Annotated in this window: 99 protein-coding genes (1 of these 99 only partly in view); 25 read left to right on the top strand and 74 right to left on the bottom strand. The window is 69.7% G+C overall.

The genetic code is table 11. The features are described 5' to 3' along the window. The 15 genes from eccCa to ACFM35_RS14320 all read right to left on the bottom strand — a co-directional run. Positions 1-1,203: the beginning of a type VII secretion protein EccCa gene (gene eccCa, locus ACFM35_RS14390; protein WP_378843247.1), read on the bottom strand. It extends 2,778 nt beyond the left edge of the window; 1,203 of the gene's 3,981 nt are visible here — the first part of the coding sequence; its start codon is at positions 1,201-1,203; its stop codon lies beyond the left edge, outside the window. Further along, on the bottom strand, positions 1,200-2,951 hold the full coding sequence (locus tag ACFM35_RS14385; protein ID WP_378843245.1) for an FHA domain-containing protein: 1,752 nt from the start codon (positions 2,949-2,951) through the stop codon (positions 1,200-1,202). The genes eccCa and ACFM35_RS14385 overlap by 4 nt, the downstream gene beginning before the upstream one ends. Further along, positions 2,948-4,321: a hypothetical protein gene (locus ACFM35_RS14380; protein ID WP_378843243.1), complete on the bottom strand. Its 1,374-nt coding sequence runs from the start codon at positions 4,319-4,321 to the stop codon at positions 2,948-2,950. Before ACFM35_RS14380 ends, ACFM35_RS14385 begins: the two co-directional genes overlap by 4 nt. Positions 4,322-4,376: 55 nt before the next feature. Further along, entirely contained in the window at positions 4,377-4,862 is a 486-nt protein-coding gene (locus tag ACFM35_RS14375) for a hypothetical protein (protein ID WP_378843241.1), read from the bottom strand. 1 nt (position 4,863) lies between these two features. Next, positions 4,864-6,177, bottom strand: coding sequence for a hypothetical protein (locus tag ACFM35_RS14370; RefSeq protein WP_378843239.1), 1,314 nt, complete (start codon positions 6,175-6,177; stop codon positions 4,864-4,866). A gap of 66 nt (positions 6,178-6,243) precedes the next feature. Next, on the bottom strand, positions 6,244-6,543 hold the full coding sequence (locus ACFM35_RS14365; protein WP_378843237.1) for a hypothetical protein: 300 nt from the start codon (positions 6,541-6,543) through the stop codon (positions 6,244-6,246). 42 nt (positions 6,544-6,585) lie between these two features. After that, on the bottom strand, positions 6,586-6,879 hold the full coding sequence (locus tag ACFM35_RS14360; RefSeq protein WP_378843235.1) for a WXG100 family type VII secretion target: 294 nt from the start codon (positions 6,877-6,879) through the stop codon (positions 6,586-6,588). Between the two features lies 1 nt (position 6,880). Continuing rightward, on the bottom strand, positions 6,881-7,198 hold the full coding sequence (locus ACFM35_RS14355) for a WXG100 family type VII secretion target (protein ID WP_378843233.1): 318 nt from the start codon (positions 7,196-7,198) through the stop codon (positions 6,881-6,883). A 72-nt stretch (positions 7,199-7,270) separates the two neighbouring features. Continuing rightward, entirely contained in the window at positions 7,271-9,127 is a 1,857-nt protein-coding gene (locus ACFM35_RS14350; protein ID WP_378843231.1) for a hypothetical protein, read from the bottom strand. Further along, positions 9,124-10,401 carry a S8 family peptidase gene (locus ACFM35_RS14345; RefSeq protein WP_378843229.1) on the bottom strand — a complete coding sequence of 426 codons (1,278 nt, stop codon included), beginning with the start codon at positions 10,399-10,401 and terminating at the stop codon, positions 9,124-9,126. The genes ACFM35_RS14350 and ACFM35_RS14345 overlap by 4 nt, the downstream gene beginning before the upstream one ends. Beyond that, entirely contained in the window at positions 10,401-10,862 is a 462-nt protein-coding gene (locus tag ACFM35_RS14340) for a hypothetical protein (RefSeq protein WP_378843227.1), read from the bottom strand. Before ACFM35_RS14340 ends, ACFM35_RS14345 begins: the two co-directional genes overlap by 1 nt. Positions 10,863-10,950: 88 nt before the next feature. Beyond that, the gene (locus ACFM35_RS14335; RefSeq protein WP_378843225.1) at positions 10,951-11,238 is read right to left on the bottom strand and encodes a WXG100 family type VII secretion target; all 288 of its coding nucleotides are present in this window, start codon (positions 11,236-11,238) and stop codon (positions 10,951-10,953) included. Positions 11,239-11,271: 33 nt separating this feature from the next. Continuing rightward, a complete protein-coding gene (locus tag ACFM35_RS14330) occupies positions 11,272-11,586 on the bottom strand; it encodes a WXG100 family type VII secretion target (RefSeq protein WP_378843223.1) in 315 nt (104 codons plus the stop codon). Positions 11,587-11,739: 153 nt separating this feature from the next. After that, positions 11,740-12,057, bottom strand: coding sequence for a hypothetical protein (locus tag ACFM35_RS14325; RefSeq protein ID WP_378843221.1), 318 nt, complete (start codon positions 12,055-12,057; stop codon positions 11,740-11,742). Between the two features lie 37 nt (positions 12,058-12,094). Then, a complete protein-coding gene (locus tag ACFM35_RS14320; protein WP_378843219.1) occupies positions 12,095-12,499 on the bottom strand; it encodes a YbaB/EbfC family nucleoid-associated protein in 405 nt (134 codons plus the stop codon). A gap of 100 nt (positions 12,500-12,599) precedes the next feature. On the opposite strand from ACFM35_RS14320, the gene eccD reads away from it, so the two are divergent. Genes eccD through ACFM35_RS14305 form a run of 3 tightly spaced genes read left to right on the top strand, consistent with a single transcriptional unit; the run spans position 12,600 to position 16,690 of the window. Next, the gene (gene eccD, locus ACFM35_RS14315; protein ID WP_378843217.1) at positions 12,600-13,940 is read left to right on the top strand and encodes a type VII secretion integral membrane protein EccD; all 1,341 of its coding nucleotides are present in this window, start codon (positions 12,600-12,602) and stop codon (positions 13,938-13,940) included. A gap of 6 nt (positions 13,941-13,946) precedes the next feature. Continuing rightward, on the top strand, positions 13,947-15,281 hold the full coding sequence (eccB, locus tag ACFM35_RS14310) for a type VII secretion protein EccB (protein ID WP_378843215.1): 1,335 nt from the start codon (positions 13,947-13,949) through the stop codon (positions 15,279-15,281). Beyond that, on the top strand, positions 15,281-16,690 hold the full coding sequence (locus ACFM35_RS14305; protein ID WP_378843213.1) for a S8 family serine peptidase: 1,410 nt from the start codon (positions 15,281-15,283) through the stop codon (positions 16,688-16,690). Before eccB ends, ACFM35_RS14305 begins: the two co-directional genes overlap by 1 nt. 15 nt (positions 16,691-16,705) lie before the next feature. Here ACFM35_RS14305 and ACFM35_RS14300 read toward each other — a convergent pair whose 3' ends face one another. The 11 genes from ACFM35_RS14300 to ACFM35_RS14250 all read right to left on the bottom strand — a co-directional run bounded on the left by ACFM35_RS14300 (position 16,706) and on the right by ACFM35_RS14250 (position 35,410). Beyond that, entirely contained in the window at positions 16,706-17,554 is an 849-nt protein-coding gene (locus tag ACFM35_RS14300) for a hypothetical protein (RefSeq protein ID WP_378843211.1), read from the bottom strand. 13 nt (positions 17,555-17,567) lie between these two features. Next, a complete protein-coding gene (locus tag ACFM35_RS14295; protein ID WP_378843209.1) occupies positions 17,568-18,410 on the bottom strand; it encodes a PP2C family protein-serine/threonine phosphatase in 843 nt (280 codons plus the stop codon). Beyond that, on the bottom strand, positions 18,410-19,708 hold the full coding sequence (locus ACFM35_RS14290; RefSeq protein WP_378843207.1) for a DUF5684 domain-containing protein: 1,299 nt from the start codon (positions 19,706-19,708) through the stop codon (positions 18,410-18,412). Before ACFM35_RS14290 ends, ACFM35_RS14295 begins: the two co-directional genes overlap by 1 nt. After that, a complete protein-coding gene (locus ACFM35_RS14285) occupies positions 19,708-22,227 on the bottom strand; it encodes a transglutaminase domain-containing protein (protein WP_378843205.1) in 2,520 nt (839 codons plus the stop codon). Before ACFM35_RS14285 ends, ACFM35_RS14290 begins: the two co-directional genes overlap by 1 nt. Beyond that, positions 22,224-23,603 (bottom strand): DUF58 domain-containing protein, encoded by a 1,380-nt coding sequence (locus ACFM35_RS14280; protein WP_378843203.1) that lies wholly within the window; start codon positions 23,601-23,603, stop codon positions 22,224-22,226. Before ACFM35_RS14280 ends, ACFM35_RS14285 begins: the two co-directional genes overlap by 4 nt. A 7-nt stretch (positions 23,604-23,610) precedes the next feature. Further along, positions 23,611-24,576 carry an AAA family ATPase gene (locus ACFM35_RS14275; RefSeq protein WP_378843201.1) on the bottom strand — a complete coding sequence of 322 codons (966 nt, stop codon included), beginning with the start codon at positions 24,574-24,576 and terminating at the stop codon, positions 23,611-23,613. A gap of 49 nt (positions 24,577-24,625) precedes the next feature. Next, entirely contained in the window at positions 24,626-30,613 is a 5,988-nt protein-coding gene (locus tag ACFM35_RS14270) for an Ig-like domain-containing protein (RefSeq protein ID WP_378843199.1), read from the bottom strand. Then, the gene (locus ACFM35_RS14265; protein ID WP_378843197.1) at positions 30,613-31,746 is read right to left on the bottom strand and encodes a serine/threonine-protein kinase; all 1,134 of its coding nucleotides are present in this window, start codon (positions 31,744-31,746) and stop codon (positions 30,613-30,615) included. Before ACFM35_RS14265 ends, ACFM35_RS14270 begins: the two co-directional genes overlap by 1 nt. 22 nt (positions 31,747-31,768) lie before the next feature. Next, on the bottom strand, positions 31,769-33,079 hold the full coding sequence (locus ACFM35_RS14260; RefSeq protein WP_378843195.1) for an FHA domain-containing protein: 1,311 nt from the start codon (positions 33,077-33,079) through the stop codon (positions 31,769-31,771). Between the two features lie 3 nt (positions 33,080-33,082). After that, complete coding sequence (locus tag ACFM35_RS14255; RefSeq protein WP_378843193.1) at positions 33,083-34,468, bottom strand: glycine--tRNA ligase; 1,386 nt, start codon at positions 34,466-34,468, stop codon at positions 33,083-33,085. Between the two features lie 438 nt (positions 34,469-34,906). Continuing rightward, complete coding sequence (locus ACFM35_RS14250; RefSeq protein WP_378843191.1) at positions 34,907-35,410, bottom strand: MarR family winged helix-turn-helix transcriptional regulator; 504 nt, start codon at positions 35,408-35,410, stop codon at positions 34,907-34,909. Positions 35,411-35,529: 119 nt separating this feature from the next. Here ACFM35_RS14250 and ACFM35_RS14245 point away from each other — a divergent pair, with 119 nt between their 5' ends. Both ACFM35_RS14245 and ACFM35_RS14240 read left to right on the top strand, forming a co-directional pair. Beyond that, entirely contained in the window at positions 35,530-36,468 is a 939-nt protein-coding gene (locus ACFM35_RS14245) for an NADP-dependent oxidoreductase (RefSeq protein WP_378843616.1), read from the top strand. A 225-nt stretch (positions 36,469-36,693) separates the two neighbouring features. After that, on the top strand, positions 36,694-37,185 hold the full coding sequence (locus ACFM35_RS14240; RefSeq protein WP_378843189.1) for an FBP domain-containing protein: 492 nt from the start codon (positions 36,694-36,696) through the stop codon (positions 37,183-37,185). A 22-nt stretch (positions 37,186-37,207) separates the two neighbouring features. Here ACFM35_RS14240 and ACFM35_RS14235 read toward each other — a convergent pair whose 3' ends face one another. After that, positions 37,208-37,783, bottom strand: coding sequence for a P-loop NTPase family protein (locus ACFM35_RS14235; RefSeq protein ID WP_378843187.1), 576 nt, complete (start codon positions 37,781-37,783; stop codon positions 37,208-37,210). Between the two features lie 151 nt (positions 37,784-37,934). Between ACFM35_RS14235 and ACFM35_RS14230 the strand changes: the two genes are divergently transcribed. Further along, positions 37,935-38,747: an SDR family oxidoreductase gene (locus ACFM35_RS14230; protein ID WP_378843185.1), complete on the top strand. Its 813-nt coding sequence runs from the start codon at positions 37,935-37,937 to the stop codon at positions 38,745-38,747. Positions 38,748-38,774: 27 nt separating this feature from the next. Here ACFM35_RS14230 and ACFM35_RS14225 read toward each other — a convergent pair whose 3' ends face one another. Then, positions 38,775-39,788, bottom strand: coding sequence for a hypothetical protein (locus ACFM35_RS14225; RefSeq protein ID WP_378843183.1), 1,014 nt, complete (start codon positions 39,786-39,788; stop codon positions 38,775-38,777). A 10-nt stretch (positions 39,789-39,798) separates the two neighbouring features. After that, positions 39,799-41,652 (bottom strand): substrate-binding and vWA domain-containing protein, encoded by a 1,854-nt coding sequence (locus ACFM35_RS14220; protein WP_378843181.1) that lies wholly within the window; start codon positions 41,650-41,652, stop codon positions 39,799-39,801. A 177-nt stretch (positions 41,653-41,829) separates the two neighbouring features. On the opposite strand from ACFM35_RS14220, the gene ACFM35_RS14215 reads away from it, so the two are divergent. Further along, positions 41,830-42,852, top strand: a complete 1,023-nt coding sequence (locus ACFM35_RS14215) for a pyridoxal-phosphate dependent enzyme (protein WP_378843179.1) — start codon at positions 41,830-41,832, stop codon at positions 42,850-42,852. After that, positions 42,849-44,015: a cystathionine gamma-synthase gene (locus tag ACFM35_RS14210; RefSeq protein WP_378843177.1), complete on the top strand. Its 1,167-nt coding sequence runs from the start codon at positions 42,849-42,851 to the stop codon at positions 44,013-44,015. The genes ACFM35_RS14215 and ACFM35_RS14210 overlap by 4 nt, the downstream gene beginning before the upstream one ends. Positions 44,016-44,039: 24 nt before the next feature. Here the strand turns inward: ACFM35_RS14210 and menC are convergent, their stop codons facing one another. From menC to ACFM35_RS14190, 4 genes are all read right to left on the bottom strand, one after another. Beyond that, complete coding sequence (menC, locus tag ACFM35_RS14205; RefSeq protein WP_378843175.1) at positions 44,040-45,173, bottom strand: o-succinylbenzoate synthase; 1,134 nt, start codon at positions 45,171-45,173, stop codon at positions 44,040-44,042. A 216-nt stretch (positions 45,174-45,389) separates the two neighbouring features. Then, a complete protein-coding gene (locus tag ACFM35_RS14200) occupies positions 45,390-45,545 on the bottom strand; it encodes a hypothetical protein (protein WP_378843173.1) in 156 nt (51 codons plus the stop codon). A 108-nt stretch (positions 45,546-45,653) separates the two neighbouring features. Beyond that, entirely contained in the window at positions 45,654-46,367 is a 714-nt protein-coding gene (locus ACFM35_RS14195; RefSeq protein WP_378843171.1) for a GNAT family N-acetyltransferase, read from the bottom strand. Between the two features lie 143 nt (positions 46,368-46,510). Beyond that, on the bottom strand, positions 46,511-47,290 hold the full coding sequence (locus ACFM35_RS14190; protein WP_378843169.1) for an alpha/beta fold hydrolase: 780 nt from the start codon (positions 47,288-47,290) through the stop codon (positions 46,511-46,513). A gap of 71 nt (positions 47,291-47,361) precedes the next feature. Here ACFM35_RS14190 and ACFM35_RS14185 point away from each other — a divergent pair, with 71 nt between their 5' ends. From ACFM35_RS14185 to ACFM35_RS14175, 3 genes are all read left to right on the top strand, one after another. Further along, on the top strand, positions 47,362-48,780 hold the full coding sequence (locus ACFM35_RS14185; protein ID WP_378843167.1) for a peptide synthetase: 1,419 nt from the start codon (positions 47,362-47,364) through the stop codon (positions 48,778-48,780). A 48-nt stretch (positions 48,781-48,828) separates the two neighbouring features. Then, positions 48,829-50,259 (top strand): MFS transporter, encoded by a 1,431-nt coding sequence (locus tag ACFM35_RS14180; protein WP_378843165.1) that lies wholly within the window; start codon positions 48,829-48,831, stop codon positions 50,257-50,259. Positions 50,260-50,331: 72 nt separating this feature from the next. Continuing rightward, positions 50,332-51,867, top strand: coding sequence for a peptide MFS transporter (locus ACFM35_RS14175; RefSeq protein WP_378843163.1), 1,536 nt, complete (start codon positions 50,332-50,334; stop codon positions 51,865-51,867). 153 nt (positions 51,868-52,020) lie between these two features. Here the strand turns inward: ACFM35_RS14175 and ACFM35_RS14170 are convergent, their stop codons facing one another. From ACFM35_RS14170 to ACFM35_RS14145, 6 genes are all read right to left on the bottom strand, one after another. Beyond that, positions 52,021-54,729: a family 78 glycoside hydrolase catalytic domain gene (locus tag ACFM35_RS14170; protein WP_378843161.1), complete on the bottom strand. Its 2,709-nt coding sequence runs from the start codon at positions 54,727-54,729 to the stop codon at positions 52,021-52,023. Positions 54,730-54,741: 12 nt separating this feature from the next. Continuing rightward, positions 54,742-55,617: a fumarylacetoacetate hydrolase family protein gene (locus ACFM35_RS14165; protein WP_378843160.1), complete on the bottom strand. Its 876-nt coding sequence runs from the start codon at positions 55,615-55,617 to the stop codon at positions 54,742-54,744. 9 nt (positions 55,618-55,626) lie between these two features. Continuing rightward, the gene (locus ACFM35_RS14160) at positions 55,627-56,502 is read right to left on the bottom strand and encodes a fumarylacetoacetate hydrolase family protein (protein ID WP_378843158.1); all 876 of its coding nucleotides are present in this window, start codon (positions 56,500-56,502) and stop codon (positions 55,627-55,629) included. A 32-nt stretch (positions 56,503-56,534) separates the two neighbouring features. Next, positions 56,535-57,314: an SDR family NAD(P)-dependent oxidoreductase gene (locus ACFM35_RS14155; RefSeq protein ID WP_378843156.1), complete on the bottom strand. Its 780-nt coding sequence runs from the start codon at positions 57,312-57,314 to the stop codon at positions 56,535-56,537. A gap of 28 nt (positions 57,315-57,342) precedes the next feature. Further along, positions 57,343-58,158, bottom strand: a complete 816-nt coding sequence (locus tag ACFM35_RS14150) for an SDR family NAD(P)-dependent oxidoreductase (protein WP_378843154.1) — start codon at positions 58,156-58,158, stop codon at positions 57,343-57,345. An 84-nt stretch (positions 58,159-58,242) separates the two neighbouring features. Further along, a complete protein-coding gene (locus ACFM35_RS14145; RefSeq protein WP_378843152.1) occupies positions 58,243-59,127 on the bottom strand; it encodes an alpha/beta hydrolase in 885 nt (294 codons plus the stop codon). A gap of 133 nt (positions 59,128-59,260) precedes the next feature. Here ACFM35_RS14145 and ACFM35_RS14140 point away from each other — a divergent pair, with 133 nt between their 5' ends. Continuing rightward, entirely contained in the window at positions 59,261-59,815 is a 555-nt protein-coding gene (locus ACFM35_RS14140; RefSeq protein ID WP_378843150.1) for a carboxymuconolactone decarboxylase family protein, read from the top strand. A 39-nt stretch (positions 59,816-59,854) separates the two neighbouring features. Beyond that, complete coding sequence (locus ACFM35_RS14135) at positions 59,855-60,667, top strand: IclR family transcriptional regulator (protein ID WP_378843148.1); 813 nt, start codon at positions 59,855-59,857, stop codon at positions 60,665-60,667. 19 nt (positions 60,668-60,686) lie between these two features. On the opposite strand, the gene ACFM35_RS14130 is transcribed toward ACFM35_RS14135, so the two are convergent. From ACFM35_RS14130 to ACFM35_RS14115, 4 genes are read right to left on the bottom strand one after another with little or no spacing between them, the layout of a single operon-like run. Further along, positions 60,687-62,927: a family 78 glycoside hydrolase catalytic domain gene (locus tag ACFM35_RS14130; RefSeq protein WP_378843146.1), complete on the bottom strand. Its 2,241-nt coding sequence runs from the start codon at positions 62,925-62,927 to the stop codon at positions 60,687-60,689. Further along, positions 62,924-65,341 (bottom strand): glycoside hydrolase family 2 TIM barrel-domain containing protein, encoded by a 2,418-nt coding sequence (locus ACFM35_RS14125; RefSeq protein ID WP_378843144.1) that lies wholly within the window; start codon positions 65,339-65,341, stop codon positions 62,924-62,926. Before ACFM35_RS14125 ends, ACFM35_RS14130 begins: the two co-directional genes overlap by 4 nt. Beyond that, on the bottom strand, positions 65,338-66,174 hold the full coding sequence (locus tag ACFM35_RS14120) for an alpha/beta hydrolase fold domain-containing protein (RefSeq protein WP_378843142.1): 837 nt from the start codon (positions 66,172-66,174) through the stop codon (positions 65,338-65,340). The genes ACFM35_RS14125 and ACFM35_RS14120 overlap by 4 nt, the downstream gene beginning before the upstream one ends. A gap of 12 nt (positions 66,175-66,186) precedes the next feature. Next, the gene (locus ACFM35_RS14115; RefSeq protein ID WP_378843140.1) at positions 66,187-66,732 is read right to left on the bottom strand and encodes a quercetin 2,3-dioxygenase; all 546 of its coding nucleotides are present in this window, start codon (positions 66,730-66,732) and stop codon (positions 66,187-66,189) included. A 154-nt stretch (positions 66,733-66,886) separates the two neighbouring features. On the opposite strand from ACFM35_RS14115, the gene ACFM35_RS14110 reads away from it, so the two are divergent. Further along, on the top strand, positions 66,887-67,798 hold the full coding sequence (locus tag ACFM35_RS14110) for a LysR family transcriptional regulator (protein ID WP_378843138.1): 912 nt from the start codon (positions 66,887-66,889) through the stop codon (positions 67,796-67,798). Positions 67,799-67,861: 63 nt separating this feature from the next. Here ACFM35_RS14110 and ACFM35_RS14105 read toward each other — a convergent pair whose 3' ends face one another. Genes ACFM35_RS14105 through ACFM35_RS14090 form a run of 4 tightly spaced genes read right to left on the bottom strand, consistent with a single transcriptional unit; the run spans position 67,862 to position 73,372 of the window. Beyond that, on the bottom strand, positions 67,862-68,710 hold the full coding sequence (locus ACFM35_RS14105) for an ATP-binding cassette domain-containing protein (RefSeq protein WP_378843136.1): 849 nt from the start codon (positions 68,708-68,710) through the stop codon (positions 67,862-67,864). After that, positions 68,710-70,839: a dipeptide/oligopeptide/nickel ABC transporter permease/ATP-binding protein gene (locus tag ACFM35_RS14100; protein WP_378843134.1), complete on the bottom strand. Its 2,130-nt coding sequence runs from the start codon at positions 70,837-70,839 to the stop codon at positions 68,710-68,712. Before ACFM35_RS14100 ends, ACFM35_RS14105 begins: the two co-directional genes overlap by 1 nt. Beyond that, positions 70,836-71,777 carry an ABC transporter permease gene (locus tag ACFM35_RS14095; RefSeq protein ID WP_378843132.1) on the bottom strand — a complete coding sequence of 314 codons (942 nt, stop codon included), beginning with the start codon at positions 71,775-71,777 and terminating at the stop codon, positions 70,836-70,838. The genes ACFM35_RS14100 and ACFM35_RS14095 overlap by 4 nt, the downstream gene beginning before the upstream one ends. Before the next feature lie 29 nt (positions 71,778-71,806). Continuing rightward, the gene (locus tag ACFM35_RS14090; RefSeq protein ID WP_378843130.1) at positions 71,807-73,372 is read right to left on the bottom strand and encodes an ABC transporter substrate-binding protein; all 1,566 of its coding nucleotides are present in this window, start codon (positions 73,370-73,372) and stop codon (positions 71,807-71,809) included. 229 nt (positions 73,373-73,601) lie between these two features. Here ACFM35_RS14090 and ACFM35_RS14085 point away from each other — a divergent pair, with 229 nt between their 5' ends. Then, complete coding sequence (locus tag ACFM35_RS14085) at positions 73,602-74,843, top strand: glycoside hydrolase family 1 protein (RefSeq protein WP_378843128.1); 1,242 nt, start codon at positions 73,602-73,604, stop codon at positions 74,841-74,843. A gap of 286 nt (positions 74,844-75,129) precedes the next feature. Here ACFM35_RS14085 and ACFM35_RS14080 read toward each other — a convergent pair whose 3' ends face one another. Further along, a complete protein-coding gene (locus ACFM35_RS14080; RefSeq protein WP_378843126.1) occupies positions 75,130-75,903 on the bottom strand; it encodes an SDR family NAD(P)-dependent oxidoreductase in 774 nt (257 codons plus the stop codon). 47 nt (positions 75,904-75,950) lie between these two features. On the opposite strand from ACFM35_RS14080, the gene ACFM35_RS14075 reads away from it, so the two are divergent. Further along, positions 75,951-76,814: an SDR family NAD(P)-dependent oxidoreductase gene (locus ACFM35_RS14075; protein WP_378843124.1), complete on the top strand. Its 864-nt coding sequence runs from the start codon at positions 75,951-75,953 to the stop codon at positions 76,812-76,814. Positions 76,815-76,842: 28 nt separating this feature from the next. Here ACFM35_RS14075 and ACFM35_RS14070 read toward each other — a convergent pair whose 3' ends face one another. The 10 genes from ACFM35_RS14070 to ACFM35_RS14025 all read right to left on the bottom strand — a co-directional run bounded on the left by ACFM35_RS14070 (position 76,843) and on the right by ACFM35_RS14025 (position 88,420). Beyond that, complete coding sequence (locus ACFM35_RS14070; protein ID WP_378843122.1) at positions 76,843-78,438, bottom strand: GMC oxidoreductase; 1,596 nt, start codon at positions 78,436-78,438, stop codon at positions 76,843-76,845. Between the two features lie 139 nt (positions 78,439-78,577). Then, entirely contained in the window at positions 78,578-80,077 is a 1,500-nt protein-coding gene (locus ACFM35_RS14065) for an MFS transporter (protein WP_378843120.1), read from the bottom strand. A 155-nt stretch (positions 80,078-80,232) separates the two neighbouring features. Next, positions 80,233-81,207, bottom strand: a complete 975-nt coding sequence (locus ACFM35_RS14060; RefSeq protein ID WP_378843118.1) for a fumarylacetoacetate hydrolase family protein — start codon at positions 81,205-81,207, stop codon at positions 80,233-80,235. Further along, complete coding sequence (locus ACFM35_RS14055) at positions 81,204-82,232, bottom strand: amidohydrolase family protein (protein WP_378843116.1); 1,029 nt, start codon at positions 82,230-82,232, stop codon at positions 81,204-81,206. Before ACFM35_RS14055 ends, ACFM35_RS14060 begins: the two co-directional genes overlap by 4 nt. After that, positions 82,229-83,365 (bottom strand): FAD-dependent monooxygenase, encoded by a 1,137-nt coding sequence (locus ACFM35_RS14050; RefSeq protein ID WP_378843114.1) that lies wholly within the window; start codon positions 83,363-83,365, stop codon positions 82,229-82,231. Before ACFM35_RS14050 ends, ACFM35_RS14055 begins: the two co-directional genes overlap by 4 nt. Before the next feature lie 31 nt (positions 83,366-83,396). Further along, on the bottom strand, positions 83,397-84,389 hold the full coding sequence (locus ACFM35_RS14045) for a cyclase family protein (RefSeq protein WP_378843112.1): 993 nt from the start codon (positions 84,387-84,389) through the stop codon (positions 83,397-83,399). Then, complete coding sequence (locus ACFM35_RS14040) at positions 84,386-85,354, bottom strand: fumarylacetoacetate hydrolase family protein (RefSeq protein WP_378843110.1); 969 nt, start codon at positions 85,352-85,354, stop codon at positions 84,386-84,388. Before ACFM35_RS14040 ends, ACFM35_RS14045 begins: the two co-directional genes overlap by 4 nt. A 90-nt stretch (positions 85,355-85,444) precedes the next feature. After that, on the bottom strand, positions 85,445-86,458 hold the full coding sequence (locus tag ACFM35_RS14035; RefSeq protein ID WP_378843108.1) for a VOC family protein: 1,014 nt from the start codon (positions 86,456-86,458) through the stop codon (positions 85,445-85,447). 100 nt (positions 86,459-86,558) lie between these two features. Then, positions 86,559-87,377, bottom strand: coding sequence for a hypothetical protein (locus ACFM35_RS14030; RefSeq protein ID WP_378843106.1), 819 nt, complete (start codon positions 87,375-87,377; stop codon positions 86,559-86,561). After that, complete coding sequence (locus tag ACFM35_RS14025; protein WP_378843104.1) at positions 87,374-88,420, bottom strand: Gfo/Idh/MocA family protein; 1,047 nt, start codon at positions 88,418-88,420, stop codon at positions 87,374-87,376. The genes ACFM35_RS14030 and ACFM35_RS14025 overlap by 4 nt, the downstream gene beginning before the upstream one ends. Before the next feature lie 112 nt (positions 88,421-88,532). Between ACFM35_RS14025 and ACFM35_RS14020 the strand changes: the two genes are divergently transcribed. The 3 genes from ACFM35_RS14020 (at position 88,533) to ACFM35_RS14010 (ending at position 92,264) form a co-directional block, all read left to right on the top strand. Beyond that, positions 88,533-89,801: an ROK family protein gene (locus ACFM35_RS14020; RefSeq protein ID WP_378843102.1), complete on the top strand. Its 1,269-nt coding sequence runs from the start codon at positions 88,533-88,535 to the stop codon at positions 89,799-89,801. Positions 89,802-89,899: 98 nt separating this feature from the next. Continuing rightward, positions 89,900-91,369 carry an apurinic/apyrimidinic endonuclease family protein gene (locus ACFM35_RS14015; protein WP_378843100.1) on the top strand — a complete coding sequence of 490 codons (1,470 nt, stop codon included), beginning with the start codon at positions 89,900-89,902 and terminating at the stop codon, positions 91,367-91,369. Between the two features lie 25 nt (positions 91,370-91,394). Continuing rightward, positions 91,395-92,264, top strand: coding sequence for a ThuA domain-containing protein (locus ACFM35_RS14010; RefSeq protein ID WP_378843098.1), 870 nt, complete (start codon positions 91,395-91,397; stop codon positions 92,262-92,264). 6 nt (positions 92,265-92,270) lie between these two features. On the opposite strand, the gene ACFM35_RS14005 is transcribed toward ACFM35_RS14010, so the two are convergent. From ACFM35_RS14005 to ACFM35_RS13950, 12 genes are all read right to left on the bottom strand, one after another. Next, complete coding sequence (locus tag ACFM35_RS14005; protein WP_378843096.1) at positions 92,271-93,272, bottom strand: sugar phosphate isomerase/epimerase family protein; 1,002 nt, start codon at positions 93,270-93,272, stop codon at positions 92,271-92,273. An 11-nt stretch (positions 93,273-93,283) separates the two neighbouring features. Continuing rightward, positions 93,284-94,477 carry a Gfo/Idh/MocA family protein gene (locus ACFM35_RS14000; protein ID WP_378843094.1) on the bottom strand — a complete coding sequence of 398 codons (1,194 nt, stop codon included), beginning with the start codon at positions 94,475-94,477 and terminating at the stop codon, positions 93,284-93,286. After that, the gene (locus ACFM35_RS13995) at positions 94,474-94,890 is read right to left on the bottom strand and encodes a C-glycoside deglycosidase beta subunit domain-containing protein (protein WP_378843092.1); all 417 of its coding nucleotides are present in this window, start codon (positions 94,888-94,890) and stop codon (positions 94,474-94,476) included. Before ACFM35_RS13995 ends, ACFM35_RS14000 begins: the two co-directional genes overlap by 4 nt. 46 nt (positions 94,891-94,936) lie before the next feature. Next, positions 94,937-95,977 (bottom strand): sugar phosphate isomerase/epimerase family protein, encoded by a 1,041-nt coding sequence (locus tag ACFM35_RS13990; RefSeq protein WP_378843091.1) that lies wholly within the window; start codon positions 95,975-95,977, stop codon positions 94,937-94,939. 15 nt (positions 95,978-95,992) lie between these two features. After that, positions 95,993-97,093 carry a sugar phosphate isomerase/epimerase family protein gene (locus tag ACFM35_RS13985; protein WP_378843089.1) on the bottom strand — a complete coding sequence of 367 codons (1,101 nt, stop codon included), beginning with the start codon at positions 97,091-97,093 and terminating at the stop codon, positions 95,993-95,995. After that, entirely contained in the window at positions 97,090-97,485 is a 396-nt protein-coding gene (locus ACFM35_RS13980) for a C-glycoside deglycosidase beta subunit domain-containing protein (RefSeq protein WP_378843087.1), read from the bottom strand. The genes ACFM35_RS13985 and ACFM35_RS13980 overlap by 4 nt, the downstream gene beginning before the upstream one ends. Before the next feature lie 98 nt (positions 97,486-97,583). Beyond that, positions 97,584-99,116, bottom strand: a complete 1,533-nt coding sequence (locus tag ACFM35_RS13975) for a GMC oxidoreductase (protein WP_378843086.1) — start codon at positions 99,114-99,116, stop codon at positions 97,584-97,586. Further along, entirely contained in the window at positions 99,113-99,907 is a 795-nt protein-coding gene (locus ACFM35_RS13970) for a TIM barrel protein (RefSeq protein ID WP_378843084.1), read from the bottom strand. Before ACFM35_RS13970 ends, ACFM35_RS13975 begins: the two co-directional genes overlap by 4 nt. 15 nt (positions 99,908-99,922) lie before the next feature. Then, the gene (locus ACFM35_RS13965; RefSeq protein WP_378843082.1) at positions 99,923-100,294 is read right to left on the bottom strand and encodes a nuclear transport factor 2 family protein; all 372 of its coding nucleotides are present in this window, start codon (positions 100,292-100,294) and stop codon (positions 99,923-99,925) included. 3 nt (positions 100,295-100,297) lie between these two features. Next, positions 100,298-101,134 (bottom strand): carbohydrate ABC transporter permease, encoded by an 837-nt coding sequence (locus tag ACFM35_RS13960; RefSeq protein ID WP_378843080.1) that lies wholly within the window; start codon positions 101,132-101,134, stop codon positions 100,298-100,300. A gap of 1 nt (position 101,135) precedes the next feature. Next, positions 101,136-102,089 carry a carbohydrate ABC transporter permease gene (locus tag ACFM35_RS13955; protein ID WP_378843078.1) on the bottom strand — a complete coding sequence of 318 codons (954 nt, stop codon included), beginning with the start codon at positions 102,087-102,089 and terminating at the stop codon, positions 101,136-101,138. 70 nt (positions 102,090-102,159) lie between these two features. Next, positions 102,160-103,458, bottom strand: a complete 1,299-nt coding sequence (locus ACFM35_RS13950; protein ID WP_378843076.1) for an ABC transporter substrate-binding protein — start codon at positions 103,456-103,458, stop codon at positions 102,160-102,162. Between the two features lie 251 nt (positions 103,459-103,709). Here ACFM35_RS13950 and ACFM35_RS13945 point away from each other — a divergent pair, with 251 nt between their 5' ends. After that, a complete protein-coding gene (locus ACFM35_RS13945) occupies positions 103,710-104,651 on the top strand; it encodes a LysR family transcriptional regulator (protein ID WP_378843074.1) in 942 nt (313 codons plus the stop codon). A gap of 4 nt (positions 104,652-104,655) precedes the next feature. Here the strand turns inward: ACFM35_RS13945 and ACFM35_RS13940 are convergent, their stop codons facing one another. The 4 genes from ACFM35_RS13940 to ACFM35_RS13925 form a co-directional block, all read right to left on the bottom strand. After that, on the bottom strand, positions 104,656-106,131 hold the full coding sequence (locus tag ACFM35_RS13940; RefSeq protein WP_378843072.1) for a C-glycoside deglycosidase beta subunit domain-containing protein: 1,476 nt from the start codon (positions 106,129-106,131) through the stop codon (positions 104,656-104,658). Positions 106,132-106,183: 52 nt separating this feature from the next. Then, complete coding sequence (locus ACFM35_RS13935; protein WP_378843070.1) at positions 106,184-107,488, bottom strand: C-glycoside deglycosidase beta subunit domain-containing protein; 1,305 nt, start codon at positions 107,486-107,488, stop codon at positions 106,184-106,186. 205 nt (positions 107,489-107,693) lie between these two features. Further along, a complete protein-coding gene (locus ACFM35_RS13930) occupies positions 107,694-108,938 on the bottom strand; it encodes an MFS transporter (RefSeq protein WP_378843068.1) in 1,245 nt (414 codons plus the stop codon). A 211-nt stretch (positions 108,939-109,149) separates the two neighbouring features. Then, positions 109,150-109,938, bottom strand: coding sequence for an IclR family transcriptional regulator domain-containing protein (locus ACFM35_RS13925; protein WP_378843066.1), 789 nt, complete (start codon positions 109,936-109,938; stop codon positions 109,150-109,152). A gap of 361 nt (positions 109,939-110,299) precedes the next feature. Here ACFM35_RS13925 and ACFM35_RS13920 point away from each other — a divergent pair, with 361 nt between their 5' ends. From ACFM35_RS13920 to ACFM35_RS13900, 5 genes are all read left to right on the top strand, one after another. After that, the gene (locus tag ACFM35_RS13920) at positions 110,300-111,403 is read left to right on the top strand and encodes an extracellular solute-binding protein (protein WP_378843614.1); all 1,104 of its coding nucleotides are present in this window, start codon (positions 110,300-110,302) and stop codon (positions 111,401-111,403) included. 92 nt (positions 111,404-111,495) lie between these two features. Further along, positions 111,496-112,368 (top strand): carbohydrate ABC transporter permease, encoded by an 873-nt coding sequence (locus tag ACFM35_RS13915; RefSeq protein WP_378843064.1) that lies wholly within the window; start codon positions 111,496-111,498, stop codon positions 112,366-112,368. After that, on the top strand, positions 112,365-113,264 hold the full coding sequence (locus tag ACFM35_RS13910) for a carbohydrate ABC transporter permease (protein WP_378843062.1): 900 nt from the start codon (positions 112,365-112,367) through the stop codon (positions 113,262-113,264). The genes ACFM35_RS13915 and ACFM35_RS13910 overlap by 4 nt, the downstream gene beginning before the upstream one ends. 1 nt (position 113,265) lies before the next feature. Continuing rightward, positions 113,266-113,943, top strand: a complete 678-nt coding sequence (locus ACFM35_RS13905) for an alpha/beta fold hydrolase (RefSeq protein ID WP_378843060.1) — start codon at positions 113,266-113,268, stop codon at positions 113,941-113,943. A gap of 56 nt (positions 113,944-113,999) precedes the next feature. Further along, positions 114,000-114,545 carry a hypothetical protein gene (locus tag ACFM35_RS13900; protein WP_378843058.1) on the top strand — a complete coding sequence of 182 codons (546 nt, stop codon included), beginning with the start codon at positions 114,000-114,002 and terminating at the stop codon, positions 114,543-114,545. Positions 114,546-114,705: the final 160 nt, after the last annotated feature.

The following is a 114,705-nucleotide window of genomic DNA, read 5'->3' as shown; positions in this document are numbered from 1 at the left end:
CGTGACGGAATGCAGGGGCAGGAGGCGCCGAGCGGTCGCCTCGGCCTCGGCGAGGGAGATCTGATCGGGGACGAACGACTCGGACGCCCGGCCGAGGTCGATGAGCTCGGCGATCTCGGCGCCGCCGCCGACGCCGGAGGGCAGGGCGATGCGCAGCGTCTCACGGTCGGCCAGTTCGCCCCACCGTTCGGGCAGCTCGATGACCGTGACGCCCATCATGCCGTCGCCGCCCACGATCGGGTCGCCCATGGGCAGGCGCACGCCGTCGACGACGAGCACGATGTGCGGAGCCGCCTCACCGCCGCGACCGAAGCGGGACCGTTCCCGCAGCCCCGCGGGCAGCAGGTCTTCGAGGTCGCCGAGCGACGAGCCGATGAGGCGCGCCGCGCCCAGGCGGTCCTGCGCCCGGGTGGACTGCGTGTGCGGAAGCCACTTCGCCCACTCCCACTGGGGCAGTTGGGCCTCGCCCGCGAGGATCGCGATCTGCACGCTCTCGGGATCGTGCATCGTCGCAGCGCCCGCCACCATCGCACGGGCGAGCGAGCGGACGGATGCCTCGTCCGAGCCGGTGATCTCGATCCGGGCGTAGTCGTTCAGGCGGATCCCCACCGGCAGCGCCGGCTGGATCTCGTGCGTGAGCATGAAGCGGTGCGCAGCGGAGGCGGCCACCGGGTCGAGCTGGGCGAGCGGCGGCAGCTCGGGCGCCTCGAGTGTCACGCAGAGCGGCTGGTCGGCGAGCCCGACGCGGGTCAGGAGGAAGTTCTCGTCGGTCGCAGAGCGTTCCCAGACCCGGGTGCGCTCTTCGGCGATGAACGGCAGCGCCGCCGGCGCGGGATTGATCCAGTTGTCGTGTCGACGCTGCTGACGGGCAGCGACGCGCACCGTCTCGCGCAGCTCGGAGAGATAGGCGAGGTACTCGCGCCGGTTGCCGAGCACCGCGGAGGTGCGCTGCGCGCGCTGCCGCCAGCCGTTGACGGCGACGAAGCCCAGCGAGGACAGCAGGAACATGCCGCCGGTGATGAAGCCCGTGGGCCCCGCGTTCGTGAAGGAGATCATCACGATCGACCCGATGCTGCCGAGCATCGGCAGCAGCGACGTGAGCATGCCGCCCGAGCCGTCGTTGGGCACGAGCTCCGGTGGCGGCTGCACCATGATCTTGCCGCTCGGCATGCGCGGCGGCGCGAGGCGCGGACCCTGACTCACGAGGCTCCGATCAGCCGGTTAACGGTGAAGACGCGGTTGCCCAGTCGCACCCGCACACCGTCTTCGACGAGCGTACGCACTCCCGACGCGAGTGGCGTGATCCGCCCCTCCTCATCCAGGAGGTCGGTGCCGTTGGTCGACCCGGCGTCCGTCACCCATGTGCCCGAGCGCGAGTGCTCCAGGCGGAGGTGGGTCTTGGAGACCGTGGAATCGGGGTCGCGCACCGGGATGAGCAGATCCGACGGCTCGGATGCCCCGGGGTTGCGCCCCAGATTCGCCGCGACCGGGATCGGCAGCTGCTCGCGCTGCCCGGTGTCGAACACCAGGAGCAGCAGCCCGTCGTGCGCGCTCGGCTCGAGGGCATCCTCGTTCGGGACGGCGGACGACCGACGCCGCCGCGGCCCGGGGGCGTCCGCCTCACCGTCGAGCGGGACCGCGGCCGAACGGCGCGGGCCCGGGGCGCCCGTGACCGAGCCGCCGGCGCGATCGATGCGCGGCGGGGTCGAGCGACGCTGCGGCTCGCCGAGCGACAGCGGAGGCGGAGTGAGCGGAGGCGGGGTCGGCGCTGCGTTAGGAGCCGCGTCCGGAGCCGCGGGACGAGAGGAGCGCCGAGGTCCCGGCGCAGGCTGCGCCGCAGCAGGATCGGCAGGCGCAGGACGCCCGGTGCCGATGTCGGTGCCGGTAGCGGGCGCGGCGAGTGCTTCGGGCGGAAGCGGCGGCACCGCGGGGACGTCGAGGGGAGGGATGCCGGGGGCCTCGGTGGGTGGTGCCTCGGCTGCGCGCGCGAGAACGGCGTCCTGATGCGTCGGCTCCGGAGCCTCGGCGTCGGACACGGCGGCGGGCTCGCGGCCACCGGGCCCGAGGGCGGACGCCGTCGCCCGACCGGTGATCGAGTCGGCCGCGCGGCCGAACCCGACACCGGCCGCCACGACGTCGGGTGACGGCGCCGGGACCGGGATCGAGACCTGGGGCGGAGCGATCGACGGAGCGCCGTGCGTGACGTCCTCGGCGGGCGATGCCCGCCGCGAGGCGACGCGCACGCGCCGGGGCAGGCCGGGCACGCGCGGCGGTAAAGCCACCACCACCGTCCCCGCCGCCCGGTCGGCCCAGGAACGACGGAGCCCGCTGCGGTCCCAGGCGGCGGATGCCTCGACCGCCCAGGCTCCGGCGAGGAGCACCAGCGCCCCGGCCGCAGTGACGGCTCCGCGGACGAATGCGCGGTCCACACCCGGTGAGAACGGCTCCTCGATGCGCGAGACGCGCAGGCGCAGCAGCAGCTTGCCGAGACCGAGGCCGGTGCGCGCCTGCAGAACCCAGAGCCCGATCAGCAGTTCTGCCGCCACGAGCACCGCCAAGGCTGCGGATCCCGTCAGGACACCGACGGCGAGGACGACGACCGACACCGCCAGCACGTCGATGGTGAGAGCGAGAAGCCGCGACCCGACGCCGGCGGGGGCTCCGGAGAAGGCGGCGCCCAGCGGCGAAGCGTTCCACGGGATGGTGGTGTCCGCCGCCGACCCGCCGCGCGGCGCGAGGGAGGGCGCCCCCGGAGCAGTGGCCGACGGGGGTGCGAGCAACGGCGGCGGAGCGCCGACCACACCGTGCGGCGCGACGACCAGACGGGCGCTCTGCGCATCCTGCGGTACGCCGCAGAACAGGCAGCGGGGCGTGCCCGCGGGGATCTCCTGGCCGCAATTCCAGCAGGTCGTCGAGCCCGGTGCCGCCGGTGTCGATGGTGCCGGACTCATGCCCCCATCATCCCACGCAGGAGGTCGATGACATCGGCGGCGAGCAGGCCCGCGGGCAGCGCGAGCACGACCGCCAGCCATTCCAGGACGTCGCCGAACCGCGACCAGGCGAGCGAGCGGGCACCGCGACCGACCGGCACGACGAGGAACGCCAACGCCAGGCCGGCGAGCAGCAGCCCGCCGGCGGCGACGGTCAGCCAGAGCGGACCGGCCGCACGTATCGCCGCGGCGAGTGCCACGACGATCACGACGAGAGCAGCCAGCCGCGGCATCCAGCGCAGGATCGGCGCGGAGGACCGTCGCGCACCGAGGAGCAGCGCCAGTGCGGCGCAGCAGATCAGCGCGATGCGGCCCGCGAAGACGAGCGGGTCTGCGACGGTGACGTCGGGCACGGCGAACGGCGCGCTGGCGGCCGCGACGGCGCTGAGCAGGGCCGTCCCGACGAGCAGGCGCGAGGAGGAGCGTCCGACGAGATCGCGGGCCGCGTTCGAGGCGATCGGCCCGCCCTCGGCGGGCACGTGCTGACGCACGGCCCAGCGCGACGTCTGGAAGCGGCCGAAGTCGATGAACATCCCGGGTGGGACATCGAGCAGTGTCGACGGAAGCGCCCGGAGGGCGACGGGGACCGCCCCCAGAGCGACGGCGGCCGGAGCGCTCGCGGGAACGGCCATCGCCACGGCGAGCGCCCACACCGCGACGAGCCCGAGCAGGATGACGGTGGTGGTGCCGAGTTCGGCGCGCATGACACCGGTGCGCGCGAGCAGACCGAGGAGTGCTGCCAGCACGGCCGCCGCGCAGAGCCCGGCCAGGACGGCGAGTGTCGCGGTGCTGGCGGGTAACGGCGGAACCGAGACGACACCGGCCGCGAAGGCGAGCGTGAGAGGACCGGATGCCGCCGCCGCTCCGAGCGGACGATCGGTGCGCGCCCGCAGCACCCAGACCGCGGCGCTCGCCACCGCTCCGGCGGCGGCCGCGACGGCCAGCACGACCCGCGTCCCCTCGCCGATCGAGGTCGGAAGAGCGAGCGCGATGCTCGCCAAGAGCAGTCCGAAAGCGCCGAGCATCCACCAGACGGACGCCGCGGCATCCGTCTGAACCGTTCGCGTCCGCTCGGCGTCGGTGACCGGGGGCGGCTCGGTGAGGTCGACGAGGGCCAGGACGGCGCCGTCGGCCAGGTCCTGTGCGCGCACGTCAGCGCGCACCTCATGGCCGCTGCGTTCGAGGAGCACCCGGTGTCCGGGTTCGAGTTCGATCCCCAATCCGGAGAGCGCTTCGGCGATCAGCACGTCGGGCGCAAGGGCCAGTTCGTAGCGGCTCCCGCCGTCGAGAACGGCGATGCGCCGCCGTTCCGCGATCTCGGCTGCCACCATGACCCCATCCTTCCACGGGCCCTGCCGCGGTCACGGTCAGAGCACTGCGTACCCGTCAGTGCGTGCGGACGCGCGTCGGCGAGACGAGCTCGGGACCGGTGGGCTCGACGAAGCGGACGCTCACCCGGCCTTCGACGTCGACATCCGGGAGCGCGTACGTCATGATGACGCGGTCGCGGTTGACCCGGCCGCCGTCGGGAGTGATCGTGATGCGTGCGGGACGCAGAGCCTCCAGGAAGTCGTCCTCCAGTCCGTCTTCGTCGCCCGTGGCCTTCCTCCAGGCGGTGAACAACTGCGCGGCCGAGGTGTCGTCGCGACGTATGCCGCGTGCGATCGTCTGGCGAGCCAGCCCATCGACGAAGTCGAGGCGGTCCAGCACCATGTCGATGTCGCGGACGACCGACTCGTCGAACCGCGCCGGGTAGTCGATCTCCACGCGCACATCGATCTGCGCTCCGAGCGCCCCGACGACCGCCTCGACAGCCCCGCCGCCGAGCCCTCCGTCGAGCGCGATCGGTCCCAGATGGCGGCTCTCCATCACGTCACACCCCCAGCTCGGAGCTGAGAGCCTCGTCGGCACGCAGTGTCTCGACGGTGTGGCGCGCCGCCGCGTCTGCGCTGAAGTAGTCCTCCACGACGGCGTCGAAGAGCGCATGACCGCGCACGTACTCACCCGCCGTCAACTCGAGGCAGCGTGCGGTGACCTCGTAGAGATCGGTGGCGGCGTCGTGTGTGCCGGCGGAGCCGAGGCCGACGTCGGCGCCGCGGGGAGTCGGATTCGCCGTCGGCGGGGCGCCCAGCGTCGTGGACGCGGTCGCGAGCGCCGTCTCGACCCGCCCCATGTTCGTCGAGACGATCGAGGTGTCGGACCGGTCCATCGTCATCGTGTCATCCAGCGGGTAGTCCCCCATCGCGAAGGCGTCGAGGTTGTAGCTCGCCAGGTCGCCCCTCATCGTGCTGCTCGCGCCGTTCAACATCGTCACCAGTGCGTCCTCCTGATCTGTCAGGGTCTCATCGAGCGTCTCGAGCGCACTCGTGAGCGACTCGAGGATCTCGAGGTACGACCCGCCGCTGACCGCCGTCTCGGCGGTGATCGCGGCGACGGCGCTGCTGGCCAGCGCGGCGATGCTTCCCAGGGCGGCAACCGCCGCAACCGTGCCGGCGCCCGCGGTGACGACGCCCGAGACCGCACCGGCGACGGCGGCGACGACCGTCAGCGCGAGCGTGCCGTTCGCGGCGGAGGCATCCTCCGCCTGCTTCGCCCACGCCGCCCGTGCGGCGTCGCAGATGGTCGCGACGTCTGTGCGCGCCGCCGGCCACATCGCCTGCTCGCCGGCGTAATTCGCCTCGAGGATGATGCAGGCGTCCCCGAGGCCGTGGGCGACCTTCGAGAACTGCGTGTAGTACTTGTCCAGAAACGGTGCACGGAAGCTTCCGCGCAGATTGTTCACGACGACCTCGTGCACCGTGTCGTTCGCGGTGGCGATCTCGCCGCCGCCCTGCACCGTCGGGCTCGTCGCCGATCCGCCCAGCAGGGCCGTCGTCGCATTCGCCGCACCGCGCGGCGCCCCGCACAGGGAGCCGTCCGGCAGGTCGAGCCACGATGAGACCCGCGAGTCGATCACGGCCCGGATCTCGGCGAACTCCTCGGCCACCGAGTCCTCCACGCCGTTGCCGTCGCCTCCGCCGGAACCGTCCTCCGCGGGGCGGTCGTAGAAGTTGAGCATCCAGCCCCATTTGGCGTAGAGCTGGTCGTTGCCCCAGTTCGGGTAGAAGCCCTGGTCGGCCATCCAGCAGTCGATCGCGGCGCGCTTCATCTGCCCGACGATGCCCGACAGGTCTGCGTAGTCAGCCATGAACGTGCTTCTCCCCCTGGGACGCGGTCATCGCGTCCCTGTATCCGTGACGTGCGAGCGCGATCCTCAGCGGGGCCGCGCTCGGTGATGCAAGGTCGCATCGAGGTGCTGCTGTGCGAGCGAACGCACGCCGACCAGCACCAGCCCGGCGATCAGCGCCCCCGCGCCGATCAGCAGCAGGAGCGCGCCGATGCTCGCCTGGGTGGGGGCGTTCTCGAAGAACGAGCGGCTCGAGGTGCCGAGCAGCGTCAAGCCCCCGAGCAGCAGCAGGAGCACCGAAAGCACGAAGAACACGACCGCGACACCCGGCAGGCGCAACCGCTCCGTCGATGCGGGAGAACTCCGGGGGGCGCGGGAATCGGTCATGACAACAATCCTGAAGGCGACATTCGAATGGCTTCCTTCCCGTCAGACCGCGGTGAAGCGACCCGCCGAGTTCTTGTCTTGGGTGACGTACTCCTCGGCCATGCGGTCTGTTGCGTCCGCGACCCGAGCGAGCAGGGTCTTCATCTCGTCGAAGGTGCGTGACCACGAGCGCTGCGCCTGGTCGTAGGCCTGTTGAGCTCCGCCGTCCCACTGCGCGCGTAAGCGGCCGACCTCCTGCTCGAGGCCGGCGAGAACGCCGGCGATGTGCGCGCTCTCGGACCGCAGCTCGGCGGCACCGGCGTGCAGCGACTCGGGAGTGACCTTGAGGTCCGACATGTCAGCTCGCCCCCATCATCGAACCGAGCCCGCCGATCGTGGCCCGGTGCTCGTCTTCCGTCGCTGCCTGGTCGCGCTCCGTTCCGCGCAGAGCGTCCTCCAGCTGCACCAGGATGCGGTTGAGTCGGCCGGCGTCTTCGCGCCAGGTCGTGAGCATGTGGGCGTACGACGTCGCGGCGTCGCCCTCCCATGCGGCCGAGAGCTCCTCGAGCTGCGTGCGCACCCGCCCGAGGCTGGCGGTGATGTCGCCGTGCGCGCCGATGACGGCCTCGGCTCCGCGCCGCAGCGCGCCCTCGGTGGCGGAGATCTTCTCGATCATGACTGCTCCCTCTCGATCACGGTCGATCGGTTCCTGGTCGATATGCCGCACGTGGATGCTGCGGCGGGACGCCTACTCACGTTCACCGGCGCCCGCCGCCTCGGACCGGGGCCCGAACTCGGCCTCGTCTTCGAGATGGGGAGCGATCGGACCGCCGAGGCCGCGGCCCCGCGTGCGCGTGCGGCCGTCTTTCGCCCCGCGACCGCCGGCGCCCATGACACTGTTCGTTCCTGCGCCGCTCGTTCCTGAACCGCCGCGCCCGCCCGCGCCCGAACCGCCCGCGAAGCCCGCCGCGGAGCGCCTGCCGGCGGGTGCGCCGTCGCCGTTCGCTCCGGCCGGCCCGCGACCGGGAACCGCGCCCGCCAGGGTGCCGCCGCCCGCGTTCCGGCCGCCGGCTGCGCCGATACCGGTCGGGCCCCGTCCACCGGCAGCACCGGTACCGTTCGCTCCGCGTCCGCCCGCGACCGCGCCGGCGCGGCCTGGTGTGCCGGCGCCTGCGGCGTTCACCCCGCGTCCGCCGGCCGCACCGACACCGGACGCACCGCGAACGCCCGCACCCGCGGCACCGCGACCTGCTGTCCCGGAACCCGCTCCTGTACCGGCTCCGCGTCCACCGGCCCCGACGACGCCCGCGCGACCGCCTGCCACCGCGCTGCCGCCACGCCCGCCCGCGCCGGCGGACCCGCCGCGCGTTCCGGCGGCGCCCGCCACGGGCGAACCGGATCGACCGACGGCGCCGTTCGGGCTCCCGCCTTTGCCGAGGAGGCCGCCTGTGCGCCCCGCCGCGGGACCCTTGGTCGTGCCCGCAGCGCCCATCATGCCGCCGCCCCCGGGACGCCCCGCGGCGGTGTTCGCGCCGGCTGCACCCGCGGCGCCCTTCGGGCCCCCCATCAGGCCGCCCACGCCCTTCGCGCCGGCACCTGAAGAGCCGACGACACCGGGTCGCGTGCCCGCCAGCCCGCCGAGACCGCTTGCCGCGACGCGAGATCCTGCGCCGAGCAGAGCCGCACCGCCGATACCCGCGGCCATGCCTGCATTTGATCCGCCCAGCAGGCCGCCCGAGCCGCCCGGATGTCCGAGACCGGCCGGTCCGTCCGTCCCGGGGAAGCCGGTCGAGCCACCCGCCGTGGGTCCGTCCGGGGTCAGCACTCCGGGGAGCGTGGGATATCCCTCCACGGGGATCTGGATCGCGCCCGATGGGATCGAGGTGTGACCACCCGGCACATACGTGACCCCCGGCAGCGCTCCGACCTGCTCGACGGGTTCGATGTGCGCGTCCGGGTAGGAGGAGAACCCACCGTCGTGGCTTCCCCGGCCGCCGCCCGCACCATCCGAACCCCCCGAACCCCCCGAGCCCCCGGATCCGTCCGACCCGGGCGGGTCGCCGGGAACGGGGGGCGTCGCGTAGTCGGTCGTCGGTGCGTCGATGTCCTGCGGAAGGGGAATGGCCCCCAGCCGGGCACTCGCGCTCTGAACCGCCTTCTTCGCCTCGCTCTCGCGAACGGCGGCTTTCGCCGACGCCGCATTCGATGCCGCGGCAGCACCGGCCACGATCGCGAACGGACCGAGGAAGATCGTCGCACCGGCGGTGGCGCCCGCGATGAGCGCCTGCTCGCCGAACGAGAGCTCACCGGAGGGCAGTGCGGATTGCGCCGCCTGCGCATCGCTTCGCACGACGTTGGCCTTGTCGGTCGCCCTCTTGACGGCATCGGCCACCGCCACGATCCTCGTGGCGCGGACCGCGGCCGTGTCCAGCACGACGGTGGCCGCATCCCCGGACGACCCCGTGACGCCCGGTTCGGAAGCCGCCGTTCGCAGGACACCGGTGAGCGCGTCCAGCGAGGATGTCAGCTCCTCATGCGACGGGAGCGCCCAGTCGCGCCCTCCGTTGGCGAGGTTGTCGAGTCGCGTCTCCCACGCACCGCTCATCGGTTCTCTCCTTGGGTTGGACCATTTCTACCTCTGCGCACGCGCACGATCGTGAAGACCAGCGCGGTCACGAGCACCAGCACGCCGATGCCGCCGACGACCAGTGGCATCGCGTCGGGCGCCGACTCCGCCGACTCTGCCGTCGCCGGCGCGTCGGACGCCGCAGGCGCAGGCGTGGCGCCGTCCTGGGCCCCCGCGTCCGCGACCTGCGCCGCCGTCGGCTGACCGGACGCCTTATCCATCAGCGGATTCTCATCCGGGTACTGTGCCGGGTCCACAGCGAGCATGTGCCGCAGCGACACGGGACCGTACCCTGCCCCGTTCTCCATGTTGCGACTGAGCGGGTGATCGTCCGGTGTGGTGTTGTGGATGAGCGACTGGATGAGTTGATTCGACGTGGCGTCCGGGTATTTCTGCCAGGCGGCCGCGAGGATGCCCGCGACCAGCGGTGCCGCGTTCGACGATCCGGACTCGAGCTTCTCGGCGTCCCAGTTCACGGAGGCGACATCGACGCCCGGCGCGATCACCGTGACCTCCGGCCAGATGTTCGGAGCCCCGGTCACTTCATCGGCGTTGAGCATCCCGTTCGCGTCGAACGCGTTCACCGACACCACGCCGTTGAGCTGTGACGGGTAGCTCGAGGTGTCCGTCGTCGAGTTCGGCGTCGCGGCGACGATGATCACCCCCTGGGCGAGGGCCTCGGCGACGGCGGACACTTCGTCGGGACGCGCTTCGTCGAAGGCGACCGACGTGGTGATGATCTTGTTGCCATCCGCGACGGCCGTGCGGATGGCCTCGGAGTATCCGCCGGTGAGGTTCCCGTTGCCGTCGGCCGAGATCACGCAGAGCTCCGATCCGTAGCCGTAGAAGGTGACGTCGGCCCCGGGGGCGATGCCTCTGACGGCGCCGTTGCCCTCACCGTTGCCGATGAGAAGGGCCGTCATACCCGATCCGTGGAGCGATCCCTCCGTGAGATCGGTCGTCACGACGTCATCCGTGTCGTCACCGCAGAGCGGTCGTGGCGACACCGTGAGATTCGTGCCCTCGAACACCGGCAACGTGTCATTGATCTGCTGATCGACGACCGCGACCTTGATCCCCTCGCCGGTCCAGCCTTCGCCGTGCACCTCGTCCGCACCGAACGCGGAGTACCACCAATTGCCGTCGGCGACGGCATCCGCGTGAGCGGCGCCCGCGGGTGCGATCAGCGCGGCCACGGCCACCGCGAGCACAGCGATGCCGCCGCGTCTGCGACGGCCGTGAGAGGTCTGCATCAGAGCGGACCCGATCCACCGGCTACGGGACCACCGGATGAGGAAGGACCGGATGGCGCCGGGCTGACGGGCTCGGCCGCCTCCTCGGCCGCTTCGGCCTCGAGGAACTCGTTGCTCGCCTGCACGTCGGTGTGCGTCGTGTCGGCGGCGGTCTGATCGATGACCTCGGTCATCGTGCCGAGGTCGGATGCCGAGGCCGCGTCGGTCTCGGCAAGTGCCTCGGCCGCGGCCTTCAGAGCATCGGCGTTCTGCTGGACGGCGGCGCGCACCGCGTCGGTGTGCTGACCGATCAGGGCCGCAGCATCCTTCAGTCTCTGCAGGAACTCGAGAGACGCCGGCTCAGCGCCGTCGCCGTGGACGAGCTCGATGATGTCGCCGGCGGGGACGAGGTTCTGACCTTCGGTCAGCTTGGCGTGCTGCGACTGCGCGACGCCGTCATCGATCGCGATGCGGTAGCCCACGATGGGTGCCTCCTCTGGCAGGGCAGGACGCACCGCGGGCCGACGACGGATGCATCATCCGACAGCCGGCCCGCGGGGCGAGGGTGGATCAGACGAAGCGTCCCGCGGAGGACTTGTCCTGCGAGACGTATCCCTGGGACATGTCCTGCGTCTTGGTCGAGATCTGCTCGAGGAGTGCGTTGAGCGCGTTCAGCGACTGGGTCCACTTGCGCTGGGCCTCGTCGTACGCGGCCTGCGCGGAGCCGTCCCACGAGGCACGGAGCTTGCCGACCTCGGACTCGAGCGTGTCGAGCTGGCTCTTGATGCCGCTGGCACCCGTCTTGATCTGACCGGCGAGCGCGATGACCTGCTCCGGACGAACGGACATTGACTGCATGTCGAAACCTTTCTCTGGCCTGTGCCCGAAGGCTCAGGCACCCATCATCGAGCCGAGACCACTGATGGTCTGCTGGTGGGAATCTTCGGTGGCGGCCTGGTCGCGCTCGGTGCCCGACAGGGCGTCCTCGAGCGTCACGAGAACCTCGTTGAGCTTGCGGGTCTCGTCGTCCCAACGCGCCATCAGCTGCGTGTACGAGATGGCGGCGGCGCCGGTCCAGAAACCACGCACCTGCTCGATCTCGCCGCGCACGAACTTCACCTGCTGGTCGATCCCGGCCTTCGCCGAGTTCACCGCCTGAGCACCGCGCTTGAGCGCGCCCTCTTCTGCGGAGATCAGATCTGCCACGACATCCTCCATCGGTTCTTTGACATGGAGTCGGGCGCTCAGATCACACCCGTGACGCGAGTCCCCCGACTCCCCTACGGTAAGCGCTCCCTGCGACAGGAGCAACATAAGAGATTTCCGTGGACAGGTCCCCGCCCGGGGTGGTACCGCGGATCAGCCGAGCGTCGACTCGATCTGTCCGATCGCAGCCACGAGATCGTCTTCGAAGGCCGCCATGTCGGTCGCGACGCCCTTGACCTCGGTGGCGCTGCGGCGCACCATCCCCTCGGCCGAAGAGATCGCGGTCCCCGCCATCGACGCGGCGATCGTGGCGGGAGCGACGAGGAAGGAGCAGAGGATGCCGAAGGCACCCCCTCCCATCGACGTCGAGGTCGCGGCATCCCTCGCCACCTGGATGTCGGATGCGACCTGCTGCACGCGCGCCGCGTGCGCGATGATCAGGTCCTGGTCCAGGGCGATGCGATCGGCCATGTCGTCTCCTGTCGCTGTCGTTCGATGTCGTGCGGGCTCAGTGGCGCAGCTCGGGTTCCGCCGACGGCGGTTCCTTGTCGAGCTCGGCACGGAGGTGGTCGACGACCGACGAGTCCTCGCCGAAGGCCTCGGCGGCGAGCGCGAGGGCCTGTTCGCCGGCCTTGCGCTGCGCGTCGTTGGACGTCTCGACGATGAGACGGCCCAGCTCGCGTGCCGACAGGTCGTATGCGGAGTCGGCGAGCTCGACACCCGCGAGACGTCCCGAAGCGTCGACCGTGATCGTGACCTCGCGGCGCGGGGACGATGCGACGCCGCGCACCGCCTCGATGTCGCTGCGCATGGCCTGCGCCTTCGCCGCTCGCGCCTGCGCGTCGGCGATCTGCTGCTGCACCCGCTCGATCGCGAGATCGGCGTCGATGTCCGCAGAGAAGAAGTCGCTCATGCCTCGATGCTAATCGGTGCGGCGCAGGGGCATCAGTAGACTTCTGGCTACGCCACATCCGCGCCGGTCCGTCCGACGCCGCACCAGGGGGAATCACCACGTGAGTCAGACCGTCAGCGCATCGCGGGCGCTGCTGCGGATCTCCGTGCAGAGCGAAGGCCGACGGCTCGACATCGGCGTTCCCGCCCAGCTGCCGCTCGTGGAGCTGATGCCGGGCTTCGCCCGCAGCCTCGGCGTGCTCGACCCCACCATGACCCACGCGGGATATGCGCTGCAGCGCGCCGACGGCACGGTCCTGGACGTCAGCCGCGGTGCCGGCGAGCAAGGCGTCCGCGAGGGGGAGCTGTTGACGCTCGCGCGCGGCGGGCTGCTGGCCCAGCCGCGCGTGTACGACGACATCGTCGAGGCGGTGCTCGACGCGACCGCCGAGCAGCACCGCCCGTGGACCGCGAAGGACAATGCGCGCACCGCCCTGGCGGCGAGCCTCACCCTCCTCGGCATCTGCGCCGTGCTGCTGGTCGCGGCCGGTCCGAGCCTGGGCGTCGGAGCGCTCATCGCCGGAGCCGGAGCGGTCGTCCTCATCGCGGTCGCCGCGGTCGTGACCCGGCTCGGCCAGCCCGAAGCGGGCCGCGGGCTCGGGCTCGCATCGGCCGCGTTCGGCGCGGTCGCCGGATACCTCGCCGTTCCTGTGGGAAGCGAGCTGTGGGGGTGGCCGCTCGCCGCTGCGGGGCTGGGCGCACTCGTGTTCGGCGGCGCAGCGTACGCGCTCATCCGGGAGCGTCCTGAGCTGCAGCTCATCCCGATGGCCTTCGGCGCCGCGCTCGGCCTCACGGCATCGATCGCCGCCATCCTGCCGACCGGCCCCCTCCCCGCCTACGCGATCATGGTCGCCGTGGTCGCGACGCTCGGCAACGGACTCCCCTGGATGGTGCTCAGCTCGACGCGCATCCGGGTGATCTCACCCCAGACCGACGCCGAGGTCTTCGCGACCCCCGCACCGATCGACGCCGACGATGTCAAGCGCCGCGCAGCCGCAGGGCACCGCACTCTCGTCGCGCTGCGCGTCGCGATGGGCCTCGCCGTCCTCGCGGGCACTCCGCTCGTCGCGGCCGGCAACGCCGCAGGCGCGGCCCTGTGCGCGCTCGCGTTCCTCGGCATGATGTTCCCCTCGCGGCAGAGCTACGCACGCAGCAACGTGCTCGCCCTCATGGCCCTCGGCACCGCCGGGCTCGCCGTGGCCGGCGTCACGGCGTCGATCGCCCAGCCCGGGCTGCGACTCACGCTGCTGATCATGCTGATCGTCGCGACCGCCATCGTCGTGACCGTGACTCTGCTCGCCCCGAAGGCCCGGATGCGCCTGACCCGCCTGGCCGACCTGGCCGAGGTCGTGATCCTGGCCGTCCTGCTGCCGCTCGGAGTGATCGCGGCAGGACTCGCGTAGCCGTCGATGGCCACCAAAAACGACCTCATCGAGGCGCAGAACTTCTCGCGGCGCCGTCTGCTCACCGCGTTCGTGAGCGGCGCGCCGGGCGGCAAGGAACTCGAGCCCGCAGCGCCGCTGCGCGCGGTGTTCGCCGCGATCGCGCTCACCGCGGCCGTGCTTCTGGTCGGGGTGTTCTGGGGCCTCATCCAGCCGGGGCTGCCGAACGGCTGGCAGAACGGCCGGCTCGTCCTCGCAAAGGACACCGGCGCGCGCTACGTCTCCATCGAGGGGGCGCTGCACCCGGTCATCAACACCGCCAGCGCCCGACTCCTGATCCCCTCGAGCGACTTCGCCGTTATCTCGACCGACCAGAACACCCTCGCCGGCGTGCCCCTGGATTCCACGCTCGGCATCGTCGGGGCCCCCGACTCCCTCCCCTCCCCCTCGAACCTCATCGGGGACGGCTGGACCGCGTGCGTCGCCGACGATGCCGGGACCGACGTGCGGATCGCCACGGATGCCGCGGCTTCCGCCACTCGCGATGCCGCGGTGGTCGAGGCATCCGGCGCTCTGTTCGTCGTCGCGGGCGAGCAGCGGTTCGCGGTCGACCCCACGCAGAGCGACGCGGTGCTGCGCGCGGCCGGGATCACTTCGCTCGACCCCGCCCCGGTGTCGGCGTCGTGGCTCAACCTCTTCACCCCCGGCGCCGACCTCTCGCCGATCGTCGTGACGAACGCCGGACTGCCCCTCGAGGGCAGCGCCCTCTCGATCGGCGACGTCGTGCACATCGGCGGCGATCCCGAAGACGTCCGCTACGTCATCCTCGATGACGGCACGCTCGCCGAGCTGACTCCTCTGGCGTGGCAGCTGTATCAGCTCGGCAGCGGGCAGAACACGGGGACGGTCAGCGAGGTCACGGCGGCCGAGGCCCGCGCGCTGCCGACCGCCCGACAGCCGGCGGGCGGCGCCGATTGGCCTCGTGCCGGTTTCACCTCGATCGACACGACGACGCGGGCGTGCGCGCTGCTCACGCATGACGCCCAGGGCGCGCACACGGTGCTCGCCACGCAGCCGACGACGGATGCCGCGACCGCCGGCGTGCGCGTGCAGGCCGGTCACGGGGCCCTGGTGGCCGCGGGCGGTCGCGGCGACCAATCGACGGCGATGCTGACCTTGGTCGATGCGACGGGCACCGCGTACGCCTTGCCCGGCGCCACAGAGGAGACGATCAAGCGCCTCGGATACGACCCGGATGCGGACGTCGGGTCTGCCGGTCAGGACTGGATCGCCCTGCTCGCCAGCGGCCCCGCGCTGACCGAGGCGGCCGCGGGCACGACGCCCGGCACTGCGGCGCAGTGATGACCCGCCCCTCTGCCCGCGCACGACGCTCCCCGGCCGCGAGCCGGCGCGCAGACATCCTCCGCGCTGTGGCCGGCGGAGCGGCCGGGGGGGCTCTCCTCCTCGGGCTGAGTGCGACATCCGCGACCGCCGCAGAGTCCAATGTCCCGATCTCGGCGGGGTCGTCGATCGCGGCGCCGTCGGCGAACACGGCGGTCGACGGCGAGTGCACGGCCTCGACGCGCATCACCGACCCCCCTCCCGCCCTGGACAGCCTGCAGAGCCGGCTCGCATGGGGGGTGACGCGCGGTGCCGGCGTCGCGGTCGCGATCGTCGACTCGGGCGTCATGGCTGATGGTCCCCACTTCTCAGGAGCCATCGCCGGGGGCACCGATCTCGTCGGAGACGGCGGCGGTGCTTTCACCGATACATTCGGGCACGGGACCGCGATCGCGGGGCAGATCGCCGCGCGCGAGATCGACGGATCGGGCATCATCGGCCTCGCGCCCGAAGCGCGCATCCTGTCGGTGCGGGTGTACGCCGGGATCGACGACAGTCAGATCGACGCCGGGTCCGGTCCGACCGTCGCACGGCTGGCAGCCGGCATCCGCTACGCCGCCGATGAGCGCGCGCAGGTCATCACCGTGTCGATGAGCACCGCGGCGCCCTCTCCCGAACTCGCGGATGCCGTCGCCTATGCCCGGGATCGCGGCAGCCTCGTGATCGCGAGCGGCGGCAACCGCGACTCCACCCTCAGTTTCGAGGAGGCGGCCGGCGACGGCATCCGCTACCCGGCGGGCGACGACGGAGCGCTGGGGGTCGCCGCGACGGACGCGACCGGTGTCGTCACGGAAGCCAGCATCCACGGTCCGCACATCGCGCTGAGCGCGCCGGGAGCTCAGATCCTGACGACGTCGGCGACGGGCGGCGACTGCGCCCTCGCGGGCGATGTACCCGCGACGAGCTACGCGGCCGCCTACGTCGCCGCGGCGGCCGCCCTCGTGGCCGCCGCGCACCCCGACGAGACTCCTGCGCAGTGGGCGTATCGGCTCGAGGCGACGGCCGTGCGCGCCGACCCCGACGCGCGCGACGACGTCAGCGGCTGGGGCATCGTGCAGCCGTACGACGCCATCGTCATGGTTCCGGGGCCGGGTATCCGCGGGCCGGTCAGCCCGTTCCCGGGTGCGGGGGCGACCCCCGCACCGGATGCCTCCGAGTCCGCGGTGACGATCACCAGTCAGCCGCCGCCGAACGGCCGGGCCCTGCAGCTGGGCGTGTTGGGCGCGGTGGTCGCAGCGATGCTGCTGGGTGTCATCGGTGCCCTCGTCGTCATGCGCAGCCGCCGACGTGCGCTGGCCGCGGCGGTCGATGCGCCTCCGCAGCGCCGCGGTGCGGGTCTGTACCGCGACGAGGAGCCCGGAGCGCCGTAAGGGCCAGGCCGGGGTTCAGCCGCCGAACACGCTGACGGCGATCCACGCCAGGCCCGCCACCGACACGACGCACGCTCCGGCGACGCTGGCAAGGGCGATCGCGCTCCCGCGGGCACTGGCCCGCCGCACCGAGGGCATCTGCGGAGCATCCGCGCGGCTCGCCTCCGGCCCCTCCGCGAGCTCCATCGCAGCCACCGGCGGCGGGGGCACGTCGCGCGGGGCGTACGGCTCGACGGCACCGGGGCCGACACCCACCACCGCCCGCGTCGAGGCCTCGGTGGAGGGCGGAAGGATGATGCGCGTCCGCTTCGCGCGATGGGACCGGGGCCGATGCGGAGCGATCGGACGGTGCGGCGCCTCGAACGGCTGCACACCGTCGGCGAGGAGGAGAGCGGCGGATGCCTCGGCTGCCGGCGCGTCCGACCGCTCGTGTCCGGACTCCGCCTCAGAGGCACCCGCCGGGTCGGGCTGCGGCGCCTCGACGGCGGACTCGGCGTTCGCCCGCCGCATCCGACGTGGACCGAGGATCGTCGCCTCCTCCGTCGGCGCCGGGTGGGGCGCCCGAGAGCCGGCGCGATCGACGACGATCGTGCTCCCGGGGTCGTCATCGCTGTCAGGCCCGGTGTCGTCGTGGCTGTCGGGACCGGGGCTGTCGAGGTCGTCGGGCCCAGGAGTGTCGAGGTCGTCGTCGTCGCCCGGGTCGGACACCCGGTGGGCACGTTCCGCGCGATCGACCACGATCGTGCTCTCCGACCCGTCGTCACCGCGCGCCCCGCCCGTGCGGTCCACCAGGACGGTGCTGTCGAGGTCATCCTCGTCCAGGTCGTCCGCATCCAGGTCGAGGTCGCGCTCATCCGTGGTCATCGGGGCACCGCGCTCATCGGGGCACCGTGCCGGCGCGGTCGACCGTCGTATCAGCCCCGGTGTCCTCGCGACGCGAGCCGATGAGCGAGCTCGACATCGACGAATCACCGGCCGGATCGGTGCCGCCGGAGCGCACGTCGACCACGATCGCGGTGATGTTGTCCCGCCCGCCGGTGCGCTTGGCGGCATCCACGAGTGCTGACGCCGCTGCCGCGGGTCGACCGCTCATCGTCAGGATCGCGCGGATCTGCTCGTCCATCAGTTCACCGTGCAGCCCGTCGGAGCACACCAGCAGACGTTCGCCGTTCGTCACCGGCATGAGCCAGCTGTCGGCGCGGGCGTCGGGGGCGCCGATCGCCCGCGTGATGACGTTGCGCTCGTCGAAGGTACGCCGTTCCTGCTCGGTGAGCTGCCCGGCGTCCATGAGCTCCTGCGCGAGCGAGTGATCGATCGTCAGCTGCTCGAGCTCGGCTCCGAAGTGACGGTAGACGCGCGAGTCGCCCACGTTGACGACGAGCCAGTGCGGTCGGCCCTCGTACTCCAGGAGAACGACCCCCGTGAGCGTGCTTCCGGCCCCCCGGCGCGTGGCCGCGGCGATGGTCGTCACGCGCCGTTCCGCCTCGGCCAGCGCATCGCTCACGTCGACCAGGCGCACCGGCTCCCCGGTGCAGACGTGATCGCGGAAGGCGTCCACCACCGCGCGGCTGGCGAGGTCGCCCGCCTCGTAACCGCCCATGCCGTCGGCCACGACGAAGGCGGGGCGCACGACCAGCGCGGAGTCCTCGTTCACCTTGCGGCGCAGCCCGACGTCGGTGGTCACCCCGAAGGCCAGATCGACCGCGTCGACGCCGCCCATCAGGCCACTTCCCGTCGGCGCAGCCGGAAGCCGACGTCGCCGAGCGACGCGCGCTCGGCGACCGCGACCTTCTCGTGCGCCGTGAGCTCGCGTTCGGCGCCGCTGTCGTCGAGCACGAAGACGCCGTTGGTCGAGCCGAGGTCGGTGATCGCCCACCGCTCCCCCTCGAGGGTGAGTCGCGCGTGCTCCTTCGACACCGACCGGGAGGTGTCGGCGACGGCGAGGTACTGCACGCCGGGCTCCGCACCGACCGGACGGCGGCCGAGCACCACGACGGGTGCGGAGAGTTCATAGCTGCGGCCGTCGTCGATCACGAGCTCCCAGCGCACGCGCGGACGGCGGTCGACCACCGCGGTCGCGGTGTCGTGGTCGGGGTCGTGCTCGCCGGGCTGCTCCTGCGCGTGGGTCTCCTGCGCATGGGTCTCGGGCAGGAGAGCGGATGCTGCGCCCGGCCGGTGCACCAGGATCGGCGCGTCTCCGGTCGGCGGGACGAGCGCGTTCTGCGCCGATGCGGCGGCCGTGGGCGCGAACGCGGGATGGGACACCGCCGACACGGAAGGCACGGCCGGCGCGACCACCGGCGCCGGCGGGCGAACCGACGGCGCCGCAGCCCGTGGATCGACCACGAAGGCCGGGACGGCCGGGGCGGGCGGGGCGGGCGGCGGTGCCGACACCGGGCGAACGGCGCCCAGCGGCGCGGGCCTCCCCGGTACGGGCAGCGGCGGTGCCGGCCGCCAGGAGGGCAGCGCGGGCGCGGGCTGCACGGGCACGGACATCGCGGGCGCGGACATCACCGGCGCGGGAACCGCCGGGGTGACCGGCGCCGCGTCCGGCCGTTCTCCCGCCAGGCCCTGAAGAGCCGCCAGCGGGCCCGTCACCGGTGCGGTGCTCGGCCCGGCGGCCATGCGGCGACCGGGCTCGCTGTCGGTCGCCTCCGACCCGACCGCCAGGATCGTGGCCCACACCGGGGGGAGCAGCATCCCGAGCACGGTCGTCCCGACACCGCGGCCGAAACCTTCGTCGATACGGTGCACCGAGCGCACGCGCAGATAGATCGCGTAGACGTTCGCGATAGGCACCAGGTAGAGGAGCACGAGCCAGGGAGAGTGACCACCGACACGCAGGATCTCGGCCTCGTTGAGGAACGGCACCCATGCGCGCCACGTCGGCACTCCGAGACGCGCGAAGACCCCCGAGAGGGCCACCGCGTACCAGGCCCACAGCAGCACGCCGACGAGCACCCAGAGCAGCGAGCCGATGATCACGAACACCGTCACGGCCTGTGTCGAAGCATCCATCACGCGGCCTTCTTCCGACGGGGCGCCCGAGGCGCGAACCGGCGGGCATCCGGCAGTCGCAGCGAGCGGAGGAACGAGCGGGGGGTGATCGCGATCAGCAGACGCCGCCACACCCCGCGCTCGGAGGTTACCCGATGGCGCTCGTCGTCGCAGATCCGCCAGGCATCGGCGACCGCATCACGCGTCGGCGGATGCTGCGCGAAGACGGCGTGATCGACGACCCGCGCCAGGTGCTCGGCGGGAGCCGACTGCGCAGACCGCGCGCGCTCCAGCCGTGTGCCACCCACCGCTTCGATGCCGGCGTCGGCCCACGTGTCGGAGAGTTCCTCCCACGCACCCACCAGGGCGACCTCGGGCACGCGGGCGTCCCGGCGCGCGCGCCGCCGGAGCACCTTCGCGATCACGATCACGAGGAACGGCAGCGCCAGCAGCAGCAGAGTGCCGAGCGTCAGAGCACCGATGCGGAGGTACGGCAGCACGGCATCCCACCACGTGGGCGCCGGCGCATCCGTCGTGGTGGTCGTCGTGCCGTCGTCGCGCTGCACGGCCGGCGGCTGCGAGATGTCGACGTCGGCCTGCTCGGGCACGGTCGGATTCTCGGGCAGCTGCTGGCCGATGTTCACCAGCACGGGCTGCTGGCGGAACTGCGGAGCGACGTCGACGGTCGTCCACTCGCCGGCACCGGGCGAGCGCACTTCGATCCACGCCGACAGGTTCGACCCCCGGCATTCCCCGTCGCACGCGAGCACTCCGTCCGCAGGGTCGTCGACGAGCTTCACCCCGACCACGACGCGGGAGTCGTAGCCCATCGCGCGCGCGAGCAGCGCTCCGGCCGCCGCGAACTGCTCGTCGTCACCGACCGCGGCGATCAGGAGCGACTCCGCGGCGTTCGGGCCGACGCGGTTCTGCTGGTCGACCAGTCGCTGGAACATCTCCTCCACGCGCGCGGTGGAGTGCCCGGCATAGCTGGACTGGAAGGTGTACGGCGCGTCGCCCTGCAGATCGGAGATCCACTGCGCGGATGTCTCATCCGCCGCGAGTGAATGGCTCAGGTAGCCGCGCTCGCGGAGCCGGGAGATCAGCTCGGTGAAGCCGTCCGCCGACCGAGGCTGCTCCTGCGCCTGCATCCATGCGTCGAGCTGCGGGTAGGACTGAAGGTCGATGGAGCTCGTCGCGCTGGGCGCGCCGAGGGCGACCGCGGTCGTCGGCGGCGCGTCGACACGGTATCCGTCCCCCTCTCGGAGGCCCCGCGCCGACCCCGAGCCCGCGATGTCTATGCCCGCACCGCTGGAGCGGTCTATGTAGAAGGAGTCGGTGAGCGCCCCCGCGCGCTCACCCTCGAACACCGGGGTGGACTGCACGCCCGCGGGAAGAGGCATCCAGATGCCCGAGTATCCGCTCCCGATCGTGACGCTGACCGTCTGCGCCCCGGGGGCGGGGTCGCCTCCCGGCAGACGGGTGAAGCGCGTCGCGTCGCGACCGTCGGACGACACCGAGAACCGCTGGCCGTCCCAGCGGTCGAGCGTGGCCATGGCCAGGCGGTCGATGCCGTCGAGGTCGCCGGAGATGGTGAACATCGCGGCTTCGTAACGATCGCCGGCGAAGGCTCCACGGTAGTCCGCGAGCGGGCTGCTGACGTTGCGGATGACGAGCAGGGGCTCGACCCCCGTCCGAAGGGTGGTCCGCGGCGAGACGTCGGCGAACGCGGGGACGGCGACGAGGCCGATGACGAGGGCGGCGACCACCATGGCCCCGGCCAGCACACGCCGGCGCGCGGCCGCGGCGACCGATGCCACGGTGTCGGTGCGCAGGGTCGCCGTCGTCGACGTCGCCTTGGCGAGGGCGGCGCTGCGCTCGAGGCGCGTGCGCCAGGTCAGCCAGATGAGGGACGCGGCGACGAGGAGGGTGCTGAGCAGCACCTCGCGCGGCGCATCGATCGTGAGGCCGAGCACCGTCGCCGACGGCCCGGGGTCGGTCAGGCCGAATGCGACGCCGAACGCCCCACTCACCAGCACGAGCGGCACGGCGAACCCCGCACGGCGGGTCGGGATGAGGGCGACACCGGTCGCCAGCGCCGTGCCGAGCAGGGCGATCGCGAAGAACGGCACGAGCACGGCCTGATAGTCGCCGAGAGGAGGCTCGAGGGTGAGCAGCTGCTTCCAGCCGATGATGATGCCGATCAGTCCGTCACGCAACGCTCCGAAGAACGCGGGGAACGACGCGAGTCCCGACGGCACGGCGAGCGGAACGACCTCGACGACGTACACGCCCGCGAGGAGCGCGGCACGCTTCCACAGGGGCCAGCGGCGGCGCTGCCCGATCACCGCGACCCCCGCCCCGCTGAGTCCGGCGACGACGGCGATCACGATCAGCCGCGGCGTCTGGAAGAGCGGCCAGGCGAGAGCCGTGGTCAGCGCGAGCCCGACCAGGACGTATACGACGGCGAGCAGACGCTGCCGCCAGCCGGCATCCGCTCTCGGACGCTGTCGGCGACGCGCTGCGCGACCTCCCGCGCTCATTGCAGCGCTCCCCGGGCGATCAGCTGTCCGAGGTCGCTCAGCGCGCCGACCGTCATGACACGGAGGGGGCCCGCCTGCCTCATGACGGGATCGGCGTCGAGCTCGCAGCGCACGACGACGCCGGCGGTGTCGGGGCCGAACGCGAAGACGGCAGCGCGCAGCCGGTCGAGCGGCATCTGCGAACCGGTCACGAGGAAGACCACCGAGAGGCGCGCGTTGGCCTGCGCGGTGAGCCGGGCGACATCCTCGAGACGGCTGACCCGCTCCCCCTGTTCGATCTCGGCGAAGCCGTCGAGCATCGACCGCATGCTGCGGGTCGGGATGTCGCGGACCGCGACCACCTCGCCACGGGCGACTTCGGGTCGCTCCGCCCCGGTGGTCACCACGAGTTCGCGCCCGTCTCGCACGGCCTGCGCTCCCAGCGAGGCCGCGACGCTGACGGCGAGTTCGAACTCGTCGTCCGACGCGTACTCCCCGACGGCGTCCGTGCCGATCAGCACCGCGATCCGCGACTGGCGCGTCTCTTCGTACTGGCGCACCATGAGCTTGCCGGTCTTGGCCGTCGACTTCCAGTGCACCTGTCGGTAGGAGTCGCCGGGAAGGTACTGCCGGATCGCGTGGAACGCGAGATCGGAATCGACGATGCTGCTCGTGGGCAGCCCCTCGAGATCACGGATCAGGCCGGCGCTGGTCGAGGGGATGGGGGTGGTCGCCGGGTGCACGTGGATCGTCTGCACCGCCGGCCACACCACTTCACGCCGCAGGATGCCGATCGGGTCTGCACGGGCGACCGACAGGGGTCCGATGTCGATCACGCCGCGGCGGCGCGCGGCGATCGAGATCTGCTCGACGTGCGTGTGATCGGCGAACAGGAAGGGGACGTGTGCTTCCACGAGTCCGTCGCCGACCGGCACATCCACGACACCCGGCAGCGCGGGACGGCTGGCGGCGTTGCGCACCTCCAGGCGGCCCTGCACGTCCGTGCCCGCAACCACCCTGTCGTGCTCCAGCTCGAGGTGCACGCGGTAATCGTGGCCACCCAGCAGGAAGGGGACGCAGAACACCAGCACGGCGAACGCCGCGACGCCCAGCATCCATCCGAGGCTCCACCCGGCGACGATGCCCATCGCGAGTCCGACCACGAGCACTCCGACCACCAGCCACCCGGCGGGGGTGACCGTCTCGGCCAGCCAGCGGGCGGCCGTGCGCACGGCCGACATGACGGCGGCGAACGCGCTGCGGCTGCGGAACACCCCCTCGCTGACGACACCCGTGTTGGCGCGCGTCACACTCGTCACCGTCGACGCGCGGGTGCGCGTGCTGGTGACCGATGCCGTGCGCCCGAGGCGGGAGCCGGTGGTCTCGAAATCGCTCATCCGATGCTCAGGCCGCCCCGTTCTCGGTGGGCGCTGCGACGTCGAGCAGGATCTGGCCGATGACCGACTCGGCCGTGACGCCGTCGAACTCCGCGTCGGGCCGGAGGACGAGTCGGTGCGACAGCGTCGGCACGGCCAGGTCGCGCACGTCGTCGGGAGTGACGTAGCTGCGGCCGTGCGCCGCCGCCCACGTCATCGCCAAGCGGGCCAGCGACAGCGCCCCGCGGACGCTGACGCCCAGGCGCACCTCTTCGGCGCGACGCGTCGCGCTGACGAGCCGCATGATGTAGTCCAGGACGAGCGGGTTCGTGTACACCTCGCGGACCAGCTCACTCATCGTCGCGAGCATGGTGGTGTCGATGATGCCCGACACCTCGCGCCGGGGATGCTGCGCCCCCTGCAGGATGCGGAGCGCCGACGCGTCATCGGGATAGCCGATGGACGTCTTGATCATGAAGCGATCCAGCTGGGCCTCGGGCAGGCGATAGGTACCCGCCTGCTCCACGGGGTTCTGCGTCGCGAGCACGACGAACGGCACGCCCACCGAGCGGGTGACGCCGTCGATCGTGACCTGCCCCTCCTCCATGACCTCCAGGAGTGCGGACTGGGTCTTGGGGCTCGCCCGGTTGATCTCGTCGGCGAGCACCACGTTGGCGAACACCGGACCGGCGTGGAATTCGAATTGGCCGCGCTTCTGGTCGTAGACCGTGATGCCGGTGACGTCGCCGGGGAGGAGGTCGGGGGTGAACTGGATTCGGGTGCTCGTGCCCTTGATGGTCTGGCCGAGTGCGCGCGCCAAGGCCGTCTTGCCTGTTCCGGGCACGTCCTCCAACAGCACGTGTCCCTCGCTGACCATCGCGGCCAGCACGAGCTCGATGACGTGGCGCTTTCCGAGGATCGCCTGTTCGACGTTGTCGGCGAGCAGGCCGAAGGTGTCGGTGAACCACGCGTTCTGCTCGGGTGTCATTGTCATGGGGAGGGGCTCCTGGTGCCGGTGTGGGGCGTGCGTTGGGAAGGGATCGTCAGGGGTCGGTGGGGTCGGCGGGGGAATCGGGTACCGTCGGCTCGGGTGGCGGCGGCGTGAAGCAGCGCGTCAGCTCGACCGCGGGGAGCGACGCGAATTCGCCCCGGAACACGACGCGATACGTCACGACCTCCGTCTCGGCATCCGGCGTCACGGTGACCGTGCGATACGAATCGAAGTCCACGGCCTTGCTGAAGCGCAGATCGGTGTCCTTCGGCTCAGCGGTGCACGCCGACGTCACGGCGACCGTGACGGTCGTCGGGGCGGTCTTCGGGGCGATCGTCGACGGCGTGCCGCACGCGTCGGTGAGCAGCCAGCAGTAGCGGGCGGTGACGGTGCCCGGCAGCTGGTCGGCCGAGAGCTGCAGCCGGTCGCCGGTGCCGTAGTTCGACGAGATGCGCGTCGAGAACCCGGTCCCCGCCGACGGCACGTCTGCGACCGTGTAATCGGTGAAGTTCGCCTCCACGACGTAGGAGCGGTCGCGGACGAGGTCGGGCGTGGTGTCGACCGTGTACGTCAGTCCGCCGGGCGCCGCGGGCGACGTCGCGAACGTGTAGTTGCTGACCGGTGCCGAGCCGGCCGCACCGAAGCCGTTCGACACGCACGCCTTCGCGAAGAATCGGGTATAGCTCGGCAGGCCGGTGAAGGTGGTCCCCGCCTGTCCGCCGGGCATGACCGCCGCTCCGGACGCGTCGGCGCTGCACGCCGGCTCGCTCTGCCCCTCGGCCCACGCCGCGTACAGCACGGAGAGCGGTTGCGCGCTGAAGTTGCCGTTGGGCTGCACCCCCGAGATCTCCAGGGAGGTGTTGGAGGTGGGCGAGAGGGCACCGTTCGCATCGATGTACGGGCTGCCAGCGACCTGCACTGCGGCGGCGGCCTGCGAGCCGCTGCTGCCGGTGCCGAGCGGTGGCTGGAACTGACTGACCGGGACGACCGTCAGCTGCCGGGCGCCGACGGGGAGGGTCAGCGTGTAGAGCGTCGCGGGCCCGGTGCGCGGGATCTCGACGGTCTCGCCGCTGTCGGCGGCGATCTGCAGCGTCGCGACGTCGTCGCCGGTCTCGATGCTGAGCTCGGCCCCGCCGCGCGAGGTCGAGGTCTGCCCGTCGACGAAGACGGGCGCGGCGGTGAAGGCCAGCACGGCGGGCGGGTTGTAAGCCCAGGTCACCACGGGTGTGGTGTCGAGCGACTCCCCCACCGGGTTGACGGCACGCGCCGTGTACGTGTGACGCTGGCCGTTCACGAGGTCGGGCACCGTGCACGAGAAGGTGCCGCCGGCGCCGGGGACGCAGGATGCCGGAACCTGGACCCCGTTCTCGTAGATGGCCGCGCCCGTCACACCGGGGATCGCATTCGCGGCCTCGCCGAGGGTGACCAGCATCGTCACCGACGAGCCCGTGAAGGCGGTCGTGGTGATCGAGCTGGGCGGCGCGGGGTAGCCCTGCACGTCGATCGTGAGCGTGCCCACGCCGGTGCGACCCTGGGCGTCCACCACGGTGAAGGGCACGATGCAGGTGCCGCCGGAGGGTTTGGCGCTCGTCGGCCACGTCGCCGTCACCGACGTCGTCCCGGAGGCCGAGATGCCCGCGACCGCGCAACCCGGCACGGAGATGCCGGCGAGCGTCAGTCCCGCGCCGGGCGTCCCGGCGAACGGGTCGTATTCGCCGGCGATCCCGACGACGGGGATCGTGCAGCTCGCGCCGGCGCTCACCGCGCAGGCGGCGGTGAACGTCGCGCCGCGCGGGGCGTCGGTCGGCGCCGCCCCGACGATGAGCGACAGTGTGGCCGACAGGCCACCGAACGACGTCACGGTGACCGTGGCGTTCTGGCGGGCGCCGGGGCGAGCGTCGGCACGGGCGGTGACGGTGAGCGCCGAGCCGTTCTGCTCGACGACGAAATCGCCGCCGGTGAAGGCCACTCGGTAGTCGAGCGACGATCGATCGCCGACGCGTCCGCCCTCCCAGGTCGTGAGGTCGGCGTAGAGGTCGATGCTCTGGCTGGCGCCGGGGGCGACGGTCCGGCTGATCGAGCTCAGGATCGCCTGGGGGCTCCTGGGCTGGATGACGACCGGGATCGGCAGCTGCGTCCAGGTGTCCTGACCGGCGATGCGCACCTCCACCGTGCAGCTGTCGGTCCAGGGGGCGTTGCGCCCGGCGGTGTAGGTGACGGATGCCGCGCCCGAGGCCGCGCACGACGCGTTGCCGCGCTGCACCGGGAAAGATCCGCCCTCGCGCACTTCGAGCCGGTCGCCGTCGCCGAGCTGGATGGAATCTCCGAGCGCGATGCGCACGGACTCGTCCTCGTTCACCTGGGCGGCGGTGATGCCGCCCCTGAGCTGCACGCGCATGGCGTCGAGCGCCGGGATGCGGAGGAACCCGTACGCCGCGACCGGTTTTCCGGCGGAGTCCTCCCCCGTGAGCGAGAACGGAACGAGAGCCCCCTCGACGGGAGCGCGGCCCGAGATCTTGTTGCCGGTCGCGACGTAGCCGGATGCGGCATCGCCCCACACGGCGAGCGTCAGCGCGCTGATGTCGCCGGAAGCCCACACGGTCTTGCCGGTGATGACGTCGACGCCGGACGCGAGGGTCGACCGGTCGGCGATCGTCAGCACGGTGTCGGAGATCACCGGATTGTCGGGCGCAGGCTCTCCGGCCACGGTGACCACGATCAGACCTTGTGCCGTGCTCGAGGTCGCCGAGGAGCGCACCGTGTAGACGTAGGACTGGACGCCCTGCACGGTGCCCGCGCGGAGCGACACGATCCCCTTCTCGAGATCTGTGGCGTCGTCGATCAGCGCGTCGAGGCGCGCGTACTCGGTGTTGCCCTCGACGTCCGGGGCGTTGGGCACGAGCGACACGAGCTGCAGGGTGCCGCCCGCGGGATCGCGGTCGTTGAGGAGAGGCTGAACGGTGAGGGGAGCCGACGTTCCGGTGACCGCGCGCACCCCGTCGGTGTACGTGACCGGGGTGACGTCGGCGAGCTCTCCGCCGAGGACGGCGATGCGGACGGTCCCGGTCCCCTCCGCGCCCTGATCGTCCCGGAGCGTGTATGAGAACTGCAGCTGCCCGTCGGGCACACCTCCGGCGGGGGCGGTGTACCGGATGGCGGACCCGTCGGCGTTGATGACGACGGAGCCGAGGCCCGGCGCAGGCTGCGTGATCGCGACGAGCGACGTGGGGTCGCCGTCGGGGTCCATGCCGCTGGCGGGCACCGGGATGCGGACCGTCTGGCCGGCCGCCACCCGGGCGGACAGGACCGTCGGCTCGGGGGTGTGGTTCTCGCCCGCGGGAAGCACGGTGACCGTGATGGCGGCGGAGTCCAGCCGTGCGGGGTCGCCGTCGAGGTAATCCGAATAGCGCAGCGTGTACACGCCCGGAGTCGGCGGTGCGAGGTACCGGACGACCGTTCCGGCGACGAACGCCAGTTCGCCCTCTGCCCCGGACGGCTCGATGTCGGGATGCACGAGCACCTGCTCGCCGCGCGGGGCGATGTCGTTCTCCGTGACCGGGATGTTCACCTGCGCGCCGGCGCGCACCGAGATCGCATCGGGCACCGCGATGGGTCCCACGCCGAAAGCCGGGGCGGTCTGGAACACGGTGACGGTGGAGCTCACGCTCGAACCCGCGCCGTCGGTCACGGTGATGGACGCGGTCCCCACCCGGCCGGGCTGGCCGTCCGGCGTCGTCCCCGACACGCGCAGCTTCGCGCCGTCGACGATGCCGACCGAGAGCTGGGCGTCGGAAGAGGTCGCCGACGCCAGCGCGAGCACGTGGCCGGTGGTGTTCTGCACGGCGTCGAGCACTTCGAGCGTCGTGTCCTCGTCGGAGCGGACGAAGGCGGTGAGCGGCGGCATGCTGAGGGCTCCCGACCCCCCGACCACGCTGAAGCGCAGGATGCCGTTCTGCTGCGCCTCCGTCTGCGCATCCTGGACGGTGTAGCCGATGATGTACTCGCCCGCGGAGGACGCGCTGAGCTGCACCGTGCCCGCTGCCACGTTCGGCACGACGTTGACCTGGTCCTGACCGGACGAGGCGACCGCATCGACGAGACGGTAGGACCCCGAACCTCCGCTGACGACCGGACTGATCGCCACCGTGCGCTCCTGGTCGACGCCCGCGACCGCCACGACCGGGTCGGCGACGAGCGCGGGGTTGGCGGTGACCGCGACCTTGAGGATCTTGGTGGCGGATGCTCCGTGGTCATCGGTCACCGTGACGACGACCGACAGCGTGGCCCCGGCCGCATTCGGGTCGGTGTGACGGATGGCGACGCGGCCGTCGGCGGTGGGGACGACGGTGAGCGGAGCGTTCGGGTCGTCTTTGACGGCGGACGCGAGGATCATCGGGTCGCCCTCCGGATCGACCCAGCCGGTGAGCACAGGCACGCTGACGGTGCCGCCGGGGGCGATCTCGACGGTCGGCCAGTCCTGCAGGCACCCCTCGACGCCGCACCACACCGGCGCCGTGTCGGCGTCGTCCGCGGCGACGGTGAGCGTCACGGTCGTGGGCGGCGACTGCTGCTGACCGTCCGTCACCGCGTAGGAGAACGTCGCCGATCCGCTCTCGGCACGCACGCGCACGAGGATCTGCTGGTTGTCGTTGGAGAGCGTCAGCTCGCCGAAGGCGGGATCGCTGAGACCACCGGAGATCGAGGACGCCTCGACGGTCAGCACGTCCTTCTTGTTGGGGTCGTGGTCGTTGAGCAGCACCGGAAGCACCGCGACACCGCCCGAGCGCACGCCGAAGGCGTCGGACTCTGCCACGGGAGGCTCCTCCTGCGCGACATCCGTCACCTCGACCGTGCCGGTCTCCTGCGTCTCCTGCTCGTCGGCCTGCCACTGCGAGAGTGGGATGGGCTCTCCGTCGGGCATCGACCACAGCAGTCCGGTCGTGGTCTCGTTCAGCACGGCGCGCCGCCCGTTCGAGGCGATCACCAGCTCGGGCTGCTGCACCTGGTCGAGCGCGCCCCCCGGCACCTCCAGCGTGACCTGGTCGCCGCCCTCGGTCCACAGCGTGCCGGCGGTCGTGTCGAGCCACGCCGCATAGAGCTTCCCGTCGACACGGGTGGGTGCCGCCGGTGTGCCGGTCCCGGCCTGCACCCGCTCCGCCGTGCCGCGCTCGATGTCGACCGAGACCAGACCCGTCTCGTCGGCGAAGTACGCTCGGCCGCTGTCGGACGACCCGCGCTGGGCGACCGCGCCGGCCGCCAGACCGACGTCGACCGGGCCCTCATGTCCGTCGATCCACACGCGATCCCCGCCCGTCTCGCCCAGCACCCAGCGGCCGCCGACGACGGTGAGCACGAGCGTGGCGTCCTCGGCGGGGGGCGAGGCGAGGACCGTGCGCTCATCCGCGAAGGTCGACGTGCGGGCGTTGTAGCGGCGGACCGCCTGCTCGGCCGCGGAGTACATCACGATCGTGCCGTCGTCGGCGACCGCGACCGCCGTCGCGTCGTAGGGCGTGTCCCCCTCCTTCGCCGTTTCACGCAGGGGGTCGATCTGCACGGGCCTGGCGCTGGCGCCCACCGCCGAGACCTGCGACACGAACACCTTGCCGGTGTCGGTCAGGTACACGGTCCAGTCGCCGGATGCCACGACGTCGCGGGTTCCGGCGGGGGTCGTGGTGCCTTCGGCGACGGATGCCCCACCGGACTCGGACGCCGCATCCGACGACCCGATCATGGCCTTCGGGTCTGCGGGGTCGACGTTCCAGATCTTCTGCAGCCCGTCGGTGAACACGACCGCCGCCGACCCGGACTGGGCGACCCAGGACGGATCCTCGGCGTCGCGCACCGTGTCGATCTGCCGCAGATTGGTGTCGACGCGGGCGTATTGTCCCGCCGACCGCGTCACCCAGACCGAGGTCTCGAGCTTGTCGACCTCCTGCGCGTCGTAGCCGTTGGCGACGACGGCCACCGTGACGACCGCCGCGGCCGCGGCGATGATCGCCGTGACTTTCAGCGCGACCCGGCGGCGGGCGGTGATGGCCATCAGAGCACTCCCGAGGTGAGGAGGGCGATCCCGATGCCGACCATCGCGACGATCGCGACACCCGCTCCGATGAGCGCGGCGACCAGCGGACTCGGTCCACGTCGGCGCTCTCGGATGACGAGGCCGTCGCGGTCGCGCTGGGCTTCGGCGGCGGCCTTCTCGGCCCGCACCGCACGACGGGAGTGGGCGTTGACGACCGTCACGGCGGGTCCACGACGCTCGACGTCGTCGAGCGCCAGCGGTCCCGCGGCGCGCACCCATTCGGTGGCGGCGACGTCGAGGTTGGTGGGCGGCACTCCCAGCTCGTACTGCACCCAGCGCAGTTCTTCGGCGAAGGAATGGACCGTCGGGAAACGACGGTCCGGATCCTTCGACATCGCGATCGCCAGGGCCTGCTCGAGGCGGTCGGGGACATCGGCACGTCCGGTGGGCGTGTACTTCGCCTTGATGATGCGCGCCGTGATCTGATCGCGGGAATTGAGATCGCGGCGGTCGGCCTCGAAGGGGCTGCGTCCGGCGAGGAGCGTGTACAGGGTCGCGGCGAGGCTCCACACCTCGCTGGGGACCGAACCGCTGATGCGCTCCTCGAGCACTTCGGGTGCCGACCAGGGCACCGACATCGCGATCAGGTCGTCACCGTCGGCCGCGAGTGCGGCGGCGATGCCGAAGTCGGCGAGCACGGGTGAGCCGAGGCTCGTGACGAGGATGTTCGACGGCTTGATGTCGCGGTGCAGGAGTCCCGCGCGGTGCGCGGTCTCGAGCGCCCCGCCGATGCGGACACCGATGTCGAGCACGTCGGCGATGGCGAGCGGGCCGCGGCGGTAGCGGGCGCTCATCGTGTCGGGGCAGTACTCCATGATGAAATACGGTCGGCCGTCGGCCGCGATGCTGGCCTGATAGATCGTGACGACGGCGGGGTGCGAGCTCAGCCGCGCGAGGACGTCGGCTTCGGCGTTGAACGTGCGCAGCACGTCCGGCGTGGCCACATCGCTCGTGAGCACCTTCGCGGCGACGACACGGCGCGGCAGATCCTGGTCGAAGAGGTACACGTCGGCGAAGCCGCCCGACCCGAGCGGTCGCACGTAGCTGTAGCCCGGAAGCGTCGGCGGCGGCGCGATGAGACGTTTGGCCACGCGGCAGTGCTCCGTTCGCAGATCAGCTCGGGGCGCCCGCGGCATCAGCACGCGCGAACGCCGGTCGTCGTGCGCCTACCGTGACGCAGAAACCTTCCCCGAGGTCAAGGATATCGCCGCGGCTGAGAGGAACCTCGACGCCCGCGTGCACGAGGCGGGGGGCGCCGTCGCCGGAGAAGAGCAGGGTGCCGTTCGTCGAGCCCAGATCGCGGGCGGTGGCCGAGGATCCGCTGATCCTGATCTCGAGGTGCTCGCCCGAGATCTCACGCCGGGGCGACGGAACCACGACGTGGACGGCGTCGTCCAGACGGCCACGTCGGTGCCACGGCTTGCGGCCGAACACGATGGGCGCCCGATCGTCGAGCTCGCTGCCGTCGGGCAGGCCGAAGATCCAACCGGCAGGGCCGGATGCCGCGGGGGCGAGCGCGTCGGAGACGAGTGCGTGATCGCCGCCGCGGTCGCCGGTTCCGTGGTCGCCTGCCCCGCGGTCGCTTGTTCCGTGGCCACCCGTTCCGGTGTCGGCCGCGCCATGACCGCCTACTCCGCCGTCATCGTCGCGGCCGCGCGCGGCACCGAGGATGTCTGCGGCAGCATGCGCCGAGGCGCGAATCGGGAGCGGTGCGGGGAACGGCGCCGTCGGGCGACCCGCTGGGGGCTGCTCCGGAGTGGGCGCGGCGGGGTCAGTCGCTGCCGGTGCGGACTCGCCCGTCACGGGCACGTCCGTCACCGGTACGTCCGTCACCGGTTCGGCCGGGACGGGTTCGGCCGGGAGGAGCCGTGAGACGCGCTCCTGCGTCGGCTGCGGGTCCGGGCGACGGGCGGATTCGCGCCGCAGGATCGGCATCTGCCGTGTGGTCTCGTCCTCGGGGAGAAGTCCCGGCCGCGGGGGCACGCCGTCTTCGATCGCGAAGTCGACGCGCGTTGCACGCACGACCCCGCTGCGCAGCGGCAGTGCGTCGAGGTCGGGGGCATCGGGGGCACGCAGGGTGAAGCGGTGCACGCCGCTCGCCTCGGTCATGCTCCAGTCGGGTCTGCTCGGACCGCCGAGCCTCGTCGACCCGCCGCCGCCCATCTCCACGGAGAACGCGCCGCGCACGGCGGCGCGGAGCGTGCGCTCGCGCGCCTGCCGGAGCTCGACGATCGCGACGGCCGCGCCGACATCGGCACCCGCGATCGCGTCGAGCGCAGCATCCAGCCCGCCGTCCTCGTCCTGCAGCTGCCGGTACAGGGCCGTCACGAAGTCCACGCCCGCGGACCGGTCGATCAGGACGACGACATGATCGGCGATCAACGCGAATCCGGCGTCCTCCCCGCCGGCCGTGTACGTGAACACGGCTCAGGCGCCCTTCAACCGCTCCGCGAGGTAGGCGCGCAGACCCTCGAGCGGTACGCGCTCCTGGCCCATGGTGTCGCGGTCGCGGACGGTCACCGCGCGGTCTTCGAGGGAGTCGAAGTCGATCGTCACGCAGAACGGGGTGCCCACTTCGTCCTGTCGGCGGTAGCGTCGGCCGATGGCGCCGGCGTCGTCGAAGTCGATGTTCCAGTGCCCGCGCAGGTCGGCGGCCAGTTCGCGGGCGATCGGCGAGAGCTGCTCGTTGCGCGAGAGCGGCAGCACCGCGACCTTCACCGGGGCCAGTCGCGGATCGAGCTTGAGGACGGTGCGGACGTCGGTGCCGCCCTTCGCGTTGGGCGCCTCCTCCTCGTGGTAGGCGTCGACGAGGAACGCCATCATGGCGCGCGTCAGGCCGAACGACGGTTCGATCACGTAGGGCGTGTAGCGCTCGCCGCTGGCCTGATCGAAGTAGGTGAGGTTCGTGCCGGATGCCTCGGAGTGGTTGGTGAGGTCGAAGTCGGTACGGTTGGCGACGCCCATGAGCTCGCCCCACTGCTTGCCCGCGAACCCGAATTCGTACTCGACGTCGATCGTGCCGGCGGAGTAGTGGGCGCGGTCCTCTTCGGGCACGTCGATGCGCCGGAGGTGCGCGGGGTCGATGCCGAGGTCGATGAACCAGTCCCAGCAGGCCTCCACCCAGTGCTCGAACCACTGCTGCGCCTCGGCGGGCGGCGCGAAGAACTCGATCTCCATCTGCTCGAATTCTCGTGTGCGGAAGATGAAGTTTCCGGGCGTGATCTCATTGCGGAACGCTTTGCCGACCTGGCCGACCCCGAACGGCGGCTTCTTCCGCGAGGAGGTGAGCACGTTGCCGAAGTTCACGAAGATGCCTTGGGCGGTCTCCGGTCGCAGGAAGTTGACCGCGGATTCGTCGTCGACGACGCCGAGATAGGTCTTCATGAGGCCCGAGAACGCCTTGGGCTCGGTGTAGTCGCCCTTGACCCCGCAGTTCGGGCAGGGGATGTCGGCGAGGCCGTTCTCCGCGACGCGACCCTTGCGGGCTTCGAAGTCCTCGATGAGGTTGTCGGCGCGGAACCGCTTGTGGCAGTTGAGGCATTCCACGAGCGGATCGGTGAAGGTGGCGACGTGGCCCGACGCCTCCCACACCCGCTTGGGGAGGATGACCGAGGAATCCAGTCCCACCATGTCGCCGCGGCCGCGGACGAAGGTCTGCCACCACTGCCGGCGGATGTTCTCCTTCAGCTCCGTGCCGAGCGGGCCGTAGTCCCACGCGGACCGGGATCCACCGTAGATCTCACCCGCTTGGAACACGAACCCCCGGTGTCGGGCGAGGGCGATGACCTTATCGAGGCGGGACTGTTCGGCCATGGTGGCTCCAATGGTCGGGTTGCGTGCGTGGAGGGGGTGTGCGCGCGTTCACCCGACAACGGACGGATGCCGCGGCATCCGTCGATTCTAGTTGAGAAGGGGCTCTTCCCCGGGTCCGGTCGGTGTCGCGATGAACCCCACGCGCCCACGGAATGACACGAACGAACGCGCGTCGAACCGGCAACGCCCTTCCGTGGGCGAGCGCACGGTCACTGCGCGTCGGCGGCGGAGTTCTCCTTATCGCTCGCGGGCGCGTCGTCCCGCGTGTCGGCCGCGCGCGGAGCACGGTCGATGGGCGGCTCGTCCGCCATTCGCGAGAGTGTGCGAGGTCTTCCGTCTTTACGTCGGGACATACCCCAAGTCTCGTCTCCACCGAGGCGGCCCGGGTCGATCGACGGGGAGCAGACGGGGCGCGGCCGGGAGCACGTCCGACGCGCTTCAGGTGGACGAGCGGCGCCTGCGGGGCGCGGCCGAGCGTGGAGGGGCCGCTCGCATGTGATCGCGTGCTCGACCGAGCACCTCGGCGAGCCGCTCGACATCGGCGCGCGCGAGAGGTGCGAAGAGCATCTCATCGAGAAGGGCGATGTGTCCCGGAAACACCTGCGCCAGGATCCTCCGGCCGGAGTCGGTGATGGTGACGGTGGTGCTGCGTTCGTCGTCCGACGACGGAGTCCGCGTGACCAGCCCTCGTTGTTCCAGCGTCTGAGCCTGATAGGTGAGGCCGCTTCGGCTGTAGACGACCCCGTCGGCCAGGTCCGTCATGCGGTGACTGCCGTCCGCCGAGTCACCCAGCCGGGCCAGCAGCTGGAACTGCACATAGCTGAGATCGCCGGCGTCCCGCAGCTGCTGCTCGACCGCGTGCCTGAGCAGGCTGCTCACCTCGATGAGCGAGAAGTACGCGCCCAACTCCGTGGGATCGAGGGAACGGGACTGTTCGGGCATGCCGACAGCCTACGGCGTGTTACGAACTCAAAGCACTTGCTTCGAATCTGAAGCAGTGATACATTCATCCTTGTTGCTTCGTATTCGAAGCACTTACCGAACGAAAAGAGAACATCATGATGAAGGCAGTGCGTTTCCACGAGTTCGGGGGCCCCGAGGTTCTCCGCTACGAAGACGCCGACCGACCTGTCGCGGGCGCAGGGCAGGTTCTGATCCGCGTCGCCGGGTCGGCGTTCAACCCGGCCGATTCCGGTATCCGCGGCGGTACGCTGCCCTTCCCGGTGGCGCTGCCCCACGTGCCCGGCTACGACGTCTCGGGAACCATCGAGGCTCTCGGTGAGGGCGTGAACGACCTCGTGGTCGGAGACGACGTGGTGGGCTTCCTTCCGATGGGAGCGGACGGGTCCGCCGCCGAGTACGTCGTCGCCCCGGCCGACGTCCTCGTGAAGGCCCCCACCAGCATCGACCTCGCTGACGCCGCGGCATTCCCGTCGGTCGCACTCACGGCTTGGCAGGCGCTGTTCGATCTGGGCGGCCTCACGAGCGGTCAGCGGGTGCTGATCGCCGGCGCCGGCGGATCGGTCGGCGGATATGCCGTCCAACTCGCTGCGCACGCCGGGGTGTACGTCATCGCCACCGCGAGCCCGCGCAGCCGCGATGCCGTGACGGCAGCCGGCGCGGCCGAGATCATCGATCACACGCGAAGCACCATTCCCGAGTCGGTCAGTGAACCCGTGGATATGCTGCTCAACCTCGCGCCCCTCAGCCCCGGGGAGTTCGAGGCGTTGGTTCCGCTCGTTCGCGACGGCGGGATCGTCGTGGCCACCACGGCCTGGATGGACACCCCCGGCGACGCCGCACGGGGAGTCCGGACGGCGAGCGTGTTCGTGCAACCGGACGTCGACAAACTGGCACGACTGGTCGGCCTGATCGACAGCGGCGAGCTCGTCGTCGACGTGGCTCAGCGCGTCCCCCTGAGCGAGCTTCCGATGATCCACGTGGAAGCGGCGACGGGGAACCTCCACGGCAAGGTCGTCGTGATGCCCGCCGCCCACTGAGCCACCCACAGACCGGGCCGGGCGTACACTCGGGCGCGTGAACACTCGTGTGCGGCCTTCGGGCGTGGGGAGGTCGTCGACGCACACCGCGTCGACAGGCGAGCGAGCCTGAGGCTCATCCGCCACGACGCCCGCCGAGCGTGTCCGCGCTCCGGCCGGCACCCGCCTTCGGGCACCCCTCCCTCACGAACGTCGCCACGCGGCGACCGCACAGAAAGCACGCGCATGCGCATTTTCACCGAGGCCCAGGTCCGGGCATCCTTCCTCAACGCGTCCCGCAGCGAACGCAAGAACATCGCGCTGCCCGCAGACTTCGACGAGCTCGACTTCGGCACGCGGGACTATCTCGGCTGGCGGGACCCCAAGCTCCCGAACGTCAGCTACATCGTGGCCGATATCGACGATGAGCCTGTCGGGCTGCTCCTGCGTCAGACCGATTCGCGCGCCCGCAGCCGGCCGCAGTGCTCCTGGTGCGCCGACGTCCAGCTGCCCAACGACGTGGTGTTCTACACGACGAAACGGGCAGGTGACGCCGGCCGGCGCGGCGACACGGTGGGCACGCTGATCTGCGAGAACTTCGAATGCTCGCGGAACGTGCGCATTCTGCCCCCGAGCGCCTACCTCGGCTTCGACCGCGAAGCGGCCCGCGATCGGCGCATCGACGCACTGCGGAAGCACGTCGAGGGATTCGTCCGAGACGTCCGCGGCGACTTCTGAGCCTCGCGCCGCTCCGGGTCCTCTAGCCCCGCAGCCTCATCGCCTCGGCGAGCGGTCCCCGGAGCCACTCCTCGATCTCGCGCTGCGAGCGGAGCCGCACGACGGTGAGGTGCGGATGCTCGGCCTCCAGCTGCGGCACCTGCCGGGCGTACTTCTTCCTCGTGGCGAACGCCCAGCGCACGATGTGCTCGGGGTCGGTGAAGAAGGTCCACAGCGGCGGTTCGATGTTGCCGTTCCAGAGCACCTCCCGGCGGACGCGCCGCCGGAGGGTGCGCCGGACGACACGCGGCAGCGTGACCGTGAGGAACGGCGGGTCGAGCCAGACGATCAGGTCGGCGCGCTCCGAGAGCAGCGGCCGCGCGGTGGAGTACTGCCACTCCGTCGTCCACGCCTCCCCCGCGACCAGGGCGCGCACGTCGCTCTGGAACTCCTCCCGAGGAGTCCAGCCCGGACCGTGGAACAGCGCGTCGATCTCGGTGTGGGGAGCGTCGAGCGCGGCGGCGATCCGCGCGGCGAGCGTCGTCTTGCCCGTACCGGACACACCGGCGACCACGACCCTCCGAGGGCGGTATCCGAGTGGTTCGTCGAAGCTCCGCACGATCAGCATCGTATCCGGCCGTCAGCGCCGGGTCCGCGGCGCCCCCGCGGCATCCCCCCGCCTCCGCCGCAGGACGCGCCCCGCCTAACGTCTCGCCGCGGCCCTGTAAACCCCCGCGCCGGTATCGCACCCCGCGTCTAGCGTCGAGGACATGACTTCCACGTCCTCTGTATTCGCACCGCACCGCGCCATCGTCACCGCCTCCGATTCCGGCATCGGCCGTGCCACCGCCCTGGCCCTGGCGGACGCCGGAATGGACGTCGGTGTCACGTGGCACAGCGACAAGGAGGGCGCCGAGGAGACGGCGGAGGGGGTGCGCTCCCGCGGCCGGAAGGCGTTCGTCGTGCAGTTCGACGCGACCGACCTCGACGGGGCGGCGGCCGTCATCGACGGGCTCATCGACGACCTGGGCGGCCTCGACGTGTTCGTCAACAACGCCGGCGGCGGCTCGGGCGGCGCGTTCCTCGACCTCTCGGTGGAGGATTGGCGGGCGGATGTCGCGCTCAACCTCGACGGCGCCTTCGTGGGGCTGCAGGCCGCCGCGCGGCACATGGCGAAGGCCGACGCAGGCGGGCGACTGATCGCCGTGAGCAGCGTGCACGAGCACGCCCCGCGGGCGGGATCCGCGGCCTACGTCGCCGCCAAGCACGGCCTGGGCGGGCTCATCAAGACGATGGCGCTCGAGCTGGGTGCGCAGGGCATCACGGTCAACGCGGTCGCTCCCGGTGAGATCGCCACACCGCTCAACGACATGACCTCGGAAGAGGCCGAACAGACGCGGCGTCCCGGCATCCCGCTGGCCCGCCCCGGCCGCGCCGAAGAGATCGCCGGAGTCGTCGCCTTCCTCGCCTCCCCGGCCTCGAGCTACGTCAGCGGCGCCAGCTGGGTCGTCGACGGCGGAATGCTGCTGATGGGACCGCAGGCGGGATCGCACCTCGAGAGCGACGACTGGCGTCGCGGCTGACGGCGCGGCGCGAGTGCGACATCGCCCTCAGTTCGCGGGGCCGTCGCCCGACGCGTCGTCGAACTGGCGCTCCCAGTCGCGCAGCTCTTTCCGTCCGCCGATAAGCCCGTCCAGAGAAACCTGGAACTGCAGGCCGCGGCGGGCGTTGACCTGCTTGATGTTCTCGACCAGTTCTTCTGAGACCGCGGTGACGGCGCCGCGGACCTCGTCGATGCGGCCTCCGGGATCGTCCCAGAGGTTCGGGTGGGTCAGGATGTCGAGGAGGTAATCCCGGTCGAGCGCAGCCGTGAGCTTGCGGAGCTTGTCGTCGTATTCGGTGGCGGCGATGCCGCTCTGTTCGTCGTTCCGCCTGCCGAGCCGGGCGAAGAGTTCGGTCACATTCGCCGCGATCACGGCGATCTCAGCGCCCGTCTGCGCAGCGATCCCATTGCCGCGCGCCCCGACGGCGTCGTATTCGCCGCTGAGCGCCTGAAGCGCCGCGACGTGAGCGCGCATCTCGTCAGGCAGGCCGCGCCCGGCCCCGTCGGCTCGCGATCGTCGGCCGCGCACGACGCCCCACGTCACCCCGATCACCGCGACGAGGGCGACGACCACGAGCACGACCCCGATGAGGGGTCCGCCGTCCGACCCAGCCGCCGGCGATGGCTGATCGGAGGCCGCGACCACGCTCTGGATCGTCTCGGTCAGCGCTTGGCCGACGGAAGTGGCAGACCCTTCGGCCTGATTGGCCATGCGCATGGCCTCACCGGCCGGCTCGATCACGCGCGAACCCGCGGAGAGGTCGTCACCCACCGCGACGATGATGGTGTCGTACCCGGTGCGTTCGGCGAGCTGCGACACGATCTCGGGTCCGGATGCCTCGAGCGCGGCGTTGTCCGAGAAGACGGCGACGCCGATCGAGGCATCCGAGATCTGCTGCTGCAGGGACGAGGTCAGCGCAGCGGCGCCGTCGACCTCGGAAGAGACGAAGACGTGCCCCTGCGCGAGCCCATCGACCGCATCATCGACATAGCCGCCGGCGTCGGTGAACACGAATCCCATGCTGCGCTCGTCAGAAGTTGTTGATGACGGACGCGAAGACGAGATCGATCTTCTTCGCGTCGGATGCGTCGAACCATTGGCCGCCGGTCGCTTCGGCGATGCGCTGCAGCGCTCCGGTGTCGGCGCCTTCGCCGTACGCGATCGGGAAGATGCGCACCGGTGCGTCGTCGCCGCCTTCGCGCGACGCGGTGCCGATCTTGGCGACCAGCGAATCAAGCGAGATCGCCGAGTCGGTGTCCTGGCCGTCCGACAGCACCACGATCGCGTTGATGCGGCCGGGCTCGGCCCGCGCGGTCATCTCGTCGTAGGCGGCCGAGATCGCGTCGTACAGCGGGGTGCCCTGCCGGTCGGCGAAGCGCAGATCATCGAGCGACGAGCTCAGGGACTCGAGATCGGATGCCAGCGGCGTGACGTCGCGGATGACACCGATTCCGTTGCCCGCCGCCGAGGAGATACCCGTCGTGAACGCCCACACGCCGACGTCGTCGCTTGGGCGGAAGTGGTCGAGGGTGGACTGCGCGCCCTCGATCGCGCCGTCGAGCTTGGAGCGGCCATCGCCGATCGAGTCGTCCATCGACCCCGAGATGTCGATCACTTCGAGTACGGACGAGGGCTTGCGGATCTGCGTCCACTGGTCGATCGCGGCGGACACCACGTCGACGCCGGGACGCGGCAGGGTGATCGCGGGCTGCGCCGGGTCGACGCCGTAATCGGTGGTGAACAGCTCGCCGAGCGGCACCGATTCGTCCAGCGGGCGGAAGCCGAAGCCGGGCAGGATCTTCTGCGCGTCCGCGGTTTGGACGAACGCCGCGAAGGCGGCCCCTGCGGTGCGCTGCTCGTCGGTGACCCACGACGCACCGAGCACGGTGATCGGGTTGTCCGACCACATCGAGCCACCCTTCGGGTAGACCGCGACGAGCTTCTCCTTCGGCGGGGTCAGGGTCTCACCCGGCTGCACGGTGTGCGAGTCGGGGTTGCCCTGGTTGTAGTTCAGCAGCGACGTCTCCTCGAGCGCCACAGCCGAGACGTAGCCCGATCCGCCGGCGCCGTTCTGCGACTCCTCGGCCAGGGTCGTCAGCACCTTGCCCGTGGTGTCGCCGTAGTGGATGACGCATTCCTCGAACACCCGCGAGAACTCGGCCGCCGCCGCGACATCGGCCGTCGTCAGGTCCGATGTCTTTCCGGATGCTTCGTACGACTGCATCAGGATGGCCGAGAGTCCCGTGGTGGAGGTGTTCGGGTTCGTCTTGGAGATCTTGAACGATCCCCAAATGGACTTTCCGACACTGCCCCAACCCTCGGGGTCGGAACAGAGTCGCTCGAGATCGGCGATCCCGATCGGTGTGCCGGGCCAACCGAGGGCCCGCGCCATGGTCTCGGGCACGCCGAACACGACGGGCGTGTGAGTGAAGGACGCGGGCTCGCCGACGAGTGCAGGCGACGCGGCGGCGGCCACACGCTCGGTCCACACGGTCGAGGCCGGCGACCACATCGTGGGCCACCGACGGTTGTCGGCGTCGGGCCAGTCGCCGCCGGCGGTCAGGTTGCGGGTGGCATCGCCGGACGACACGTTGATGGGGCGGACGGTCGCACAGGTGTCGAGCGCCTTCGCCTCGGGTGACTCCTTGAAGGCCGCCGCGAGCGCGTCGAGCATGTTGACCTTCTCCGATGACGTCGCGACGACCACGCTCGTGCAGCCGTCGTCGGCGAAGTCGCCTCGATCGCTTCCGCCGTTGTCGTCGGTTCCGGCGGTGCAGGCACTCAGCGCGAGCGCCATCGTCATCCCCGCGGTGAGCAGGGCAAGACCTCGACGGGGGCGGGACGTGGGTGTCGCCGTGGTGCTGCGGCGCGGCCGGGCTGACATGTGCTCAGCCTATGCGTCGGCTGGGATTCGGGCGATGACTCCGGGCGCTCGGGGCGGCGATGCCGGTAGGCTCGTCTGCGTGTTGACCTGTCGTTGTTGTCGCTGAGTGCCTCCGGCACCCCTCCCGCGACCCCGACACCTTCCGCCCCTGCGCGGCAACACCCAAGGATTCCTCTCGTGCGTTACGCCTCCAGCGTGGCCGACCTCGTCGGCAACACTCCTCTCGTCCGGCTCGATCGCGTCACCGACGGCATCGCAGCGACGGTCCTCGCCAAGGTCGAGTACTTCAACCCCGGCGGCTCGTCGAAGGATCGCATCGCCCGCACCATCATCGACGCCGCCGAACGCGACGGCCTCCTGAAGCCCGGCGGCACGATCGTCGAGCCGACGAGCGGCAACACCGGTGTCGGCCTCGCGCTGATCGCCCTGCAGCGCGGCTACCGCATGGTCTTCGTCGTCCCCGACAAGTTCGCGGGCGAGAAGGTCGCGGTACTGCGGGCCTACGGCGCCGAGGTGGTCGTCACCGACACCCGGGTGCCGCCCGAAGACCCTCGTTCCTACTACAGCGTGTCCGACCGCCTGGCCCGCGAGATCCCGGGGGCGTTCAAACCAGACCAGTTCGCGAACCAGAACGGCCCTCGCGGCCATTACGACAGCACCGGGCCGGAGATCTGGCGCGACACCGACGGCCGGGTGACGCACTTCGTGGCGGGCGTCGGCACCGGGGGCACCATCACCGGTACGGGACGCTACTTGCGGGATGCCTCGGCGCAGACGGTGCGGATCGTCGGGGTCGAGCCGGAGGGCTCGCTGTATTCCGGTGGCCCCGTGCACGGGTACGACGTCGAGGGTGTCGGAGAGGACTTCTGGCCCGCGACCTTCGACCCGACCGTGGTGGACGAGTTCCACCGCGTCTCGGATGCGGAGTCGTTCGCGATGACGCGACGCCTGGCGCGTGAGGAGGGACTCCTCGTGGGCGGGTCCAGCGGCATGGCCGTGGTGGGCGCCCTCCGCGCCGCCCGCGACCTGCCCGGCGATGCCGTCGTGGTCGTCCTCCTCCCCGACCACGGACGCAGCTACCTCACCAGGATCTTCGACGACGACTGGATGCGTGACCACGGCTACGACGTCGCCGCCCACGGAGACCGCCACCCCGCGGCATCCGTCCCCCACATCTCTCACGAAGGAGAACACGCATGAGCCAGCCCTCGTCCGCCACCCCCCGCGGCTTCGACACCCGGGCGGTGCACGCGGGTCAGGAGTTCGACCCCACGACCGGGGCCGTCATCCCGCCGGTGCACTTCTCGACGACGTATGCCCAGGACGGCATCGGCGGTCTGCACGCCGGGTACGAGTACGGCCGAAGCGGCAACCCGACGCGCACGGCGCTCGAGGAGCAGCTCGCGGCGATCGAAGGCGGCGCCCACGGGCTGTCGTTCGCGTCTGGCCTCGCCGCGGAGGACGCACTGCTGCGCGCGGTGCTCAAGCCGGGTGATGAGGTGCTGCTCAGCAACGACGTCTACGGCGGCACGTACCGCCTGCTCGCCCGCGTGCTCGCCCCCTGGGGCGTGGGGCTGCGGATCGTCGACATGAGCGACCTGAGCGCCGTCGCCGCTGCGCTCGAGGAGCGGCCGGCGCGCATCGTCTGGGTCGAGACGCCGAGCAACCCGCTGCTGCGGATCACCGACATCGCCGGACTCGCCCGGCTCGGCCATCAGGCGGGCGCCCTCGTCGTCGTGGACAACACCTTCGCCTCCCCGGCTCTGCAGAACCCGCTCGCCCTGGGGGCCGACGTCGTCGTGCATTCCACCACCAAGTACCTCGGCGGCCACTCCGACGTGGTCGGTGGCGCCCTCGTGACCAACGATGACGCCCTCGCCGAGCAGGCGAAGTTCCTGCAGTTCGCGGCGGGCGCCGTCTCGGGCCCGCTCGACGCCTGGCTCACCACGCGCGGCATCAAGACCCTCGGCGTGCGCATGCAGCGTCACAGCGAGAACGCGCAGGCGATCGCGGAGTTCCTCTCGGGGCACGACCACGTCGCGCGGGTGCACTACCCCGGCCTGACGTCCCACCCCGGCCACGATCTGGCGGCGGCGCAGATGTCCCGCTTCGGCGGAATCGTGTCGGTGGAGCTCGCCGACGGCGCCACCGCCCGGCGCTTCGCGGAGTCCACCCGGCTCTTCCAGCTGGCCGAGTCGCTCGGTGGCGTGGAATCGCTCATGAACTACCCCGACGCGATGACGCACGCCTCGGTGCGGGGCACCGAACTCGCCGTCCCCGAGGAGCTCGCGCGCCTGTCGGTCGGGATCGAGAGCGTCGACGACCTCATCACCGACCTCGACGAGGCGCTCGCAGGGCTCTGACCAGACCCCGTCGGGCGCGCCTGCTCAGCGCCGGACGGTCTCGCGGGCCACGGTGAAGTCCTCCAGGGCGATCTCGTCGATCTGCACCCCGATCCCGTGCCCGGTCGGCACGCGGACGTGTCCGTCTTCGAGCACCGCCGGTTCGGTGACGATGTCGCGGGCGTAGAAGCGACTCGAGGCCGACACGTCCCCCGGCAGCGTGAAGCCGGGAAGTGCGGCGATGGCGGCGTTGGCCGCGCGGCCGATGCCGGTCTCGAGCATGCCTCCGCACCACACCGGGATCGCGGCATCCCGACACAGATCGTGGATCGCGACCGCCTCGAGATAGCCGCCGACCCGTCCGGCCTTGATGTTGACGACGGATGCCGCCGCCAGGGCCAGCGCGTCGGCAGCGGCCTTGCGCGACACGATCGATTCGTCCAGGCACACCGGGGTGCGCAGCGCCCGGGCGAGGGTGGCGTGGTCGACGATGTCGTCCTCCTGCAGCGGCTGCTCGATCAGGAGGAGATCGAATCGGTCGAGCTCGGCCAGGGTGTCGATGTCGGCGAGCGTGTAGGCCGAGTTCGCGTCGACCTGCAGCGGGATGCCGCCGAATGCCTCGCGCAGCGCGGCCGTCTCGGCGATGTCGCGGCCCGGCTTGATCTTGATCTTGATGCGCACGTAGCCTTCGTCCAGATATCCGCCGACGACGTCGACGAGCGCCGCCGGATCGCGCTGGATGCCGACGCTCACCCCGCTCGGGACCCGGTCGTGCACCGCACCCAGGTATTCGCCGAGCACCCGGCCTTCGGCGCGGAGTCCCGCGTCGAGCACGGCGAGTTCGATCCCCGCCTTCGCCATGCGGTGTCCCACGAACGGCGCGAGTACTCCGGACACCTCCTCCGGCGCGACCGTGCCCTGCGCGAGCAGTGCGGGCACGAGGAATCGACGCGCAACATCCCATGCTCCCTGCGTGTACTCGCTCGAATAGAGCGGCGCCGCCGCGGTGACGATCTCGCCCCATCCCTCGCCGTCGGTCGTCAAAGCGCGCACGACGATCGCTTCGCGCACCTCTTCGGTGCCGAAGCTCGTGGTGAAGGGTGCGACGAGGGGGATCCGGAGCACGCGCAGCTCGAATCCTTCGAGGGAGACGGATGCGGCAGGCCGGGCGATGGGCATGGGCTCAGGTTAGTGGGGCCGGGGCTGCCGGACGTCGGAGATGCACCGGAAGCCGGGCCGATCCACCGAATCCCCCCGGACTTCAGCAGATGCCCGGCTTCCGGCGAGTCCCGTGACCCGGAGGAAGCAGCGATGTGCGCCCGGAGGCCGGGCTGGTCCGTCGATTCCTCCCCAGGTGTCGACGGATGCCCGGCCTCGGGCGGCTCCCTCAGCGCCTCAGAAGGCGGCCAGGTCGCGGACCGGCACGAAGGTGGTGCGCGCGGCGCGCGGCTGGAGGGCCTTCGCGCTGCGACTCACCGACTGCCGTGGAACAGCGGAACCCGGGTTCGACGGATGCATGCGGCGCGTGGCCCGCTCCAGGTATGCCCGCATGTCCATCTCCCGTGTCCGTGACGGCGACCCTGCGGCCGCTCGCGCTTGTTCTTCGGAGACGAGGAGCGATCGGATGGCTCCCTGATACATCGGTGTTCAGATCGATCATCACGGCCGGATGAACAGGTACCCGCGCTCATCGTCGAAGCCGCCGATGACGAGCCCGTCAGCGAGATGACCGAGCACGGCCTCGCGGACGCGGATGCGCCAGGCCGCGGCATCCGATGGCGACTCGTCGCGGAGAGCGGCGATGTCGTGCGGCACCTCGACGGTGGCGACGACCCGGTCACCCGTGGGAGTGGGCACCGGCGGAGCAGCGAGCGCCCACGACACCATGATGCGATCGGACTCGTCGCCGCGGTTCACTCCGTCGTCCATCGGGCCGTACTGGTTGACGAGGTACTCGGTCGCGCGCACCCCCAGCACCCGGAAGTTGAAGTGCGCATTGCGAGAGACGAGCGGATCGAACGTCCAGGTGATGTGTCCGACGTCGCGCGCGAACGCCCATTCCCGCTGATGCTGCTTGATCAGGCGCCCGAGTCCCTGGCTCTGCAGACCCGGCAGCACTCCGGTGATGTGCGAGTGCATCGAGCGGGCTGCGGGTGCGGCGAAGAAGGCGACGGATGCCCCGACCATCGTGTCGCCGTCGTAGAGCCCGACCGCGTAGTTGCCGGCATGGGCGAGCGCGCGCAGCAGGTTCGGCGGCATTCCCGAGCGGTCTCCGCCCCAGACCTCGCCGAGGACCGCGGATGCCTCGAAGACCTGCGCGACGGTGGCGAGCTCGCGGATCTCGAGGGCGGAGGAGGGTTCGTGGTCGGCCATCCCGTCAGTCTGGCACCCGGTCGCGGCCGTCGCCCTCCCCCGGCGTCGCGGTTCCCGCCCCGTTCCCTCGTTCGCCTCCCATTCGCCGCGAACCCCTCCCGTTCGCGCAGAGGGGCAGCGGAGATCAGGGCGGCGCGCGGGGTTCAGCGCGTCGTCGTGACGTGCTCGGCGAACAGCCCGGGCCAGGCCATGATGCCGTACGGGCTGCGGGCCACGACGAGGCGGCTCGAGTCGATCGTCTCGTGCAGCCTGTTGGCGGTCTTCATCGGGTGGGCCTGGTCTCGCGTCCACGCGAGGATGAGCGTCGGCGCCTGGATGCGGGCGATCTGCTTGCGCGGGGGCAGATCTGTCGAGGCGGCGCCGCGCATCACGGTCGGCAGCAGCGCCTCGTCCACCCGCGGACGCGTCTCCGGCGCGTAGGCCAGCGCCGGCGGAACGGGTGCGGTGCTCCCCTGCTCCACGAACGCGCTCAGCCCGAGGCGCTCGACGAGCCGCGCGTTGTCGAGGTAGCGCGCGGCCTGGGCGCGCCGCGTCTTCCAGGCCGTCGGCGGGGTCACGAAGGTGAGGCTCGCGAACCTCTTGGGACGCCGCACCGCTGCGTGCAGCAGCGTGCCGGTGCCCATCGACGGCCCGACGCCGTGCACGCGCTCGTCAGGGGCGACGTGCTCGAGCAGAGCGAGCAGGTCACCCGCCAGGCGATCCCAGCGGTAGTCCGCGGCATCCCTCGTCCCCGTCGAGTTGCCGTGCCCACGGGCGTCGTACCGCAGCACGCGATGGCCGCGCAACGCACGCGACAGATCGAGTCCGAGCTGCGCGTCGCGGTCGCGCGAGGACGTGAGGCCGTGCAGCTGCACCACCAGCGGACCGGTCTCGCCGGCGATGTCGTAGTCCAGCACGGCGCCGCGGACCTCGAGAGTGGGCAACGGTCCTCCGGGGGTGCGGAACGGGCGGGATGTCGCAGAGTCGAAACGTCGTCCATTTAGACTACGGCGCCATGCGCCTCACCAACGTCGCCCTCATCTCCCTGCCTCCGGGCCGGGTGATGAGCTACGGCTTCGATGAGGCGGGGGCGGATGCGGCATCCGTGCCCGTCTCGTTCGATCAGGGGCGTCACGTGGGTGAGGGCGATCGACCCGGATCCTGGATGGCGATCGCCTTCCGTGTGCCGGAGGCGGCCGCGACCCCCCGCGGGCCGGTGACGGATCCGAGCGCCCGCCTGCGCGCCGAGCTCGCGACGGCGTGGGACGCCGTCGTCGCCCGGCACGGAACGCTGCGCACGGCCTTCTCGCCCGGCGGAGGTGACGGGGCCGGAGCCGGCGGCGACGCCGTGCGCCTGCATGAGATCCCCCTCGGCCCCGGGCGGTGGCAGGAGCATTCCGCCGCCGACGACGGCGAGGAGGAGGCACGCCGGATCGTCCGGCGGGTGTTCGATGCGCACTGCCGGCCGTTCGCGCGTCCGTCGCACCGGCTGATCGTCGTCGAGCCCCCGCCCGGGGCCGAGAACGGGGGTGACGCCGAGTCCGCCATCGATCCCCGACCCGTCGTATTGATCGGCTCCGACCACTCCCACGTCGACATGTGGTCGCTGCAGGTACTCGTCCGCGACCTCGTCACGTGCCTGGATGACGTGCGCGGGGGGCGGGATCCGGGCGCGGCGCTCGAGCCGGCGACCCCCTTCGCCGTCCACACCGCGCAGCTGGCCGCCGCCGGGCCGGCGCCCGCCGAGGTTCAGCAGCGGTGGGCGGGGGTGCTCGCCCGCGGCGACGGATCGATGCCGGTGTTCCCGATGCCGCTGGGCGACCTGTCGCAACGGCGACCCGAAGTCGTGGAGGTGCACGATCTGCTCGACGCAGCCGAGCTCGACGCCTTCGAGGCACGGGCGGCCGCGGCGGGGGTGCGCCTCATCTCGCTGTCGGTGTCGCTGCTGACGACGGTGACGGCCGAGGTCGCGGCGTCCGCTCTGCGCGCGGTTTTCCCGGTGCACAGCCGGCACGACGAGAGCTGGCACGGGGCGGTCGGCTGGTTCATCACGAACGCGGTGCTGGAGTGCGACGACCCCGACCCCGCCGCGTGCGCGGCGGCCGTGAAGCAGTCCCTCGCGCTCGGGTCCTACCCGCTGGCGCCGATCTTCGGTCCGAGCGGCATGCCCGCGGGGCCGGGGATGTTCGCGCTCTCCTGGCTCGACGCGCGACGGCTGCCGGTGCAGCTGGATGACGCGCTCCGCGTGCAGCACGTGTCAGCGGTGATCCCGACCGACGGGGTGATGGTGTGGTTCATCGTGAACGGGAGCGGGCTGCATCTGCGGGTTCGCTACCCCGACACACCCGAAGCCCGGGCGAGTCTGCGCCGGTGGATCGAGGCGGTCGACGGGGCCTTCCGCGCCTCGGCCCGGGAGGCATCGCTCCGCCGATAGCCTGAAGTGATGGGCTCCGGGCGTGACGATCGTAGAAATCTGACCCGGATGCCCCGCCAGGGCGCGGTGATCGCCGTGCTCGCGATCGCGGGGCTCGCGTCGTCGTTCATGTTCACGCTCATGGTGCCGATCCAGTCGAAGCTGCCCGAGTTGCTGCACGCGAGCCGCGAGGACACGGCCTGGGTCGTCACCGCGACGCTGCTCGCGGCCGCGGTCGTGACGCCGATCTCGGGGCGCCTCGGCGACATGTACGGCAAGCGGCGGATCGTGCTGGTGCTCGTGGCGGTGATGGTGCTCGGATCGGTCATCGCCGCCCTGTCGCCGGGCATCATCGGAGTGATCGTCGGCCGCGCGCTGCAGGGGGCGATCACCGGCGTGATCCCGCTCGGCATCGCCATCCTGCGCGATGTGCTGCACGAGGAGCGCGTCGACTCCGCGATCGCGCTGATCAGCGCGACGCTGGGCGTGGGAGGCGCGCTCGGCCTGCCGATCAGCGCCGTCATCACCGAATACAGCGACTGGCACGTGCTGTTCTGGATGGCGGCGGGCCTCGGGGCGGTGGTCTTCGTGCTCGTGCTGTGGATCGTCCCGGTGAGCGTGCTGCGCACCGCCGGCCGGTTCGACTTCGTCGGCGCCGCCGGGCTCACCGTCGGACTCGTCGGTCTGCTGCTCGCGATCTCGCGAGGCAACGAGTGGGGCTGGACCTCGCCTGCGGTGCTGGTGTGCGGGGTCGGCGGCGTGGTCGTGCTGCTGGCGTGGGGCTGGTTCGAGCTGCGGATCGCCGAGCCGCTGCTCGATCTCCGCGTCGCCGCGCGCCGACCGGTGCTGCTGACGAACATCGCGTCGATCGCCATGGGCTTCTCGCTGTTCGCCTCGAACGTCGCGTACCCGCAGATGCTCGAGCTGCCCGTCTCGACCGGCGCGGGCTTCGGGCTGTCGCTGGTCGCGGCCAGCCTGATCATCATGCCGTCGGGCCTCGTGATGATGGTGCTCTCGCCCTTTTCGGGCCGCATGGCGCGCACGGTCGGACCCAGACTCCTCCTGGTGCTGGGTGCCATCTCGCTCGTCGTGGCGTACGCGTTCACCCTGGCGTTCTCGTCGGAGGTGTGGCACATCCTGGTCGCGAACATCATCATCGGCGTGGGCATCGGGTTCGGCTATGCCGCGATGCCCATGCTCATCATGCGCTCGGTGCCGCCGTCCGAGACCGGTGCGTCCAACGGCCTCAACGCGCTCTTCCGGTCGTTGGGCACCTCGACCGCGGCGGCGGTCATCGGCGCGGTGCTCGCGTCGTACTCGACCACCCTCGACGGCGTCCAGGTTCCGACGACCAGCGCCTTCACGATGTCGTTCGTACTCGGTCTCGGCGCCGCGGCGATCGCGTTCGTCGTGGCCCTGTTCATCCCCCGCGCCCGTGATCCGCACGAGCGGCACCCGTCCCTGCCCGAGGACAGCAGGCGGGATCCGCCGACGCGCTGAGACACCGGATGCCGCGGCATCCGGTGTCTCGTGTCACCCCACCCGGTGGGCGCGGAGCGCTACTCTGACGCCATGAGCCACGACGACCCACGCGACGTGTCGGCAGCGAGCGGGAAGGATGCCGCGGCCGTGAGCACCGATTCGGCCACGCTCTACGCCGAGAACAAGGGCGACTCCGACACGCGGTTCTTCGGTCAGCCGTTCGCGCTCGCCCATGTGTTCGGCGTGGAGATGTGGGAGCGCTTCAGCTTCTACGGCATGCAGGGCATCCTGCTCATCTACCTCTACTACTCCGCCGCCGAGGGCGGTCTCGGCATCGACGAAGGGGTCGCCACCGGGATCGTCGGCGCATACGGCGGAGCGGTCTACCTCGCCACAATCCTCGGAGCGTGGCTGGCCGACCGGCTGCTCGGGTCGGAGCGCGTGCTGTTCTTCAGCGCGATCGTGATCATGGCAGGGCACCTCGCGCTCGCCCTCATTCCCGGGGTCGGCGGCGTGGGGGTCGGGCTCGTGCTGATCGCGATCGGCTCGGGGGGACTCAAGGCCAACGCGACCTCGGTGGTCGGCACGCTCTATTCGCCCGAGGACCCCCGCCGTGATGCGGGCTTCTCGCTCTTCTACCTGGGCATCAACCTCGGGGCGTTCTTCGGGCCGCTGCTGACCGGGCTGCTGCAGACCACCGTCGGCTTCCACTGGGGCTTCGGCCTGGCCGCCGTGGGCATGGCGATCGGACTGGTGCAGTACTCGTTCGGGCGGCGGTCGCTGCCTTCGACGTCGCGCATCATCCCGAACCCGTTGCCGCGGAGCCGCTATCCGCTCATGATCGGGATCGGGCTCGCCGGTATCGCCTTGATCGTGGTGCTGGTCCTCGTCGGCGTGATCCGAGCCGACAACCTGGCGGGCGTCGTCATCCTCTTCACGCTCGGTGCGGCGATCGCCTACTTCATCGTGATCATCGCGTCGCGGCAGATCACCGGTACCGAGCGCTCGCGGGTGCTGGGATTCATCCCGCTGTTCATCGTGAGCGTCGGCTTCTGGTCGCTGTACCAGCAGCAGTTCACGGTGCTGACGATCTACTCCGACAAGAAGCTGGACCGCTCGCTGTTCGGGTGGGAGATGCCGGTCTCCTGGGTGCAGTCGATCAACCCCGTCTTCATCATCATCCTGTCGGGGGTGTTCGCCGCCGTCTGGACCAAGATGAGCTCGCGTCAGCCCTCGACGCCCGTCAAGTTCGGCGTCGGGACGATCATCATGGGTCTCGCGTTCCTGCTGTTCCTGCCCTGGGCGGGCGGCGGACCCAACTCGACTCCGCTGCTGGCGATCGTCGGCATCCTGTTCGTCTTCACGATCGCCGAACTGCTCGTCTCGCCGGTCGGTCTGTCGGTGACGACGAAGCTCGCCCCGGCGCACTTCCACACGCAGATGGTGGCGCTGTTCTTCCTGTCCGTGGCCCTCGGCACGAGCATCGCGGGCTGGCTCGCGCAGTTCTACGACACCGAGAACGAGGTGCCCTACTTCACGGTGCTCGGGTTCATCGCCATCGGGATCGGCATCGCGCTGCTGCTGGCGACGAAGCCGGTGCTGGCCCTGATGCGTGGGGTGCGGTAGCACCCCAGGGGGTCTGGGGCGGAGCCCCGGTGAGTGGGGTGCGGTAGCACCCCAGGGGGTCTGGGGCGGAGCCCCGGTGAGTGGGGTGCGGTAGCACCCCAGGGGGTCTGGGGCGGAGCCCCGGTGAGTGGGGTGCGGTAGCACCCCAGGTGCTCAGCTGAGATCCACCTCGTGCGTGGAGCGCCCGGGAGCGAGGTCCACGGTCCCGAATGCCGTGACGAGTGATGCCGCAACACCGAAAGGCACGGCGACGACGACCGATGCCGCATCCGCCGTCCGATGCCAGTGCACGGCCAGTTCGCCGTACGGTGTGCCGACGTGCGCGCGCACGTCGTCGACCCCGCACGCGAAGTCGGGCTCGATGACGGCGGAGCGGAATCCCGGCGAGGTCGAGCGGATGCCGGCGACCCGACGGTAGAGCCAGTCGTCGACGCTGCCCGGCGCGTAGTGGTTGAAGGACATCGCCCGGATCTCGCCGTCCGGGCCGATCGCATCCCATGCCTCCCAGATGGTCGTCGCACCGTGGTCCACTTCGTAGAGCCAGGACGGCATCTCCCGCTGCCACAGTATCGAGCGGGCAAGGTCTGCGTATCCGGCCTCCCAGAGCACGTCCAGCAGGTACGGGGTGGAGAGGAACCCCGTGTCCAGGCGGTGGCCGTTCTCGCGGACGAGCTGCGCGAGACGCGCCGCCGTGCGGGGGCGCAGGGCCGCCGGCACCATGTCGAACGCCAGCGCCAGCACGTACACGCCCTGCAGTCGCACGGGCAGATCGCCCTCCGCGTCGACGTATTCGGCGGCGAAGGCCGCGCGCACGGCCGCCGCATCGTCGCGCAGCTCCGCGGCATGCGCGTGGCGATCGAGGACGGTCGCCACGGACGCGGCGACCGTGAGGGTCTGCGCCTGGAACATCGGGGCGACGTACTCGCTCGTCAGGGCCGGGGCGATGCCGATGGCCTCGTGGATCGGGCGCCCTGCCATCGTGGACGGGGTGAGCCAGTCGCCGAAGTGGTCGCCGGTGTTGAAGAGCAGGGCCTGTGCACGGCGTCGGTCGTCCTCGAGTTCTTCGTCGGCGAGCCGTGCGGGAAGCTCCGCCGCGGCCACCGCACGCTGGAATCCGATCCACCGCAGCATCGCGTCGACGTTCTCATCGAGCACCCGCCGGTCGCCGTACCGCTCGTAGAGCGTCCACGGCACGAAGGCGATCGCGTCGCTCCAGCCCGCGGCGGCCACGATCGCGCCGATCCCCTGCGCGTTCGCGGCCGCCTCGGCATCGAAGGGCGACCGGGGGGAGAAGATCGGCACCCGACCGTCGTCCAGCTGGTCGGCGCGCAGGTTCTCGAGCCAGCGCGAGAGGAAGGGAGCGATCTGCGCGTTGTTGGTCGCGGCGCCGGCGAACGCCTGGATGTCCCCCGTCCAGCCGGCGCGTTCACGTTGCGGGCAGTCCATCGGCACGGAGAGGAAGTTGCCGCGCTGGCTCCACACCACGTTCTGATGCAGTCGGTCGAGGCGGGCATCGGATGCCGCGAACGACCCGGTCTGCGCAAGATCGCTCGCGATCACCACCGCCACGATGTCTGCGAGCACGAGAGGCCCCCGCAGACCGCTCACCCGGGCGTAGCGGAATCCGTGGAACGTGAACTCCGGCTCCCACTGCTCGTCCCCACCGGCCGCGATGAACACGTCCGTCTGCTCTTTGTTGATGCCCGCGATGTTCGTGAACCACGTCCCGTCGGCGGCGAGCGTCTCGGTGTGCTCGATCGTGATCTGCTGCCCCGGCTCGGCGCCCTGCACGCGCAGTCGCACCCGGCCGGCGATCACCTGGCCGAAGTCGACGATCGTCCCGTCCGCCGTGTCGTCGGCGCTCACGGCGGGGAGTTCGAGCACGCGCCTCATCGGTTCGCCCGCGAAGGGACGGAGGACGTCATGATCGCCGTCGAGCGCGGCCACCGGCATCCATCCCCCATCGTCGAAACCCGCGAGATCCCACCCCGCCGGCACCCGTCGGCGGTCGTAGCGCTCGCCGACGAAGAGGTCGGCGTACGCCCACGGGCCGGGTGCGCTGCGGACGTCGGGTCCCGATGCCACGACCTCGGTGGTGCCGTCGACGTATTCGAGATGCAGCTGCCAGATCGCCGAGACCCGGGTGCCGAACTGGGCGCTCGATCCGGTGAGGCCGAGGCGCCCGGCCCACCAGCCGTCGGCCAACGCGATGCCGAGGACGTTCTCGCCTTCGACGAGGGCGGCGGAGATGTCGTACGCCTGCACGGAGATGCGACGCTCGTACGCGTCGGCCCCGGGCGCGAGCACCTGGTCGTCGGCGCGGCGGCCGTTCACGGAAGCCGAGTAGACACCCCGTGCCGTCGCGTAGAGGCGCGCGCGCACCAGCTCTTCCCGCACGACGAAGGGCTGTCGCAGCAGCTGTGGCGGGCGAAGTCGGTCCTCAGGCGGCGACTCCGGACCACCTCCGCGGATCCAGTCGACGATGCTCCATCGCTCGACCACCGCATCCTGCTGGACCGGTTCGACCCAGGAGGCGACCCAGTCCGCGGCATCCCACAGTCCCGTGCCGAAGGAGGACGACGCCCACGGCGTCCACGCGCCCTCGGCGCAGCTGCGCACACGCCAGGTGTAGTCGGTGTCGGAACGCAGCGGTTCGCCGCCGTACTCGAGGAGCGACGTCTCGGCGCTGTACCGATGGCCGGAGGCCCAGACGATACGGCCGGTGACGGTCGCCACCTCGAGTTCGAACGCTTCTTGCGCGTGATCGACGATCCACGAGAACCGCGGCACACGCGTCGCCACGGCGATCGGCCGGCTCAGGTACTCGACGCGCAGATCGCGCGCAGTGCGCGGGTTCATCATGGTGCGACCGTCTCAGCGCGCGGCGGTGAACCGGGTCGTGAGGGTGCCGAGACCCTCGATCTCGCTGACGAGCACGTCGTCGGGGCCGATGAACCGCTGCGGGGTGCGCCGGTTGCCGATGCCCGACGGTGTCCCCGAGAAGATCATGTCGCCCGGCAGCAGAGTGCAGACGGCCGAGAGGCGCACCAGCAGCTCCGGCACGTCGTAGAGCATCATCGACGTGCGCGAGGACTGCATCCCCTCGTCCGACAGGCTGCAGGCGATCGAAAGGTCGTCTTTTCCGTGCACCTCGTCGGGCGTCACCAGCCACGGGCCGGTCGGGCCGAAGCCGGGGAACGACTTGGCCAGGCTGAACTGCGGAGCCGCGCCCTGCATCTGCGTGATGCGCTCCGAGAGGTCCTGACCGATCGTGAGACCCGCGACGTGTTCCCACGCGCTCTCGCGATCGAGGTGGAACGCTTCGCGGCCGATGACCACGACGAGCTCGACCTCCCAGTCGACGTGACCCTCCGGCAGTTCGACGACCGCGCGGGGGCCGACGATCGACGACGGGAACTTGGTGAAGGTCACGGGCATGCCGTCCGGCGGATAGCCCGCCTCCGCCGCATGCTCGGCGTAGTTGAGGCCGATCGCGAACACCTGGCGCGGGCGCGGGACGGGCGCGTCGAGCGCCTCGACGTCGAACGGCACCCGGGCGACGGATGCTGCGGCATCCGTCGCCTCGAATTCCTGCACCCACCGTGAGAACGCGGGCCAGTCATCGAAGAGCGTCTGCGGATCGGGACCGAAGCGCCCGTCGGAGGCCTGCTGCACGTCGACGGCACCGGTATGCGTCGCCGCGCCCTTCGGGATCAGGAGGGCCCGACCATCCAGATTCGCGATCTTCACGATGTCGTCCTACCAGTCCACGCGCTGCGGGGCGGGCTCGCCGTAGCGCTCCTCCCAGCCGATGACCTTGTTGCGCAGCGTGCCGATGCCCGTGATCTCGGCCTCGATCTGATCGCCGGGTTTCAGGTAGAACTCGAACGGGTCAGGCTGAACGGCGGCCACGCCGGAGATCGTTCCGGTGGTGATGATGTCGCCTGCGCTGTAGATCTGCGGCGAGTGATACGCGACCAGGTGGGGGAATCTGATGCGCGTCTGATTCGTGTTGCCCTGCTGACGGACTTCGCCGTTCACGCGCAGCTGCATCGGAAGCTCGTGCATGTCGGGAACTTCGTCGCGTGTGACGATCCACGGACCGATCGGGTTGAAGGTGTCGATGCCCTTGCTGAAGGAGAACACCCCCGACTCCATCTCCTTGCGCTGGATGTCGCGGGCGGTGATGTCGTTGAACACCGTGAATCCGGCGATGTAGTCATCGGCTTCGTCGGGTCCGAAGAACTTGCCCGACTTTCCGATGATGATCGCGAGCTCCAGCTCGTAGTCGAGCTCCCTCGTCAGCCCCTCGGGGTAGACGATCTCGTCTTCGGGGCCGATGATCGCGTCGACGTTCTGGAAGAACACGATGCCTTTGTGCACCGGGTGCGACCAGTCGACCGCCGTGAGCTCCTTGTGGTGGTCGGCGAAGTTGCCCGCCGTGTGGAAGAACTTCTTGGGGCGGATGGGCGCCTCGAGCGTGACGTCCGCGTACCGCAGACGCTCGCCCGTCTCCCGCACGTCGCCTCCACGCTCGAAGTACTCGCGAGTAGAGGGCACGTCGAGTTCGATGACGGTGTTCTCTTCGAGTTCCAGGCGGCCCACGCGGCCGCCGTCGAAGGTGATGAGTTTCATGATTCTCCTTGGTTCGGGGGTGTGATGAGCGCTTAAGCGCCGACCATGTTGAAGCCGCCGTCGGCCAGCATGTATCCGCCCGTCAGATGTGCGGCCTCGTCGGTGGCGAGCCACAGGCAGGCGCCGGCGACGAACTCGGGGGGCGGGATGACGCCCATCGGTGTCTGTGAGAGCAGCACTTCGCGGCGGCCACCCTTCCAGTCCTCGCGGTTCAGCAACCGCTCGGTCTCCATGAAGCCGGGGGCGAAGGTGTTGACCCGCACGGCCGGTGCAAAGGCCTTGGCGTAGGACTTCGTTATCCCGAGGATCGCGTACTTGGCGGCGGCGTACTGCGGAGCGCGGGCGGACCCTCGGACGATGACGGTCGAGCCCACCTGGACGATGTTGCCGTGCCCCTGGGCGAGCATCCGCTCGCCGAACTCGTGCGTCATGAGCAGGGTGCCCTTCACGTCGATGTCGATCACCGCATCGAGCGCCTCCTGGGTCAGCTGGTCCCAAGCCATCTGCTCGCTCGAGACGTCGCCGACGTTGTTGACCAGCACGTCGAGCGTCCCGAAAGCCGCGAAAACCTCGTCGGCCATTCTCTTTATCGCCTCCCACGAACCGATGTCGGCCTGCACGAGGATGCCGTCGCTGCCCGCCTCGCGGATGCGCTCGAGCGTGGCCTCGGCGCCGGCCTTCGACGAGCGGTAGTGCACCGCCACGGTGGCACCCTCCTGTGCGGCGCGGACCGCGATCTCGGCGCCGAACCCGGTGCCGGCGCCGGTGACGAGGACGGTCTTGCCGGCGAACCGGGGAAAGATCTGAGTCATGCGTGCTCTCCTTCTGTGGTGCGTGGTTTCAGACCAGCGTGCGTCCGCCGTCGATGTACATCACGTGGCCGGTGATGAAGCCGGCGTGACGTGACGACAGGAACAGCGCCGGTCCGGTCAGTTCGTCGGGGGTGCCGAGTCGTCCGGCCGGCACGAGACTCTCGAGGTTCTCGCGCTTACCCGGCTTGGCGAGCTCGCCGGCGGTGAGCGGTGTCTCGATGTAACCGGGGGCCAGAGCATTGACGGTCACTCCCGACGCCGCCCATTCCCGGGCCATCACGCGCAGCAGCTGATTGATGCCGCCCTTGGACGCCGCGTACGGACCATGGGAATGATGTGCGAGCAGGCCTGACACGCTGGAGAGCGCGAGCACTCGGCCCGACCCCTGCGCGACCATGTGACGACCCGCCGCCTGGGCGAGACCGAAGAGGGTCGAGAGGTTCACCCGCAGGATGTGGTCCCACTCCTCCTCGGTGAATTCGAGGATGGGGCGCCGGTCGTTGATGCCCACCGCGTGCAGCAGCACATCGAGACCCCCGAGCTGGGCGACCGCTTCGGCGACGACGCGCGGGCCCGAGCCGTGCTCGGTGAGGTCGGCCGGTATCAGCGCGTGGCGCGTGCCGAGCGCCTCGAACTGTGCACCGAGGGCGTCCAGGGCTCGCTGGTCGCGATCGACGACGGCGACGGATGCCCCGGCTCCGGCATACGCGAGAGCGCAGGCGCCACCGATGCCGCCGGCGCCGGCGATCAGCACACGCGCGCCGCGCAGCCCGAGCCAGTCGTCCGACACGAGCGCAGCGGAGCCGGTCTCGGGAGTGACCGAGGTCACAGGCGTGATCGACATCGACGCCTCCTTGCCATTCGCTTGGTCTTCATCCAGCAAAAGTTGCTTTCGCTGGATGAATCTATCGGCAGCGGATCGGGGATGTCAATCCGAGAGGCCGGCTGAAATCAGAGCAAGTGTGTGCTCCGCGGCGGGGTCGCCGATCTCGTTGAGATATCCGTGCAGCGCCCCGCGCTCCTTCACGAGGGTGACGTCGACCCCGGCGAGCGCGAGATCGGCGGCGAACGCTTCTCCCGACGTGCGCAGCCGGTCGCGCTCGGCGGTGACGATGAGCGTGCGGGGCATCCCTCGCATGTCGTGTCCGCCGGGAAACGCGTACACCTCGTCGGCGGAGGCGCCGCCGAGGTAGCCCGAGTTGATCGCGCGGGTCGCTTCGGGCGGGAAGGTGAGCGCGGCCGGCAGCCCCTCCATGAGGGAGAGCAGCTCGACGTCGGCCTCCGGTAGCGGAGAGTGCAGCACCGGGTAGACGAGCATCAGCGCGGCGGGCGCCGGTCCCGCAGCATCCCGCAACCTGACGGCGGCGCCCGCCGAGAGGTTTCCTCCCGCACTGGCACCCCCCAGCGACACCCGATCCGGGTCGCCTCCCCACTGCGTCGCGTGGTCGCGGGCCCAGGTGAACGCGGCGGCCGTCTGCAGCGACGCCGTCGGGTAGGGCGAGCGCGGACCCGCCGCCGCGATCTCGGCGGCGAATTCCTCGGAGCTTGGGCCGGGTGTGTTCTCGCCGGGCGCAGGCAGCCCCGCGAGGCCATCGAGGGGAGCGAGCGTGTAGTCGACCGAGACCACGGTCGTCCCCTCCGCACTCAACCGGCGGCCCACTTCGTCGGCTTCAGGCATGTCGATCGTGCCGAACATGAAGGCTCCGCCGTGCAGCCAGACCAGCACCGAGCCGTTCGGCTCGGTGGCCGGGTAGACCCGCACCCCGAAGTCGAAACCATGGGCGTGCAGTGTGTGGTCGGTCGTCTTCGACATGAGATCTCCTTCGAACTCCGCATGTACGGATCATTGTGACGTGGTTTACTGAAAGAAAGCTACTTTTGCCAGCTGAACTCGAACCGCACCGCCGGCGAGCGCAGGACTCACGACGACGAAGGAGACGGGATCGATGGCGCCCCGCATCAGACCACTTACACCCGCCGAGCTCGACGCCGACCAGGCCGTGCTCTACGCCGCGATCGTGGGTGGGCCCCGGGCGCAGGGGCCGCAGCATTTCGCGCTCACCGCAGCCGATGGGTCGCTCCGGGGACCGTTCGACATCATGCTGCGCTCGCCTGCCCTCGGAACGGCGCAGCAGGAGCTCGGTGCATCCATTCGCTACCGGACGAAGCTCGCCGACCGTGAGCGGGAACTCGCGATCCTGCTGGTCGCCGCCTACGAGGACAGCGACTTCGAACGGGAGTCGCACGAAGCGATCGCGCGGGCTCTTGGGTTCGAGGACGACGAGCTCTCCGCCATCCGGTCGCTCGATGTCTCGGCGTTCGCCGGCCGTGAGGCGGTGGTCGGGAGAGCCGTCGTCGCGTTGCTGGACGGAGACCTCTCCGACGACGAGTGGGATGCGGCATCCGCTCTTCTCGGCGTCGACGGGGTGTTCGAGCTGACGGCCCTCGTGGGCTACTACGCGACACTGGCGCTGCAGCTGCGGGTGTTCCGTGTCCGGTGAGATTGCACCTGTTGTCGTCAGGAGATACGGTTTCACTCCATGAAAGCTGACGAAGAGGCTGCGCCCGCCGATTCCGCGAAGACCGGCAGCCGGTACCGCATCGAGGCGCTCGCCAAGGGGCTCGACGTCCTGCGCCTGTTCGACGAATCGGTCACGTCGCTGAAGCTCCGGGAGATCTGCGACCGCACGGGCATCCCGATGCCGACCGCGTTCCGCGTCGTCGCCACCCTCGAGGAGGGGGGCTATCTCGAGCGCCTGCCCGATGGGAGCATCCGTCCCGGTGTCGCCGTGCTGCTTCTCGGTTCGGCGGCACTGCGCGGATCGAGCATCGTGCAGCTGAGCGAGCAGCCCCTGCGCCATCTCGCGGAGGAGTCGGGCGAAACCGTCAACCTCGGTGTGCTGGTGGGCGATCAGGTGCTCTATCTCGCGCGCCTGCGCAACTCCGACCTCGTGACCGCGAACATCCAGGTGGGCTCGACGCTGCCGGCCGCCTACACGTCGATGGGCAAGCTGCTGCTGGCCTACCTGCCCGACGCGGGACTCGCCGCGGCCCTGGCAGGTCATGACTTCGCGACGGATGCCGGACCCAACGCGGCCCGTTCGCTCGACGAACTGCGCGAGAGACTGGCGCTGATCCGCGAACAGGGGTACTCGCTGCAGGACCAGGAGGTCGCGGCGGGGCTGCGGTCGGTGTCGGTGCCCGTCTTCGGACGCGATCCGTACCGGCCCGCGGCGGCGATCAACATCGCCGTCGCCTCGTCCCGTCACGACGTCGCCGCCCTGCGCGGGCCGCTCTTGACGCGGCTGCAGAGGACGGCGGACGACATCTCCCGGCTGCTGCGCGCGACCTGATCCCTGTGTGGGGCTCGCGTCATCGGACGTGCGTGCCCTCACCGACCGTCTCCTCCTCGCGGCCGGGGAGCCGCAGCACGGCTTCGGTCCCGGCGGGCACGGTGACCTCGACACGAAGATCGGTGCCCTCGAGGTCCCACCGGACCGACGCCCGTCCTTGCGGCGTCTCGAGCGAGGCCCGCGCCCACGTCAGCCCTCCGCCGGGCTGCGGGGCGATGAGGATGCGGCGATACCCTGCCGCGAGCGGCGCCAGGCCCGCGACCGTGCGGTGCATCCAGTCGGCGACCGCACCGAGCGCATAGTGATTGAACGACGTCATCTCACCGGGATTGATGGATCCGTCCGGGAGCATCGAATCCCAGCGCTCCCACACGGTGGTCGCGCCCATCGTGACCGCGTACAGCCATGAGGGCGCTTCTCGCCGCATGAGCAGGGCGTACGCGTCGTCGATGTGACCGGTCGCGGTGAGCGCATCGGTCACGAACGGTGTGCCGGCGAAGCCCGTGCTGATCCGGTACTCGGCCTCGCGCACCACCTCGGCGAGCCGGTCTCCCGCGCGCTGCCGATCGTCGCCGCCGAGCACGTCGAAGGCGATCGCGAGGGCGTAGACGGTGGCGCTGTCGCTGAGGATACGTCCGCCCTCGACGTACCGCGCGCGGAAACCCTCGCCGATGGCGTCGCGGAGATGCGCGAACTCCTCCGCGTCGTCCCGCTCCCCCAGCACCCGCGCGGCCTCGGTTGCGAGCGCGGCCGTGCGGTAGGCGGATGCCGTCGCCACGACGGCCGCCGGGGCCTTGGACTTGCCGGGATCGTCGGCCGGGGCATCCGGATCGAGCCAGTCCCCGAACTGGAACCCGCTGTCCCACAGCCCGTCGGGCGAGAGGAGCGCCGCGACCGATCGGGTGTGCGCCGTCATCAGGGGATACGCGTCGCGCAGCGTCTGCGCGTTCCCGTACGCGGTCCACAGCGCCCAGGGCACCCACACAGCCGCGTCACCCCAGATCGCTGTCGCCCCAGGCTCGGGGAACCCGGTGTCGAGGTACTTCATGACGTTGGGGACGACGACCGGGACGGAGCCGTGCGGGGTGCCCTGCCGCTCGAGCTCGACATCGGTCAGCCAATCGGCCAGGAACGGCTCGACATCGCCCAGGAAGGCCGCGGTGGGTGCGAAGACCGCGAGGTCGCCGGTCCAGCCGAGGCGTTCGTCCCGTTGCGGACAGTCGGTCGGCACACTGAGGAAGTTCCCGCGCATCCCCCACACCACGTTGCTGTGCAGCCGGTTCAGCAGCGGATCGGAACAGGCGAACGAACCGATGGGGCGGATGTCGGAACCCACGACGACCGCGGTCAGCGCGGCAGGATCCAGTTCCCCCGGCCAGCCACTGACTTCGGCGTAACGGAACCCGTGGAAGGTCAGCGTCGGCTCGAACACGTCATCGCCGCCGCTCAGGATGAACCGGTCGGTCGCCTCGGCACGCCGGAGAGGCCGCACCCCCAGCTCCGCATGCTCGAGCACTTCGGCGTGCCGGAGGACGATCTCGGTGCCCGCGGGGCCGCTGACCTGTACACGCACGAAACCGACGAGGTTCTGCCCGAAGTCCACGAGGGTCTTACCCGACGGTGAGCTCCACACATGCTCGACGGCTCGCTCGGACAGCCGGCGCACCGGCGGCGACACGCGGGGCACGAGCAGGTCGAGATCGAACTCGACGGCCCGCACGTCGCCCCACCCGGATTCGTCGAACCCCGGGCGAAGCCATGAGTCGTCGCGGAGGCGGGCATCGATCGTCTCGCCGTTGTAGAGGTCATCGGCGAGCACTGCTCCGGATGCTGTGCGCCACGACCCGTCGGAGACCGCACGCTGGACGTGTCCGTCGGCGAAGTGGATGTCCAACTCCGCGTAGCCGGCACGCTCGTCTCCGTAGACCGCGCGCGCACCCGTGAACCCGAGGTGGCCGCGGTACCACCCGTTCCCGAGACGGAGCCCGATCACTGCCGTCGAGGACGGAGCCACCGCATCGGTGACGTCGTGCTCGATGAGGCGCACGCGACGCTCATAGGTGGTCCATCCCGGTGCCAGCAGCTCGTCGGAGCTCGGAACGCCGTTGATCCACGCTTCGACGACGCCCAATGCGCTCGTGCGCAGGATCGCTCGGGTCACCATCCCGTGCCCCTCGTCGAGCGCGAACTCGTGGCGTAGGAGCGGGGCCGCCTCGGTGGGGTGGACGGGCGCGATCATCTTCGCCGGTGGGGTGTTCATTGCGCGGCGACATCGATGTGGAGCGACAGTCCTGCGAGACCATCCGCGGACACTGCCACCGTGATCGCACCGACGCCGGTCGGACGCACGACCGCGAGCGCGCGGCCGTCGAAAGTGCGCCAGGTCGACGAGTCGAAACGCTCCTCGGTTCGGGGATTCGCGCTGCACATGCCCACGAGCTGTCCCGCGCCGCTCACCTCGACGGTCACGGCTCGGTCGGCGGAGGTGACGAGTCGGTCCGCGGGATCGTGCAGCTCGATTTCGACATAGGCGAGATCGGCGTCCGTGTCGCGGATCACCGATCGATCGACGCGGGCGCTGAGCGCGACACCCTCAGCCGGAGTGGCCAACGTCGTGCGGGCGGTTTCGACACCATCCGTGAAGGCGACGGCCTCGAGCACACCCGGTCGATACTCCGTTTCGAGCACGGCGATCATCGGCCGATCCGTTCCGGTCTGAGCCCGGGCGATCTCGTCCCCGTCGAGCAGCAGCGCGACCAGGTCGGCGTCCGCGTAGACCTCCACGGTGACGGGACGCCCCTCGTAGCCGGGCCACGCCCACGACGAAATGCTGTCGCTCCACCCCCACGGCGCGCGGCCCGCGATCGTGTGGTCATGATGCTCCGGACGCTGCACCGCGATGTACGGCTCGGCGCGCAATCCGAACACGATCTCGCGATAGAAGGACAGCGGCCGGCGCCAGCCTGTGATGTCGAGGTCACCGCACCATGCCGTGAGATACGGGTACTCGCGCTCGAGCCCGGGCACCGCGTCCGGGTCTTCTGCGTACGCCGTCGCGCCGATCCCGACCTCGCCCAGGTAATCCCAGCCGGTCCAGGTGAAGTCCCCGATGACGTGGGGGTTCTCGATGACCATGGGCCAGAGCCGGCCGATGGCCGACGGCATCGTCTCCGACCCGACGATGATCCGATGCGGGAGCTGCTCACGGTCGACCGCATAGCGCGCATCCGCGTAGTTCAGGCCGAGGACGTCCAGCGTGGCACTGGACTCCTCGATGCGGGTGGTCACGGCATCGCTGACGGAGATCGCGTTGAAGCCCTCCTCGGGGTTCGCCATCGCCTCATTCAGCGCGCCACCTCCCGCCTCGAGGATCGACGGGAGCTCATCGACGACGGCCAGGAACGTGTTGATTCCGTTCGTGATCAAGCGGGTCGGGTCGAGGTCGCGCACATGCTCGGCCATCCGGCGGGCCCAACCAGCTCCGTGCCCGCTGCCCACCTCGACGATCTCGTTGCCGAGGGAGTACATGATGACGCTGGGGTGATTGCGGTCCTTCGTCACCATGGATGCGAGATCAGCTGCCCACCACTGCGGGAAGTCCGCCGCGTAATCGTTCGCAGTCTTGAAACGGGTCCACATATCGAACGCCTCGTCCATCACCAGCATCCCGTGCTTGTCGCAGGCATCCAGGAGGGCGATGGAGGCGGGGTTGTGGGCAGCGCGAATCGCGTTGAACCCGGCAGCCTTGAGCAACTCGATGCGTCGCTCGTCCGCGCGGCCGATGGCCGCGGCGCCGAGCGGACCGTTGTCGGAGTGGATGCACGCGCCTCGAAGCAGAACGGCTTCGCCATTGATACGCAGTCCCTTGCGCGGATCGACGGTGACGGTGCGGATGCCGAAGGTGACGGTCACGTCATCCGAACCCGCGAGCGAGACGTCGGCCGTGTGCAGCGCGGGCGAGCTCGGCGACCACAGCGCGGGTTGCGGGATGTAAAGCCGCTGGCGGACGAGGATGACGTCGCCGGGCGGCACCGTCGCGGGGCTCTCATCGCCTTCGACCTGTGCTCCGTGCTCATCCGAGATTCGCGTGGCCACCCTCACCGTCCGCGTGATCAGCCCGCGGTTCGCTATCTTCGTCACGACATCCACGACAGCTTGATCGTGCTCGATCCGCACCGTGGTGACGGTGACCCCGTCCGGCGCGATGTGTACGGGTTCGTCGACGTGCAGAAGGACGGGGCGGTGGATGCCGGCGCCCGCGTACCAGCGGGAGTCCTCGCCGGCGCGTACCTCGATGCGCACTTCGTTCGGCTGGCCGAAGCGCAGGAACGGCGTCATGTCGACGAAGAACCGCGCGTAACCGTCGGCACGATTGCCCGCGAATTCGTTGTTCACGAAGACCTGGGCGCGACGGTAGGCGCCCTGCACCTCGAGCCGGACGATGCGCCCCTCCCACCCCGCGGGCACGTCGAACGTCTTCGAGTACGTTCGTGCGATCGGTGGGTAGTAGGCGCCGGCCCCTCTCCCTGGAACGTCCGGTCGGCGAGACTCGTCCCGCAGCGCATCATGAGGCAGGCGCACGACGACGGGGGGAACCTGCTCGCGGTCGGCGCTCGCGAAGGGCCCCGTAGGGGCGCGGTGCGTCCAACCCGCGGTGAAGGATGTGACTGTCACGATGTCGGTCCGTTCGTTCTGTGTGTCGTCGAGCCGGTGACGCGCCCAGCCATGGAGCCGGAGACGCGCTGCAGGAAATCGATCGCCCGGTCGAACACCGTCGCGGTGTCCTCGAGCCCTCGCCAGAAATGCTCGCCGCCCGGAACCCGGTGGAACTCGACCTCGCCGCCGGCGGCACGGAGCGCATCGGCGAGCGCCTCGCTCTGGGTGATCGGCACGTGGGAGTCGGCTGTACCGTGCGAGATGTGGAACGGAGGAGCACCCGGGTGCACCTGATGGACCGGACTGGCGGCGCGTGCGCTGTCCGGCCGCTCGGCTGCGGGCGCGCCGATCCACCGGGCCTCCCGGGTCTCTTCGGGCGGCTCTCCCGTCTCGTGCGCGGCCATCGCGAAGAGGTCGGCAGGGCCGAACCAGTCGACGACTCCGCGCACGTCGCGGCGCTGCAGTCCCGTCAGCGCCGCGAGTGTCGCTCCGGCCGAAACCCCCCAGAGTGCGATCCGCGAGGCATCCACCCCGTACTCGTGACCGTGTTCATGCAGCCAGTCGATGGACGCGTCCACATCGCTGAGTTGCGCGGGGAACGTGGCCTCGCCGCTCAGCCGATACTCGCAGGAGGCCACGGCGAAGCCGGCCGCCACGATCCGGTCGAAGGATCTCTCGTCACTGATGCCGGGCGTGAAGACCCGGCGGCTGCCGCGCATCCATCCCCCGCCGTGCAGGAACACCACGACGGGCGGGTGATCGTGGGTCGCGGCATCCGGGACCCGAAGATCCATCGACAACGGGCGGAATCCGATCGGCTGCGCGACGTCGATCTCGAGGATCGCTGACATGGCGTGGCCGTGTCAGTCGCGGAACGTGAACTGGGGCATGAACACCGTGGCGTACTTCTCGCCGGCGGCGCGCATGACCGAGAAGTCGGGCACGTAGACGCCCTGCGGCTCGGTGGCCTCCGTCTTCTCGCCGATCGCATGGAAGAACCGCTCGAATCCCGCCGTACCGGTGCCGAACACCTTGGTCGAGTTGTGGATCTGGAAGGCGTGAACGATGCCCGCCGGAACAAACGCGAAGTCTCCCGTCACGAGGGTCGTCTTGCTGTGATAGTCGGCCTCGTCATCCATCCACACCGAGATCTCGCCGTCCACGACGTAGAAGATCTCATGGGTCTTCAGGTGCTTGTGGCCGGGGATGCGGTCGCCTGCTCTCCCCTGCATCGTGAACGCGCCGTACTGGTCGTCGGTTTCATCCGCTGAGAGCAGCACCGTGAAGAGCTGGTCGAACACGAGCGACTTCTCGCCCTCGCCGTTGCCCAGCACGAACGGCTTCGGAGCACCGGGGAGGATGCCGGTGAACGCGACCTTGTCAGCGTCGTCTACGGGAAAAGTGGTCATGCTTACCTCCTTGTAAGTGCGCGGCGGCGGAGCACTGAAGAACGGTCGGCTCATTCCGACCGCTCGCTCCGGCTGTGTCCAGTCTCATGACAAGTCGCCGGCGAAGGAAGTTCGAGCTCCCTACGCGGCGTTAGCCTCAGGCTAAGATCGGCGCATGGATGTGCCGATCCACGTCATTCGCTATTTCTGCGTTCTCGCCGAAGAGCTGCACTTCGGTCGCGCCGCCCAGCGGCTGAGCATCACGCCCCCCTCGCTCAGCCAGCAGATCAGTCGGCTCGAGCAGCAGCTCGACCTGAAGCTCTTCGTCCGGAGCCCTCGCAAAGTCGAACTCACCGTCTACGGACGCGAACTGCTCCCCCTGGCCCGCCGCGTGCAGGACGACCACGATCAGCTTCTGAGCTGGGGACGGTCCATGCAGCGGGACCGCGACGCGCCGGTGCTCCGGGTCGGCGTGGTCGCGGCCGGGGCGGGGGCTCTGACGACGGCGGCGATCGCCGCGACGATGCAGGCGATGCCCGACGCGCGGATCGAGATGCGCCGTCTCGGATTCTTCGACGTCGCTGCTGAACTCGAGTCCGGTCGTGTCGACGTGGTCTTCGCCCCCGCGCCGATGCCTCTCCCGGCGCGCGTGCGCCTCGAACCGCTCTGGCGCGAACCGCGCGTGCTCGTCGTTCCGGCCGGCCACCCGCTCGCCGACCGAGAGTCGGTGTCGATCGTCGAGACCAACGACGAGGTGTTCGTCGCGGTCGCAGGCGGCGTGCCCGAAGTCGTCGACTGGTGGATCGTCGACCCCCGCCCCGACGGTACGCGGCCGAAGCGCGGACCAACGGCCGACAGCGTCGACGGACTCTTCGAACTCGTGGCCGCGGGTGCGGGCGTCAACATCGCGGGCCAGTCGGCCTCCCGTCAGTACCGTCGCGACGAGCTCGCGTTCATCCCCGTGTTCGACATCGAGCCCGCCACGATCCTCCTGTGCAGCCTGAGCGATGCCCGCAACCCGATGGTCCACGCGTTCCGCGAGACGGCGCAGGCGCTGTCCCCGCTCGTGGACGCCACCTTCCACTGAGCGCCGGGACGATAGGAACAGACTAAGGCCGATGCTCCTCGTGCGCGTGCGCCGGAGGAGCCTTCACGCCGTGGGGGCAGCCGCCTTCAGCGCCTTCCAGGCTTCGCGCCGTGCCGCCTGCTCATCAGGATCGGGCACCGGCGACGCGGCCATCAGCACCTGCGTGTAGTGCGCCTGCGGGTTGCGCATCACCTCGGCGGTCTCGCCGACCTCGACGATCTTGCCGCGGTTGAGGACGACCACACGTTGCGCGAGGAACTCCACGACAGCCATGTCGTGGGCGATGAAGAGGTACCCGAGATCCTTGCCCACCCGCAGGTCGGCGAGGAGGTTGAGCACCTGCGCCTGCGTCGAGAGGTCCAGCGCGCTCACCGCTTCGTCGCAGACCACCAGACGCGGGTCGGTGACCAGGGCGCGGGCGATGGCGATGCGCTGGCGCTGGCCGCCGGAGAACTGCCGCGGGAAGCGGTTCTCGGAACCGGGGGCGAGGCCCACGGCAGCGAGCACCTCCTGCGCGCGCCGATCGCGGTCGGAGCGGGAGACTCCGGCCACCCGCAGCGGCTCGGTGATCGCGTCGCCGATCGGGCGGCGGGGGTTGAGCGACGAGAAGGGGTCCTGGAACACCGCGCGCAGATCGCCCTGGAGGGAGCGGCGCGCGCGGGGACCGGCCTTCGTGATGTCGCGCCCTTCGAACAGGATCTGACCGCTCGTGACCGGCTGCAGGCCGAGGATCGCCCGGCCGATGGTCGTCTTGCCCGAACCGGACTCTCCGACCAGGCCCAGAGTCTCCCCGCGGCCGATCGTGAAGGACACATCATCGACCGCGGCCTTCTTTCCGAAGCGGACGACGAGGTTGCGCACCTCCAGCAGCGGGGTGGAGGCATCCGGCTCCCGGCTCGTGGGCTGGCTCATCACAGGTCTCCTCCGGCGGCGACGGGCTGTCGCCACTCCTCTTGCCGCCCGCGCACCTCGTCGCGGCGGACGCATCGCACTCCCCCGAAGCCCTCGGCGCGGGGATCGAGGGGGATCGTGGTCAGGCACGCCTGCGTTGCGAACCGGCATCGCTGCGCGAACCGGCATCCGCTCGTCCACGAACCAGGCAGCGGCACCTGGCCGGGGATCGAGGCCAGACGGCTTGTCCCCTCGAAATCGATGATCGCGTGCGGGTCTGCCGCCAGGAGGGCCATCGTGTACGGATGCTCCGGCCGCACGAGCACGTCGCGCACCGTGCCCGTCTCGACGATCTGCCCCGCGTACATCACCGACACGTCATCGCACAGATCGGCGACGACACCGAGGTCATGGGTCACGAGGATGATCGACATGCCCCGCTCCGCGATCAATCCGCGCAGCAGACCCAGGATCTCGGCCTGGATCGTGACGTCCAGCGCGGTCGTCGGTTCATCGGCGACGAGGAGGCGCGGCGACCCCGCGAGGGCGAGGGCGATCGCGACGCGCTGGGCCATACCCCCCGAGATCTGGTGCGGATAGCTCTTCAGCACACGCGGAGCGTCGACGATGCCGACGTCGACGAGCAGCTGCCGGGAGATGCGCTTGGCCTCCCCCGCGCCGACACGGCGGAGGCGCTTGACGGTCGCCGCCAACTGCCAGCCGATCGTGAACATCGGATCGAGCGCACGACTCGGCTCCTGGGAGATGAAGGCGATGTCGTGGCCACGCACCTTCGCGAGCGTCTGCTCGTCGGCCTGCGCCAAGTCCACGTCGCCCCACTGGATGCGACCCGATCGCACCGACAGTCCGGGCGAGAGGAGGCCCAGCAACGCGTACGACGTCACGCTCTTGCCGCAGCCGGACTCGCCCACGAGTCCCATCACCCGCCCCGGCCGCACGCGCATCGACACTCCGGTGACGAGCGCCGGCCCCCCATCGACGCCCAGCACCAGATCTTCGACGATGAGCTCGCCGTCGGCTGCCGACGCGCCACCGGCGGCCAGGCCGGTGCGGTCGGCGCCGGAGGTCGTCGGTGAATCGCCCGGGATCGCGACGAGCTCTCCGGCCTCCTCGACCGACTCCGCGGGGATCAGGGCGGTCGCCTCGAGCGGAACGGATGCGGCAGCGCGCGCCTGCTTTGCGACCGGCGCGGTCGTCGAGACCCGCAGGGTCGCAGCATCCGAAGCCTGCTTCTTCTTCGCGCGCGTCCGCCTCAGGGCGACGAGCGGCGGAGGAGTGGCGGCTCCGCCGGCGAGCACGTCGGCGATGGAGTTCGCCGCGATGATCGTGAGCGCGAGGACGACGCCGGTGGGCACCATCATCCAGGGCTGCTGGAAGATGAAGCGCGAGGCGGTCTGGATCATGCCACCCCACGTCGGCTCGGGGGGCTGCGGGCCGAGGCCGATGAACGCGAGACCGGCCTGCAGCATGATCCCGACCCCGAAGAACAGGACGAACTGAACGATCACGGTGGTGGACATGTTCGGAAGCACGTGGCGGAAGCTGGTGACGAACGGGCGCACGCCGTCCACCGTGGCCGCTTCGACGAAGAGCTGCTTCTGGAGCGACTTCGCCTGGCCGAACAGGATGCGGTAGAGCGCACCGAAGAGCAGCACGCCGAAGAGCACCATGACGAGTGGCATGTTGGTGCCGACCGCGGCGATGAAGGCGAGGATGATCACCGTTCCAGGCAGCGACATCACGATCTCGCTCACGCGGTTCATGACCGCTTCTCCGCGCGACGAGCGCACGGCCCACAGAGTGACCGGCACAGTGATCGCCACGGCGACGATGGGCGTGATGCAGGCCAGTGCGAGTGTCGACGCGGCGGCCGCCACGATGCGGGAGAGCAGGTCGCGACCGAGCTCGTCGGTGCCGAGGAGGTGCGCGGCGGTCGGGCCCTGGAGGACCGCGGTGAGGTCCTGCTCGAGAGGCCCGTAGCGCAGCCACAGCGGTGACGTGACGGATGCCACGATCAGGCCGATCAGCCAGATCAGGGAGATGACTGCGAGAGGTGAACGGAGGATCCGGAAGCTGCGCTTGCGTTCGGCGCGGCGGATCGTGAGGATCGCGGTGGTGGAGACCGTCATGATGTGCGCAGTTTCGGGTCGAGGGTGCGGTTGAGGGTTTCCAGCAGGAGATTGACGATGACCACCACGAGCGTGGCGACGAGGACGAGCGCCTGCACGAACGGGAGATCGGCGGATCCGACCGCCGCCTGCATGGCCTGACCGATGCCCGGCAGGGCGAAGAGGAGCTCGATCATCACGGATCCGCCGAAGAGCACGATGAACTGCACGGCGACGCTCGCAAGGATCGGAAGGCTGGCGCTGCGCAGGGCGTGCACGTAGACGATGCGCCAGGTCGGGGTGCCGACGGCGCGGAGGGTGCGGATGTGCTCCTGTGCGAGCGCTTCGGCCATCGACGCGCGCGTCTGCCGCGCGATGAAGCCGGCCGACGTGATCGCGATCGTGAGGACGGGCAGGACGAGCGATCGGAACCACTTGTCGGGACTGACCTCGAACGGAACGAAACCGGTTGCCGGAAGGAGCCGTAGCTGCACCGCGAGGAAGTAGACGAGGAGCACGCCGACCCAGAAGGCGGGGAGGGAGAGCAGAATGCCGGTGACGGCCGTGATCACCCGGTCCACTGTTCCGCCGCGGACCGCGGCCGCGACGCCGAGGGCGATGCCGATCACGGCGCTCAGGACGGTGCCGCCGAGTGCCAGGGCCGCGGTGACGGGCAGTCGCTTGGCGATGTCCGGTCCGATCTCTCGACCGTCGATGAGGGAGACCCCGAGGTTGCCCTGCAGCACCTGGCCCACCCAGTTCGCGAACTGGGCGACCCAGGGGTCGTACCAGCCGATCTCCGTGTTGTAGGCGGTGACCTGCTCCGGCGTGGCGGACTGGCCGAGGGCCACTCCGCCGGGGGTGGAACCCGAGAGGTGCACGAGCATGAAGGCGATCCACGACGCGACGAGCAGGGTGAGGACCGCGAAAGCGACCCGCTTGAGTATGAAGATGAGCATCGTCACTCCCGGTGGCACCGGCAAGGTGTTCAGGACGCGGGCGTGACCGACGCGAGGAGGGGGAACGGCTCGGCACCCGGGAAAGTGGGCGTGGCCACCTTCGCCGTGTTGTACGCCCACGGCGCCAGCTGCTCGAACAGCGGGATGAGCCATCCCGCGTCCACGATCGAGCGGTTGAGGTCCTGGAGCGCCGTGGCCTGCGCTTCCTCGTCGCCCTGAGCGGCCCCGATCGCGCCGGCTGCGGCCTGGATGTCTGCGTTCTCCGCCTTGTGGAAGTTCGCGAAACCGAAGAGGACGCCGAACACGTTGCCGAGCGGGTTCGTCCAGGTGAGCGCGATCGGTCCGCCGAGCGGCTCGGTCTGCACCACCGCGAAGGCCTCCTCCGTCGAGGACGCGTTCTTCAGGTTGACCGTGACGCCGATCGCCGCCCAGTACGGCTGCAGCGCCTCGAGGTCGCGCTGGCTCTGCGCGGTGATGGTGAAGTCGAACGAGAATCCGTCCGGGTAGCCGGCCTCGGCCAGGAGCGCCTTCGCCGCATCCGGGTCGTAGGCGTACTGCGTCTCGAGCTCGGGCAGGTATCCCGGGCTGTCGGCGGGGAGGGCGTTGGCGGTCGGCACCTCACCTGCGTGCACGGCGCTCACGAAGGTCTTGCGGTCGATTGCCATCGACAGCGCCTGGAAGACACGGGGGTCGCTCCACTGCGGCGCCGTCGCGCCCGCCTTGTCGAACGCGATGATGTTCTGGATCGTGCCGCCGTTCGCCACGAGACCCGTGCCGGAGGATTCGACCTGCGCCTGCGTGTCCGCGGTGATGATCGCCATGTCGACCTCGCCCGAGATCGCCGCGTTCACGCGTGCCTGCGGATCGAGGATCGGCTTGAACTCGTACGAGTCGAAGGGATAGTCCTTCGCGGCGGCGGCATCGGCCTTCTTCACCAGAAGGTAGGAGTTGCCCTTCACCGTCGCCGACTCGTCGACCTCGAGGGGACCGGAGCCGTCGGCAGCCGAGTCGAGGCTCGAGCGGTCCGCGATCCCCGTCGGCCCGACGATCGCGCCGGCGGGGAACACCAGGTTGGCTTCGAACCCCGGTTTGGCCGCAGCGAATGTGAGCGTCACCGTGTCTTCGTCGACGACCGTCACGTCGGTGATCTCGTTCTCGCCACCGGTGGCGAAGCCGCTGTAGGCGGACAGGTCGGCGTCCTGCCGATCGTCGAGGTTCTCCTTGACGAGCGCGGCGCTCACCGTCGAGCCGTCCGCGAACGTCTTACTGGTGTCGAGGTCGAGGGTCAGCTGTGTCTGGTCGGCACTGTACGTCGCCGTGGTCGCGAGGTCGGGAGCGACGTTGCCATCCTTGTCCAGGACGAACAGCGAGTCGTAGATGCCCTCGAAGAACATCCGCTGACCGGAGGAGTATCGGAGCGGGTCGTACCCGAGCGGGGCCTGGTCGGCATCGAGTCCGATGACCAGCTTCGAGGTGTCGGCGCCGCCGCCGCTGCTGGAGCCTCCTCCCGAACCGGTGCAGGCGGTGAGGGCGAGGGCGGATGCGGCGATCGCCGCAATGACGGCGGCTCCGCGTGCTGTGGTGAGGCGAGACATCAGATCTCCTGTGATCGGTGTACTGCGGACTTCGGTGTCGGCGGTCGCATCGGGGTCGACCTTTGGTACAGAGTGACCCGCCCCGGCCGGGTTTGGCCATTCGGATTCGCTCGGTCCCTTGTTAGCGAGCGCCTAACGATGGTCATTCGCCTCACTGCTCCCAGTGAAACACGCTTTCATAGAATGAACAAGTATGCGAGGATGAAGGAGAGTTCAGAGAGGACCACTCATGCCCGCAGCATCCTTCCCCGCCGACTTCCTCTGGGGGGTCGCCACCGCCGGACACCAGAACGAGGGAGACAATGTCGACAGCGACACCTGGTTCCTCGAGAACGTGACGCCGACGATCTTCCAAGACCGCTCGGGCAAGGCCGCCAACGGATGGGAGCTGTGGGAGTCCGACCTGGACCTGGTCGCAGGAATGGACCTCAACGCCTATCGCTTCTCGGTCGAATGGGCGCGCATCGAGCCCGTCGAAGGCCAGTTCTCGGAGGAGGCCCTCGCGCACTACGAGGCGCTGGTGGACGGATGCCTCGCCCGCGGTCTCGCGCCGATCGTGACGTTCAACCACTTCACGTCGCCGCACTGGTTCGCCGCGCGAGGCGCCTGGCTGAATCCCGAGTCCGCATCGCTGTTCGCGCGATACTGCGGAGTGGTGATGGATCGCTTCGGCGATCGGATCGCCCTCGCCGTGACATTCAATGAACCCGATCTGCCCGAGATGCTGACGTGGGCGGAGCTGCCCGACTTCATCGCCGACCTCGAGCGTCAGACCCTCGAGGCGGCCGAGCTCGCGACGGGTGCCGAGCGCTATCGCGCGGGCAACGTGATGCTGCACGAAGACTTCGCCGGGATGCGCGCGGGCATGACGGCTGCTCACACCGCCGGGAAGGCCGCGATCAAGGACCGCCGCGCGGACCTTCGCGTGGGCCTGTCCCTCGCGATGTGCGACGACGTCGCGGCGCCCGGTGGCGAGGAGGTGCGGGACCGCAAGCGCGCGGAGGTCTACGACTACTGGCTGCGGCTGGCTCGCGAGGACGACTTCGTCGGCGTGCAGAACTACGAGCGGCTTTACTACGGTCCGGACGGTCTGCTGCCCGCGGAGCCGGGCGCGGTGGTGAACGGCATGGGTACCGCCGTCGATCCGGCGTCCTTGCGCGGTGCGGTCGAGTACGCATACGAGATCAGCGGAGTGCCGATCCTGGTCAGCGAGCACGGGGTGAGCACGCCGGATGACAGCATTCGCGCGGACTTCCTGTCACCGTCGCTCGACGGCCTCGCGCAGGCGATCGCCGGTGGGGTTCCGGTGCTCGGCTACTGCCACTGGACGCTGATGGACAACTTCGAGTGGATCTTCGGCTACACGCCGAAGCTGGGACTGCACGAGGTGGATCGCGAGACCTTCGAGCGCACGGCGAAGCCCAGCGCGGGCGTGTACGCCGGACTGGTGCGCGACGCGCGCGGACTCTGAGTCGTGAGGCGGCGCCACACGCCGACCCGGGGCGACAATCATTCCCTCCTCTTTGCGGCGTGGCATAGACGGCATCAGTTCCGCGAAGAAGCCAGTCGCTCGCGCATGCGCACCGGCGATTTCGTGACGGGTCGCCAGGTGGGGTGAGGGTCCCACCAGTGGGGGCCGCGCACCTCGGGTACTCCGCGCTCCACGCGGATCTGCCAGGAAACACTGACCGAGCCAGACAGCCCCACAGCCAGGCCGCCCGACAGCCCACCCCCGGCAGCCCACCCGCACGATGACCTCAGTCCGAGATCATCGTCCCGCCGTCGATCACGATGTTCTGGCCGCTGACGAACGCGCCGGCACGCGACGCGAGCCACACCACCGCCCCGGCGACCTCCTCCGGTCGTCCGAAGCGTCCGAGGGGAGTCCGGGCCAGACGCGCGGCGGCGGCTTCGGGATCGGCCGTGATCGGCGCGGCGAAATCAGTCGCGATCACGCCCGGCGAGATCGCGTTCGCCCGCACCCCGCGACCGCCCCACTGCACCGCGATGTTTCGAGCGATCTGAGCGTTCGCCGCCTTGGTGACGCCGTATCCCGAGATCACCCGATTGCCACGCAGCCCGGCGATGCTCGACATCACGATGAACGAACCGCCTCCCGTCGACGCCATCACGGGCAGCGCGAGCTCGGCGAGCCGCGAGACGGAGCGCACGTGCAGCGACAGCATCCGATCCAGGGCCTCATCCTCATCCCCCGAAAAGCCGTCCAGCGCCGCTCCCGCGTTCGCGACGACCGTGTCCACGCGCCCCCACCGCTGCACGGTGGTGTCGACGAGGTCGCGGAGGGCCGCGGCATCCGTCACATCGCAATCGACGCCGATGGCCTCGAGACCCTGCCCGACCAACTCGGCCGCGGCGACTGCGGGCTGCGAAGCGGGCAGCCCCGCGAGTACCACTCGCGATCCCGCCCACGCGAGCGCCTCGGCGCACGCGCGGCCGATTCCGGTGCCCGCCCCGGTGACGATGGCGACCTGTCCCGCACACGAGAAGAGAGCCGAGGGCGCGAGATCCATGGCTCCATCCTCCCGCGCGACCACGTCGATCGCCCTCGGCAGACGTGATGCCCGTCATCACCGAACCGGAGTTCCCCCGAGCGGATGCCGCGGCTAGCGTCGAAGCGTGCGCGAAGACGTCGCCGCCGACGCAGGGAGTCGTCATGACGAACGAAGGACTCGACGGCCGCACGATCGTCGTCACCGGCGCCGCCGGAGGTCAGGGACTGGCCGCCGCGCTCCTGCTGGATGAGGCGGGTGCGCGGGTGATCGCCACCGACATCGTGGACGCTGCTCCGGCGCTGGCGGACACGCGCGTCGTGTACCGGCAGCTGGACGTCTCCGACGAGGCGGGGTGGGAGGCGCTGGCCGAGTTCCTCGCGACCGATCTGGCGGGCACGCCTCTGCGCGGCCTCGTCAACAACGCCGGGATCACTCACCGCACACGGCTCGGTCAGACCGCGCGCACCGACTGGGATCGCGTCCTCGCGGTCAACCTGACCGGCCCGATGCTCGGCATCCAGGCTCTCGCCCCACTGATGGCCAGGGACTCGTCGATCGTGAACGTCGGCTCGTCGGCGGCGCTCACCGCGCACTACCCGGTCGCGTACACGTCGAGCAAGTGGGGGCTTCGCGGGCTGACGCACGTCGCCGTGACGGAATACGGACCGCGCGGCATCCGGGTCAACATCGTCCACCCCGGTTTCATCGAGACCCCGATGACCGCGAACGCACCTGCCGCGATGCGTGAGGCGCAGCTCGACCTGACCCCCCTCGAGCGTTTTGGGAACGCCGATGAGGTCGCCCGGGTGGTCGTCTTCCTGCTCTCGGATGCTGCGGCCTACGTCTCGGGCGCCGAGATCCCCGTCGACGGAGGATCGACATCCTCGGCCGGCGTCAAGGTGATGTCGGACCGCATCGCCCGCGGGTAACGGCACCGGACCCCCGAACCTCCCGCGATCAGCGCTCCGCGCGGAGCCTCTCGGCCGCCTTGCGGGCGCCGCGTACCGCGATCGCCACGCTCGTGAGCGTCGGGTTCATCGTGTTCGCCGTCGGGATGGTCCCGTTGCCGCCGATGAGCAGCCCATCGACTCCCCACACGCGCGACCAGGGGTCGGCGACCGAGGTGCCGTCGTCGGTCTCGCCGATGCGGGTCGTGCCCATGTAGTGCAGGCTCGATCCGTTCGGCATGAGCCGCGGTTCGGCGACGAACACTCCCAGCGCCTCGCCGACCTGGCGCAGATCGGCGGTGGCCGCCTCGATCTCGCCGAGCTCGGCATCGGTCAGCTCGTAATCGACCGTGAAGTTCGGGAAGCCCCGGTAGTCCAGCTCGTCGTCGGTGAACGTCAAGCCGTCCTCGACGCGCGGGCGCTTGCGCAGCCCGTTGCCCATGTTGACGAATCCCCACCGGTTTCCGAGGAACGGGCTGTCTTCGGGCAGCGGGAACGGCGTGCTCTCGGAATACATCACCTGCAGCGAGAACGGGTGGCCGGGCTCGGAGAACGGGATGCGGTTGACCGCGGCAACCGGATCGGCGGCGTGCTTCGCGCGCTGGGCGAGTTCGGCGTCCAGCTGCTCCTCGGTGGCGAAGCGGCTCATCTTGTCGGCCTCGAGGGCGACCGTCGTGATGACGACCGGATGCTCCGTGAGGTAACGGCCGAGCGCCGCGGGACGGATGCCCGACGCCCACAGCAGTTGCGGAGACCGGAACGCGTCCGCGGCGACCACCACGAGGTCGGCCTCCACGAAGGACGTCCGGCGCGTGCGCAGGTCTTCGACCGTGACGCCGGTCACCCGATCGCCGTCGCGCTCCACTCGACGCACGAGTGACAGGTCGCGGAGCTCGAACCGCTCCGCCAGCGGATCGCCGTCGGCGATGAGCGGGCCGAGCACGAAGTCGGTGCCGCCCCAGCGCATCGAGCCGTCCGGCTGCGGCTCCCCCGAGACGGGCAGCGTGCTGACGCCGTAGCCGTCCGGGAGCTGACCGGCGAACTTCTCCGCCAGCAGCGACCGGATCGCGCCGCCGACGGCGGAGTCCGCGAAGGCCGCGTCCTGCACGTGCAGCAGACCCTTCGCCGTGGCCAGGAGCTCGTCCCACTCGGCGTCGCCGATGAAGGGCAGCCGCTCGCTGAACGAGGGCGACGGCGTCGCGGCCGTCCAATGCGACCCCTGCCCCCCGACGTTGGTGGCGCCGGCGGCCGCGGCGAACGTCGGCGCGTGCGCGGACCCTTCGCCGCCGAAGTCGAACAGATGCGTGCCCTGCCGGGCGGTGAACATGCCTTCCACGACCGTCGCCGACGGGATGCCGAGCGACTCGCGCAGGTCGCCGGCCTGCGGACCCTGCGACATCTCCCGCGCGCGGGCCTTCTCATCGGGGTCTTCGATGTTGCGGACGCTCTGTCCCGGCCGCTCCGTGATCTGCGGACCTGCCTCGAACATGATCACCCGGGCGTCGGGGAGCTCCTCGAGCAGCGTGCGCGCATACGTCGCGCCGATCGGCCCGCTGCCGACGACCGCGATCGTGGGGCCGGCGTGGGCGGAGGATTCGGTGGTCATGAGACTCTCCTTCGAGTGCGAGTGCGAGTGCAGGTGCGAGTGCAGGTGCGGGTCGGACGGGCATAGATGCGGGCGTGACGGTCGCGGCGCCGGGATCGGGGGACGGACAACGGACGGATGCTGCGCCCTGAGCCCGCGCTCATGCCGTCGCCGCCTCGCTGACGGCCGCGGTGGCCGTCGCGCGCTCGTCCGACAGGCGTCCGTTCGGCAGCAGGATCGCCGCCACGATCCCGATCGCGTAGACGATCGCCAGCCCGACGAAGATCGGCGCCATGATGCCGGAGTAGAGCGCCGCGACCTGGGCCTGAACGGCGGCGGACGCGCCGTGCACGATCTGCGGCGTCAGAGTGGCGGCATCCAGCGTCGACGGCAGTCCCGCCGCGACCCCCGCGCCGATCAGTCCGCCCACGATCGCCGTGGCCGTGGTCGACCCGACCTGACGGACGAGGCTCACCGTGGCGGTGACGCTGCCGGTGTCGGCCCGGGTCGCGGCGCTCTGCGCGATCGCGACGATGATGTTCATGAAAGAGCCGGTGCCGATCCCGACCAGGCCCATCGCCAGCATCGGCACCCAGAGGGGCATCCCCGCCGGCAGCAGCGCCATCACCAGCAGTCCGACGGCGGCGGTCGCGGTGCCGAAGATCGGGAAGACGCGGTACCGCCCGGTGCGGCTCGCGAGGGATCCGGTGACCAGCGTGCTGACCAGCATCCCGAACACGGTCGCGATGGGCACGAGCCCCGAGACGGTCGCCGATGTGCGGTAGGCCATCTGGATGTAGGTCGGCACGTAGGACACGACCGAGAAGAGGCCCATGCCGATGACCGCCGAGAGCACGATGCTGATGAGGATCGTGCGGTTGCCGAGCAGGCGCAGCGGCACGAGGGGTTCGGGGGCGCGCAGCTCGATCACCACGAACGACACGAGTCCGACGACGGCCACGAGCGCCGCGATGAGGAGCGGGATACCGCTTCCCGGTTCGTGCGTGCTGGCCCAGCTCGCGGCCAGGACGAGGGCCGTGACCGTGATGCCCAGCACCACCGCACCGGCGATGTCGAACCGTCGTGCGGCCCGCCCGGCGATGTGCGGTACCGCGATCGCGGCGAGCGCGAGTGCCACGAGGCCCACGGGGATGTTGATCCAGAACACCCACCGCCATCCCCAGGCGTCGGTGATGAGTCCACCGGCCAGCGGGCCGACGAGGATCGCGATGGGGAACGCCGCGCCGATGAGCGAGAGCACCCGGGGACGTTCGCGGGGTGAGGTGACCTCGCCGACGATCGTCTGCGGCATGAGGTGGAGGCCCGCCGACGCCATGCCCTGCGCAACACGGGCGATCGCGAGCTGCCCGATGTCCTGTGCCAGCCCGCAGAAGAGCGAGGCGACGATGAACAGCACCATGCTCGCGAGGAACACGAAGCGCGCTCCGATGAGATCGGCGAGTTTTCCCAGCACGGGCAGCAGCACGGTGCTGGCGAGCGTGTACGACACGATGACCCAGCTCATCTGCTCGACGGCGCCGAGCTCTCCCGTGATGGTCGCCAGCGATGTGGCCACGATCGTGTGGTCGAGGGCCCCGAGGAAGGAGACGGTCAGCAGCGAGATGATGAGGAGACGGAGTCTCCAGGGAGTGAGCGGCATGGTGGCGGTCCACCCGAAAGATCGGGCCGTCGACGCGACGGTGTGTGCCCTGTGCGCAACATCACGCGCAGGAACGGATCCGGGGATCCCGGCGTCAGGTCTATTCTAGTCCGTCTTTAGTATCAAAGCAACATAAGTGCGACGGCCCGACCCGGTCAGGACCGGGCGCGCGCCCGGGACCGCGTGCGCGCCGCCGGCAGGGCGGGAGCCGGCACGATCGCACCGACGCTGCCCACGAGCTCGCCGATGCCCTCGACGACCATGCGCACCTCGTCGCCCTCAGCCAGCGGCGGCGGGGTCAGTCCGCCGTTGCGGCCCCACAGCTCGCCGAGGCATCCGCCGTTGCCGACTGTGCCCGATCCGAGGACGTCGCCCGGCACGACCCGGGAATTGCGGGACGCGTAGGCGACGAGCTCGCCGAAGGGCCAGCCCATGTTCGAGACCAGGTCGTGCCCGATCAGCTCACCGTTCACGAAGACCTCGGCGCGCACGGCCAGGAACCCGTCGTCATCGAGGAAGGGCTCGAGCTCGTCGGCGGTGACGATCCACGGTCCCAACGACATGCCGAAGTCCTTGCCCTTCGCCGGCCCCAACCGCACCTTCATCTCGCGCGCCTGCAGGTCGCGGGCCGACCAGTCGTTCATCACGGTGTAGCCGAAGATGTGGGATGCCGCGGCATCGGCCGGGAGGTTCGTTCCGTCCGATCCCGCCACCGCTCCGATGACCACGGCGACCTCGAGTTCGAAGTCGAGCCGAGCGGTCTCGGGGGGCGCGACCGGATCACCGGGACCGAGGATCGTGTGCGGATTCGTGAAGTAGAACGTCGGAGCCTGGTACCACTCCGGCACCACCTCGCTCTTGCCCTCCACTCCCGCCGAAACACCCTCGACGTGCTCCTCGAAAGCCACGAAGTCGCGCACCGATGCCGGCACGACGGGCGTCAGGAGGCGCACGTCGGACAGGGCGACACCCGTGTCGCCGTCCGTCCGGGCATAGAGGGCGTGCGCGGCATCCAGTCCCTGATGCAGAACCTGCGCGACCGTCAGCCCGTCGGGGAACGGCACGACGAGATCGTCGACGACGAAGCCTTCACCGACGTCGGCGCCGTCCGCCCACCGCGCGATCCTCACGTGCGCACCCGGGTGCGCAGCAGCTCCGCGGCGTTGCCGCCGAGGATGAGGTCGGTGATGTCTTCGGAGAGACCGGCCGCGCGGATCTCGCCGACCGGATCGTCCAGCCCCATGTCGAACGGGAAGTCGCTGCCCAGCAGCACCCGCTCCGGCCCTGCCACCGCGACGAGGTGGCGCACCGCCGCCTCGTCGTGCACGACCGTGTCGAACCACAGCTTGCGCAGATAGCTCGACGGCTCGTGGGCGCATCCGTGCGCCTCGGGGCGCACGCGCCACGCGCGGTCGGAGCGCCCGATCGCGAACGGCAGGTAGCCCCCACCGTGCGCGGCGAGCAGCTTCAGCCCCGGATGCCGGTCCAGGACACCGGCGAAGATCACGTGCGACAGCGCGACGGCGTTCTCCGCGGGCTGACCCACCGTGTTCGAGAGGTAGAACCGGTCGAGCCGCTCGTCGAGGCTGCACCCGAACGGGTGCAGGAACACGACGCAGCCCAATTCCGCCGCGCGCGCCCAGAAGGGTTCGAGGCGGGGATCGGACAGCTCGACGTCCCCGGCGAAGGAGGAGATCTCGACGCCGGCGAGTCCGCGACCGAGGACGGCGTCGTCGAGGTACTCGACGATGCGCTCCGGATGCTGCAGCGGAACGACTCCGAGCCCGGTCAGACGATCAGAAGCCTGCGCGACGTGCTCGGCGACGAGGCGGTTCGTCTCGCCGGCGACCCAGACGGCGAGTCCCTCCGGCGCCCACGGGTAGAAGTGGTTGGGCGAGACGCTGACCCACTGGCGATCCACACCCTGCGCGTCCATCGCGGCCAGGCGCACCGAGACGTCGGTGAGCTTCGGGATGCGGGCACCGACCATCGCCCCCGAGGCCTGGAGGCTCGGAACGCCGTTGCGGCGTCGCTCCAGGTCGGCGGCCTCGGCGACGAGCTCGGGCGCGCGGCGCTCGACCTCGGCGTGCATCGCGGGCAGCAGCAGATGGGCGTGGACGTCGGTCACCGGCATCCGCTCGTCGTTCCCACTCATGCCGGCTGCGCCATCTTCTGTGCGATGCCGAAGATGAGCCCGCCGGCGTCGGCCTCGCGGTTGCCGTCGATCTGCCACTGCGCCAGCTGGCTGGATGCCTCGACCACCGCCTGCGCTCGGGGCAGCCGACGCGCGTGGAACTCCTCCCACAGACTCTCATCGACGTGGTCGCGCGTGGTGAGGAGCTCGGTCAGCACGAAAGCGTCCTCCAGCCCCTGGGCGGCGCCCTGGGCGATCGTCGGAGGGCAGGAGTGCGCGGCGTCGCCGATGATGACGACCCGGCCGCGGTTCCAGGGCGCCGGAACGACGTGCTTCGTGAACCACGTGTAGTTCGCGTGCGCGCCCGCTTCGAGGTCGGCGCGGATGTCGTTCCACGGTCCGCCGTACGCGCGCGACTCGTCGAGCATGATGCGGGTGGCCTCTTCGTCGCTGATGCCGATGCGGTCCTCGGCCTTCTCGACGAGGAACGCGTACATCGAGTCCTCACCGGTCGGCGTGTAGCCGGCGATGTAGACGGGACCGCCGTAGTAGAGCTCGCTGCGCACGACATCGGCGGGGCGGGAGACGAACGTGCGCCAGATGCCCATGCCGTTCCGCTCGGGCTTGGTGTCGATGCCGATGAGGTCGCGCACACCCGAGTTGAGGCCGTCCGCGCCGATCAGCAGGTCGTACACACCTGCGCTGTCACCGTTCACGAAGACCTCGACGCCGTCGTCCGCGCGGGCATCGATGCTCGTCACCTTCGAGTCGAAATGCACGCGGGCTCCCGCCGCGCGGGCATGCTCCAGCAGGATGGTGGCGAGTTCGACACGCGGCATCCCCATCGCGGCGGGGTAGTCCGGACCGCCGGTCTTGACGTCGGGCAGCTCGGCGACGATCGGCGCATCGGGCCCCGGTGCGCGCAGGTTCAGTCCCTCGAACGGGTAGCCGGCGGCGCGGATGTCGTCCCACGCGCCGAGCGCGTCGAACACCCGCAGCGCGTTGCCCTGCAGCGAGATGCCGGAGCCACGCGTGCTCAGCGCGGGCTTGAGCTCGAAGACGTCGACGGCGACGCCCGCCTTGGCGAGCTGGATGGCGGACGCGAGACCCGCGACCCCGCTGCCGGCGATGGCGACCTTGTTCACTGCGGTCATGTCAGAACCTCTCTGTTCCAGGGGATGCGCGTCAGAAGATCGCGACGGGGTTGATGGGCGAGCCGACGGCTCCGGTGATCGGAAGCGGCGGAGCCGAGAGCAGGAAGTCCCAGCGTCCGCGGGTCGCACACGCCTCGGCGAGTGCGTCCAGGTTCCACATCTCACCGATCGTGAGGCCCATGTTGGGGATGACGACCTGATGCAGCGGCTGGAAGGCGGCCGCATCGAATTCGTTCGGCCGCACCTCGAAGCCCCAGGTGTCGGTGGCGATCGCGGCGATCTCGGTGCGATGCAGCCACGCCGCCGTGGTGAGCGAGAGGCCGGGGGCGGGCCCGCCGGCGTAGTCGCCCCACCCGTTGCGGCGTGTGCGGGCGTACTGTCCCGTGCGCACCAGCACGATGTCGCCCCGACCGACCGTGACGTCCTGCGCCGCGGCGCAGGACTCGAGATCGGCCGTCGTGATCGCGTAGCCGTCGGCGAGCTCGCCGGTGTCGGGCTGCCGGTGGCGGCCGATGTCGAGCAGCACTCCGCGGGAGACGACGACGGATGCCGCGTGCTCGATGCCCGTCACGAGATCGCCCTCGCTCGTCACGACGTCTCCGGCGCGTCTGCCGTTCCAGGCGAAGCCGTGGTCGAAGATGTGGCCCAGGCCGTCCCACTGCGTGGAGCACTGGAGCGGCATGGCGATGACGTCATCGGCGCCGCCGATCCCGTGGGGGAAGCCCTGGTTGCCCCGCTCGGCGTCGACGCCGGTGTCGGTCATGGTGTGCACGGGGTTCGTGCGTCGACGCCAGCCCTTCTGGGGCCCGTCGGTGTCGAACGCCTGGGCGAGCGAGATGACCGTGCCGTCATGGACGAGGGACGCCGCTTCGACACGTTTGGCCGCATCGATGAAGTTGAGCGTGCCCAGCACGTCGTCCTCACCCCAGCGGCCCCAGTTGCGGAACGCCTCCGCGCGGGCGCCGATCTCCGCTTCGGGGTTCGCCCGGTCGAGGTCGGCCGGGTTCTCCGAGGGCCCGCTCAACGCACGGCCTCCGGCGCGACGCAGCGCACCACCTGGGTGCCGAGTCCCTCGATCGTTCCCGTCATGACGTCGCCGTCGCGCAGAAGCCGGCCCCAATGGGCACCGTTCCCGGCGGGGCTGCCGGTGAGGAGCAGGTCCCCGGGCAGGAGGGGCATGTTCTGGGACGCCGTGGAGACCAGTGCGGGGATGTCGAACAGCAGGTCGTCCGTCGAGGCGTCCTGCATGACCTGGTCGCCGAGCTCGAGGCGCACCTCGAGTCGATGCGGGTCGACGAACGATGCCGGCACGAGGAAGGGCCCGGTGGGGAGGAAGCCCGGCGCGTTCTTGCCCCGGTACCAGTCGGTGCCGATCTCCTTCATGTCCTGACGGAAGACGAGGTCGCGCGTCGTGATGTCGTTCACGATCGTGTACCCCGCCACGTGGTCCATGGCCTCGTCGCGACCGACCTGGAAGGCTTCGCGACCGATCACCACGGCCAGCTCGAGCTCCCAATCGTGCTGGTCGCTGTACGACGGCAGCACGAGTTCGACGTCATCGCCGACGACGGCCGCCGGCAGCCCGATGAAGAAGTACGGCTCGCCGTTCGCCTGGCGCTCGTCCATCATCTTGCCCGCCCACTCGCGCAGCTCCTCGACGGGGCGGGGATCGGTCTTCTGCCGGCCGGCCACGACGAGGTCGATGACGTGGGTGCGGTAGTTCGCGCCCGCCTGGAGCACCTGCCGCGGCTGCACCGGAGCCGTCAGCACGACGTCGGCCAGCGGCATCCATTCGTCGCCGCCGGCGTCCGCGAGCTCGCCCAGACGATCCCAGTCGGGTGCGGCGAGGAATGCGTTGAGGTCCGCGGCGCCGAGGTCGTCGGCACCGAGCGGGCGGATGCGGTCGCCGGCGACCAGGCCGAGGCGCACGTCGGCGCCCTCCCGGAATCGGGCGAGCGCGAAGGGGGCGGTGAGTCCGGTCGAAGTCATGGGGGTGCGATCTCCTCGCGTCATTGCGGTGGTGGATTCAGGATGCCTCGTCCGGGGGCCGCGTAGGCGACCCCCGTAAGGCTGTCAGCCCTATCCGTGCTTGGTGTAGGGGTTGAAGAGCGCTTCCTTGATCTCGTCGGGAACACCCTCTTCGGTCGCGCTCGGGCCGTCGGCCGCAGGGAACGACTCCGTCATCGACATCGGCATGGCGCCGTTGCGGTAGAAGTTGCTCGAGCCGAGCGACGGCTTCCAGGTGTTGGGTTCCCAGTCAGGCACGTAGTTGCGGTACCCGCCGGTGTTCAGCTCGATGCGCATGCTCGAGGGCTCGCGGTAGTAGAGGAACGTCTGCTCGCCGATGCCGTGGATCGACGGGCCGTACTCGATCGGGTAGCCCTGCTCCATGAGCACGTCGGCCGCGATCAGCAGCTCTTCGCGGGTGTCGACCCAGAAGGCGTAATGGTTCACGCGCCCGGCGCGGGTCGAGCCGTCGAGCACGACACCGAGGTCGTGCGACTTCTCGTTCGTGGTGAGGACGGAGAACACCGAGATGGGCGCCTCGTCGAGCACCGTCTTGGCCATGATGCGGAAGCCGAGCACCTCGTTGTACCAGGCGGCGAACGCGTCGACATCGCTGGTGGCGATCGTGACGTGGTCGAGCTGGCGCGGAGCTCCGGCGACCGTGCTGCGCTTCTCGGGGCGATCGGGATAGATCGACGCGACGTGTCCGGCGGCCTGATGGCGGGTGACGTCCCAGTGCAGCGTCATGCTGTGGCCCCACGGGCCGATGAAGCGGTAGGCGCGGCCGATATGCGGCACATCGTCGAGCCACTCGCCCTCGATGCCCGCGTCCTGCACGGCCTTCGCCGCGGCCTCGAGCGCCTCGGCGCTGGAGGTGCGCCACGCCATGGTGGCGAGCGTCGGCTCGTCTCCGGGCAGGACGACCAGCGAATACGCGTAGTAGTCGCCCCAGCAGCGCAGGTAGACGGCCCCGTCGACGCGATCGACGACGGTGAGGCCGACCTTGTCCTCATAGAACTTCACGGATGCCTCGACGTCGGGAGACGTGATGGCAACGTAGGACAAGTGGGAGAGCAGTTTGATCATCTTCGATCCTTTCGGTGGAGCGTGCGGGTGGTCCCAAGACCACTTTCGCCTGCCATCGACATATCAGGCAACGGCATATCGCCTATCCCCGTCATCGGGTTCATTTATGCGCAGGCACTGCCTGCAGAACAGCGTCCGCAACGCGGGCGTCCGCTGCGAGGTCGGCCAGATCAGTGGCGGAGCTGTCGCCGGCGAGCACATCCAGCGCCCGCCGCAGTGCCCCGCGCGCCGTCTCCTCGAACCTGTCGGGTGCGCGCAGCGAGCCGCGCTCGTCGAGCGTGTCGACCGTGCGGATGCGCGCCTCGGAATCGATGAGCACCTCCGTGCGCACCGCCCCGAGCCCCGACACCCGCAGGAGCGATCCCCGCCAGCCGCCGGTCGCCACGGCGAGCGAGAGACTGCACGGGAGGGCCCGGCCCGACGGAGGGACCGATTCGAGATGGGCGAGCACGCTGCCGCGCTGGACGGCCGAAGAGAGCATCCGGACGCCGCCTCCGCCGACGGCGCGCATCCATCCGATCGCGTCGCGCACGACGTCGGGCCGCGTGGTCACCGTGCACATCGCATCGACGAGGAGGATGTCGAGCGCGCCGGCGTCGCTGCGGCCGCGCAGGGCGTCCTCGATGACATCGACGCGGAGGGCGCTGCGGCTCACGATCACCGGGAGCCCACCGACCTGCGCTCGGAGATCGTCGAGCGCCGCGGCCGGCACGGGAGCGGGCTCCGCGATGACCAGCGCGGCCGCGCCGGACGTCGCCGCACTGAGCGCGCGTTCGATCCATCGCCCCGTCCCGTCGACCACCACGATCGCCCCCGACGGGGAATCCGTGCGGACAGCGGCGTTCGTGAGCTCTGCCAGCGCAGCGCGGTAGTCGCCTCGGTCGGTGCGGACGGCGGCCGGAGTGCGTCCCGGGTTCACGACCCCTCCCCCGTCCGGATCAGTGCCGCCGCGGCATCCGCGATGTCGATCGCATAGTGCGCATCGGCGAGCAGCTCGTCGTACTCCGTGGGTACGCCGTCGTCGAGGATCGCGGCCAGTGATCGCCACTCGTCCTCGTAACCATCCGATGCCTCGCCCGCGTGGGTGGTCCATCGTCCTTCGTCGGCGCGGACGCGCACCGAGGCGCTGCCGGCATGCACGAAAGGCGGGGGGAAGTCGACGTCGACCCGGTCGTTGTCCGTCGAGATCGAGAGGCGCCACAGGGTGTCGGCTCCCCCGCCGTGCATGACCGCGGCGAGGCGCACGAGCACGTCGCCCGCGCTGTAGCCGACGAGGTATCCGATCGGCGGGATGGCGCGGGCGAACTCGACACGGTCGAATCTCGGGGCCACGTCGCGCAAGAGCGGGATGTCGTGGATCGCGAGTCCGGTCAGCAGCTGACGCACGACGGATGCCGCGACCTCGGGGGTGCCGAAGTCGGGTCCCGGCCCCGGCGGCCGGGCGGCGCCCGTCGTCGCCGCATCCGTCACCAGTTCGTGGTAGCGACCATTCGGCGGGAGGGAGACCGTCACCGATACGGTGCGCACCCGCCCGCCCATCGCGGTCAGGTAGTGCTTCGCACGGCCCCACGCGGCGTCGTAGAGGTGATTGGTGCCGACCACGAGGGTCGTGCCGGCGGCGCGGCAGGCCTCGATCACGGCGTCGGCGTCAGGGCGGGTGGTGGCAATCGGCTTCTCGCAGAGGATCGCGCGCTTGCCGGCGGCCACCGCCGCTCGAAGGATTTCCGCGTGCCCGGCCGGAGGGCTGCAAAGGGCGACGACCTCGACCTCGGGGTCTGCCAGCAGCTCGGCGGTGTGCGACGAGGACCGCGCCGCCGTCCGCGCCGCGAGGTCGGCCGCCCGCCCGCTGCCACCGTCCGAGACGTGCACCACGCGGAAGTGATCGGGGAGCCGCGCGAGGGTGGGCAGGTGCAGAGCGGACACCCCCGGTCCTGCGCCGATGACGCCTACGCCTCGTGGCATCCGATCACTCCCTCGTGTCACTTACGTCGAAAGCATACTGAAGTGAGTGACGGTAGGGCGATACTCCGCGATGAATTCATCGTTCGTGCGGCACCTTGTGTCAAAATCAAGCATGGCAACCGAATCAACGCTCCGCTTCGGCGCGCAGACCGACGAGGTCACGAGTCTCCTGCGCATCGTGAACATGGTGCGTACCGGCGAAGCGGTGACGCGGCCCGAGATCGGCCGGGTCACCGGACTCGGGCGCGGCGTCGTGACCCAGCGCGTCGACCAGGCGATCGCGATGGGGTACCTCGATGACGCCGACTACGGCCCCTCATCCGGCGGCCGGGCCCCGCGCACACTCCGCTTCCGGTCGGAGCGCGGGCACATCATCGTGTGCGCGCTGGGCGCGCTGCACATCCATGTGGGTGTCGCGGCCCTCGAGGGCGACATCCTCGATCAGACCCATCGCGCGTGGGAGATCTCGCGCGGACCCGCGGAGACCATCGACGCCGTCATGGAGATGATCGACGAGGTCCTCGGGCGCCGAGAAGACGTGCCCATCTGGGCGATCGTCGTCGGCGTGCCCGGCCCCGTCGACTTCGCCTCGGGTCGACCCGTCGCGCCGCCGATCATGCCGGGATGGAACGGCTTCGACGTCCGTCGGCGCTTCGAACAGCGGTTCCAGGCGCCGGTCTGGGTCGACAACGACGTGAACCTCCTCGCTCTCGGGGAACGTGCTCGTCGCGCTGACGCCCACACGGATCTCATCTACTGCAAGATCGGGTCGGGGATCGGTGCCGGCCTGCTCTCGCAGGGTCGCATCCACCGTGGAGCCAACGGGTCGGCCGGAGACATCGGGCACGTTCGCGTCGGCGATTCCACCGCGCAGTGCCGCTGCGGCAAGACCGGATGCCTCGAAGCAGTCGCCGGCGGGTGGGCGCTGGTACGCGATGCGGAAGCCGCGATCGCCGAGGGCGCACAGGGCTATCTGGCCGCCGAAGCCGCTGAGGGCATCGCACCCACCCCCGAGAGCATCGCGCGCTCCGCGGAGGACGGCGATGCGCTGGCCATCACCCTCATCCAGCGATCGGCACGACTCGTCGGTGAGGCGATCTCGGCGTTGGTCAACATGTTCAACCCCGGCGTCATCGTCCTCGGCGGCGCCGTCGTCTCCGCCGGTGAAGTGTTCCTCGCCGAGGTGCGTCAGCGCGTCTACGAGCTCTCGCTCCCGCTCGCCACCCGTGATCTCCGCATCGTGCAGTCCGTCGACGATCCTCGCGAGCCGCTGCGCGGCGGAGCCGAGCTCGCCCGCGAGCAGCTGTTCGAGGCGACCTTCCCGAGGTGGTTCGCCGAGGGGCATCCCCGGCTCATGGAGGCCGGTGTGACGGCGCCGTAGCGTCCGTACGACGGATACTTCTTCCTGTTTCCTACTTAAGCGTGTAGGTTCTCCTCGTAAGCCGGAATCGACCGATGATCGAGACACGAGGATGTGCCATGACACTGACGGCGTTGCGCGACGACGCGCTCGCGGCGACAGCCGACGGATTCGCACTGCGTCTGGGTCTCCCGTGGATCCGCTCCCTCCCGATCGCATCACTGGCGGGCCTCCATGTCGAGATCGACGGCGATACCGTGACGCCGCTGCAGGTGGACGTCAACGGGCGGCAGGTCGAGGCATCCGCTCTCGCTGACGAGGCCGCATGGTGGTTCCTGCAGGATCGCCTGATCGTGCGCGGCGACCGGGGCGTCGGCGCGGGCGCGCACCGGGTCATCGTGTCGTTCGACCTCGTCATTCCCTACCTTCAGATCCGCCCGGACGGCCCGCTGACACTGCCCTTCCGCATCGAGCGGACGCTGGTGACGGATGCTGCGCCCGCTGCGCCGCTCTCCCCCGTCATCGACCCGCACACCGGCGCGCCGGTGCTCGCTCCGCGGGGGTCTGCGCGAGACGACACGACGCCTCCGGACCTGCCCGCTGCGTGGTCCTTGACGGCGAGCGCCTTCAACTGGACGCCCGAGGTGATCCTCGCCGAACGCGCCGCCACGGACATCGCGGCGGGGATCATCGCGGACGGCATCGCCGAGGCCATCGAGGTCGAACCGGGCCAGCTGTGGCGGTCGTTCCCCGAGCCCGACGCTGCCGAGGTGGAGGCGCTGCGCGAAACCCTCGAAGCCCTCGGCGGGCGGGTGAGCATCGTCGGGGCGAGCCTGGACGACTGGCTGCCCGGTAGCCGGAGGCGCGATGAGGAGGAGCGGCTGGCGTTCCTCGTTCCGCAGCTGAAGGACGCCAGACGCATGGGGGCCCTCGGAGTGAGACTGCCGATCGGGCAGGCCGGCGAACCTCTCCTGCGGAAGGTGCGGCCCCTGCTGCACGATCTCGACCTGGTGCTCTTCGAGGAGATCCAGGGTCAGCAGACGCCGGGGAGCGCGTCCGCGGGCGTGGCCATCGACACGATCGGACTCATCGACGACCCGCACATCCGGCTCCTCGTCGACGTCAGCATGCTCATGCCGTCCGTGCCCGAGAGCTACCTGGAGCAGTTGCAGCGTGGTGGCGTGGCCCTCGAGCTGATCACCCGGCTGCGGAACGAGTGGCGCGACCCCGCGACGGTCGAAGCGATCGTCGACCTCCTCCGCTCCGGCGGCGTTCCTCCGCAGATCCACACGCTCTACATGGACATGCTGGTGCGGTTCGGACGCTCGGACGCCACGGTGCTGCGCAGCATCCTGCCGCTCGTGGGGGCATTCCATCTGAAGTTCTGGGATCTCGACGACGCGGACGGCCGCGTTTCCGAGCCCATCCGCGATCTGGGCGCGCTGCTCGCTCCGACCGCGTTCGCCGGAACCCTCACGAGCGAGTGGGGCGGCCACGAATGGCTCGATGCCGACCCCTCGGAGATGACGCGGGCACATCTCGCCCTCGCTCGCGGAGCACTCGCCGCGGGCTCACGCCCTCTCGCATGACCCCCCTCACACAGACAGGAAGACCATGACCGACGTCCTGAACGTGCTCATCCTCTCGGGCCACATGACCCGGGAGCACGACAACGAGCACCGCAGCTTCCGCCAGCACAACCAGTGGCTCACAACGCTTCTGGAAGACACCGGGCGGTTCCGCGTGCGCGTCACCGAGGATCCCCGCGGACTCACCGCCGCCATCATCGACAAGTACGACGCGATCGTCGTGGTCTTCGAAGGCCGCGACGGCTACCACGAGAAGGGCACCGGGTTCGGAGCCGAGACCGACGCCGCGCTGCTGCGCTTCGTGCACGACGAGGGCAAGGGCATCGTCTGGTTCCACGGGTCGGCCGTTCAGGAGGACGACTGGGGCTACCCCGAGGAGTACAACATCATGCGTGGCGCGAAGCTGAGCGTGCCCACGGGACTGCGTCCCCGGCCGTGGGGTGAAGCGCTGCTGAGCATCGCGGCGCCCGGCCATCCGATCACCGACGGCATCGCCAAGCCGTGGACGGTGACGGGCGACGACATCCTGGTCGGCGTCGAGCTGTACCCCGGTGCACAGGTGCTGCTGACGACGTTCGACGATCTCGAGTCCTACGAGACGGCACCCGTGTGGCCGATGTCGCACTACCCGGTGATGATCCCCGACGAGGGCAAGGCGGCGATGCCCGGCGTGAACACCGACCAGCCGATCGCCTGGGTCAACGAGTACGGGGCCGGCAGGTCGTTCACCATCACGATCGGTCATGACATCGACACGTTCCGCCGCATCGAGTTCATCCGGATGTTCCCCCGCGGTGTCGAGTGGGCTGCGACCGGGGAGGTCTCGCTCGGGGGTCCCGACCGCCGCGGCGAGCGTCGCTTCCTCCCGTGGCCGTATTACAACCACGAGGGCTGAGACGCCTCACTTGCTGCTGAACGCCGCGTCGAATGCTGCCGCCGGCGGCGTGATCTCGTTCAGGCGGCGTACGAAGGCGAGCGCCTCCGGTGCGCCCACGAGGCGATCCATGCCCGCGTCTTCCCATTCGACGCTGGTGGGACCCTCGTAGCCGATCGAATTGAGCGCACGGAACAGCGGTTCCCAGCGGACCGCACCGTGCCCGGTCGAGACGAACGTCCACCCGCGGCGCGGGTCCGCCCACGGTCGATGCGATCCCAGGACGCCGTTGCGTCCGTCGAGGTTGGTGATCGATTCCTTCACGTGCACGTGGAAGATGTGGTCGGCGAAGTCCAGCACGAATGCGACGTAGTCGAGCTGCTGCCATACGAAGTGCGACGGGTCGAAGTTGAATCCGAAGCTCTTGCGGTGCCCGATCGCGGCGAGCGTGTCCTTCGCCGTCCAGTAGTCGTAGGCGATCTCGCTGGGGTGCACCTCGAGCGCGAAGCGCACGCCGACCTCTTCGAAGACGTCGAGGATCGGGTTGAAGCGATCGGCGAAGTCCTGGTAGCCACGGGCGATGAACTCGTCGGACGCCGGCGGGAACATCGCGACGGCCTTCCAGATCGATGACCCGCTGAAACCGTTCACGGTGGTGACTCCGAGCTTCGCCGCGAAACGGGCCGTGTCCTTGAGGTCCTGCGCAGCGCGCTGACGCACACCTTCGGGGTCGCCGTCGCCCCACACACGGTCGGACAGGATGTCGCGGTGACGCTCGTCGATCGGGTCGTCACAGACCGCCTGCCCCGTGAGGTGGTTCGAGATCGCATAGACCTTCAGCCCGTTGCGCTCGAGGATGTCGAGCCTGCTCTGAACATAGTCGGCGTCATCCCAGCGGGAGACGTCGATGTGGTCGCCCCAGCAGGCGATCTCGAGACCGTCGTAGCCCCACTCGCCGGCGAGCCGTGCGACTTCTTCGAACGGGAGGTCGGCCCATTGACCGGTGAACAGAGTGATCGGACGCGCCATGGTCGTTTCTCCTAACGGACTTTCGCGGGGGCTTCGGTGCGCACCCACGTGGAATCATTCTCGGACGACTCTTCCACCGCGGCCAGCACACGCTGCACCGACAGGCCATCTTCGAAGGAAGGATGTGGCGACGTCCCGTCGACGACCGCGGTCACCAGGTCGACGACCTGGTGCGTGAACCCGTGCTCGTACCCGAGCATGTGACCCGCCGGCCACCATGCCGAGACGTACGGGTGCACGGGCTCCGTGACGAGGATCTTCGTGAAGCCCTGCCGGTCCTCGGGCGTCGTCCGGTCGTAGAACTGCAGACTGTTGAGGTCTTCGAGGTCGAACGCCAGTGCACCCGCGGAGCCCGAGACCTCGATGGTGAGAGCGTTCTTCCTGCCGGTCGCGAATCGTGTCGCCTCGAACGAGGCCAGCGCACCGCCCGCCAGGCGACCGGTGAAGATCGCCACATCGTCGACCGTCACGTCGCCGACACCCTCCCCAGCAGTGCCGGAGAGACCGGATCCCGCCCCCTGCAGCGGACGCTGCGTCACGATCGTGTCGAGCACGCCGGTGACGGCCTCGACCTTCTGGCCCGTGACGAACTGGGTCATGTCGATGATGTGCGCGCCGATGTCGCCCAGGGCGCCTGAACCCGCGTGCTCCTTCTGCAGGCGCCAGGCGAGCGGCATGCCGGGGTCGACCAGCCAGTCCTGCCGGTACGCCGCGCGCACCTGCTGGACGGTGCCGACGACGCCCTCGGCGATCAGGTCGCGCAAAAGTGTCACGGCGGGAACGCGGCGGTAGGTGAAGCCCACCATCGACCGCATACCCTTCGCCTCCGCCCTCGCGGCGGCGTCCGCCATGGCCTCCGCCTCGGCGACCGTGTTCGCCAGGGGCTTCTCGCACAGGACGTGCTTGCCGGCGGCGAGCGCCGCGATCGCGATCTCGGCGTGCGAATCGCCGGGCGTCACGATGTCGACGACGTCGATGTCGTCGCGCGCGATCACTTCACGCCAGTCGGTTGACGATTCCGCCCAGCCCCACGTGGCTGCGGCATCCGCCACCGCATCGGCGTTGCGCCCGACCACGACCGCCATCTCGACCTCGGCGGGCAGCACGAACATCCGCGGCGCCTGACGCCACCCCACGGAGTGGGTGGCACCCATGAATCCGTAGCCGATCATGGCCACCCGCAGCGGGCGGCGGTCCTGCGTCATGCCAGGACGACTTCGCGCTCGACGGGAACGCGGTTCGTCACATATCGCCCGGGTCCGCCATCGGTGCCGGGCATGATCTGCATGTAGAGCAGCCGCATCGTCAGCACCACCTCGACGGTGAACTTCTCCCCGGGCGCCGGTGGATTCTCGAGGGAGATCACAACATCGGGACGTTCCGCGACGAACCAGAGCGTGTCGGACTGCTCGGGGAGCTCGCTGATCTCGTACGAGTGGCCCTCGAGCACGAAGCGGAGGTTCTCCTCCGGCACCGGGATGCCGTTGACGGATGCCGCGACCCCGTCGACCGCGGACAACCAGAGGCTGCGGTACCAGGGGATCTGCAGGGAGACGGCGAGTCCGTCATCCGTCCGGCGGACGTCCTTCTCGGCGAAGAGTGAATTGTGTGTGGCCATTGCGGGCTCCTTGGTCAGGCGATGATCGTGAAAAGGTTCGCGGCCCTCAGGCCGACTGGCGCTGCGCGACGGTGTCTTCGATCGCACGACGCATCAGCGTGTGCTGCTTCTTGACGAGGTCGATCGGGTCGGACTCGCCGAGGTCGGAGAACGCGTGACCCTCCCACTCGCTCGAGAGGTAGCCCTGGTATCCGCCCTTGACGAACTGCTCGACGATCCGCGGGATGTCCATCGCGGGTTCTTCGCCGTCGGCGCCGATGTCGTAGAACTTCGCGTGCACGTGGAAGATCTGCGGCATGATGTCCAGCCACTCCTCCGGCGGCACCAATCCGTGCATGTTGAACGCCAGGCGGGTGAACGGTCCGAAGCGGAGGAAGTCGACACCCTCGCCGGACAGGTAGTCCTCGAACTTCTGGTTGCGCACGTACATCGGTGTCGGCTCGTGCCAGATCTCGTCCATGACGGGGAAGTGCTTCTCGTCCATGCCCATCTGCCCGAGGGTGCGCATGAGAGTGGGCGACAGGCTGTGCATCGTCGAGGAGAAGTCCGCGGTGAAGCCGAGCCGATCGGACTGCAGCTCGTCGTACATCTCCCGCATCTGCAGCACCTGGGGGTCATTCGGGCCCGACGGCGCGTGGATCTCGTAGCCCAGCTTCTGGTCGTACTTCTCCGCGAGCGGGAGGAGGCTGCGCAGCAGCTCCTTGCCGTGCGAGCGGATGACGACCCTCTTGAAGCCGAGCGTGTGAGCGGTCTTCAGCTGGCGGGCGAGGAAGTCGTGCTCCTCGTCGGGCGTCATGTCACGGTCCTTGCGGCGCCCCATGTCGAGGTTCGTGCCGACCGCGCTGGCTTCCAGCCCGTACTTCTCCAGGCTGTCGAACCAGAGCTTGACGAAGTCGGAATCGACATCGGGATAGGTCCGCAGCAGCTGCGCGATGTTGAACTCGACGCCGGGACCGATGCCCTCGTCGGCGACGGCCTTGATGAGCGTCTCGGGCGTGTAGAGCCCCGCGGCGAACTCGCTCGTCATGGAGTAGAGGGTGGTCCCGAGCTTGATGCCGGTGCCGGCGATGCCGTTGTCTTCAGTCATGTCGATCCTTCCGAGTCAGCCGTGGACGGGCTGTGCGAGGTGGGTGGAGAAGATGCTTCGCGCCTCCGCGGCATCCGTGATCATGCGTGATCCGGCATCCTGCGCGGCGGAGCGCTGGACGGCCTGCTCACCGGCGATGATCGCGAACGGGCTCTGCCAGTGGTTCCAGTGCCAACCCTCGTACTCGCTCGAGACCGCTCCGGAGTAGCCGTTCTTGACGAGGAGACGGATGAGATCGCGGACGGGCACCGACGGCTCTTCGCCGTTCTCGTCGATGCCGAAGAACTTGCCGTGCACGTGGCGCACCCACGGCATGATCTCGAGCCAGTCGTCGACGCGGGCGGGACCGAACAGTCCCGTGCCGTTGATGCCGAAGTCGATGCCCAGGTCGGGGCGGCCGTTCTGCGCAGCCAGGCCGATGAACGAACCGAAGCGCCGACCATGGACGGCCTGATCGGCGGGAGGGCCTTCCTGGTAGTACATGTTCCAGAGGTCGACCACCTTGGCGAGCAGCTCCTCCGACGCACCGCGACGGCGATAGGCCTCGATGAGCGACGGTGCAAAGCCGCTCACGGTCGCGCCCCAGTCCATCGTGAAGCCGAGGTAAGGGGACGCGACCTTCTCATACCGGTCGCGGAGCGCGAGGATCCGCGGGTGCGACGCGTACTGGTCGGCGTGCACTTCGAGCGCAAGGGTCACGCCGTGGTCTTCGGCGATCGGAGCGAGCCGCTCCATCGAGTCGGGCTCGATCGAGATCTGCACGCGGGCGATGGGGAAGCCGAGCTTCGCCGCCGCCTTGATCTGCAACGTCATGTAGTCGACGAGCTCGTCCTGCGTGAGAAGGCGATCGCGATGGATGCCGATGTCAGCGTTCACGGCGAGGGATGTCGTGACCAGACCGACCTCGTCGACGAGATCGCGGAACCAGCCGGCGAACGAATCCTCGATCGCCGGGAACCCGCGGAAGCTCGAGAACCCGATGATCTCCAGGCCCGGACCGTAGCCCTCGGCGGCGACCTTGCGGATGAGCTGCTCGAGGTCGTACTCGCGGCCGTGGAACGCCCGCGTGAAGCTGTAGAGCGTGACGCCCTGGATCGGCGTGCCGAGACCACTCATGCCGCTACCGCCTTCATCTTCTTGGTGTCGTGTTCTTCGATGTGCAGCGTCTCGGAGTCCGAGATGATGATGTACGGGATGTACAGCGTGAGGTCGACACGCACGTCGTGTTCACCGTCCGCGTCGACCGGCAGCTCGCCCGAGAGCACAGCGGAGTCGACCGGGAACCACCACTCGCTCGTCTCGTCGACGAGCTCGTCGAAGCGGAACTCGCGGCCGTTCATCCCCCAGCGCAGCGACTCGGCCGGCGCCTCGACGCCGTCGATGCTCAGCTTCGCTCCGGCGATGCACGACCCGGGCAGGGCGCGGTACCACGGCAGTCGGACTTCGACCGAGGCGCGAGGGCCGTGGGTCGTGAGCGTTCCCTGCTCGATGATGCGATCGGGGATCACGAGAACCTCCAGGTTCGTGGCCGACGGTGTCGGCCGGACGTCTTTGTCATTCTTTCTACAGTCTAATGTCTGATTTCGACATAAGCAAGCGGGATGTGCTACCCGGCAAGCTGCTCGGCGATGTGGCGCGCGCCTTTCACCGCGAGCGCCACGCTCGTGAGCGTGGGGTTGCAGGCCGTCGAGGCCGGGATGACGCCGTTGCCTGCGACGTACAGGCCCGGCGCCGACCACACCTCGCTCTCGGGCGAGCACACGCTGGCGCCGTCGTCGACCTGACCCATGCGAGTGCTGCCCTGGTAATGAAGGGAAGCACCGAGCGGCATCATGAACGGACGGTCGTCGAGGGGTTCCCCGATCGCCGCGCCGAGGCGCACGATCTCCGCCTTCGCCCGGTCGATCACCTCGTGGTCGCGCGGGCTCAGAGTGTAATGAAGCGTCATCGCGGGCATCCCGTATCCGTCGACCTCGTCGTCGGAGAACGCCACCCGATCCGAAACCTGCCGGTCCTTCGCGCAGAAGAGCCCCAGCCCCACGATCGACCCCGGCGCCGCCGGATCGTCCTCGGCGAGCTTCACGGGTGACGCATCCAGCTGCATGACCTGCCCGTGGAACGGCATCTCGTCGACGTAGGGCACCCAGGTGACCCCGCTGTATTCGCTCAGTCCGGTCTTGGCCGCACCCTCCGCCCCCTCGCTGGGGACGAAATCCCGGATGCGGACCGCGAACACGATCTGCGCCTGGTCGTTGAGGTACCGGCCCAGGGCGTCGGGACGGATGCCGGAGGCCCAGAGCACCTGCGGTGTCCGCAGCGCGTCGGCAGCCACCACGACGAAACGAGCTCTCACTTCGTGGCGCTCGCCCGTCCGGACGTCGGTGACCACGACGCCGGCGGCACGCCCGTCTTCGACCAGCACGCGTGTGACGAGCGACTCGTCGTACAGCGCGAAGTTCTCGTTGCCGCGCGTCTCGTCACCGAGCACCACGTCCGACCCCGACCACACCAGGCGTCCGTCGTCACGGCGGTGCACGGCCAGCGGCATCCGCTGGACCCGGGCGTGCTCGGCGCGTCCGGCGTCGACGGCCGCGGCCAGGCGCCCCCGCACGAGTGGCGCGTGGGGTGAGGCGTCGAAGGCATCGCTCGTGACACCGAGCAGGCGCTCCCCTTCCGTCAGCAGCTCGTCGAGCTCGCCGCTGTCGTCGAGGAACCCGATGCGTTCACCGTCGTTCGGGCGCGGACAGGCACCCGTCCAGTGCGCCGCCATCCCGCCGACGTTGCTCGACATCGCGGCGACAGGCAGTCCGTCCTCCCCCTCGACCCGGTAGCCCGCCTCCAGGAGGAACGTGCCGGGCCGTGACCGCCGCTCGGCCGTCTTGACGATGCCTCCGACCCGGTCGCCCGCCTCTCGGGGAGTCGGCCCCTCCGACTGCATCTGCGCGCGGGCGCGCTCATCAGCATCGGCGATGTTCTTCACGTGCGCGCCGGGCGGCTGCGACACCGTCGGCCCGACCTCGAACATGGCGATCGTGGCATCCGGCGCCCGTTCGCTCAGTACGCGCGCGTACGTGGCCCCCGCCGGGCCGCTGCCGACGATCGCGACATCGACGGATGCCGGGTAGGAACGGGCGTTCATGCGTCTGCGGCGACCTTGCGGATGAACTCGACGGACTGCGCCGACTCGACCGTCGGGTAGTACTCGAGGCCGATCGGGCCGTCGTAGCCGGACGCGCGCAGCCATCCGAGGCGTTCGGGCCAGTCGAGCTCGCCGGCGCCGGGTTCACCACGACCGGGCGCATCCGCGAGCTGCACGTAGCGGATGAGGTCACCGCCGTTCGCGAGCTCGGCCTGCATGTCCTCGCCTTCCACGGCTGAGTGGTAGATGTCGTAGAGGACACCGAAGTACGGGGAGTCCACGCCGCGTGCGACGTAGACGCCTTCGCTTGTGCGATCCAGGAGCGAGCCCGGGTGGTCGACGCGCACGTTGACCGGCTCGAGCACCAGCGTGATGCCGGAGCCGTCGATCTGCGCGATGGCCTTCTGGTAGATCTCGATGAGCTTGTCGAGCTGCACTTGGCGCTTCCAGCCGCCGAAGCCGGTACCGCTGCCCACGACGATCCGGGGCGTCCCCAGCATCTGAGCGATCTCCACGCCCTCATCGAGCTTGCGGAAGAACTCGGAGTGATCCCACGGCGGGATCATGAACTGCGTGCGGGGCTCGCCGAGCTGCGCGGTCATCTGCGTGCCGGTCTCATCGAGCGCGGCCTTCAGCGCCGGCAGGTCCTTCGGGGTGGCGGGTGCGTCGACTCCGGTCGGGCCCCACATCTCGACGGCCGTGAACCCAGCCGCCGCGGCCGCGCGCACGCGGTCGTGGTAGTCGCCGGCTTCGGTGAAGAGGAGTTCGATATTGGGTGCGAGCTGGTACATGTTCGTCCTTCGTGTTCAGAACATCGGATGGTCGTGGGCGGCATGCGCGGGGACCTGCTGAAGCACGTCCCAGTGCTCGACGATCCGGCCGTCCTCGAATCGGTAGATGTCCGCGACGGCGGCATCGGGTGCGCCGGGTCGCGAGGCTTTCACGTGCACCATCGCCAGGTCGCCGTCGACGATCATGCGCTGGATCTCGAAACGCGCATCCGGGGATCCGTCGAACTTCGGGGTGAGCATCTCGACCGCGGCGTCGGGCCCGTCCGGCACGTTCGGGTTGTGCTGGCGATAGTCGTCCGAGACCAGCGAGGCGAAGGCATCCGCCACGCGCTTCTGCGTGTAGAACAGGTCGCAGAAATGCTCGAACGCCGCACGATTGTCTGTCATCGCTCAGCCCTTCAGTCCGCCGGCGAAGCCCTGGATGAAGCGCTTCTGCGCGAACAGGTAGAAGGCCAGGATCGGAATCATCGAGATGATGACGATCGCGAAGATCTGGTTCCACGCCGACACGAGGGAGCCGATGTAGTAGTACATCGCGACCGGCAGCGTCTGCGAGGTCGAGCCGCCGAGGAAGATCAGCGACGTGAAGAAGTCGTTCCAGACGATCAGCCCGGCGAGGATCGCGACGGTGCCCGTGGCCGGCGCCATGAGGGGGAAGACGATGCGGAAGAAGATCTGCGTGCGCGTGGCGCCGTCGATCGCGGCGGCCTCTTCGTACTCGGTGCCGAGCCCACGGAAGAATCCGGCGTAGAGGAAGATCGCCAACGGCATGAGCATGCCGCTGAAGAGGATGATCATGCCCCAGACCGAACCGGTGAGGCCCGTGGCGCGCGCACCGATGTAGAGGGGGACGGTGCCGAGTTGTGTCGGCAGCACGATCGCGACGAGGAAGAGGTAGTACACGACGGTGCTCCACCGCCGTGTGCTGCGGGCCAGGACGTACCCGGTGAGCGAGCCGAGCAGCACCATCATGACGATGCTGCCGCCGGTGATCAGCACGCTGTTGAGCAGCCCCAGCAGCACGTTGGACTGGCCGGTGGCTGTGAGCACCTTGGCGAAGTTGTCGAGCGTCGGCGTCGTGGGCAGCGCCAGCTTCGACGTCGAGAAGACCTCGGTGTCGTCCTTGAGGGCGATGGTGATGAGGAAGTAGAACGGCGCCAGATAGACGAGCGCCACGATCCAGAAGATGACCTCGCGGAGAGCGCTGAGTTTCGTGTAGCGGAACATGTCAGTCTCCCGTGGTCCGACCCTGGGTGACGCGCTGCTGCACGAGCGCGAAGACCAGGATGATGAGGGTCAGCACCAGCGCCAGGGCGGCGCCGAACCCGAAGTTGCCGAGTGAGAAGGCCTGCTTGTAGACCTCGGTGGCGAGGGTGGCCGTCGCATTCGCGGGGCCGCCGCCGGTGAGCGCCATGATCTGGTCGAAGATGCGCAGACCCTGCACGAGTCCGAGCGTGGTCGCGATCGCGACGGCAGGCCGGATGGAAGGCAGCGTGACGTGCCAGAAGCGCTGCCACAGGTTGGAGCCGTCGATCGCTGCCGCCTCTTCGATCTCGACCGGCACGCCGGCGAGCCCGGCCATGTAGATCACCATGGCGAAGCCGGTGGACTGCCAGACCACGACGATGAGCACGGTCCAGATCGCCCAGGTGGGGTCCGCCAGCCAGGGGCGGGCGAGACCGCCGAGGCCGACGGCTCCGAGGATCGTGTTGAGGGGACCGTCGAACTGGAAGATGAACTTCCAGATGTACGACGTGGCGAGCGGACTGAGCACGACCGGCATGAAGAAGAGCGTCCGCAGGATGTAGCGGGTCTTGAGGATGCGGTTGAGTCCCACCGCGAGCGCGAGGCCCGCGATGTTCGAGAGGATGACTGATCCGAACGCCAGGAAGAGCGTGTTGGCCAGGGCCGCGATCTTCGTCGGGTCGGCGAAGATCCGGCGGAAGTTGTCGAAGCCGACCCAGTCGAACGACCCGATGCCGCTCCAGTTCGTGAAGGCGAACATGCCGCCCGCCGCCGTGGCGACGTAGTGGATCGCGATGACGAAGACGATGCCGGGGAGCGCCCACCACCAGTGGCCGAACTTCAGAACTCCGGGGCGACGTCCCGCGCGCTGCCGGGGACCCCGCTTCTTGGGGACGACCACCAGCTCGGTCTCGGATTGATGCATCGTTGCAGTCATCGTGTTGCGATCCTTCGATAGGGTTCGGCGGCCACCGGAGCCAGGGGCATCCGGTGGCCGCCGAACGGACTCACTGATCCCAGGCGGTGTCCATCGCGGTCAGGACGCTGTCGACGGTCGACTGACCGGTCAGCAGACCCTGCACGCCGGTCGCGAGCGCGTCGTAGACCGAGGCGTTCGGCCAGGTCGAGTTCGCGAGCGGCACGTAGTCTCCACTGTTGAGCTGATCCGCGACGGCCGAGTAGATCGTGTCGGACAGGTCGAGGTCGGCCAGTCCCGCGATCGGCAGGCTGCCGGCGGCGTCGGCGAAGATGCTGGCCTGCGCAGGCTCGGCGATCCAGTCGAGGAACGCCTTCGCTGCGGCACTGTTCTTCGAGGCCTTGTTGATCGACAGCGAGTACGTCGGGCTGGCGACGCCGAACGGCTTGTCGCTCGAGGTCGCCGGCGGGAACGCCTGTGCCACGAACTTCTGGTCGGGCGCGGCCTTCTGCAGCTCGGCGGCCGATCCCAGCGGACCGAAGAAGCCCACGGTCGAGCCCGAGCTCATCCCGGTGGTGATGGCATCGAAGCCTGCGCCCTCGGCACCGGCCTGGAAGCAGCCCTCGTCGTAGAGGTCCTTGACGGTCTGCAGGGTGTCCTTCCACCCGTCGCTGTCCGCGAAGGTCACCTTCTTGTCGAGGCGCTGCTGGTTCCAGTCCGGCGTCTCTGCGTAGACACGCGTCGCGGCGATGACCGAGGCGGTGATCCCGGCGTTCGGCACCGTCGAGCCCGCCAGGACGAAGAGGGTCTTGCCCTTATCGGCCGCTGCCTTGCACTGCTCGGCCAGCGTCTTCGCGTCGGTGGCGAACTCCGTGATGCCTGCCGCCTCGGCGGCGGTCTCGTTGTAGACGATGCCGGCGTACGAGATCGTCAGGGGCAGGCCGTAGGCCTTGCCGTCGACCTCGAAGAGCGCCTCGCTGCCGGCGGGGATACCCGCGGCCACGGAGTCGTCGAGCGCCGTGAGGAAGCCTGCTTCAGCGAGGGGGATGATGCTGCGCGTCTGGCCGCTGCCCGCCTCGGTCTCGATGACGTCGGACGCGTTGCCGGCCTGCAGCTGCGTGCGTACGGTGTCGCCGTAGGTGTCGTTGGGCTGCGGGTTGAGGGTGACCTTGATGTCGGGGTTCGCCTCCATGTACTTCTTCGCGAGCACCTCGAACGGGCTCTCGATGTTGTTGGAGGTGGCGAAGGTGAGCGAGAACTCTTTGGTGTCGGCGCTCGACGAGCTGTCGCCCGACGAGCTGCCGCTGCAACCGGCGAGGATGAGAACGCCCGCGATGGGGACGGCGATGAGGCCGATCCGCGCTGCGCGAGAGCCACGGTGCTGTGTCATGTCCAGCCTTTCTGACTTCGTTGTCGGCCACTCGTTCCTCGAGCGGCCTGCTGTGTTCTCAGTATCCCCGGGATGTGCCGGAAACGCACATAAGTAGTTTCGATATACGGCATAAGCCACCCCGCGGCGACGTCCCCGCCACATCAACACCCCTGGAACGTCATCGCGCCAACCTATGAAGTTCTGCAATTGCATAGATTGCGCTGATAGAGTCGGCACCACCCGCCGCTCGTCCGAAGGATCACATCGTCGTGACCGATCACGCCCTGCTCTCGCGCCTCGATCTCAATCTGCTCGTCGCGCTCGACGCCCTCCTCACGGAGCGCAGCGTCACCCGAGCGGCCGAGCGGCTGCACCTGAGCCAGCCGGCGCTCAGCGCCTCGCTCGCCCGTCTGCGGACGCATTTCAACGATCAGATCCTCGCCCGTCGTGGCAACACCTACGAGCTGACGCCCTTCGCCCTCCGCTTGGCCGAGCACACCACGACCGCGCTGGAGGCCACCCGGCGGGTGTTCGAGAGCCAGGCGACGTGGGCGCCGACGGAGTCCGTCCGCGAGTTCGCGATCTACGGCAGCGACTACGGGTTCGTCACCGTCGGCAAGATCGTCTCGGAGATCGCCGCCGAAAGGGCGCCGGGTGTCCGCTTCCGTTTCATGCTGCACAACCCGGGGATCGTGGAGGATGCCGCGAATCGGCTGCGTTCAGCCGACGGCATGGTGATTCCGCACGGTCCGATGTCGGACCTGCCGTACGTCGATCTCTGGCACGACAGCTGGGTCGCGGTCGTGTCGGAGTCCAACGACGCGGTGGGAGACGACCTGACCATGGAGGACGTTGCCGAGCTGCCGTGGGTGATGACGTACCAGTCGCGATCGGCGTACACCTCGGCGGCTCGTCAGATCCAGCAGCTCGGCGTCGAGCCGCACGTCGAAGTCGTCGTGGAGAGCTTCCTCTCCATCCCGCACTTCGTTGCCGGCTCCAACCGCATCGGTCTCATCCAGGAGGCTCTCGCCCCCGCCGCCCTGCGCCTCGGCGGGATCCGTGTCGTACAGCTGCCGTTCGACGCCACCCCCCTCAGCAACGCACTGTGGTGGCATCCGGTGCACAATCGCGATCCCGAGCACGCGTGGATGCGCGCGCTCTTCGAGGAAGCGGGCCGGCTCGTCGACGCCGGCGCCCACGTCGCCGTCTGAGCGGTCAGGCGGGCTGCAGCGCCCGCATGCTGCGACGGATGAGGTCGTGCTGCTTGCGCACGAGCAGCAGCGGGTCGACCTCGCCGAGCTCGGCGAAGGCGTGACCTTCCCATTCGCTCGACCAGTAGCCCCGGTAGCCGCCCTCGACGAAGACACGTACGAGCTCGGGGTAGTCGATGGCCGGCTCCTGGCCGTTCTCGTCGATGTCGTAGAACTTCGCGTGCACGTGCAGGATCTGCGGCATGATGTCGGCCCACTCCTGCGGGGCGACATGCCCGTGCATGTTGAAGGCGAGGTGCGCGAACGAGCCGAGCCGACCAGGATCGAAGTCGCGGCCCTTCAGGTAGCCGATGAACTCCTGCTGTCGCTCCTGCATCGTCGCGTCGGTGGCCCAGATCGCCTGCAGACGCTCGACGGACTCGGTGTCGAGGCCCGCCCGCGACACCGCGCGCAGCAGCGTCGGCGACATGGCGTGCATCGTCGAGGAGAAGTCCGCGACGAAGCCCAGGAGCGGCGAGTCCAGCTCGGCGTAGGTGTCGCGCACCTTGAGGATGGGCTCGGCGTTGGGGCCCATCGGCGCATGGATCTCGTAGGCGAGCTTCAGCTCGAGGTCTTCGGCGATCGGCAGCAGACGGCGCAGCAGCTCGGGCTTGGCCGACTGGATGCGCACGAGCGGGAAGCCGAGCTTCTTCGCACCCCGGAACATCAGCTCGCTGAACTCGAACTCCTCGTCGGGCGTCATGTCGCGATCGCGGCGCCGACCCATGTCGAGGTTGGCGCCGAACGAGCTCGCGTCGAAGCCGTGCGTGTCGAACGCGTCGCGCCACGTGCGTGCGAATTCGTCCGAGACGACGGGGTAGGTCGGAACCATCTGGGAGGCGACGATCTCGATTCCCGGGCCGATTCCGAGCTCGGCGACCCGATCGAGCAGTCCGTCGAAGTCGAACCATCCGGCGCGGAACTCCGCGCTGGCCGAATAGAGGGTGAGACCGAGCTGGAAGGGATCGGCGTCCGTCGCGACGGGGGGCGGAGGCACATCCGAGACGAGGGCGGGGGCCGCGGCATCCCGATCCGTCACCGTCAGTGTCTGAGCGTCGCGCACGAAGTTGGGCACGTACATGCCCGGTCCTCCGTCGGTGCCGGGCGCGATCTGCATGTAGGGCAGACGGAGCTGCCCCACCAGCACGACGTCATGGGTCTCGCCCAGCGCCCCGGGCACGTCACGTCGGATGATCAGTGAGGGGTGCTGCTGCAGGAACCACAGCGTCTCGCTCTGCTCGGGCAGCGCATCGAGCGCATAGGCGGTGCCGTCGAGCTCGAACCGCAGATCGGCCTGGTCGACCGCGTGTCCGTCGATCGTGAGCTCGAGCGAGGTCACCGACGAGAGCCAGAGGCTGCGGTACCACGGGATCGTGAGGACGAGCGCAAGTCCGTCCGGGTGGCTGCGGAGACTGTCTCGGTGAATCAGGCCGTTGGGCATTTCGTGTCCTTCTCGGTGACGTGTGCGTCGATGGGGGGGCGGATGCCGCGGCTCAGCCGAGCTCGCCGACGACCCGTCTCATGAGGGAGTGCTGGCGGCGCACCTGCTCGATCGAGCGCCAGGATGTGCGTTCACCCTCGTACTCGCTGGAGAGGTACCCGGTGTATCCGGAGTCCTTCAGTGCGCGCAGCACGGGCACCCAGGGGATCTGCTGGTCTTCGAGGTTCTCGTCGATGTCATGGAACTTCGCCTGGATGAAGACGACGTATTCCGCGATGCCGGCGATGTCGGCCGGGTCGACGCCGATGCCGTCGAGGAACGCGGGCCGACGACCGGGCAGCTCACCGGGTCGCAGGGGGATGGGGCGGTCCTGGAAGATGCCGGTGTCCAGCAGCAGGCCGAAGTGCTTCGTGCCCGTGCGCTGGATGAGCCCGATGTAGTCGTCGACGACCTCGTGCTTGATCGGCGTCGGCGAGTGGATCTCGGGGCAGATGATGACATCGAGGTCGGCGGCGAGGTCGAGACTGCGTTCGACGGCCTCGGTCCACGTGGGGTGCGGCACGAGATCGCTCGTGACCACCCCGATCTTCGGGCGCACGAAGCGGAAGCCGAGCGTCGCTGCCAGCCGGAGGTCGCGCTGCAGCATCGCCGCTCCTTCGAGGGCGGTCAGATCGCGGGCGTTCACCCCGCTGGAGTGCAGGCGCGTGTCGATCCACGATCCATAGTTGGTCGGCTCGAGCGAGTACTTCTCCAGAAGAGCGAACCACCGGTCGATCCAGGCGGTCGACGGCGAGGGGTAGTTCTCGACGTGACCTTCGCCGAGGATCTCGACGCCCGTCGCTCCGACGTCGGCGACGGCCGCCAGCGCGGTCTCGAGATCGAGCACCGTGCCGTAGTCGGTCATGAAGCTGTAGAGCGAGACGCCGTACTGGAAGGGGCCGCCGTCCACTCCGGAAGAAAGGGTGATGTGCCGGGTCTCGGAGTAGGTCGAGGGCTGGTGCTCGACCGGCACATACGACATGCGCAGCCGCAGCTCGATCGAGACCTCGTGCACGCCTTCCGGCAGTCCGCCGGGGTAGGGCACCGTGATCACCGCGGCATCCTCGAGCTGCCAGCGCACGCCGTCGCTGTCCCACAGCTGCGCCAGCGTGTAGATGCGGCCCGAGAACGTCCAGAGCGGAACGTCGTGCCCGACATCGACGAGGTCGTCGACACGCACGGCGATCCCGTCGATGAGGGATGCCGCCATCCCCCGATACGACGGCATGCGCACGCGCAGCTGGAAGCCGGTGACGTCATCGCCGACTCCCACGTTGCGAAAACCCACGGCCTGGATCAGATCTCTCTCGAGAAGCATCGTTGCTCACCCTCTGTCAGGGCCCCCGCCGCCCATGTGCACGAGCGTCGTGTGCAGCGGCGGTGGCCATCTTCAGGCTATCAGCCTTAGGTCTCGTTTATTCATAAGTAAGACTGATCTGCGCATAAGTGCGACGGACCCGCACGGGTGCGGTGACACGACGATGGCCGGGGCCCGATCGGGCCCCGGCCATCGTCGTCGTGATTCAGCGCGTGTACGCCGCCGGTGACGCGCTCTCACGAGCAGCCGACCGTCGCAGCGCGACGCCGACCAGCACCGCGACCACCGCGGAGGCGATGCCCACGATGCCGACGGCAGTCGCCAGCCCTCCGGCTGCCGCTCCGATGATCCCCATCAGGATCGGGGTGAGGAACTGCCCGAGGAAGAACGCGGCCGTCCACCATCCGGTGACGCGTCCGCGCTCCTCGAACTGCGTGGACGCGACGACCCATGTGACCAGCGAGGGCAGCAGCAGGCCCGAGCCGAACGAGGCGATGACCGCGCCCGCGATGACGCCGGGGAGCCCCGGAACCACCCAGATGACCAGCATCCCGACGGCCTGCAGCCCGAAGGCGATCGGCAGCAGACGGCCCGCGCGGCCCTTGGCGAGCCGGGCGAAGGTGAAGCCGGCGATCGCGGTGGCCAGGGAGGCGACCGCGGCGACGAGTCCGATGGTGGCCGTGTCGGTGGCGGCGATGCCGGTGCCCACCACGAGATAGCTCGCCTCGATGATGATCACGTAGAACGTGAAGCCGCCGAACAGGCTGACCAGCAGCCGCACCCCGATGCGCCGCCACGGGATGGGCACCTTCGCCGCCGAAGCATCCCGTCGACCGCCGGACTCGGCGGCCGAGGGCTCCCACAGCGAGAAGATCATCGGCACTGCGACGACGATGCTGACGGCGTAGACCCAGAACGGCACGTGCCAGCCCCCGACCCCGAGTGCGCCGCCCAGGATGATGAACACCGTGGCGGCGAGGGTCGTGGCCACGGTCTGCAGACCGAGGTATTTGTTCCGCCGGTGCTCTTCGTGGAAGTAGTCGATGATCAGCGTCGTGCAGACCGTCATGATGGCGGCTTCGCAGATGCCGACGAGCACCCGGCTGACCAGGATTTCGGTCAGTCCCTCGAGCCATGCGGGGGCCGTGCCGACGACGGCGTACGCGAACATGGCGATGATGAGCAGCCGCTTGCGTCCCAGGCGGTCGACGATCTGTCCCGCGAAAGGCGCGAAGATCGCGATCATCAAGGCCGGGATCGCCACGATCATCGGCACCAGCACCTCGGAGCCCGCCACGTCGGCGAAATGCTCGGAGAGCTGAGGGAGGACCGGGGTGATCAGGACGGAACCGAGCACAGGCAGACAGCTGCCCGCGAGCAGCAGCGCCGCCTGCCATGCGCCGGCTCTGCGCATGGATGTCTGGTCGTGGTGGGTGGTGATGTTCGTCATCGAACCTCCTCAGGGCATCGTCGCCCTCGAGATCGCCTGTGCGTGTCGCGTTCCTCGGGAAGCGCGCACGACCCCGTCGTCGACGGGACACCTCCAGTAGAGACCCCCCGCGCGCATCAGTACAGCGGCGATCGGTGATGCCGCCCATCGAGCGCATCTATGCGCGGACACCGTCCCTCGCGCGGGAGTGACCGGCGGCCGCCCCGCCGCATCACAGCAGGCGCAGCTCGCGATCGATCGCGTCGGCGATGCTCAGCAGCGCGGGGAGGTACGCCTTCTCCACATGCTCGGCGGAGTCGCGCGTGGCGCTCGTCGACACATTCACCGCGGCGATGACCCCGCCGTCGCGGCCATGGACGGGCGCGGCCACGGAACGCAGCCCCGGCTCGAGCTCCCCGTCCACGAGCGCCCAGCCCTGCGCGCGCACCCGAGCGAGTTCGGCGGCGAGGTCGTCGAGGTCGGTCAGGGTGCGCTCGGTCAAGGATGCGGGGGCGGATGCTGCGAGCACGGCCTGCGCCGCGGCATCCGTCATCCCCGCCAGCAGCACGCGGCCCATGCTGGTCGCGTAGGCCGGGAACCGCGTGCCGATCGTGATGCGCACGCTCATGATGCGGCGCGTGGGGACGCGGGCCACGTAGACGATGTCGGGCCCGTCGAGGATGGCCGCCGACACCGACTCGCCGATCTCGTGGGAGAGGCGTTCCAGGTGCGGCTGCGCGATCTCGGGGAGCGAGAGCGCGGAGAGGTAGGAGAAGCCGAGTTCGAGCACGCGCGGCGTGAGGCGGAACGATCTGCCGTCGGAGCGCACGTAGCCCAGGTGCTCCAGCGTGAGGAGGAACCGGCGGGCGGCGGCGCGCGTCATGTCGGCCCGACGGGCGACCTCGCTGAGGGTGAGTTCCGGGTGCTGGGCATCGAAGCAGCGGATCACCGCGAGGCCGCGGGCGAAGGACTGCACGAACTCGCCGGCGTCGGGGGTGCTCACTCCCTCATCCTGGCGCATCGCCCCGACCTGCGGGAGAATCGAGAGAGCATAACCGCAGCGCGAATACAATCGGGCCAGCACTCCACAGTATACGTATTCATGTTGCGCGTGTGTAACAATATTGGTCGGTTTCTTAGGCTTTCCTAAGTGACATGCATACGTATACTCTCTGACCATGTCAACCACCAAGAAGCGTGCCTTTGCCCTTGCGGCTGCCGTTGTCGTCGGTGTACTCGCTCTCTCCGGTTGCGGCGCAGGAAGCCGCACCGGCAACGCGAATGCCACCGACGTCACCTGCGATTACACCGCCCCCGACTCCGCGACCACAGTGAACGTGCTCGCCTACAACTCCTCCGCGATCGACCCCTTCACCGACACGATGGTGAAGAGCTGCACGAAGGATGATGTCACCGTCAAGCACGACCCGATCGACTTCGGCGGCCAGGTCACCAAGACCACCGCGACCCTCGCAGGCGATTCGGGCAGCTACGACATCGTCGAGACGTACGGCTACATCATCCCGAGCCTGGCCAGCGACGAGAAGCTCATGCCGCTGGACGACCTGTTCGCGAAGTACGCCGACGACTACGACCTGAACGCGATCAGCGAATCGATGCGCCAGGGCATGTCGTACGACGGCAAGCTCTACGCGCTGCCGATGCAGGCGCAGATGTTCGTCATGGCCTACCGCACCGACATCTTCGACGAGCTGGGCCTCGAGGTGCCGAAGACGTTCGACGACATGATCACCGCCGCCGAGGCCATCAAGGCGGCCGGCAAGATGGACTACCCGATCGCGCTCCCGTGGCTCGCGACGTCGGACGTCACGACGAGCTTCCAGGCGGTCATGAATTCGTTCGGCGCGGACTTCACGACCGACGACGGAACGGTCACGATCGACACCCCGGAGGGTAAGAAGGCTCTCGAGGCCATGCAGAAGCTCCAGCCGTATATGGACCCGCAGGTCACGACGTTCGATCAGCCCAAGGTGCAGCAGCAGATGTACAACAACACTGCCGCGATGTCGATCATGTTCTCCGGCCGGATGAGCGACCTCACCGACGCAGCCAACAGCAAGCTCTCGGATTCGTTCGGGTTCGCCGCACCTCCGAAGGCCTCCGCCGATGCCGAGTACCTGTACGACCGGCTCTCGATCGACGGTTGGTCCATTCCGTTCAACACCAAGCTCGACCCGGACATGCTCTTCGTGATGATGGCATCGGCTGTCAGCGAGGACGCCTCGAAGGCATCCGTGCCGGCGGCGTACCCGGCCCGCGAGGGAATGATGACGGCGGAGAACTCGCCCTACGGACAGGCGGCGAACGACTCGATCGCCGGCGCCATGCCGCCCGTCGTCTCTCCGGTACTCGCCCCCGTGAGCAACGAGATCACGCCGATCCTCGCGCAGGTGCTCGCGGGCAACGTCTCGATCGACGACGGTCTCGCTCAGATGCAGGCGGCCGCGGAGAAGATCGCGGGCTGACGCCCGCCACAACCCCATCACACCGTGAACCGATCGACTGTGGCCTGTGCCCCGGTGGTGCAGGCCACAGTCGATCAGAGGGAGTCGCCACGATGAAGGCACGCGAATTCTGGCTGCTTTTCGCACCGAGTCTGCTCGTCATGAGCGCACTGCTCGTCCTCCCGCTGGCGAGGACCGTGCAGTGGAGCTTTGAGAACGTCCGCTACGGAAGCCCCGGCACCTTCGTCGGGTTGGCGAACTTCGCCGATGCTCTGAGCGACCCCCGGTTCCACAGAGCCGTCATGTTCACGGTCATCGTGACGGTGGTCACGACCGCGATCCTGATCGTCTTCGGCTATCTGATCGCCACCGCCGTCAACACGTTGCGCCTGTCGCGGCCCTTGGTCCTGGGCATCATGCTCATTTCCTACGTGCTGCCGAGCCTGGTCGGCGCAGTGGCGTTCTCCTGGCTCTTCGACGACAACTTCGGCGGCGTCGTCAACCGCCTGATCGGCCTCCTGGGAGGAACCCAGGTCTTGTGGTTCACCGACCAGGTGCCCAACGCGATCCTCGTGATCGCCAACACCGTCTGGCAGATGCTGCCGTTCGCGATGCTGATCATCCTCGCCGGCCTGCAAGGCGTGCCCGTCGAGTTGAGGGAAGCGTCCCGCATCGATGGCGCGAACGCTTGGCAGACCCACATCAGCGTGATCATTCCGACCATCCGGGGCGTCCTCGGGTTCGTCACCCTGATCTCGATCATGGACGTGCTCCGGATCTTCGACGCCCTCATCCCGTTGTCACCGCAAGCCGAGTCCATCGGCAACGAGTCGATCATGCTGTACGTCTACTCGGTCGCCTTCGCCAACGGGGCCCAGGAGCTGGGGCTCGGCAGCGCCATCAACGTCCTCACGATCATCCTCATCCTCATCATGCTCATTCCCTTCATCCGAGGGATCTTCAAGGAAGCGAAGGCCTTGCGATGACCCTCACCAGCGGCGAGCTCTCCACCCGCGCCATCACCACGGGTGACATCGAGGGGAAGAACCCCCGCACGCGCAGCCGGCGCCGCGCGCCTCTCGTCATCGGGATCCTGCTGACGCTCCTGTGCCTGCTGATGCTCAGCCCGTTCATCTGGATGACGCTGTCCGTCACGAAGCCGACGGATGTCGCGTTCGCCAACCCCCCGGTGCTCTGGGGCTATGAGCCGACGTTCCAGGCGTTCGTCGATCTGTGGCAGACCACCTACTTCTCGGATTACGTCGTCAACACGCTTGCTGTCGCGGTGATCTCGACGATCCTCGCGCTCATCATCGGGATCCCCGCGGCGTATGCACTGTCCCGCTTCCCGAGCTATATCTCCGCACTCCTGCTCGTCCTCGCACTCGTCTTCCGCGCCCTCCCCCGATTCGCGGTCGTGCTGCCCATGTACGACATCAGTCGCGCTCTGGGGATCTACGACACCACTTTCGCCCTCGCGATCGCGCTCGTCGCAATCAATCAGCCGTTCACGATCTGGCTGCTGCGCAATTTCTTCGCCGAGATCCCACGGGAGCTCGACGAAGCAGCGATGATCGACGGCTGCACCCGCATCGGGATGCTGCGCCGGGTCATGATCCCCTTGATGGGGCCGGGCATCCTGACCGCGGGAATCTTCGTCTTCCTCTTCGCCTTCCAGGAGTACCTGACCGCCCTGGTGCTGACGGACACCTCGTCCAAAACTGTGCCGGTGTTCATTGCCACCCAGCTGGGGCAGACTCTGCCTATGCTGCAGCAGGCGGGCGCCGCATCGATGCTGCTGACGATCCCCGTGGTGGTGATCGCGTTCATCGCGCAGAAGTACCTGGTGGCGGGACTCAGCGACGGAGCCGTGAAGGGCTGAGGTGCAGCCGCTCGTCCTCCTCGCCGGGATGAACTGCACGGCGGATCTCTGGGCGGGCTGCGGGGTGGACGATGCGATCACCCCGCAGCTCACCGCAAGATCCGTCGACGCGCAGGTCGACCGTCTGCTGTCCGAGCTGCCGCCGACCTTCGTCCTCGGCGGCCTCTCCCTCGGCGCCATCGTCGCCATGGCCATCATCGCCCGGGCGCCGGAGCGGGTCTCGGGCCTCTGCGTCGTCTCGACGAATGCGAAGGCGCCCACCGCTCGGCAGCAGGAATCGTGGCGCGGGTGGCTCGATCAGCTCGACGGCGGCGCCGCACCGCGCGACCTCCAGAAGCAGATCATCGGCTCGCTCCTGACGCCCGCCGTCGCGGCCTCCCGGCCGGACCTCGTGGAGCGCACGCTGAGGATGGGCGACGAAACCGGCGCCTCAGCGCTGCGCGCACAGCTTCAGATGCAGACCACCCGGGTCGACCTCCGACCCGGCCTCGCGCGCGTCGCCGCGCCGACGCTGGTCGTATCGGGCGCGGACGACGCGATCTGCCCTCCCTCCTTCCACACCGAGATCGCCGCCGCCGTGCCCGGGGCGAGGATGGTCACGCTCGAAGGCGGGCACCTTCTCCCTCTCGAACGCCCGGACGCGTTCGGTGCGCTCGTCCGGTCCTGGCGTCCCCGCTGACGGGAGATCAGGACGGGGACAAGCTCCTGTGTCGAGTGTGGGCGAGGGGGTTGCGGATGAGGCGGCGTGCGTCGGCCGGTCTGCTCGTCGTCGCGGCAGCTGTGACGCCCACGGGGTGTGCCACGGTTCCTGATGCGCCCGACGCGGTAGGGCAGGACTACCCCGGCACGTGCATGCCGGCGGAACTCTCCTGGCCTACGGATTTTCTCGAATCTCTTCCGGGAGAATCTCCTGTCCTGGGTGGCAGTGTCGTCGGCCTCCGTCTGGAATACGTCGACTCCTCATGGATCTGGCGGATCCGAAGCGTCGACGGCGCGCGGGACGCTTTCGGCGAGCAAGCGGAAGACCCGAGCCATGGGAAGGAATCGATCGTCGACGTCCGGACGCTGGAACCCCTGGCCAGCCACGAGGTGGAGCTGACGGAAGCGGAGCGACAGACGAGCGGGGCCGGTGCTTACGAGGCGGCGCAACTCTCCGGAGAGGTGTGGCCGAGCCCCCTCATCGTCGAGATGGCTCGCGTCATGGACGGCGGAGCACCGGCGTGGCGCATCACGACGTGCGACACGGAGACAAACGAACAGTCCGTGATGACGATCCCCTGACTGCCGCGTCCGTCAGCCGATCCTCAGCCGGGACTTCGTGCGCGTAGTGCCCGGCTGAGGCGTGTGGGTGATGTGGTGACGGGTCTCCACTGCCTTCCGGGGTCCCATGCGGATGGACCGCGTATTTCGGGGATGCCGCCCCGCATGCGCACTTTCCACC

Source organism: Microbacterium songi (assembly GCF_042747925.1).
Taxonomy (GTDB): Bacteria; Actinomycetota; Actinomycetes; order Actinomycetales; family Microbacteriaceae; genus Microbacterium.
The sequence above is the reverse complement of the archived record's forward strand: the minus strand, read 5'-3'. Positions and strand labels throughout refer to the sequence as shown.

Bases quoted from the DNA above. Each gene is read 5' to 3' on its own strand.
- ACFM35_RS13935 (WP_378843070.1), bottom strand. From the start codon at position 107,488: ATGCTTCTCGAGAGAGATCTGATCCAGGCCGTGGGTTTTCGCAACGTG.
- ACFM35_RS14145 (WP_378843152.1), bottom strand. From the start codon at position 59,127: ATGTCGAAGACGACCGACCACACACTGCACGCCCATGGTTTCGACTTC.
- ACFM35_RS14285 (WP_378843205.1), bottom strand. From the start codon at position 22,227: ATGAGCGCGGGAGGTCGCGCAGCGCGTCGCCGACAGCGTCCGAGAGCG.
- ACFM35_RS14155 (WP_378843156.1), bottom strand. From the start codon at position 57,314: ATGACTCAGATCTTTCCCCGGTTCGCCGGCAAGACCGTCCTCGTCACC.
- ACFM35_RS14100 (WP_378843134.1), bottom strand. From the start codon at position 70,839: ATGACGGTCTCCACCACCGCGATCCTCACGATCCGCCGCGCCGAACGC.
- ACFM35_RS14305 (WP_378843213.1), top strand. From the start codon at position 15,281: ATGACCCGCCCCTCTGCCCGCGCACGACGCTCCCCGGCCGCGAGCCGG.
- ACFM35_RS14220 (WP_378843181.1), bottom strand. From the start codon at position 41,652: ATGTCAGCCCGGCCGCGCCGCAGCACCACGGCGACACCCACGTCCCGC.
- ACFM35_RS13990 (WP_378843091.1), bottom strand. From the start codon at position 95,977: ATGACTGAAGACAACGGCATCGCCGGCACCGGCATCAAGCTCGGGACC.
- ACFM35_RS14150 (WP_378843154.1), bottom strand. From the start codon at position 58,158: ATGTCGATCACGCCTGTGACCTCGGTCACTCCCGAGACCGGCTCCGCT.
- ACFM35_RS14065 (WP_378843120.1), bottom strand. From the start codon at position 80,077: ATGCCGCTCACTCCCTGGAGACTCCGTCTCCTCATCATCTCGCTGCTG.
- ACFM35_RS14270 (WP_378843199.1), bottom strand. From the start codon at position 30,613: ATGGCCATCACCGCCCGCCGCCGGGTCGCGCTGAAAGTCACGGCGATC.
- ACFM35_RS14360 (WP_378843235.1), bottom strand. From the start codon at position 6,879: ATGTCGGACCTCAAGGTCACTCCCGAGTCGCTGCACGCCGGTGCCGCC.
- ACFM35_RS14300 (WP_378843211.1), bottom strand. From the start codon at position 17,554: ATGACCACGGATGAGCGCGACCTCGACCTGGATGCGGACGACCTGGAC.
- ACFM35_RS14280 (WP_378843203.1), bottom strand. From the start codon at position 23,603: ATGAGCGATTTCGAGACCACCGGCTCCCGCCTCGGGCGCACGGCATCG.
- ACFM35_RS14110 (WP_378843138.1), top strand. From the start codon at position 66,887: ATGGATGTGCCGATCCACGTCATTCGCTATTTCTGCGTTCTCGCCGAA.
- ACFM35_RS14055 (WP_378843116.1), bottom strand. From the start codon at position 82,232: ATGAGTGGGAACGACGAGCGGATGCCGGTGACCGACGTCCACGCCCAT.
- ACFM35_RS13940 (WP_378843072.1), bottom strand. From the start codon at position 106,131: ATGCCCAACGGCCTGATTCACCGAGACAGTCTCCGCAGCCACCCGGAC.
- ACFM35_RS14025 (WP_378843104.1), bottom strand. From the start codon at position 88,420: ATGCCACGAGGCGTAGGCGTCATCGGCGCAGGACCGGGGGTGTCCGCT.
- ACFM35_RS14210 (WP_378843177.1), top strand. From the start codon at position 42,849: ATGAGCCAGCCCTCGTCCGCCACCCCCCGCGGCTTCGACACCCGGGCG.
- ACFM35_RS14035 (WP_378843108.1), bottom strand. From the start codon at position 86,458: ATGATCAAACTGCTCTCCCACTTGTCCTACGTTGCCATCACGTCTCCC.
- ACFM35_RS14140 (WP_378843150.1), top strand. From the start codon at position 59,261: ATGGCGCCCCGCATCAGACCACTTACACCCGCCGAGCTCGACGCCGAC.
- ACFM35_RS14160 (WP_378843158.1), bottom strand. From the start codon at position 56,502: ATGAAACTCATCACCTTCGACGGCGGCCGCGTGGGCCGCCTGGAACTC.
- ACFM35_RS13910 (WP_378843062.1), top strand. From the start codon at position 112,365: ATGACCCTCACCAGCGGCGAGCTCTCCACCCGCGCCATCACCACGGGT.
- ACFM35_RS14275 (WP_378843201.1), bottom strand. From the start codon at position 24,576: ATGACAATGACACCCGAGCAGAACGCGTGGTTCACCGACACCTTCGGC.
- ACFM35_RS14325 (WP_378843221.1), bottom strand. From the start codon at position 12,057: ATGGCCGATCGCATCGCCCTGGACCAGGACCTGATCATCGCGCACGCG.
- ACFM35_RS14365 (WP_378843237.1), bottom strand. From the start codon at position 6,543: ATGACCGATTCCCGCGCCCCCCGGAGTTCTCCCGCATCGACGGAGCGG.
- ACFM35_RS14090 (WP_378843130.1), bottom strand. From the start codon at position 73,372: ATGTCTCGCCTCACCACAGCACGCGGAGCCGCCGTCATTGCGGCGATC.
- ACFM35_RS14000 (WP_378843094.1), bottom strand. From the start codon at position 94,477: ATGACGCAGGACCGCCGCCCGCTGCGGGTGGCCATGATCGGCTACGGA.
- ACFM35_RS14370 (WP_378843239.1), bottom strand. From the start codon at position 6,177: ATGGCTGACTACGCAGACCTGTCGGGCATCGTCGGGCAGATGAAGCGC.
- ACFM35_RS14230 (WP_378843185.1), top strand. From the start codon at position 37,935: ATGACTTCCACGTCCTCTGTATTCGCACCGCACCGCGCCATCGTCACC.
- ACFM35_RS13985 (WP_378843089.1), bottom strand. From the start codon at position 97,093: ATGAGTGGTCTCGGCACGCCGATCCAGGGCGTCACGCTCTACAGCTTC.
- ACFM35_RS14290 (WP_378843207.1), bottom strand. From the start codon at position 19,708: ATGGATGCTTCGACACAGGCCGTGACGGTGTTCGTGATCATCGGCTCG.
- ACFM35_RS13970 (WP_378843084.1), bottom strand. From the start codon at position 99,907: ATGTACCAGCTCGCACCCAATATCGAACTCCTCTTCACCGAAGCCGGC.
- ACFM35_RS14095 (WP_378843132.1), bottom strand. From the start codon at position 71,777: ATGCTCATCTTCATACTCAAGCGGGTCGCTTTCGCGGTCCTCACCCTG.
- ACFM35_RS14185 (WP_378843167.1), top strand. From the start codon at position 47,362: ATGCGCCTCACCAACGTCGCCCTCATCTCCCTGCCTCCGGGCCGGGTG.
- ACFM35_RS14120 (WP_378843142.1), bottom strand. From the start codon at position 66,174: ATGTCAGCGATCCTCGAGATCGACGTCGCGCAGCCGATCGGATTCCGC.
- ACFM35_RS14320 (WP_378843219.1), bottom strand. From the start codon at position 12,499: ATGAGCGACTTCTTCTCTGCGGACATCGACGCCGATCTCGCGATCGAG.
- ACFM35_RS14225 (WP_378843183.1), bottom strand. From the start codon at position 39,788: ATGGGATTCGTGTTCACCGACGCCGGCGGCTATGTCGATGATGCGGTC.
- ACFM35_RS13920 (WP_378843614.1), top strand. From the start codon at position 110,300: ATGGTGAAGAGCTGCACGAAGGATGATGTCACCGTCAAGCACGACCCG.
- ACFM35_RS14350 (WP_378843231.1), bottom strand. From the start codon at position 9,127: ATGAGCGGTGCGTGGGAGACGCGACTCGACAACCTCGCCAACGGAGGG.
- ACFM35_RS14345 (WP_378843229.1), bottom strand. From the start codon at position 10,401: ATGCAGACCTCTCACGGCCGTCGCAGACGCGGCGGCATCGCTGTGCTC.
- ACFM35_RS14195 (WP_378843171.1), bottom strand. From the start codon at position 46,367: ATGGCCGACCACGAACCCTCCTCCGCCCTCGAGATCCGCGAGCTCGCC.
- ACFM35_RS13995 (WP_378843092.1), bottom strand. From the start codon at position 94,890: ATGGCCACACACAATTCACTCTTCGCCGAGAAGGACGTCCGCCGGACG.
- ACFM35_RS14240 (WP_378843189.1), top strand. From the start codon at position 36,694: ATGCGCATTTTCACCGAGGCCCAGGTCCGGGCATCCTTCCTCAACGCG.
- ACFM35_RS14040 (WP_378843110.1), bottom strand. From the start codon at position 85,354: ATGACTTCGACCGGACTCACCGCCCCCTTCGCGCTCGCCCGATTCCGG.
- ACFM35_RS14005 (WP_378843096.1), bottom strand. From the start codon at position 93,272: ATGGCGCGTCCGATCACTCTGTTCACCGGTCAATGGGCCGACCTCCCG.
- ACFM35_RS14250 (WP_378843191.1), bottom strand. From the start codon at position 35,410: ATGCCCGAACAGTCCCGTTCCCTCGATCCCACGGAGTTGGGCGCGTAC.
- ACFM35_RS13965 (WP_378843082.1), bottom strand. From the start codon at position 100,294: ATGACAGACAATCGTGCGGCGTTCGAGCATTTCTGCGACCTGTTCTAC.
- ACFM35_RS13925 (WP_378843066.1), bottom strand. From the start codon at position 109,938: ATGCGCCAGGATGAGGGAGTGAGCACCCCCGACGCCGGCGAGTTCGTG.
- ACFM35_RS14010 (WP_378843098.1), top strand. From the start codon at position 91,395: ATGACCGACGTCCTGAACGTGCTCATCCTCTCGGGCCACATGACCCGG.
- ACFM35_RS14115 (WP_378843140.1), bottom strand. From the start codon at position 66,732: ATGACCACTTTTCCCGTAGACGACGCTGACAAGGTCGCGTTCACCGGC.
- ACFM35_RS14075 (WP_378843124.1), top strand. From the start codon at position 75,951: ATGCCCGTCATCACCGAACCGGAGTTCCCCCGAGCGGATGCCGCGGCT.
- ACFM35_RS14245 (WP_378843616.1), top strand. From the start codon at position 35,530: ATGAAGGCAGTGCGTTTCCACGAGTTCGGGGGCCCCGAGGTTCTCCGC.
- ACFM35_RS14295 (WP_378843209.1), bottom strand. From the start codon at position 18,410: ATGGGCGGCGTCGACGCGGTCGATCTGGCCTTCGGGGTGACCACCGAC.
- ACFM35_RS14135 (WP_378843148.1), top strand. From the start codon at position 59,855: ATGAAAGCTGACGAAGAGGCTGCGCCCGCCGATTCCGCGAAGACCGGC.
- ACFM35_RS14130 (WP_378843146.1), bottom strand. From the start codon at position 62,927: ATGAACACCCCACCGGCGAAGATGATCGCGCCCGTCCACCCCACCGAG.
- ACFM35_RS14070 (WP_378843122.1), bottom strand. From the start codon at position 78,438: ATGACCACCGAATCCTCCGCCCACGCCGGCCCCACGATCGCGGTCGTC.
- menC (WP_378843175.1), bottom strand. From the start codon at position 45,173: ATGCCCATCGCCCGGCCTGCCGCATCCGTCTCCCTCGAAGGATTCGAG.
- ACFM35_RS14020 (WP_378843102.1), top strand. From the start codon at position 88,533: ATGGCAACCGAATCAACGCTCCGCTTCGGCGCGCAGACCGACGAGGTC.
- ACFM35_RS13955 (WP_378843078.1), bottom strand. From the start codon at position 102,089: ATGACTGCAACGATGCATCAATCCGAGACCGAGCTGGTGGTCGTCCCC.
- ACFM35_RS13950 (WP_378843076.1), bottom strand. From the start codon at position 103,458: ATGACACAGCACCGTGGCTCTCGCGCAGCGCGGATCGGCCTCATCGCC.
- ACFM35_RS13960 (WP_378843080.1), bottom strand. From the start codon at position 101,134: ATGTTCCGCTACACGAAACTCAGCGCTCTCCGCGAGGTCATCTTCTGG.
- ACFM35_RS13915 (WP_378843064.1), top strand. From the start codon at position 111,496: ATGAAGGCACGCGAATTCTGGCTGCTTTTCGCACCGAGTCTGCTCGTC.
- ACFM35_RS14080 (WP_378843126.1), bottom strand. From the start codon at position 75,903: ATGGATCTCGCGCCCTCGGCTCTCTTCTCGTGTGCGGGACAGGTCGCC.
- ACFM35_RS14175 (WP_378843163.1), top strand. From the start codon at position 50,332: ATGAGCCACGACGACCCACGCGACGTGTCGGCAGCGAGCGGGAAGGAT.
- ACFM35_RS14105 (WP_378843136.1), bottom strand. From the start codon at position 68,710: ATGAGCCAGCCCACGAGCCGGGAGCCGGATGCCTCCACCCCGCTGCTG.
- ACFM35_RS14255 (WP_378843193.1), bottom strand. From the start codon at position 34,468: ATGGCCGAACAGTCCCGCCTCGATAAGGTCATCGCCCTCGCCCGACAC.
- ACFM35_RS13975 (WP_378843086.1), bottom strand. From the start codon at position 99,116: ATGAACGCCCGTTCCTACCCGGCATCCGTCGATGTCGCGATCGTCGGC.
- ACFM35_RS14385 (WP_378843245.1), bottom strand. From the start codon at position 2,951: ATGAGTCCGGCACCATCGACACCGGCGGCACCGGGCTCGACGACCTGC.
- ACFM35_RS14170 (WP_378843161.1), bottom strand. From the start codon at position 54,729: ATGATGAACCCGCGCACTGCGCGCGATCTGCGCGTCGAGTACCTGAGC.
- ACFM35_RS14180 (WP_378843165.1), top strand. From the start codon at position 48,829: ATGCCCCGCCAGGGCGCGGTGATCGCCGTGCTCGCGATCGCGGGGCTC.
- ACFM35_RS14015 (WP_378843100.1), top strand. From the start codon at position 89,900: ATGACACTGACGGCGTTGCGCGACGACGCGCTCGCGGCGACAGCCGAC.
- ACFM35_RS14050 (WP_378843114.1), bottom strand. From the start codon at position 83,365: ATGACCGCAGTGAACAAGGTCGCCATCGCCGGCAGCGGGGTCGCGGGT.
- ACFM35_RS13930 (WP_378843068.1), bottom strand. From the start codon at position 108,938: ATGACGAACATCACCACCCACCACGACCAGACATCCATGCGCAGAGCC.
- ACFM35_RS14355 (WP_378843233.1), bottom strand. From the start codon at position 7,198: ATGATCGAGAAGATCTCCGCCACCGAGGGCGCGCTGCGGCGCGGAGCC.
- eccB (WP_378843215.1), top strand. From the start codon at position 13,947: ATGGCCACCAAAAACGACCTCATCGAGGCGCAGAACTTCTCGCGGCGC.
- ACFM35_RS14380 (WP_378843243.1), bottom strand. From the start codon at position 4,321: ATGGTGGCAGCCGAGATCGCGGAACGGCGGCGCATCGCCGTTCTCGAC.
- ACFM35_RS14200 (WP_378843173.1), bottom strand. From the start codon at position 45,545: ATGCGGGCATACCTGGAGCGGGCCACGCGCCGCATGCATCCGTCGAAC.
- ACFM35_RS14085 (WP_378843128.1), top strand. From the start codon at position 73,602: ATGCCCGCAGCATCCTTCCCCGCCGACTTCCTCTGGGGGGTCGCCACC.
- ACFM35_RS14335 (WP_378843225.1), bottom strand. From the start codon at position 11,238: ATGCAGTCAATGTCCGTTCGTCCGGAGCAGGTCATCGCGCTCGCCGGT.
- ACFM35_RS13900 (WP_378843058.1), top strand. From the start codon at position 114,000: ATGAGGCGGCGTGCGTCGGCCGGTCTGCTCGTCGTCGCGGCAGCTGTG.